At 59.6% G+C, this 84,833-nt stretch carries 85 protein-coding genes and 2 pseudogenes (1 of these 87 running past the window's edge); 36 read left to right on the plus strand and 51 right to left on the minus strand.

Annotation, left to right across the window (positions count from 1 at the left end; translation table 11 throughout):
• The 10 genes from FHT28_RS25515 to FHT28_RS25560 all read right to left on the minus strand — a co-directional run.
• On the minus strand, window positions 1-777 hold the 5' portion of the coding sequence (locus FHT28_RS25515; RefSeq protein WP_168597678.1) for a cytochrome c. The gene continues 606 nt to the left of window position 1, outside the view; 777 of the gene's 1,383 nt are visible here — the first part of the coding sequence; the start codon lies at window positions 775-777; its stop codon lies beyond the left edge, outside the window.
• Window positions 774-3,059: a molybdopterin cofactor-binding domain-containing protein gene (locus tag FHT28_RS25520; protein ID WP_168597679.1), complete on the minus strand. Its 2,286-nt coding sequence runs from the start codon at window positions 3,057-3,059 to the stop codon at window positions 774-776. The genes FHT28_RS25515 and FHT28_RS25520 overlap by 4 nt, the downstream gene beginning before the upstream one ends.
• Window positions 3,056-3,508, minus strand: a complete 453-nt coding sequence (locus FHT28_RS25525) for a (2Fe-2S)-binding protein (RefSeq protein WP_168597680.1) — start codon at window positions 3,506-3,508, stop codon at window positions 3,056-3,058. Before FHT28_RS25525 ends, FHT28_RS25520 begins: the two co-directional genes overlap by 4 nt.
• A gap of 163 nt (window positions 3,509-3,671) precedes the next feature.
• Complete coding sequence (locus FHT28_RS25530) at window positions 3,672-4,421, minus strand: alpha/beta hydrolase (RefSeq protein ID WP_246704942.1); 750 nt, start codon at window positions 4,419-4,421, stop codon at window positions 3,672-3,674.
• Window positions 4,422-4,477: 56 nt separating this feature from the next.
• Entirely contained in the window at window positions 4,478-5,302 is an 825-nt protein-coding gene (locus tag FHT28_RS25535; RefSeq protein ID WP_168597681.1) for an enoyl-CoA hydratase/isomerase family protein, read from the minus strand.
• A 32-nt stretch (window positions 5,303-5,334) separates the two neighbouring features.
• Window positions 5,335-5,763, minus strand: a complete 429-nt coding sequence (locus FHT28_RS25540) for an OsmC family peroxiredoxin (protein WP_210255864.1) — start codon at window positions 5,761-5,763, stop codon at window positions 5,335-5,337.
• Window positions 5,764-5,920: 157 nt separating this feature from the next.
• Entirely contained in the window at window positions 5,921-6,715 is a 795-nt protein-coding gene (locus FHT28_RS25545; RefSeq protein ID WP_168597682.1) for an SDR family oxidoreductase, read from the minus strand.
• A gap of 88 nt (window positions 6,716-6,803) precedes the next feature.
• The gene (locus tag FHT28_RS25550; protein ID WP_168597683.1) at window positions 6,804-7,430 is read right to left on the minus strand and encodes an isochorismatase family cysteine hydrolase; all 627 of its coding nucleotides are present in this window, start codon (window positions 7,428-7,430) and stop codon (window positions 6,804-6,806) included.
• Window positions 7,431-7,526: 96 nt separating this feature from the next.
• On the minus strand, window positions 7,527-8,396 hold the full coding sequence (locus tag FHT28_RS25555) for an NAD(P)H-dependent oxidoreductase (protein ID WP_168597684.1): 870 nt from the start codon (window positions 8,394-8,396) through the stop codon (window positions 7,527-7,529).
• A gap of 90 nt (window positions 8,397-8,486) precedes the next feature.
• A complete protein-coding gene (locus FHT28_RS25560; protein WP_168597685.1) occupies window positions 8,487-9,014 on the minus strand; it encodes an SRPBCC family protein in 528 nt (175 codons plus the stop codon).
• 170 nt (window positions 9,015-9,184) lie between these two features.
• Between FHT28_RS25560 and FHT28_RS25565 the strand changes: the two genes are divergently transcribed.
• Window positions 9,185-9,871 (plus strand): type 1 glutamine amidotransferase domain-containing protein, encoded by a 687-nt coding sequence (locus tag FHT28_RS25565; protein ID WP_168597686.1) that lies wholly within the window; start codon window positions 9,185-9,187, stop codon window positions 9,869-9,871.
• A 604-nt stretch (window positions 9,872-10,475) separates the two neighbouring features.
• A complete protein-coding gene (locus FHT28_RS25570) occupies window positions 10,476-11,162 on the plus strand; it encodes a type 1 glutamine amidotransferase domain-containing protein (protein WP_168597687.1) in 687 nt (228 codons plus the stop codon).
• Window positions 11,163-11,245: 83 nt separating this feature from the next.
• On the opposite strand, the gene FHT28_RS25575 is transcribed toward FHT28_RS25570, so the two are convergent.
• Window positions 11,246-11,626, minus strand: a complete 381-nt coding sequence (locus FHT28_RS25575) for a tautomerase family protein (protein WP_168597688.1) — start codon at window positions 11,624-11,626, stop codon at window positions 11,246-11,248.
• A gap of 159 nt (window positions 11,627-11,785) precedes the next feature.
• On the opposite strand from FHT28_RS25575, the gene FHT28_RS25580 reads away from it, so the two are divergent.
• Complete coding sequence (locus tag FHT28_RS25580; protein WP_168597689.1) at window positions 11,786-12,820, plus strand: aldo/keto reductase; 1,035 nt, start codon at window positions 11,786-11,788, stop codon at window positions 12,818-12,820.
• 13 nt (window positions 12,821-12,833) lie between these two features.
• On the opposite strand, the gene FHT28_RS25585 is transcribed toward FHT28_RS25580, so the two are convergent.
• Window positions 12,834-13,469 (minus strand): TetR/AcrR family transcriptional regulator, encoded by a 636-nt coding sequence (locus FHT28_RS25585; RefSeq protein ID WP_348645017.1) that lies wholly within the window; start codon window positions 13,467-13,469, stop codon window positions 12,834-12,836.
• A 103-nt stretch (window positions 13,470-13,572) separates the two neighbouring features.
• Here FHT28_RS25585 and FHT28_RS25590 point away from each other — a divergent pair, with 103 nt between their 5' ends.
• Both FHT28_RS25590 and FHT28_RS25595 read left to right on the plus strand, forming a co-directional pair.
• Complete coding sequence (locus FHT28_RS25590; RefSeq protein WP_168597690.1) at window positions 13,573-14,874, plus strand: MFS transporter; 1,302 nt, start codon at window positions 13,573-13,575, stop codon at window positions 14,872-14,874.
• 63 nt (window positions 14,875-14,937) lie between these two features.
• Window positions 14,938-16,101, plus strand: a complete 1,164-nt coding sequence (locus FHT28_RS25595; RefSeq protein WP_168597691.1) for an MFS transporter — start codon at window positions 14,938-14,940, stop codon at window positions 16,099-16,101.
• Here the strand turns inward: FHT28_RS25595 and FHT28_RS25600 are convergent.
• Window positions 16,060-16,814 (minus strand): IS5 family transposase gene (locus tag FHT28_RS25600; protein WP_168597741.1). Its coding sequence is split into 2 segments (ribosomal slippage): window positions 16,060-16,481 and window positions 16,481-16,814, totalling 756 coding nucleotides; the frame shifts between segments, so codons are not numbered across the junction. The genes FHT28_RS25595 and FHT28_RS25600 overlap by 42 nt on opposite strands.
• Window positions 16,815-17,043: 229 nt before the next feature.
• Here FHT28_RS25600 and FHT28_RS25605 point away from each other — a divergent pair.
• Entirely contained in the window at window positions 17,044-17,568 is a 525-nt protein-coding gene (locus FHT28_RS25605) for a hypothetical protein (RefSeq protein ID WP_168597692.1), read from the plus strand.
• Window positions 17,565-17,780 carry a hypothetical protein gene (locus tag FHT28_RS25610; RefSeq protein ID WP_168597693.1) on the plus strand — a complete coding sequence of 72 codons (216 nt, stop codon included), beginning with the start codon at window positions 17,565-17,567 and terminating at the stop codon, window positions 17,778-17,780. Before FHT28_RS25605 ends, FHT28_RS25610 begins: the two co-directional genes overlap by 4 nt.
• 26 nt (window positions 17,781-17,806) lie before the next feature.
• On the opposite strand, the gene FHT28_RS25615 is transcribed toward FHT28_RS25610, so the two are convergent.
• The 4 genes from FHT28_RS25615 to FHT28_RS25630 form a co-directional block, all read right to left on the minus strand.
• On the minus strand, window positions 17,807-18,313 hold the full coding sequence (locus tag FHT28_RS25615) for a GNAT family N-acetyltransferase (protein ID WP_168597694.1): 507 nt from the start codon (window positions 18,311-18,313) through the stop codon (window positions 17,807-17,809).
• 17 nt (window positions 18,314-18,330) lie between these two features.
• Window positions 18,331-18,675 carry a carboxymuconolactone decarboxylase family protein gene (locus FHT28_RS25620; RefSeq protein WP_168597695.1) on the minus strand — a complete coding sequence of 115 codons (345 nt, stop codon included), beginning with the start codon at window positions 18,673-18,675 and terminating at the stop codon, window positions 18,331-18,333.
• 103 nt (window positions 18,676-18,778) lie between these two features.
• Window positions 18,779-18,976 carry a hypothetical protein gene (locus FHT28_RS25625; RefSeq protein WP_168597696.1) on the minus strand — a complete coding sequence of 66 codons (198 nt, stop codon included), beginning with the start codon at window positions 18,974-18,976 and terminating at the stop codon, window positions 18,779-18,781.
• Between the two features lie 579 nt (window positions 18,977-19,555).
• Window positions 19,556-20,284 carry a molecular chaperone Hsp31 gene (locus FHT28_RS25630; RefSeq protein WP_168597697.1) on the minus strand — a complete coding sequence of 243 codons (729 nt, stop codon included), beginning with the start codon at window positions 20,282-20,284 and terminating at the stop codon, window positions 19,556-19,558.
• A gap of 340 nt (window positions 20,285-20,624) precedes the next feature.
• Here FHT28_RS25630 and FHT28_RS25635 point away from each other — a divergent pair, with 340 nt between their 5' ends.
• The 3 genes from FHT28_RS25635 to FHT28_RS25645 all read left to right on the plus strand — a co-directional run bounded on the left by FHT28_RS25635 (window position 20,625) and on the right by FHT28_RS25645 (window position 23,456).
• Window positions 20,625-21,218, plus strand: coding sequence for a hypothetical protein (locus tag FHT28_RS25635; protein WP_246704943.1), 594 nt, complete (start codon window positions 20,625-20,627; stop codon window positions 21,216-21,218).
• Between the two features lie 54 nt (window positions 21,219-21,272).
• Window positions 21,273-22,871: an ATP-binding protein gene (locus FHT28_RS25640; protein WP_246704944.1), complete on the plus strand. Its 1,599-nt coding sequence runs from the start codon at window positions 21,273-21,275 to the stop codon at window positions 22,869-22,871.
• Window positions 22,872-23,309: 438 nt separating this feature from the next.
• Complete coding sequence (locus FHT28_RS25645) at window positions 23,310-23,456, plus strand: DUF1127 domain-containing protein (RefSeq protein WP_081938855.1); 147 nt, start codon at window positions 23,310-23,312, stop codon at window positions 23,454-23,456.
• 125 nt (window positions 23,457-23,581) lie between these two features.
• On the opposite strand, the gene FHT28_RS25650 is transcribed toward FHT28_RS25645, so the two are convergent.
• Together FHT28_RS25650 and FHT28_RS25655 are read right to left on the minus strand one after the other, a co-directional pair.
• Window positions 23,582-24,460, minus strand: a complete 879-nt coding sequence (locus FHT28_RS25650; protein ID WP_246704945.1) for a GGDEF domain-containing protein — start codon at window positions 24,458-24,460, stop codon at window positions 23,582-23,584.
• Window positions 24,461-25,104: 644 nt separating this feature from the next.
• On the minus strand, window positions 25,105-25,938 hold the full coding sequence (locus tag FHT28_RS25655) for a TIM barrel protein (RefSeq protein ID WP_168597700.1): 834 nt from the start codon (window positions 25,936-25,938) through the stop codon (window positions 25,105-25,107).
• A gap of 290 nt (window positions 25,939-26,228) precedes the next feature.
• On the opposite strand from FHT28_RS25655, the gene FHT28_RS25660 reads away from it, so the two are divergent.
• The 3 genes from FHT28_RS25660 to FHT28_RS25670 all read left to right on the plus strand — a co-directional run bounded on the left by FHT28_RS25660 (window position 26,229) and on the right by FHT28_RS25670 (window position 29,323).
• Window positions 26,229-27,263 carry a sterol desaturase family protein gene (locus tag FHT28_RS25660; protein ID WP_168597701.1) on the plus strand — a complete coding sequence of 345 codons (1,035 nt, stop codon included), beginning with the start codon at window positions 26,229-26,231 and terminating at the stop codon, window positions 27,261-27,263.
• A gap of 504 nt (window positions 27,264-27,767) precedes the next feature.
• On the plus strand, window positions 27,768-28,085 hold the full coding sequence (locus FHT28_RS25665; RefSeq protein WP_037200259.1) for a MocE family 2Fe-2S type ferredoxin: 318 nt from the start codon (window positions 27,768-27,770) through the stop codon (window positions 28,083-28,085).
• Window positions 28,082-29,323 carry an FAD-dependent oxidoreductase gene (locus FHT28_RS25670; protein ID WP_168597702.1) on the plus strand — a complete coding sequence of 414 codons (1,242 nt, stop codon included), beginning with the start codon at window positions 28,082-28,084 and terminating at the stop codon, window positions 29,321-29,323. The genes FHT28_RS25665 and FHT28_RS25670 overlap by 4 nt, the downstream gene beginning before the upstream one ends.
• 23 nt (window positions 29,324-29,346) lie before the next feature.
• On the opposite strand, the gene FHT28_RS25675 is transcribed toward FHT28_RS25670, so the two are convergent.
• The 21 genes from FHT28_RS25675 to FHT28_RS25775 form a co-directional block, all read right to left on the minus strand.
• Window positions 29,347-30,426, minus strand: coding sequence for an ABC transporter ATP-binding protein (locus tag FHT28_RS25675; protein WP_037200256.1), 1,080 nt, complete (start codon window positions 30,424-30,426; stop codon window positions 29,347-29,349).
• Window positions 30,423-31,223, minus strand: coding sequence for an ABC transporter permease (locus tag FHT28_RS25680; RefSeq protein WP_168597703.1), 801 nt, complete (start codon window positions 31,221-31,223; stop codon window positions 30,423-30,425). Before FHT28_RS25680 ends, FHT28_RS25675 begins: the two co-directional genes overlap by 4 nt.
• Window position 31,224: 1 nt before the next feature.
• Window positions 31,225-32,097: an ABC transporter permease gene (locus FHT28_RS25685; protein ID WP_168597704.1), complete on the minus strand. Its 873-nt coding sequence runs from the start codon at window positions 32,095-32,097 to the stop codon at window positions 31,225-31,227.
• Between the two features lie 117 nt (window positions 32,098-32,214).
• On the minus strand, window positions 32,215-33,225 hold the full coding sequence (locus FHT28_RS25690) for an ABC transporter substrate-binding protein (RefSeq protein ID WP_037200253.1): 1,011 nt from the start codon (window positions 33,223-33,225) through the stop codon (window positions 32,215-32,217).
• A 56-nt stretch (window positions 33,226-33,281) separates the two neighbouring features.
• A complete protein-coding gene (locus tag FHT28_RS25695) occupies window positions 33,282-33,596 on the minus strand; it encodes an NIPSNAP family protein (protein WP_168597705.1) in 315 nt (104 codons plus the stop codon).
• Window positions 33,597-33,601: 5 nt separating this feature from the next.
• A complete protein-coding gene (locus FHT28_RS25700) occupies window positions 33,602-35,065 on the minus strand; it encodes an aldehyde dehydrogenase (RefSeq protein ID WP_168597706.1) in 1,464 nt (487 codons plus the stop codon).
• Between the two features lie 5 nt (window positions 35,066-35,070).
• Complete coding sequence (locus FHT28_RS25705) at window positions 35,071-36,111, minus strand: LLM class flavin-dependent oxidoreductase (protein WP_168597707.1); 1,041 nt, start codon at window positions 36,109-36,111, stop codon at window positions 35,071-35,073.
• Entirely contained in the window at window positions 36,108-37,043 is a 936-nt protein-coding gene (locus tag FHT28_RS25710) for a flavin reductase family protein (RefSeq protein ID WP_168597708.1), read from the minus strand. Before FHT28_RS25710 ends, FHT28_RS25705 begins: the two co-directional genes overlap by 4 nt.
• Window positions 37,040-37,885, minus strand: coding sequence for an alpha/beta hydrolase (locus FHT28_RS25715; protein WP_037200247.1), 846 nt, complete (start codon window positions 37,883-37,885; stop codon window positions 37,040-37,042). Before FHT28_RS25715 ends, FHT28_RS25710 begins: the two co-directional genes overlap by 4 nt.
• A 16-nt stretch (window positions 37,886-37,901) precedes the next feature.
• A complete protein-coding gene (locus FHT28_RS25720) occupies window positions 37,902-38,504 on the minus strand; it encodes an amino acid synthesis family protein (RefSeq protein ID WP_047561610.1) in 603 nt (200 codons plus the stop codon).
• A 384-nt stretch (window positions 38,505-38,888) separates the two neighbouring features.
• Window positions 38,889-39,584, minus strand: a complete 696-nt coding sequence (locus FHT28_RS25725; protein ID WP_168597709.1) for a GntR family transcriptional regulator — start codon at window positions 39,582-39,584, stop codon at window positions 38,889-38,891.
• A 331-nt stretch (window positions 39,585-39,915) separates the two neighbouring features.
• Window positions 39,916-40,995, minus strand: a complete 1,080-nt coding sequence (gene ugpC / locus FHT28_RS25730; protein ID WP_168597710.1) for a sn-glycerol-3-phosphate ABC transporter ATP-binding protein UgpC — start codon at window positions 40,993-40,995, stop codon at window positions 39,916-39,918.
• Entirely contained in the window at window positions 40,988-41,986 is a 999-nt protein-coding gene (locus FHT28_RS25735; RefSeq protein WP_168597711.1) for an ROK family protein, read from the minus strand. Before FHT28_RS25735 ends, ugpC begins: the two co-directional genes overlap by 8 nt.
• Window positions 41,983-42,708, minus strand: a complete 726-nt coding sequence (locus tag FHT28_RS25740; protein ID WP_168597712.1) for a ribulose-phosphate 3-epimerase — start codon at window positions 42,706-42,708, stop codon at window positions 41,983-41,985. The genes FHT28_RS25735 and FHT28_RS25740 overlap by 4 nt, the downstream gene beginning before the upstream one ends.
• A complete protein-coding gene (locus FHT28_RS25745; protein WP_210255865.1) occupies window positions 42,705-43,532 on the minus strand; it encodes an alpha/beta hydrolase in 828 nt (275 codons plus the stop codon). Before FHT28_RS25745 ends, FHT28_RS25740 begins: the two co-directional genes overlap by 4 nt.
• Window positions 43,532-44,350 (minus strand): sugar phosphate isomerase/epimerase, encoded by an 819-nt coding sequence (locus FHT28_RS25750; protein WP_168597713.1) that lies wholly within the window; start codon window positions 44,348-44,350, stop codon window positions 43,532-43,534. The genes FHT28_RS25745 and FHT28_RS25750 overlap by 1 nt, the downstream gene beginning before the upstream one ends.
• A complete protein-coding gene (locus tag FHT28_RS25755; RefSeq protein WP_168597714.1) occupies window positions 44,350-45,426 on the minus strand; it encodes a Gfo/Idh/MocA family oxidoreductase in 1,077 nt (358 codons plus the stop codon). Before FHT28_RS25755 ends, FHT28_RS25750 begins: the two co-directional genes overlap by 1 nt.
• Window positions 45,427-45,437: 11 nt before the next feature.
• Complete coding sequence (locus FHT28_RS25760) at window positions 45,438-46,256, minus strand: sugar phosphate isomerase/epimerase (RefSeq protein ID WP_047640501.1); 819 nt, start codon at window positions 46,254-46,256, stop codon at window positions 45,438-45,440.
• 5 nt (window positions 46,257-46,261) lie between these two features.
• Window positions 46,262-47,098 carry a carbohydrate ABC transporter permease gene (locus FHT28_RS25765; RefSeq protein WP_047640502.1) on the minus strand — a complete coding sequence of 279 codons (837 nt, stop codon included), beginning with the start codon at window positions 47,096-47,098 and terminating at the stop codon, window positions 46,262-46,264.
• Complete coding sequence (locus FHT28_RS25770) at window positions 47,095-48,015, minus strand: sugar ABC transporter permease (protein ID WP_234903949.1); 921 nt, start codon at window positions 48,013-48,015, stop codon at window positions 47,095-47,097. The genes FHT28_RS25765 and FHT28_RS25770 overlap by 4 nt, the downstream gene beginning before the upstream one ends.
• A gap of 13 nt (window positions 48,016-48,028) precedes the next feature.
• Window positions 48,029-49,363 (minus strand): ABC transporter substrate-binding protein, encoded by a 1,335-nt coding sequence (locus FHT28_RS25775; RefSeq protein WP_168597715.1) that lies wholly within the window; start codon window positions 49,361-49,363, stop codon window positions 48,029-48,031.
• Between the two features lie 175 nt (window positions 49,364-49,538).
• Here FHT28_RS25775 and FHT28_RS25780 point away from each other — a divergent pair, with 175 nt between their 5' ends.
• On the plus strand, window positions 49,539-50,687 hold the full coding sequence (locus tag FHT28_RS25780) for a Gfo/Idh/MocA family oxidoreductase (RefSeq protein WP_047640504.1): 1,149 nt from the start codon (window positions 49,539-49,541) through the stop codon (window positions 50,685-50,687).
• A gap of 21 nt (window positions 50,688-50,708) precedes the next feature.
• Window positions 50,709-51,674 (plus strand): alpha/beta hydrolase, encoded by a 966-nt coding sequence (locus FHT28_RS25785; protein ID WP_168597716.1) that lies wholly within the window; start codon window positions 50,709-50,711, stop codon window positions 51,672-51,674.
• 7 nt (window positions 51,675-51,681) lie between these two features.
• Here the strand turns inward: FHT28_RS25785 and FHT28_RS25790 are convergent, their stop codons facing one another.
• Window positions 51,682-52,716: a LacI family DNA-binding transcriptional regulator gene (locus FHT28_RS25790; protein ID WP_168597717.1), complete on the minus strand. Its 1,035-nt coding sequence runs from the start codon at window positions 52,714-52,716 to the stop codon at window positions 51,682-51,684.
• Window positions 52,717-52,956: 240 nt separating this feature from the next.
• Between FHT28_RS25790 and FHT28_RS25795 the strand changes: the two genes are divergently transcribed.
• Together FHT28_RS25795 and FHT28_RS25800 are read left to right on the plus strand one after the other, a co-directional pair.
• Window positions 52,957-53,910, plus strand: a complete 954-nt coding sequence (locus FHT28_RS25795) for a sugar kinase (protein ID WP_168597718.1) — start codon at window positions 52,957-52,959, stop codon at window positions 53,908-53,910.
• Window positions 53,907-55,202: a D-tagatose-bisphosphate aldolase, class II, non-catalytic subunit gene (locus FHT28_RS25800; RefSeq protein WP_168597719.1), complete on the plus strand. Its 1,296-nt coding sequence runs from the start codon at window positions 53,907-53,909 to the stop codon at window positions 55,200-55,202. The genes FHT28_RS25795 and FHT28_RS25800 overlap by 4 nt, the downstream gene beginning before the upstream one ends.
• Before the next feature lie 16 nt (window positions 55,203-55,218).
• Here the strand turns inward: FHT28_RS25800 and FHT28_RS25805 are convergent, their stop codons facing one another.
• Both FHT28_RS25805 and FHT28_RS25810 read right to left on the minus strand, forming a co-directional pair.
• Window positions 55,219-55,884 carry an HAD-IA family hydrolase gene (locus FHT28_RS25805; RefSeq protein WP_318284027.1) on the minus strand — a complete coding sequence of 222 codons (666 nt, stop codon included), beginning with the start codon at window positions 55,882-55,884 and terminating at the stop codon, window positions 55,219-55,221.
• Window positions 55,881-56,807, minus strand: a complete 927-nt coding sequence (locus FHT28_RS25810; protein ID WP_037200222.1) for a sugar-binding domain-containing protein — start codon at window positions 56,805-56,807, stop codon at window positions 55,881-55,883. The genes FHT28_RS25805 and FHT28_RS25810 overlap by 4 nt, the downstream gene beginning before the upstream one ends.
• Before the next feature lie 229 nt (window positions 56,808-57,036).
• Here FHT28_RS25810 and FHT28_RS25815 point away from each other — a divergent pair, with 229 nt between their 5' ends.
• The 18 genes and pseudogenes from FHT28_RS25815 to FHT28_RS35900 form a co-directional block, all read left to right on the plus strand.
• On the plus strand, window positions 57,037-57,978 hold the full coding sequence (locus FHT28_RS25815; RefSeq protein ID WP_037200221.1) for a tagatose-bisphosphate aldolase: 942 nt from the start codon (window positions 57,037-57,039) through the stop codon (window positions 57,976-57,978).
• Window positions 57,971-59,383, plus strand: coding sequence for an ROK family protein (locus tag FHT28_RS25820; RefSeq protein WP_168597720.1), 1,413 nt, complete (start codon window positions 57,971-57,973; stop codon window positions 59,381-59,383). Before FHT28_RS25815 ends, FHT28_RS25820 begins: the two co-directional genes overlap by 8 nt.
• 225 nt (window positions 59,384-59,608) lie before the next feature.
• A complete protein-coding gene (locus FHT28_RS25825; protein ID WP_037200218.1) occupies window positions 59,609-60,598 on the plus strand; it encodes a substrate-binding domain-containing protein in 990 nt (329 codons plus the stop codon).
• 107 nt (window positions 60,599-60,705) lie between these two features.
• Window positions 60,706-61,770 carry a ribose ABC transporter gene (locus FHT28_RS25830; protein WP_037200216.1) on the plus strand — a complete coding sequence of 355 codons (1,065 nt, stop codon included), beginning with the start codon at window positions 60,706-60,708 and terminating at the stop codon, window positions 61,768-61,770.
• Complete coding sequence (locus tag FHT28_RS25835; protein ID WP_037200215.1) at window positions 61,763-62,509, plus strand: ATP-binding cassette domain-containing protein; 747 nt, start codon at window positions 61,763-61,765, stop codon at window positions 62,507-62,509. Before FHT28_RS25830 ends, FHT28_RS25835 begins: the two co-directional genes overlap by 8 nt.
• Window positions 62,510-62,801: 292 nt before the next feature.
• Entirely contained in the window at window positions 62,802-64,358 is a 1,557-nt protein-coding gene (locus FHT28_RS25840) for a CoA-transferase (RefSeq protein ID WP_168597721.1), read from the plus strand.
• Window positions 64,348-65,148: an SDR family oxidoreductase gene (locus FHT28_RS25845; protein WP_037200209.1), complete on the plus strand. Its 801-nt coding sequence runs from the start codon at window positions 64,348-64,350 to the stop codon at window positions 65,146-65,148. Before FHT28_RS25840 ends, FHT28_RS25845 begins: the two co-directional genes overlap by 11 nt.
• A 2-nt stretch (window positions 65,149-65,150) precedes the next feature.
• Window positions 65,151-66,002, plus strand: a complete 852-nt coding sequence (locus FHT28_RS25850; protein WP_168597722.1) for a MaoC family dehydratase — start codon at window positions 65,151-65,153, stop codon at window positions 66,000-66,002.
• Entirely contained in the window at window positions 65,999-66,769 is a 771-nt protein-coding gene (hutC, locus tag FHT28_RS25855) for a histidine utilization repressor (protein WP_168597723.1), read from the plus strand. The genes FHT28_RS25850 and hutC overlap by 4 nt, the downstream gene beginning before the upstream one ends.
• On the plus strand, window positions 66,766-68,292 hold the full coding sequence (hutH, locus tag FHT28_RS25860) for a histidine ammonia-lyase (protein WP_037200203.1): 1,527 nt from the start codon (window positions 66,766-66,768) through the stop codon (window positions 68,290-68,292). Before hutC ends, hutH begins: the two co-directional genes overlap by 4 nt.
• A gap of 58 nt (window positions 68,293-68,350) precedes the next feature.
• Window positions 68,351-69,235 carry a glycine betaine ABC transporter substrate-binding protein gene (locus FHT28_RS25865; protein WP_047561570.1) on the plus strand — a complete coding sequence of 295 codons (885 nt, stop codon included), beginning with the start codon at window positions 68,351-68,353 and terminating at the stop codon, window positions 69,233-69,235.
• A 113-nt stretch (window positions 69,236-69,348) separates the two neighbouring features.
• Window positions 69,349-70,353 carry an ornithine cyclodeaminase family protein gene (locus FHT28_RS25870; RefSeq protein WP_168597724.1) on the plus strand — a complete coding sequence of 335 codons (1,005 nt, stop codon included), beginning with the start codon at window positions 69,349-69,351 and terminating at the stop codon, window positions 70,351-70,353.
• 41 nt (window positions 70,354-70,394) lie between these two features.
• Window positions 70,395-71,174: a PhnD/SsuA/transferrin family substrate-binding protein gene (locus tag FHT28_RS25875; protein ID WP_168597744.1), complete on the plus strand. Its 780-nt coding sequence runs from the start codon at window positions 70,395-70,397 to the stop codon at window positions 71,172-71,174.
• Between the two features lie 40 nt (window positions 71,175-71,214).
• Complete coding sequence (locus tag FHT28_RS25880) at window positions 71,215-71,847, plus strand: ABC transporter permease (RefSeq protein WP_168597725.1); 633 nt, start codon at window positions 71,215-71,217, stop codon at window positions 71,845-71,847.
• Window positions 71,844-72,479: an ABC transporter permease gene (locus FHT28_RS25885; protein ID WP_168597726.1), complete on the plus strand. Its 636-nt coding sequence runs from the start codon at window positions 71,844-71,846 to the stop codon at window positions 72,477-72,479. Before FHT28_RS25880 ends, FHT28_RS25885 begins: the two co-directional genes overlap by 4 nt.
• Before the next feature lie 18 nt (window positions 72,480-72,497).
• On the plus strand, window positions 72,498-73,436 hold the full coding sequence (locus tag FHT28_RS25890) for an ABC transporter ATP-binding protein (RefSeq protein ID WP_168597727.1): 939 nt from the start codon (window positions 72,498-72,500) through the stop codon (window positions 73,434-73,436).
• A 104-nt stretch (window positions 73,437-73,540) separates the two neighbouring features.
• Window positions 73,541-73,831 (plus strand): type II toxin-antitoxin system VapB family antitoxin, encoded by a 291-nt coding sequence (locus FHT28_RS25895; RefSeq protein WP_348645018.1) that lies wholly within the window; start codon window positions 73,541-73,543, stop codon window positions 73,829-73,831.
• A 50-nt stretch (window positions 73,832-73,881) separates the two neighbouring features.
• Window positions 73,882-73,989 (plus strand): annotated as a pseudogene (locus FHT28_RS35900) (type II toxin-antitoxin system VapC family toxin); the annotation flags it as partial.
• Window positions 73,990-74,113: 124 nt separating this feature from the next.
• Here FHT28_RS35900 and FHT28_RS25900 read toward each other — a convergent pair.
• The gene (locus FHT28_RS25900; protein WP_037200191.1) at window positions 74,114-75,898 is read right to left on the minus strand and encodes an APC family permease; all 1,785 of its coding nucleotides are present in this window, start codon (window positions 75,896-75,898) and stop codon (window positions 74,114-74,116) included.
• 244 nt (window positions 75,899-76,142) lie between these two features.
• On the opposite strand from FHT28_RS25900, the gene FHT28_RS25905 reads away from it, so the two are divergent.
• Window positions 76,143-78,512 carry a DUF1989 domain-containing protein gene (locus tag FHT28_RS25905; RefSeq protein WP_168597728.1) on the plus strand — a complete coding sequence of 790 codons (2,370 nt, stop codon included), beginning with the start codon at window positions 76,143-76,145 and terminating at the stop codon, window positions 78,510-78,512.
• 7 nt (window positions 78,513-78,519) lie between these two features.
• On the opposite strand, the gene FHT28_RS36725 is transcribed toward FHT28_RS25905, so the two are convergent.
• The 7 genes and pseudogenes from FHT28_RS36725 to FHT28_RS25940 form a co-directional block, all read right to left on the minus strand.
• Window positions 78,520-79,119, minus strand: a complete 600-nt coding sequence (locus FHT28_RS36725; RefSeq protein WP_037200188.1) for a PAS domain-containing protein — start codon at window positions 79,117-79,119, stop codon at window positions 78,520-78,522.
• Window positions 79,120-79,235: 116 nt separating this feature from the next.
• Window positions 79,236-80,573 (minus strand): NAD(P)/FAD-dependent oxidoreductase, encoded by a 1,338-nt coding sequence (locus FHT28_RS25915; RefSeq protein WP_037200186.1) that lies wholly within the window; start codon window positions 80,571-80,573, stop codon window positions 79,236-79,238.
• A 67-nt stretch (window positions 80,574-80,640) separates the two neighbouring features.
• The gene (locus tag FHT28_RS25920) at window positions 80,641-81,681 is read right to left on the minus strand and encodes a DUF3445 domain-containing protein (RefSeq protein WP_037200185.1); all 1,041 of its coding nucleotides are present in this window, start codon (window positions 81,679-81,681) and stop codon (window positions 80,641-80,643) included.
• A 29-nt stretch (window positions 81,682-81,710) separates the two neighbouring features.
• On the minus strand, window positions 81,711-82,676 hold the full coding sequence (locus tag FHT28_RS25925; protein WP_168597729.1) for a PDR/VanB family oxidoreductase: 966 nt from the start codon (window positions 82,674-82,676) through the stop codon (window positions 81,711-81,713).
• Window positions 82,673-83,278: a dimethylamine monooxygenase subunit DmmA family protein gene (locus tag FHT28_RS25930; RefSeq protein ID WP_037200183.1), complete on the minus strand. Its 606-nt coding sequence runs from the start codon at window positions 83,276-83,278 to the stop codon at window positions 82,673-82,675. Before FHT28_RS25930 ends, FHT28_RS25925 begins: the two co-directional genes overlap by 4 nt.
• A 9-nt stretch (window positions 83,279-83,287) precedes the next feature.
• On the minus strand, window positions 83,288-84,421 hold the full coding sequence (locus FHT28_RS25935; protein WP_168597730.1) for an aminomethyltransferase family protein: 1,134 nt from the start codon (window positions 84,419-84,421) through the stop codon (window positions 83,288-83,290).
• Window positions 84,422-84,533: 112 nt separating this feature from the next.
• Window positions 84,534-84,833 (minus strand): annotated as a pseudogene (locus FHT28_RS25940) (bifunctional methylenetetrahydrofolate dehydrogenase/methenyltetrahydrofolate cyclohydrolase); the annotation flags it as partial.

Here is an 84,833-nt window from a genome sequence, read left to right on the forward strand (position 1 = left end):
TTCCTCCATCGGCCCAGCGGCTGCCCCACGTCCATCGGCATGGCCCGTCGACAGATAAGATTCGAGCTGTGCATCACTCCAGCTGCCCAACCCACGGTCCTTATCGGAGGTTAGGTTGTAGGCTCGCCAACCCTCGATCTCGGCACCCGCGAAGGAACGACTGCTATTTAAGCCGAATGAGAGGGTGCGCGGCGTATGGCATTCGCCGCAATGACCCAGCGCATTTGCCAGATAGTTGCCCCGGTTCCAATCGTCGCTTTGCTTGGGATCTGGCGAAAACCTCTTGTCGGCCAGGTTTACAAGATTCCAGAATGCCATTCCCCAGCGTTGGTTGAACGGGAAGGCCAGGGTGTTTTCCTTGGTTTCCTGTTCAATAGGTGGAAGGCTGAAAAGATACGCTTTGATCGCCAGCGCATCGTCCCGGCTCAAGCCGGTATATGAGGCGTACGGAAACGCCGGATAGAGATGTTCGCCGTCCTTGCCGATTCCCTGGTGAAGGGCCCTTACGAATTCGTCGTCAGACCATCCGCCAATGCCGGTTTTGACATCGGGTGTGATGTTCGGGGAAAATATGACGCCAAAGGGAAGGGTGAACGGACGGCCGCCAATGTACGGCTTGCCCCCCTCGACGGTGTGGCAGGCTTCACAATCGGCGGCGTGAGTTAGGTATTCCCCGCGCTTGATGATATCTGCGTTTGTAGTCGTCTGGGCGACGGCAGGGCCGCTGAGACAGAGACCCGCGACCATGGCAAAGGCCGCCAAAGTGAGGTTGCTCATTCCGTGCCTCCCGAGCTGGCGATGCCCGTCATCTTCGCGAAGGCTCCCAAGGCAAGCGAGATGCCTGCTGTCGGGGCAAGGCTGCCAAGAACTGGCTTGTCCGATGATTGAGACACAAGCTTCGTATGGTCGAACGGTGTCGACCTTAGACGGACACCCGTTGCCGCAAACAAGGCATTTCCAAGGGCTGGGAAAGCTGACGCCGTGCCTACCTCGCCGATGCCGCCTGGGTTTTCGGCACTTTGGATGTGATGAACCGCCATCCGCGGCGCTTCGTCTATTCGCAATATGCGATAGTCATGGAAATTGCTTTGGACGGTTTTGCCGCCTTCGAACTCGATCCCGCTGAATAACGCTGCAGATAGGCCGAACAACGTGCCACCTTCAATCTGCGCTACCATCGTGTCTGGGTTCACCGTGAAGCCGCAGTCGATGGCGGCCGTTGCCTTAATCAACTTGATCGTACCTTCAGGCCAGACCGCCACTTCAACGACAAGAGCACAGAAGCTGCCAAACGCTTGGTGAAGGCTGACGCCCCGTCCATGTCTAGCGGGGAGGGGTGTTGCCCAATCCGACTCCGTGGCAGCGAGGTTAAGGACAGCAAGGGCACGAGGGTTGTGGGTGAGCATCTTCGCCCGATACTCGATGGGATCTTGGCCCGCCTTGTGGGCAAGCTCGTCGATAAACGTCTCGATAACAAACACATTGTGGGCAGGCCCTACACCGCGCCACCATGAGAACGGCAGACCCTTCGGGGGATCATGACGTACCCAGTCCACCCGCCGCTTCGGAATGTCGTATGGGATCTCAACCGAACCCTCGACGACATCGCTGTCCAATCCGTCGGGCCCCATCGCCGCAGGCGCAAACCGCGCCAGGACGGAGCCGCCCGTCGTTCTGTGCCACATAGCGATTGGCAGGCCGCCAGCCCCAAGTGCCGCCGATACTTGGTCGTGATATGCGGGCCTGAAATAGTCTTGTCGGATGTCTTCTTCACGGGTCCAGACGACCTGCAGCGGATAGTCGACCTGCTTGGCAAATGCTGTAGCTTGCGCGATGGAATCCGCTTCCAGGCGACGGCCAAAACCGCCGCCAATCAGCTGATTGTGCATCCGAACGTTTTCCTGAGGCAAGCCGGTGATCTGCGCAGCAAGCATCACTGCCGTCGCCGGGACCTGTGTCCCGCACCAGATGTCGCAACCGTCCGGTTGGACGTGGACAATCGTGTTGATAGGTTCCATCGTGGCGTGCGCCAGAAACGGAAGTTCATACGTGGCATCGACGCGCTTCGTGCCCTTCGACAAGCCTTCGATCGCGCCTTCCTGATTCAATGCCACAATGGGCGTTCCATCCTTGGACGCAGTGACCAGTTCTTCTCGTATCGATGCTGTTGAGACGTTGATGTTGTCCCCGTCGTCCCATTGGATCTTGAGCGCCGCAGCAGAACGGTGGGCTGCCCATGTGTTGTCTGCGACTGCCGCAATCGCGTTATCGATTTTAATGACTTTGATGAATCCCGGGATCTTCAATGCATCAGAGTCATCGACCGACTTGAGGCGACCACCGAACACCGGCGAAGCAATCACGCTGGCAACCTTCATCCCGGGTACGCGAACATCCAATCCAAATATGGCCGAACCATCGACTTTGCCCGGCATGTCGACGCGCTTCGATGACTTTCCTACCAGTTTGAAGTCAGCCGGATCTTTCAGGATAACCCCAGTCGGGGGTGGCAAAGCCGCCGCTTCAGCAGCGATCTCAATATATGCGAGGGAGCGGCCAGTTGCGCGATGCGAAACTCGTCCACCGGCCGCGACACAGCTACCCGCATCGACCTGCCAGCGATTGGCTGCAGCCGTGACCAACATCATTCGGGCGGTGGCACCAGCTGAGCGCAGAGGTTCCCACCAGCTTCTGATTGAGGTGGAGCCGCCTGTACCTTGAAAGTGAAGGAGGGGCGTAGTGTAGAGTTCGGGATTGGGAGGCGCCGGGACAACCTTGATCTGGTCGAGCCCGATGTCGAGTTCCTCGGCAATGAGCATGGCTTCAGCGGTGTAAATACCTTGACCCATTTCTACGTTCGGGATGATGAAGACAACCCCTTCAGGGCCAATGCTGATGAAGCCGCTCGGCATCAGGACTTTGCCGGTGGGGGAGAGTGGCGCCGCGCCTGGTGCGAGGTTGGCCGCCTTGAGTTTCGAAGCGACCGGGAGAGCAAATCCCAAGACCAGTGCGCCTTTCAACAGGGAACGGCGTGAGATGTCGGATGCGGCCTTGCTCATAGGGTCACGGCCTCTTTTATTGCGCGTCTAATTCGCTCGTAGGTCGCGCATCGACAGATGTTGCCAGACATCGCGGCATCGATTTCAGAATCGGTGGGATTGGGCACATGTGCGAGGAGAGCTGCTGCGGACATTATCTGCCCCGATTGACAGTAGCCGCATTGCGCGACCTCTTCCTGAAGCCACGCGGACTGTATGCGGCGTCCAGCATCGGTCTTTCCGACAGCCTCAATGGTCGTGATATTGCGGTCGCCCACGGCTGATACCGGCATCACGCAGGAGCGAACAGCGCGTCCGTCGATATGGACAGTGCAAGCTCCGCACTGCGCGATGCCACAACCATATTTCGTGCCCGTCATTCCCAAAAGGTCTCGGATGACCCAGAGAAGCGGCATGTCGTCCGGGGCATCAACGTCCACCGCCTGGCCATTGACCTTGATCGATGTCATGAGAATCGCCTTCTATTTTGGAAGGAAGCAGCACGCGCTTTACCGATCCGCACCATAAGTCAGAGCTTCAATAAATGAAGTAATACTGACGTATTATTGCGGGTGTGATCATTCAGGGGCCCGACGCCGTGTGACATCAAGAACGAGGCTGGTAAAATGTCCGCTAAGGCTGAATGCCTTCAATGTGGATGAGGGTGTCGGCGGATTGAGCCGCTTCGTCGATCAGGTTCGCCACAGCAGCAGGATTGGATGCCATGACAACGTGGGACGCGCCAGGAATGACAACAGTTTTCTTGGAGTCAGCTCTTTCTGCCATCCAGCCAAGGCCTTGGGGCGGCAAGCAGGCGTCGGCGTCGCCGTAGATGAAATAGGACGGGATCGCCTTCCAGAGCGGCTCGCCAGAGGGGCCGTTCAACGCGCTGCCAGCAGCATGCCTCTGGGTCGCGGCCATGAGAGCAGCCTCGGCCTCGCTCATATCGGCTGCGAATTGGGCATGAAATTTGTCGTGTCGGATCCAGAGGTCAACATCGCCACCTTCAAGCGGTATTGGCTGAGCCAGGGCCTGCTCCAGCGTGCTGCCAGGATACTTCCCAGCCAACGCAGCGCCGCTTTCGCCTTCGTCTGGAGCAAATGCGGCGACGTAAACAAGCGCATTGATGTTTCCGCTGTCCTGGACATTGCTTATGACTTGGCCCCCATACGAGTGCCCAACTAGAACAACTGGCCCATCTACCGCCGCGACAACTCTCGAAACGGTTGCCGCGTCACCGTCTACGGAACGGAGAGGGTTTGGGGTCGCTATTGTCGTATAGCCCCGCTTCTGAAGCTCAGCTATGACGCCACTCCAGCTGGCGGACTCAGCGAAGGCACCATGGACGAGCACGACGGTTGGCTTACGGGTTGGGTTTTCCAAGAGGCTATCCTTTGATCTGGTTGATGCGGCTCGCAAAAGTCGTTCCAGTGCGTCGGCTATTCGGAAACTTCGCCGAGCAGTCGACCGAAGTTGAGTTCCGTGTCGCCACGAGTCTGCATTCCGCTCTTGGCGATTGCGCCGATCCGCTTTTTGTTCTCGGGATCTTGTGCGCCAATGCCGAACAAGTCGGAGTCTCTTCGGAAATCATCTTCAGACGCGAGATTGATAGCGCTCATGCGCTCCTTGATGGCCTGAACGCCTCCAGTAGGAAAGTGCGCGATGCGCTTGGCAAGCGAAGCGACGAAGGGGGCCAACTCTGCGTCGGGCAGGGATCGGTTGATCCATCCATACCGCTCTGCGGTGTCTGCATCAAAGTCGTTTGAGCTGAGAAGTGCTTCAAGCGCTCTGCCGCGTCCCATCAGTCGGGCAAGATGCTGAATTCCACCAGCGCCAGGAGATAGCCCGAAACCAGCTTCAATCTGCCCGAATATGGCGCGTTCTCTTGAGGCGAAACGCATATCGCACGCCAGGGCGAATTCGCTACCAGCACCGCGTGCGCGTCCCGAAATCTGGGCGATCGTAACCGCCTTCGAAAGGCTAAGGCGGCGAAATAGAAGTCCGATAGACGGCTCGCCAACTAACTGAGCGGCAATCTGGCGATATTCGGCGATCTTCGTCATGTCTACGTGCGGAATGAAGAAGTCAGGATCAGCGCTGGAAAACACAACCACGCGTGGTCCGTCGTCCTGATCCAGTTTAGGTATCAGTGTGACCAGATCCTGTACCAGGGCAGGGCCTAACAGGTTCATCGGAGGGCTATCGATTTCCGCGAAGAGAACGCCGTTTTCGAAACGAGTTCTGAGGGTTTGGTAATCAGTCATGTCGGCCTTGGCCTCCGTCGATGACAGGACGCTCAATCGATGAGCTGGGCTTCGAGGGTGATCTCTGACTTGAGAGCTTTGGAGATCGAGCAGTTGGCTCGAGCACGCTCCGCGCAGCCGTCAAACTGCTCTCTTGTTATTCCGGGAGCGCTCGCTCGCGTCGTTATGTGAACGCCCGCGATAGTCGGGCGACCTTCTACGAACTGCAGATCCACGTTGATTGATGTTTCGATCGACTTCGCTTCAAGGCCGATCATGCCGAAGTTGTTTGCCAAGGCTTGATTGAAGCATCCCGCATGCGCGGCAGCCAGTAGCTCTTCGGGGCTGGCACCTGCGGCATCCTCGAAGCGGCTTGCGTAGCTATAGGGGATAGCAGGCAGAGTGCCACTCTCGGTCGAGATGGTACCCTTGCCCTGCTTCCAAGTACCTTTCCAAGTGGACGATCCTACAGGCATTTCCATCTCCAATATCGCTTCAGTTATTGAAGCTAATATCGTGACGGAGATCGATTGGCAACCGCCCGTCGCGATCAACACATTTTGATGGGAGGGTCGGACTGCCGCGACAATAGCCCCAAACGGCAGCCTACAACTACCGCTTTGCTGGCGATGTTTTCTTTCAGTTCGAGTGGTACCGAGCTGCAATGTGATCCCGCGATGTATTCGCTGCGACTACTCCTTCGGCTTTCACGTAGGCTTCCCAGTCAATGATCTGAGGCAAAGACGGAATGCACACAGGCTCCTCTTTCTCGAGTGCCCGAAGTGACGCAATCACCAGATCGTCTGGCTTCATCACACGCTCCGGCGGGAAATTAGCGAGGTCACCGTCCGCAACCGTGTGGAAATCCGTGGAGACTAATCCGGGCACCAACAACTGTACCCGAACACCCGTGCCTTCGGCCTCCAAGTGCATATGCCTGGTGAAGGCCATCACGAAGTTTTTGGAGGCGCCATAACCAGCGTTGCCAGCGAACTGCATGAACGCGGTGCCAGAGCCGACATTGATAATGCTGCCACGACCCTCGGCAACCATTCTGCCCATCGCGTATCGTGACAAGCGGGTGAGCGCCATTATGTTTACGCGAAGCATATGATCGAGTGCATCTGCATCGAGTTCTGCGACCTTCCCGCGAGAGGCGTATCCGGCATTGTTGATCAGCAGGTCGATTGGCGGCCCGTTGATGATGCGCGTCACGACTTTATTGACACCCTCATCTGTCGAAAGGTCTGTAGACAGAACCTCGACGTCCACACCACTCTCGCTTCGAAGCTTTCCCGCCAAAGCCTCAAGGAGGTCGGTTCTACGCGCTACCAACACTAGGTCGTGTCCCGTATGTGCGAGGTGCTCGGCGAAACTCTTTCCGATTCCTGCCGAAGCACCGGTGATTAAAGCGCTGCGTGTCTGTCTGGTCATAAGGTGCCTTGTAAAATGAGTGCTGATCGTGGTGGGCTAAGCTACCATGATTAAAGGGTCGGGGCCGTAATTCACGGCCCCATAGTCGTTAAGCCGGAACTCGTTCGACGGCCGCTAGAAACTCATCGATTGTCGTGACGTTGTGACCGAAAGTAGGATAGCTCAGGTTGATCGCCGCGTGGTGGGCCTCTTCGGTGAACTCCGCTACGGCATCCTTCAGGAAGGTGACGTGGAATCCTTCTTCAAGGGCATGGCGTCCAGCGCTTTCAACGCATGTATGCGACGTCAAGCCAGCAAGAACCACTTTCTGAATGCTGTGTTCCTTGAGTTTTGCCAACATATCGGTGTTCACGAAGCTGTCGAATGTCCTGTGGCGGCTGATGATCACATCGCCGTCCACTGGCGCGAGCGGTGGGAAAAAGTCGGCGCCCCATTCTCCCTTCCAGAACAACCTGTTCTCCATCGCCCATTGCCATCTGGGATGGACATGCTTCACGTCATCGAAGCTGTGCTCATGCAAACCGTGAGGCACGTAGAAGATCTTCACGCCAGCAGCTCGTGCACCGGCCACCAAGCGGCCGAGATGCGCAATCAGGTCCGTTTTCCCAAGCATTGGGCCAATGCGACCCGCGAGCTTGCCCTTTTCGTCAAGAAAATCATTCAGCACATCAACAAGCAGAAGTGCGGTTTCGTTCAGCGCATATGTTTCACTCATTCTGAAGTCCTTTAGTGGAGAACCGGAGAGGGGTTGGCCTCCGGTTACGTTTATCGTGATGTCTGTTTCGTTGCCCAGCGAGCGTCTACTCGAACGCTATGTGCGGTCGGTGTCTCGTGACGTCGGCGCGATGTGTTTTGGCGCGTAGTCACCGGTTTGGCCCAGCCAAGTGTTCGAGACGTACGCCGGAGCATACTGGTGCCTCTGATGCCCGGCCTCCTCGGCGCCGACGTCTGGCTTCAATACCTGGACGTCATCGTAGTCACCCCCATTTTGCGGAACGAAGGGAATGGGCTGGGTGGTGTCGGCAGAAAGAAGGCGCTCGATGAAAAATTGCGCCATGGCTTCGACAGCTTCCGGCGCAGCGCGATTCACCTCATAGAAAACGGTGGGCGGGAGAACATCGAACCCGGGGTAGTAAAGGACGCCATGCTGAATCGGCCAAAGGAGATCGTCAATTGCGCCATTGACGCCGCGGGGGCCGTAGTGCGCCATGCGTCCACCGACAGTCATAGCGATCATCGCTCTTTTGCCCTTGAAAACGCCTTCACCGAAACGCTTACCCCAATTGGCACCGCCCTGGGGCCCAACGCCATAGGTGAAGCCGTTCGCGTACACGCGATCTACCCATCCTTTAAGAATGGCGGGCATCCCATACCACCACAAAGGAAACTGCAGAACGACGACGTCCGCCCACAGAAGCTTGCGTTGCTCCTCAGCAACGTCGGGGGACTGCTCACCTGCCGCGAATGCTTGCTTTGACGCTCTTGCGTAGTTCAAAGGACCTTCCTCGTCGGATCGTTCCGGAAAATCACCAGCATCGGCGACTGCTTTCCATTTCATTTCGTAAAGGTCGGAGACTTGAACCGCATGACCAGCTGCGGTGAGATCCTTGACGGCTCGGTCCTTGAGGTAGCCGGACAGCGACGAAGGTTCTGGGTGCGCGTGGATAATAAGATATTTCATGATTTAACCCATCCAGGAGTTGCCCGCCTGGCCGTTTATCGGAACGCGGACGGAGTTGTGCTGGCATTTTGAGAGGACCGGGAGTGACGGTCAGGAGGCAGACGCCTCGGCATCCGCTTTCATGGCTTCAACCATGCCCTGGAAACGGGGACGGATCTTTTCCGCTGCCGCAGCGCGTGCGGGTTGATCCATTTTTGTCTGATCGTAATTGATCGTATAGGTGAGTTTCGAGGTGTTTTCGCCGGTCGCGTCCAGAGCAACGTTGCCGTGATACTGAAAGTCCGCCATCGGTCCAGTGGTCTGGGTATAGGTGTATGATAGTGGTCCCTTGCCGACCATCACCTCGACAATCGATCCAGAGATCGTTCGAATGCTTCCAATGCCGCCCTCACCAGCGATCTGTTGGCTCTCGACATTCAGGTATTTGCCTGCGTCGCCATATATCCCGATCTTCTCCCAGGCCTTGTTGGCAGCGAGCGATATTTCGATCCTGCATTCGATGACCGCGAAATCCGGGACGATTGGTTTAGTCTCTGGGACTTTATGTTCTGACATTGGCTCGACCTCACGGGTATCGAAATGAAATTTAGCTTCACTATTTGAAGCTAAATCCGTCAATGTCAACTCACATGATTCAATATGGTAGGGCGGAAAATCGCCGGGGCTTAAATCGGCTTCAGCCTTGACCTTTCGTATTAAGCTTCATAATTTGAAGTTAATGCGAAGGGCGCCAGACGTTTTGCGTCAACCCGGCGCTGGCGAGCATCGCCAAAAATCGGAGAACCACAATGAAAATTCTGTTTATCGTCACGAGCGCCGACCTGGGATATTGGTTGGCAGAACTTACGCGGCCTTACTGGCACCTGACGGAGCGGGGACATGAAGTTACCTTAGCAAGCCCTAAGGGCGGTAAGGTCAAGCACGACCGGCTGAGCAACCCATTGACCGAAGGGTCGTGGGAAGCCAACGACATCGTCAGCAAGGGTTTCCTGTCAGATAACTCGCTCTCGGAGCTTCTCGAAACGACGAAGACCCTCGACGAGGTCAGGCCGGAAGAATTCGACGCAGTCCATGTCGTGGGAGGCACTGGCGCAGCGGTAGATCTGTATCCCAACGAGCGAGTTGCAGCCATCCTGGAACACTTCTGGTCGTCCGGGAAAATCGTGGGCGCGATCTGCCACGGTACAATCGCCCTTGGCAATAATCCGGACCGCGTTGCTGGAAAGCACGCAACCGGCTTCTCGCTCGACGAGGACCTCGCAGCAGAGAAACTCTACGGAAAGAACTTCATCCCGAACTATCCCCAGCCGATCCTCGAAAAAGCTGGCGTGGATTTCTCGCATGTCGAGCTGTGGGGCGTGCGCGTCGTTGTCGATGGCAAGCTGGTCACGGGCCAGAACCAGCAGTCCGCGTCGGAGTATTCGCTGGCATTTAATCACCTTCTTGCCAAGCAGAACCCAGTCGTCTCGTTCTGATCACGGCCCGGAAGTGGCGGCAAACCCATCTAAATTTTTCCGCCACTTTGCAATCCGACCGTACAGCGGGTCGACATTCCAGATCCTGGCGTTGATGCGAGCTTACCGCGTTCACCATTGGGATCTGTAACGGGCTACCCTCAAGCCCTTTGCGCATTCAATGCCCAGCGCCCCCGATAAGCGGGCGGATGTGAGGCGTGGTGTTATGTCGTGTTCTAGCTTGCGCGATCAACTCGAAAATTCAACACTTTTACCATCTCGATTGACTCCAAGCATTATACTCATCATGCTTGAATCGCATGATGGCCGTCATGTGAAGCCGCGCCGACGATCCGCTAAAGTCTGCTCTAGACTTGAATGGGATGTTGGTTTGACAGGGCTGGCGCGGATCGCCTGGGGTTGGGCGGTCCGCGTTTCCAGGTACGGGCTTTGCGGCGCAGGCAGCGCGTTATTAGCATTCGCTGGATCCGATCAGAAACGTCAATGAGGACGTTCGGCGTCCCATCGGCAGTTGACCAACATGAAGTAACTTCATAATTTGAAGCTAATCAGGCAACGTGACCAAGACGCGATGCTTTTCCCTCCCATCAAATGGAGAAACCTCTTGAAGATCCTTTTCGTTACCAGCAGTTCCGACATGGGCTATTGGCTTGCAGAACTGACTCACCCCTACTGGCTCTTCTCGGAACGTGGATGCGAGATTGATTTCGCTAGCCCGGCGGGCGGTAAAGTCAAATACGATCCGATGAGCGACCCTTTTTCGGAAAACTCCTGGGAAGCGGATGACCTTGTCTCAAAAGGTTTTCTGACGGACAAATCCCTCGTTGGGCGCTTGTTCTCCACCATCGCCCTCAAGGACGTAGATCCCACGCAGTACGACGCGATTCATGTCGTCGGCGGGGGCGGGGCCGCTGTGGACCTGTTTCCCAATGAAGACATGGCAAAACTGCTCGAACACTTTTGGTCTGAAGGGAAAATTGTAGGGGCTATCTGCCACGGTTCGATCGCATTGGCGAACAATCCTGCTCGCGTCGCGGGACGCCGAGCGACCGGCTTTAGTCGCGCTGAGGACGCCCAGGTAGAAGCGCTCTACGGCAACGATTTTATCCCATATTGGCCGCAGGTCGAAATGGAGAAGGCCGGAATTGTATATTCGGCTTCAACAGAATTGGGAATTCAAGTCGTCGTAGACGGCAAATTGATTACCGGTCAAAACCAAAAGGCTGCATCCGAGTATTCGATCGCCTTCATTCACCTGCTGTTTGGCAACGACGTAGTCGTTGCGGTGTGATCCTAGTTCGCCAAGTGGAACCTGGTGAGCCACTTTGTCGGCGCATCAGGCTCAAGTCTGGAAGCTGCCCACCCCGCATTTAACTAGGCGTATTGAGCAATCCCGTTTCCAAAGGACCAGTTTTCGCGTTTGACTTCGATTAAGTTGATGAACACATCTTCCTTGCGCACGTCCGCGAGACGGTGAAGGTCGTCGGCCACCCTTTGATAGAATGCCTTCTTAAGGTTGGTGGTCCTGCCTTCGTTGAGTGTGATCTGGATGATCATAGCGTCGGCTGAGCGCTCTATTCCGAGATATGTCGGATCCATGATGAGTGCATCACGACCGTGCTCCGTGATGATTTGGAACCGATCATCTTTCGGGGCGCCAAGCACGTCCACCAAGGCATCGTAGACGATGTCGCCAACTGTCTGCTTGAACTGCGGGGATTTCCCCAACGGGATTTCGATTCTTGCCAGCGGCATCCTATGCGCTCCTATGATCACCGTGTCTGATATGGCCGCGCGGATGGAGGAGCTATAAGACCATGATGTTATTTACTTCAAAAACTGAAGTTGATTTTAAGGTGCATTGTTGCACGTACCGCGTAACCTATTCTAACTCATCAATGCTGGAGATCAAAAATGGAATATCGATATCTTGGCGGATCGGGCTTTAAGGTCCCCGCACTGAGCTTTGGTACGGCAACTTTCGGCGGTAAGGGCGATTTCTTCGGAGCCTGGGGCAAGACCGACGTCACTGAAGCCAAGCGGCTGGTCGATGTTTGCCTTGATGCCGGTTTGAATCTTTTCGACACCGCGGATGTTTATTCGGCGGGTTCCTCGGAAGAGATCTTGGGGCAGGCGATCAACGGCCGACGGGCTGATGTTCTCATTTCCACAAAGGCGACTTTTCGGTCAGGTGAGGGCCCAAATGACGTTGGCTCTTCCCGTCATCATTTGACACGGACCGTCGAGGCGTCGCTCAAGAGGCTGAAGACCGACTACATCGACCTCTTCCAGCTTCACGGCTTTGATGCCGCGACGCCCATTGAGGAAACGCTCTCGACTCTTGACGACCTCGTCCGGGCGGGCAAGATCCGCTACGTGGGTTGCTCTAACTTCTCCGGTTGGCATCTTATGAAGTCGCTGGCGGTCGCTGAAAAATACAATCTTCCTCGGTACGTGGCTAACCAGGCGTATTATTCGCTGGCCAATAGGGAATACGAGTGGGAACTCATGCCGCTGGGCCTAGATCAAAAGGTTGGTGCAATGATCTGGAGCCCGCTCGCCTCCGGAAGATTGACCGGCAAGATCCGGCGTGAAAATCCCCAGCCCGAAGGCACGCGGTTTGCAGCTCGTCCGGGAGATGGCCCGTTCATCGATTCCGAGCACCTCTATAAGATTGTCGACGCTCTCGATAAAGTGGCCGCAGATACCGGTAAAACCGTTTCGCAGGTAGCTTTGAACTGGCTTCTGCGGCGACCGACTGTCTCGAGCATCATCATCGGCGCTCGCAACGAAGAGCAGCTGAAACAGAACCTTGTTGTGGTCGACTGGAAGCTGAGCGACGAACAGGTCGCTTTTCTGGACGAAGCAAGTGCGCAAACCCCTGCGTATCCGTATTGGCATCAAGCTGGGTTTGGCGAGCGGAACCCGTCGCCAATCTCCGCCGCATAGTCGATCTGGGTGCCTAACCCAACCGGGAATGCCCTCTTTGCAGAAGATCCTGGCGGGCAGCCGCCAGGAGCGCTTCGGCAAGAACAGGATCGCCGGTGGCTCGCGCCAGGGAGACCGCGCCCATCATGGCTGTTAGCGTAAACAGGGCACGATGCTTTCGGTCCGCTTCATCAGATCCTGGGACGATCGCGACCAGTATCGCGGCCAGTGCGTTCAAAGCGTCGGCGAATGCCGCTCGCATTTCCTCACTCTGACGACCGAGTTCTTGTGAAAGGGTTGCGAATACACACGAGCGGCCAGGACCAAATAGATTGGCACTTGCCAGATAGTGCTTCAGCAAGGCGTCAAGTGGTGCGTCAGGATTGGATGAGACGATCCATTTCCAGCTTTCCTCAGTTTTTCTGAAAAGCTCTCTGCTGGCCTCATAAGCAAGCTGCTCCTTGGACTCAAAGTGACCGTAGAAGCCTCCATGCGTGAAACCAGCAGCTTTCATGACCTCGGCAACACCGATCGCCGTGAAGCCCTTGTCGAGGAAAAGCTTCCCGGCTGCGGTGAGTATCTTCTCTCGGTTCTGGGCGAACTGTTCTCGGCTCACTCGCATCGCTATCTCCAGAACATTGTGCTTGACAACATATATGATGGGCATCATGAATGACGGCAAGCCTGATAATCATCATGTTTGAATTTAATCTCCGACGATATCGCGCCTCGCAAATATCCGTCGCCCACCACGTAAAACCAGGATCGACCAGATGGTTTCGACCGCTCTCGCCACGACACTCGCTCGGCGCAACATCCACTATGGGTGGGTGGTCGTCGGAGCAACCTTCCTAACAATGCTTGTTACGGCCGGTGCGATGGGCGCACCTGGGGTACTAATAAAGCCACTGCAGGAGGAATTCGGTTGGACGACCTCATCAATTTCGTCCGCATTGGCGGTCCGCCTTGTCCTGTTCGGCATGATGGGCCCATTTGCGGCGGCATTCATGAACAACTTTGGTGTGAGGAAGGTCGTCGTTTTCGCACTTGCCTTGGTGGCGATTGGCTTCATCGGCTCCTTGTTCATGACCAAGCTCTGGCATCTGTTGGTCCTATGGGGGCTTATCATCGGTTTCGGTACAGGTCTTACCGCAGTCGTGCTGGGGGCGACCATTTCCAACCGGTGGTTCACCAAACACCGCGGGCTGGTCATCGGAATGCTGTCCGCCAGTTCAGCGACCGGCCAGTTGGTGTTCCTGCCCATCATGGCTGCGCTGACACAGACGTACGGGTGGCGGTCGGCCGTCTATCTTGTATGCGGTATGATCGTCGTGGCGGCTATCGCAGTTTTGGCTCTGATGCGCGACCATCCCGCCGACCTTTACCTTCCGCTTGTCGGCGAAGTCCATATCACGCCGGTGAGCGGCAAGCCCAATGACAGCCTGGGCAAGATGCTCCTGTCGCCGATCACGATCCTGCGGGAGGTGTCAACATCCTCCACCTTTTGGATTCTCTTTTCGACATTCTTCATTTGCGGTCTGAGCACAAATGGCTTGATCCAGACGCATTTTGTCACGCTTTGCGGTGACTTCGGCATAATGCCCATCGAGGCGTCAGGCTTCCTGGCAATCATCGGTATCTGCGATTTTATCGGAACAATCTGTTCCGGTTGGCTTTCGGACCGCTTCGACAATCGTTGGCTTTTGTTCTGGTACTACGGCCTGCGCGGGCTCTCGCTGCTATTCCTTCCGTTCACCGACTTCGGTTTCTACGGGCTGACGATGTTTTCTATCTTCTATGGCCTTGATTGGGTCGCCACGATTCCGCCCACGGTTCGGTTGGCGGCAGATCGCTTCGGCCGAGAGAAAGCAGGTCTGGTCTTTGGTTGGATATTCGCTGCCCACCAGCTTGGAGCGGCTACAGCAGCTTATGGCGCTGGATTGTCTCGAACAGAACTCCAGAGCTACCTGCCTGCTTTCTTCATCGCCGGTGGCTTTTGCATTCTGGCCGCCATCCTGTGCATCACGCTCAGCAAAGTGGCGCGAACTGGTCCTGCAGCCGCCGTCGCTCACTGAACCCCTAATTTTTAGGGGTAACTCCAATGCCCATCAAAATCCAACACCTCAATGGATGCCCCCATGGCTGAAGCAACAACCACAAGCGCGGTATCGCAAGCACCGACGTCATCACTGTACTGGCTTGCGTTGGGGACATTCGCGGTTGGAACCGAAGGTCACATGATCGCGGCGATTTTGCCACGGATAGCGTCAGACCTCTCTGTCTCCGTTGAAGCTGCAGGACAACTTGTCACAATTTTTGCGCTGACCTACGCGTTCTCGTCACCCCTTCTCACAACACTTTTCGGCCACGTCGATCGGCGGCGCATTCTGCTTGCAGGTATGGGGCTCTTTGTAATCTCCAATGTGCTCGCCGCTCTCACTCCAAGCTATGGGATGCTCGCGGTCGCACGCGTGCTGCTGGCCATGTCGGCCGGTCTCTACGTGCCGAACGCGAATGCTCTCGGCAGTGCGCTGGTGCCGCCCGAAAGACGGGGCAGGGCGCTCGCCATCGTTAGTGGTGGCCTTGGCGTTGCCGTGGCCATCGGTGTCCCGCTGGGATCGTTTGTTGGAATCACGTTCGGCTGGCGCATGCCGTTCATTGGTGTCGCCGTACTTTCAGCGGTTGCCTTTATCGGATTGATCGCCGGTCTACCCAAGGATATCGGCAAGGGGCTCTCCGCCCCCAGCTTTGGCGATCGTATCAGGGTGATCAAGAGGCCAGGCGTCGGCCCCGCTCTACTTCAAACAGTGTTCCTTGGGATGGGCGCCTACTGCGCCTACACCTACGTGGCACCGTTCCTGGCTGCGGTCGGCGGGATCACCGGATCGGCATTGACCCAGGCACTGTTTGTGTTCGGCGTATGTGCTTTCATTGGTATCGTCGTGAGCGGCCATATTAGCGATAGAATAGGCAGCCGTCGCGTGGTCGCTTACTCGTTCACGGCGATCATCATCGACTATCTAGCGATGTTCCTTCTCCCTCACGTCATGCCACCGGAAAGCACGAAGTTACTGGCGTTTGTCCTCGTCGGCATTTGGGGTTTTTCATCGTGGGCGTTTTTCCCGGCCCAGCAATCGCGATTGATCGGGGTGGCGGGCCATTCGGTCGGCTCCATCGTTCTCTCGCTCAACGCGTCGGGAATGTACTTGGGTTTCTCGATCGGCGCGGGGATCGGATCCTTAGGCTCAGGACTCGTTAAATCACAGCCAGAAGATGACGGCTGCGGCGATGCATATGCTTGAGAAGAAGGTATGGGCGCATCGGTCGTATCGGGTTGCGATGCGCCGCCAGTCCTTGAGCTTGGCGAAGAGGTTCTCGACCCTGTGGCGCTTCTTGTAAAGTTGCTTGTCGTATGAGTATGGCACCTTTCTGCTTCGGCTCGAAGGGATGCAGGGTTCGATGCCTTTTGCCAGCAAGGCTTCCCGGAACGCCGTGCTGTCGTAGCCCCGGTCTCCAATCAGCGTTCTGGCTGGTGGCAGGACATCCAGAACAAGGCGTGCCCCCTTATGGTCGCTCATCTGGCCTTCGCTGAGCAGCATGATAATCGGGCGTCCCTCGCCATCGCAGACAGTGTGCAGTTTGGAATTCAATCCACCTTTGGTTCGCCCGATACGACGGGGAACATCCCCTTTTTGAGCAAGCTCGCCGCCGTCCGGTGTGCTTTCAGGTGCGTGGCGTCGATCATAATGCGCTCGGGCCTGGGACCTGCACCGGCCAGCGCTGCGAAGATGCGGTCGAACACGCCAAGCCGGCTCCAGCGGATGAAACGGTTATAGAGCGTCTTGTGCGGCCCATAGTCCTTTGGTGCGTCCTTCCATTGCAGGCCATGCTTGATGACGTAGACAATCCCGCTGACAACACGGCGATCATCGACGCGCGGTACACCGTGCGCAAGCGGAAAATGCGGCCCAATACGAGCCATCTGGCCCTCGCTCAGCAAAAACAAATCACTCATCATAATCTCCTTCCGGAAACCCTGAATCACATCTCAATCCAAATTAATAGGTCCTGAGCCTAGTTCTGAAGAAGGTGGACGTTGTCAATCTTGGATGGGTTTCAGCGCTTTTCGTGACTGTGTCCCTGATCCTGCTTGTCTTTACCGGAAGGCACGAAAAGCACGCCACGCTCCACTAACAATCGGCCGAAGTTGCTCACTTTCTAAACCGACAAAACGGAATGAATATATGTCGAATGCTTGGGAAAGGTATTATGCGATCCGGAAACTAGCCTATGAGGCGGCCGAGATCACGCTGTCGGAAGTCTACGGGCTTCCTGTGCAGCTGACTGAGATCGGCGACGACGCATTGGAGGCGTTTGAGGAGCACTGGTTGCACCATCCATATCGGCGCTACGACTGGGAATGGCGAGATGTCGTCGAGTCATGGGAAAACAGGCCATCCCATTTTGAGGTGGCCATCTGGTGCAATTCCTACTTGTCTGGTTTGGCTGTTGGAAAGGTTTCGGACGGCAAGCTTGTGCTGTCCATCTACCTTCTGGAGGGGTCGCCAGTGGAAACGCATCCCCTGAAGGGGCTGGTCCGTTTCTGCGTCGTGGAAGCCGCGGAGGCTTATGCAACAATTCTTGGATGCGATGAACTTCATCTGCGACAGCCGGTTGACGGTGCGCTACCCCTGTATTTCGACATGGGCTTCTTCCTTGCGACCAATCAGGCCAACGTGGTAGTCTGTTCAAAGGAGCTAAACCGATGACATCCGAAGACCTATCGCACCTCCCATCCCTTGAAGAAGCCCGCGAGCGAGCCCGTCGCTTTGTGGCTCGTCGTAAGGCCGAAGGCGACGCGCGGCTGCAGAAGTACAAAGAGACTGCAAAATCTCTTAACGTTCGCGCAGCGGACGAGGCTGACGGTGATTATCCCGTGGGCAATCGCAAAAAAGATACTGGATCCAAATTCGAGATCTGAGCACGCCCGCTTCGTATCCGGTGATGCTAGAGCCGCAAACTAAAGCCGTCTAAAAGAATTTCAGGGCGGAGATCGAGGTCGCTGTCTTCATCTCGTTCCCAACCATGCCGGAGGTACAGCTTTTGAACGCCAATGGCACCATGTCGAACCCTGAGGCAGATTGCTGAAGCTCGCCACGCAAAGGCGAGCTTTTTCGCCTCGTCGATAAAGAGAGACGACAGGCCCTTTCCTGCAAACTTCGGGTCGACCGCGAGATAGCGCAGGCCTGAACCACCATGGATCCAGGCCTCGTTTCCGGGAGTGCCCCAGCGATACATAGTAATTGCACCAACCAGTCGGCCATCTATCTCACCAACTAGAACCGTGGCATCCGCCCGCTTCTGTGCCTGATTTCGCAAATCGGCATAGCGTTCAGCTGACGACACCACTCCGGGCATCTTCGCCGAATTCTGTGTATCAAACGCTTTTACCAGTAGCTCCCCAACGGCGAAATCGTCCGATGGAGTGGCTTCCCGCAGTTTTATTTCGTTCATCTCCCCCCGCTTTCCTGTTAGACGCTCTTGCCCTGGCCCTCAGCGAACACGTCTGCCGCGACACGAGCCGCACTCATCGCGGACGGCCATCCGGCGTAGAATGCCAGATGTACAAGGATTTCACGAAGTTCATCCTCGCTTATCCCGTTCAGCTTTGCCAACCTGAGATGGTCGACCAGGGGTTCGAGCCTCCCTGTCGCCACGAGGGTAGTGACGGTAATCAAGCTGCGATCACGTTTTGAGAGACCAGGCCGTTCCCAGACGTCTTTGAACACCAGATCCTTGGTAAGTTCCGCCAGTTCCGGCGCAAATTGCGCAACATGTTGAATGAAAGCCGATCCGTCCTTGGCGAGGGTAGCCATATGCAATCTCCGGAGTTAGCCTGACGATTATCAGGTTTGAAGCTTGAAAAATGGCCGGAAGTCGTCCCTCCGGCCGGTCACGCTGTTGCTCCGATGTGCGAGCTTAGTGAATGCGCGGCACATCAGGCAGAGAGGAGAGTTCGCAGGCCGTCAGCGCACTGATGGCGACAAGAACCTCTTTACGGGAGAAGCCGCTGTCCTCCCCCCTAGCTATGAGGTCGGTGAAGTCCGCTACTATCTCGCTGCCACAGTCAGTGATGCGCTCTTGCGAGACGGCGAGTGCTTCTTCAATACTGATCATTCAATTCTCCATTCAGTAGTCGGCGATCCGTGAGGTACACGGATGTTCGGTCGACCGTCGTCGTGCTTCGTCGGCGTGCCGATTGCCACCTTTGTCCACGTAGCGTTGTTATCTAGGTGGGAGAGCCCAATGTTGTCTTCAAGAGACATTAGCTTTAAAATCGGAAGCTAATTGCAAAAGTAGATCGGTGGCAGTGTCTCGGCCCATCGCATGGAACCAAGCTCCTCCACGCAGGCCAGTTGAGAACGAAGCTTTGAGCACAGACCAAGACATATAAAAGAAGTGATCGGTTGTGTCCCCTGAGAGGTTTGATATTTCGCGATATGTAGGCCAATGAAGGCCCGAAAGACAGTCAACCGACAGCGCAACGATGGCAGGATTGGCCTGCATCAAGCGTTCCGGCGAACAGTTCCTGTACGAGGAGCAAGGGAAGCTTCGACTGGCATCGGGACAACAATTCGCATTCTCGAGGAGCTACTATCTTGCGCCTGAAGGTCGCTATCATTTGGCTAAAAACGTACGAGAACCGAAGAAAGCTACGCCATTGGATATAAAGCCAACGGCGTAGCGGATGGGCAATCAGAGCGCTTCAAACGCGACAATCGCGGCAGCAGCGGCGGAGCGGGCGCTGAACGGATTTGCTCCGGTAACCAAGCGGCCGCTCGTGACTGAAAAATCATCAAACGGAGCGGGCGGGGCCACGTAGCGACCACCAGCCTTGACGGCGCTTTCTTCGGTGGTCAGGACACCATCATCATGGATCTTGTCGAGCACGCCAGCTAGTTTGTCTGCTTCCGTCGAGAAGCCGGTGAGTTCCAGGCCATCGACAATGGATTTGCCAGTCTTGCCGTCCTTCACGCCCGGAAAAATGGCGCCGCCGTGACAGACTGCAGCAACCACGCCGCCGCGAGCCCAGATGTCAGATGCGACGCTCTGTAACACGGACGCTGTTGGATAGTCGTATACGCTCGCGAACCCGGCTGACGCGAAGAACATTCCGTAATCGTCCGCGATCAAGCTTGATGCCTTTTTAACCCCGCCGTTAAGCAGTTTGTTAATCGGGTGTTCGCCGTCGCCAACGATCGCAACATCGTCGCCCGAAATGAATTGGGAAGTCAGAGAATACGGATCGATTGTGTGCGTACCTGTTTCGCTGGCCAGATCGACAGTGAAACCGGCGCTCGTTAAAGCTAGATAAGGGTGCAGTATTTCGGTGTAAAAGGCGCCGTTAATCCCGCCGTCAGGATAAAACTTTGCGCTGTGGCTTGTAATGGCAATCAATGCCTTCTTGGGCAAATTCGTTGACATCGTCGGTCCTTTCCGCTGCAAGGCGCAGTTTCCAACACCGGAAACCCGCTCAATGTTGCTAGGCGATTATCGGAACAACCGTAATCATACAGAGGTCGTATCCGAGACAGTGTACCCAGCAACGCCTAGTCCTCACATCGACCGCCTCTCAAAGCGGTCGTCCGCAGCTGATGACTAAGGATCGCTCCTTTAGAAAGGAAATCGCTTTCGACCCTATTGACCGGAGAAAGCTTGTTCTGTATCTGTTCTCGCATGACCCAGATTGCTCGAACCATACGAATAGCACCCAGAAACTAACCCGGTTACGGGGCTGTTAACGTGTGTCATTCGAGGGTTCATGATGAGCATCTCTTCCTCGCGCCTTGTGGCGCAGTCAAACTCCGTCGAAATCTTTTATCCTCTCAGCACGGTTCGTTGCGTTGGACCCGTGCTGTTCAGAGATCAGTTGGCCCGAGATATTGCTTGCCTGCTGGACGTCGATGATGACGTCCTATCATGGTCGTGCCGGTCGCTTACGTTGTCTCACGACGGACAGATCTACAAACCTGATTTCGTGGTCGAAAGGGCACACCAGCGTTTTGTGATCGATGGCGTTCGCGACGACGGAACGCCGGATTGGACGCAGTCGAAAGCCATCGATGCTGGTTTCCCTTATGAGGCTATCGCGGCTTCCGCGCTTCCACGTATCCGGCTGAAGAACGCCAAGGACCTGTTGCGCTACGCCCGATATGAGGCTCCTTTATCAGATCGCATCCGACTGCTCGCAGCTCTAGACGAATGCTCTAGGTTGACGTTAGCGGAAGCGCTCATCGTCTTTCGAGAGATCAAGCCAGTAGCTGGCCTGGCCTCGATGGTGCTGCACAGGTTCATCGAAATGGACCTGGACGAACGTTTGATCGGGCCAGAGACCATAGTCCGCCGCAGGCGCGACTAATTCCCCAAAACCTTCCGGAACCATCACGCTGCCTCGTGCAGTGGAGGACGAGCTATGCCTATTGGCACCACAAATGCGAAGATCAATTCGTCTGTCAAACACTACGCGCTCTATCGAACATTCGAACGAGCACTTGAGGAATGCAAATATTTCAGATTGGGCGGCCCGGGTATTATCGCCCTTGTAACGCCCGAAGGCAAAGCCGCCGATGACTATAAGGCTTGCGCGGTTGCCTTCTTATATGAGGGCCTAGAGCGCGACGATTGGGACCATGTCGGATTTGCTTGCATCGCAGCGACCGATAAGCCGCAGCGTGTGAAAGACGAATTCTACGAAAAATGCGGAAAGCGGCAGCGAGCTATCCTGTTCACGGAGACGCGGAGCCTGCCGCCGATCGTCACCGTCGCCATCGATACCTTTATCGACCTGGAGCCCATCAATGAAAACGACCTGCGAGAAGCGTGTGCTCAGGTTCTAAAGCTGAGGATGTCGGACAAACAGGCTCGGCAACTTTTGTCCTTCCCGCCTGATCTGATGTTTGCGGCCTTGCGGCGGAATAGTACCGCCGCAAATGCGATCTTTCGGCTGAGGTCCGTCCCTCCGAGCAATCCAGAAGCGGCGCCGATTGAAGAGCAGGCTCCGCGTCTGGAAGATCTACATGGCTACGGTGCGGCCAAAGAGTGGGGACTGCAGCTTGCCAAGGATTTAAAAGCTTGGCGATCCGGACGGCTGAAATGGTCGGAAGTTGATCGCGGTCTTCTTTTGGCCGGGCCCCCAGGCGTTGGAAAGACGATTTTCGCACGGGCCCTAGCAGAAACATGTGGGGTCAATTTCGTGGCGACCTCCGTCGGGCAATGGCAAGCAAAGGGGCATTTGGGTGACCTTCTTAAAGCGATGCGGGCCGAGTTTGCATCTGCCGTCGATAAAGCGCCCAGCATTATCCTGATCGACGAACTCGACTCGATTGGCGACCGGAGCAGGTTCAGCGGTGAGTATGCGTCATATTCCATCCAGGTTGTGAATGCGTTGCTGGAGGCTTTGGATGGGTCCGCGAAGCGCGACGGCTTAGTGGTCATCGGCGCCACCAACTTCCCAGAGAAGATCGATCCAGCAATCCTGCGCCCGGGCAGGCTCGACAGGCATATTTTTATCGGACTGCCCAGCCTGATCGATCGTGTGGCCATTATCGAACAGATGCTTGGTGAACATGTCGTGGAAGGTATCGACAAACTTGGTCCGCCAACGGAAGCGATGTCTGGCGCTGACCTCGATCGAATGGTTCGGGACGCCAAGAAGCGGGCGAGGCGTGGGAACCGGCAGGTGATGCTCGCTGATATGATGTCTCAGTTGCCCGGCCTCCTCAAAATCAGCGGGGCGTATCGACATGCCATTTCGATCCACGAAGCTGGCCATGCCGTGGTCGGCCGGGCGCTGGGGCTCGGCGTTTTCCTTGGCGTCAGGGTCGCCAGCCAGATCAATCCTCGACTTGAAGTGCAGTCCGCGGGCGGAGCGAGTTTTGAGTTTCCGGTTCTGGAAATCCGCAATGAGCAACGATATCGAGATGAAATCTGCCTCCGGCTTGCAGGTATTGCTGCCGAGAGACTGATCGCGGTCCAGATAGTCTGGATGGCGATCGGTTCATCGCTGCATTGAAAAACAAGCTTCTCGATTTCCAAGACGTGCGTGAGTGCGTCAAGTTTGAGGGAAAGCAGTAGCGTGCTCTGTTCGAGGGTCAACATGTCTGGAGCTTCCTGATAGTGCGGCACGGTCTGACCGTGTCAGGCAATTTCAATGGTGAAGCAACTTTTCGGTCGGCGCAAACTTGGCTACAGTCAAAGATCAGATAATCTATCTTATGGAACTAAATCCGATACCGGCTTTGTGCCGCTTTTGCGGCTCTTCGTCATCAGTACGTTCATAGAGGCGCGGATGGCCAACACAACTCCATTCTGCCGCCCCAGCGTTTCTTCATAGCGAAAGCGGCTACAACGATGCGAGTCTTGCAAAGACGGCATGCCTCATGTGCAGGCGTATGCATTTTATTTGGGCTAAGAACTGACTATCTGGCAGGCATAGTCAAAGGAGATGACGATGAGAGTGTTTGATAGAATTAAGCGGTTCGCTGAAAATCGCCGAGCCATCCGCGAGCTCGGAACGTTGGACGATCATGTTCTCAATGATCTCGGCTTATCGCGTTCGCATATCCGTTCGGCCGTCTTGGGCAACTCCCGTTCCTAAGTTTGCACGGCGCTGTTACGTTGTTTCGAAATGATGTGTTGGGAAAGCTGATGGTTCCCTCAAAACCAAAACTGCTGCATCAGCAGAAGCAGAGAGTCTAGCTGCCCATAAAGCAGCAGGAAGCATCAACTTCCGCCCGCCGTCACCTCAGAACAGACCTTACTGTCCAAGGTTGCTTCAGCGCTCTCCAACGCCGGTCGCGAAGGTGACACGATCCGGAAACCATTCCTGCCTGCCGATTTTACCTCGTATAAGACACGGTCCGCTTTCGCAAATATGTCTTTGGGCGATTGACCAGGTAGGATTATGGCAGCTCCAACGGACGCAGCGATCCGAATGTTCTGCGTTGGAGTTGAGATCGTCCAATTCATGCCTTTTACAACCCGGGCCGCGATCTTTGCGAGATCTTCGACCGATGAACATGGATGGATGACAGCAAATTCATCCCCGCCTATGCGAGCGATCATGTCAGCCTGAGGTGCCGCCCGCGAGAGCCTGCTGCTTGCAACTTTGAGGCACTCGTCCCCGGCCTGATGCCCGAAAGTATCATTTACAGACTTAAAACCGTCGAGATCCGCCAAGAGCAAGGCTCGCGCCCCTTGGCCCTCGGCTCCGCATATCTCACTAAGGAAGGTTTCAAACCTAGTCCGGGAACTCAATCCGGTGAGCGCATCGCGTTCCGCCAAGTGACGAAGCTGCTCGACCACAGCCTTCTCGGCAGTGATGTCCTGTTTCACCCCGAATATTCTTGCGGCAGTGCCGTTCGCAAACTCGACACAAGCGGTTATTCTTATCCATCGGTTGTTACCTTTTGCGGTAACTATCTGAGCGTCCAGGGTAAAGCCTTCACCTGTGCGAATTGCCCTATCGCGGGCCTCGTTAAGCAGCTTGCGGGTTTCTGGCGTGTAGAGTTTGACGATTTCGTCCCGCGCCAATGGCGCTTGCGGAACAAGATCAAAGAATTCATAGACCGTATCCGTCCAACTTAGCGTTTGATCCGGCAAGCTGCATTCCCATACACCTATCCGAGCCGCCTTGAACGAGCGATCAAACAGCTCCCGCAAACGTATGAACTCCTCGGAGCCGATCGCGTGAGGCTGCGGTATTTCATATACATTGCAAGACATTTGGCTCCCTCGCCAGCTGAACGAAGATTGTTGCCAGTTTCATCAATATGCCCCAGACCACCATCCCAAACAGAGGATTACACATATTGCTTGCGTTCGGGTTTCTAAAATACGGACCGCACGAATTTCGTTCAATCAAGAATCGCATTCAAGCCCCCGTTCCGAAACTAATCTACAACCCGGCAGATCGCGACGCCCGCGCTCAAAGCGCGGCCAGGCTTTCGCCTGACACAATCAACCAAGACATTCGTTTGGAAATTTCGGAGCACTAGACATCGGTATTCGAACCGAAGAACAAACTCCCGCGCGGATTCATGACAATCCAGTTTCGCTTGACACACAGACGAAGCAACTGGGCCGGTACTCAATGTGTGAAAATCGAACGCCTTGAGAGGACTCTAACCGGCGATACTTCCTCTCCAGTGCATGCTTGCGACGAAAACCGGTGTCGTTTGCAGCAGAATTCTAGCGGGTGATCTGATCTGGAATGCAGAATATCGCAGGTATTCCGCCCGAAATTATCAGCCGGCAGTTCTGGTCCAGAGGTCGCGTGCCTCCTGCATGAGCATCAGGGATTCCGCCCACCGATCGGTCGTGTCCTCCCCGTCCCTCCCCGTGATCGCATAGGGTTTTGGCCCCAGCTCGCAAGTAAAGGCGAGAGTGTCGTTGCTGCCGGCGCGCTTTCGCCAGCTTCTGAAGCCGTATTCCCACCAGCCGAGGAAGAGATCGACCCAGGGCCGATGATGCGCAAAGGAGATTTCGATCTGGACCTGCTCGCGCGAGGCGACCCGGCCGTGAAAGGCCCATGAATTGTCGAGTATCTGATGGATGAGCGCATGATTTTCATCCGATACCGGCCAGGCGAATTCTCGGCCGACGAGGAAATGCGAGATATCACCCAGCAGCCGCAAATCCGGCAGGCGATCGAGCAGATCGAGCGTGAAGAACAGATCGGTGGTCATCCGGTCGCGATGCGTCTCGATGAGGACGTCGATGCCGGCCTCCTCCCCAAGACGTTGCCAGCCCTCGAGCAGGGGGACGCAATCCTCCAGGCGGCGCAATCGCACATCGGGTTGCAGACAGATGTGATGCACATTGTATTCGGCGGCGATCTCGAGCGCTGGCTTTAGATCGTCGATGGTCTTGGGAAAGCATTGTCCTTCCGCCTGCAAACCGTTCTGCTTGAGCAGCCCTGCGACCCGGCGAACATAACTGCGGTGGTACCAATGGGTGCTGATGCCGTCGAAGCCAGCGACGGCGATCCTCTCCAGGTTCTCTTCGAGAGTCTGCTCCGGATAAACAGCGCTGCGTCGCTCCATGGCCCAGAGCGACTGAAAGATGAGCATGTTCTGCATGATGCCTCCCGTACCAGTGGACTGCACAGATCATGAATTCGCTGTCTTTGCGAGACCGTTCGGTGATGGGTTTTGATCATCGCTGCGTTTCATTGCAAAGCGGATGCATTTACGCGCCGGCAGTCACCGGCATGATGGTTTTTCATCAAAATACTCTCGGAAGCCAACCGGCTCCATTAGCCCGCCCCGAGCTGCCGGCCATGATCAATTCTCATCAAATCTCTGCTGTCGTTCCGCACCTGTGTCGGAGACATTGAATGCATGATTTCCGGCAATTGGGAGGCAACGCCATGGACGACACACTTTACGGCACGCGCGACAAGCGAGGAGACTGGAAACCCAACAAGCTCCTCAAATATCCGCCGGTTTTTGTTTGGCCGGCTCAGCCCATGGCCTTCCTGAAATGGTTCTTCGGCTATCCTGGCTATCTGATGCCCTGGAATACCGTCTATGCGATCGTCGGCACGCTGCTATGGCTCTATGCCACGCCCTCGATGGAAACGATGAAGACCTTCGCGCCGGGTTGGATTGCCTATCTTCTCCTTCGCAACGCCGCCCTCGTCTTCCTGTTCTTCGGCGCCTTTCATCTGCGCCTGTACATGCAAAAGAAGCAGGGAACGACCTTCAAATATAACGCCAAGTGGCCGTCGACGGGCAATTCCGCATTTCTCTTCGGCAATCAGACAGTCGACAACGTGATCTGGACATTCGCAAGTGCCGTGCCGATCTGGACAGCCTTCGAAGTCCTGACCCTATGGGCTTTCGCCAACGGCATCATTCCCTATGTCGATTTTGCCGAACATCCGGTCTATTGCGCGGCGATCATGCTGCTGATCCCGGCATTCCGCGATCTGCATTTCTACCTCGTTCACCGCCTGATCCACTGGCCGCCACTCTATCATGCCGTTCACAAGCTGCATCATAACAACGTCAATCCCGGGCCATGGTCGGGTCTGGCGATGCACCCCATCGAGCATCTCCTCTATTTCTCCGGCGTGCTCATCCATTGGATCGTGCCCTCCAGTCCGATCCATGTCCTCTTCCATCTGACGCATACAGCTCTTGCGCCAGCGCCGGGCCATGCAGGGTTCGACAAGATCGTGATCGCGGACGACACCGCCATCGACACGCATGCTTACGACCACTACCTGCATCACAAGTTCTTCGAGTGCAATTACGCCGACGGCGTCATCCCGCTCGACAAATGGTTCGGCACCTTCCACGACGGCTCGAAGGAGGCAGAGGACCGCATGAACAAGCGTTTCATGGAACGGGCGAAGAAATATGCCGACAAGCAGGTGCGTCGTTCAGGGTCGGCGAACTAGGCCGAGCCCGGCCGGAATAGTCAGGCCGGGCAACGACCTCAAGGACTTGCCAAGAGCGTGCTGTGCTCCATATGCGACATTAGGTTCTCCCCCCGCCGCCGATCCTCAGGTCGTCGATGGCGGGAAATGCCGGAGCCTGCTGGCCCTCCTTTCGCAGGCTCCGGCATGACCAATCATGTCAGCCAAGATAAGGCTCTGGATCAGCCGCTTGGCCGCCGGCACTACGTTCTCGGCCGCCTGCGGTTTGACGCTTCCCCTTTCGTTGAAAACGCGCGACGGCCACAAGGCCGACCAAGCGAGGTTTCTTCATTCTGCTTCTCCTTGATGAAAAATGATCATGATCGGCGTGGAATGTGAAGGGTCATATCGCGCATGATCGAAATTGCTCGGGGGAGGAGAAAGCTGAGCGCGATCAAGGTTCAAGGCCGGAATGTTCCTCCAGCGAGACGATATCTTTTGTGCATGGCGGCAAGCCGCCGACGGACAGTAACGAGGAGGCAGAAAATGACGACATGGATCGATGCGTGTGCAGCCGAGGAGATCGATCAGGAGGACGTCGTCCGCTTCGATCACGCCGGGCGAACCTTTGCGATCTATCGAAGCCCGGATGACGAATATTTCGCGACCGATGGGCTTTGCACCCATGAAAAGATCCACCTGGCCGAGGGGCTTGTCATGGACGACACCATCGAATGTCCAAAGCACAATGGCCGTTTCAGCTATAAGACCGGCGAGGCTCGCGGCGCGCCGGTCTGCGTCGGCCTGAAAACCTATCCAGTGAAGCTGGAGGGCGATCGCGTCATGATCGGGATCGGAGCATGAGCAACGATGCGGGCATCATCATCGTCGGCGCGGGCGAATGCGGCGCGCGCGCCGCTCTGAGCTTGCGAGAAAACGGCTACCCGCATGCCATTACCCTCATTGGCGACGAGGCTCACCTCCCCTATGAGCGGCCGCCGCTTTCCAAGCAGATGCTGCTCGCCGAGGCAACGCCGCAGGCGCCGACCGTTCTCAACGATATCATGTTGGGCGAACGGGCGATCCGGCATATCGGCAGCGTGTCGGCAAGCGCTATCGACGCCACCGGCAAGCAGGTGATCCTGTCGGACGGCCGTGCGTTGGCCTATGACAGATTGCTTTTGACGACGGGCGCCGCGCCCAGGCGATTGCCGAATGTGCGAGCCAACGCGCGCATACTCTATCTCAGGACGATCAACGACGCGCTTGCTCTTCGCCCCTGGATCAGCGCCGACATGCATGTGGCAGTGCTCGGAGGAGGCTTCATTGGTCTGGAGGTCGCCGCATCGGCGCGCAACCGTGGCGCAAGGGTCACGGTGATCGAATCCCAGGAGCGCATTCTCAAGCGCGGCGTACCCGAACAGATCGCGGAGACGATCAGTTCGCTGCATCGTCGCAACGGGGTCGAGGTGAAATGCGGCCTAACGGTCAGCGAGATCGACGCAGACGACCGGCGCGTGAGCATCCGTCTGGCCGATGGGACCGAGGTGACCGCGGATGTGCTCGTGGTCGGCATCGGCGCGCAGCCGCGCACCGAGCTCGCCGCACAGGCGGGCATAGCCGTCGACAACGGGATCTCGGCCAACGAGCGCCTCGAGACTTCGGTGGCGGATATCTATGCTGCGGGCGACTGCTGCTCGTTTCCGCACCCGCTGTATGGGGGACGCCGGCTTCGGCTGGAGGCATGGCGTAATGCGCAGGATCAGGGCATTCTTGCCGCGGCGAACTTGGCGGGCGCTGCGCGTGGCTATGATGCCGTTCCCTATTTCTGGTCCGATCAGTTCGATCATACCCTTCAGATCGCTGGACTTGTCGATGAAGGACGCACCGTAGTCCGAAGAGACCTGGGCGACGGCGCCTTCATCCTGTTCCATCTCGATGACGGACAGAGACTGGTCGCCGCAAGCGGCGTGGGTTACGGCAATAGGGTCGCCAGGGACATGAAGTTGAGCGAGATGCTGATCGCAAGGCAGGTCGTGCCGCCACTCGATGCGCTGGCGGCCGACGCTAACCTGAAATCTTTGTTGCCAAGAGCGGCGTAAAAGGCCGCTGCTGTTTGCCAACTCTAGCAAAAGACGTGAGCAGCGCCCGGGTCGAATTCCAGATTGACATGATCACCGCGGCTGAGGCCCGAGATGGCCTCATGCCCGAAAGGCAAGCGAACGGACAAGGTCTCGTTGGCTGAAATCTGTGTCGTCACGTGCACGTTGTTGCCAAGAAAGGTTATGTCGTTGACGGTGGCGCTGAGGCCCTTGCCCGCCCCGTTGCTGCGCCCGAGCCGGATGCGCTCGGGCCTCAGCATCAGCGCGGCCTTGCGGCCGGTGGCCGCCTGGCCATGGACCGGGATGCGCTCGAAGATCGCCTTGTCGCCGAGTGAAATGGTCGCCTGTCCATTGTCCGATGACAACAGATGACAGGAGATGAAATCGCTGTCACCGATGAATTCGGCGACGAAGCGGGTGCGCGGATTGGCGTAGAGTTCCGGCCCGGTGCCGATCTGGTCGATCACGCCCTTGGAGAAGACGGCAATGCGATCGGAGAGCCGCAGCGCCTCTTCCTGATCGTGGGTCACGTAGAGGATCGTCACCTCGGTCTGCTGGTGGATCCGTCTTATCTCGTGCTGGATTTCCTCGCGAAGCTTCTTGTCGAGCGCCGACAGCGGTTCGTCCATCAGAAGCACCGGCGGATCATAGGCGAGCGCCCTGGCAAGCGCGACACGCTGCTGCTGACCGCCGGACATCTGTGCCGGCTTGCGATCCTCGAAGCCCTCGAGCCTGACGAGACGCAGCATTTCCCTCACCCGGCTATCGACTTCGGCCTTCGACTTGCGGCGAACCTTCAGCGGAAAAGCGATATTTTCGCCCACGGTCAGATGCGGAAACAGTGTATAGCGCTGAAACACCATGCCGATATTGCGCTTGTGCGAAGGCGTCGACAGCAGCGTCCGTCCGTTCAGCAGGATGTCGCCCTTGGTGGGGTTCTCGAAGCCGGCCAATATGTAGAGCGTCGTGCTCTTGCCCGAGCCGGAAGGTCCGAGAAAGGTCAGGAATTCGCCGCGCCGGACGTCGAGATTGACATCGTGCACGGCGACGACCGGGCCGTACTCCTTGCGGATGCCTTTGATTTTCAGGAAGGATTCGCTCATGATTTCAAAACCTTGCGTACGATCGCGGCCAGCGCCATCAAAGTGACCGTCAACAGAATGAGAAGTGTGGAGGCGGCAGCCACGACCGGGGTGAGGTCCTGCCGCAGCGTCGTCCAGACCTTGACCGGCAATGTCTGCAACGTCGGGCTCGCCATGAAGATTGCCACGACCACCTCATCCCAGGATGTCAGGAACGAGAAGACTGCCGCGGAGAAGAGCCCGTGGCTTATGGCAGGCAGCGTTACCCTGATCTTTGCGTCGAGCGGCGAAGCACCGCAGAGCACCGCCGCATCCTCGATGGACTTGTCGAAGCCTTCGAGCGCGCTTGAGATGGACAGGATGGAAAAAGGCAAGGCCAGGACGAGGTGGGAAAGGACGAAGCCGACCAGGGTTCCCCCGAGCCCGATCCGTAGGAAGAAGGCATAGAGCGCAACGGCGAAGACGACGACCGGAAGGATCATCGGCGTCAGGAACAGCGCCTTCAGCGCATCGCGAAACAGGAACTTGCCGCGCACGAGGCCGAACGACGTCACGAGCCCGAGCACGACCGAAAGCACCGTGACGATCGCCGCGATCCTGAAGCTCGTCCAGGCGGACTCCAGCCATTGCGGATCGGAAAACAGTTCGCCGTACCAGCGCAGGGTCCAGCCCGGCGGCGGAAAGATCAACCATTGCGACGAGCCGAATGACAGTGCCGCGATGAACAGGATCGGCAGCAGCAGGAAGGCAGCTGTCAGAACAGTGATGGTGAGAAGCACATACTTCCACCAGCCGAGCTGGCCGAAATTCAGGAGCATCTCAGCGCCCTCCCGTATTCTGTACGCCGAACAGCCGCAGTTGGACGGCGTAGAGCGACAGCGTGACGACAAGCAGGACAAAGGCCGCCGCTCCGCCCATGCCCCAATTGACGAGGGATTGCACGAACTGGGCGATGAGTTCCGCCAGCATCATGTTCGCCGTGCCGCCGAGCAGTGACGGGGTGACGTAGTAGCCGAGCGACATGACGAAAACCATCAGCGCACCCGCCATCATGCCGGGAGCGGCTAAGGGGAGCAGAACACGGATGAGGCATTGCCAGCGGCTCGCACCGCAGAGAGCAGCTGCCTGCAGCACCGCCGGGTCGATCTTCTTAATGACGCCGTAGAGCGGCAGGACGATGAAGGGCAGCATGATATAGGTCATGCCAATCGTGACGCCGGTCAGGTTGTTGACGAGCGCCAGGGGCTTGTCGATAAGCCCCATACCAACAAGCATCTTGTTGATCAGCCCCGTCCGCTGCAGCAGCACCATCCAGGCATAGGTACGGGCAAGCAGATTGGTCCACATCGACAGCAGCAGGATCGCAAATACCAGCGAGGCCAGTCTCGCAGGCATGATCGCCAGCGTCCAGGCGACGGGAAAGCCGATCAGCAACGATATGATGGTGACCAGACCGGAGACGATGAAAGTATTGGCGAAGATCTTCAGATAGGTCGCGGATCCGAGCAACTCGGCATAATTGCCGAGCCCGAGCGTCGGCTCCATCACGCTGCGCAGAAGAAGCGCTACGACCGGAAAGGCGAAAAAGATCGCGATGAAGATCAGTGCCGGCGCCACCTGTCCAAAGCCGGTAGGCCTCGCCGCCTTGCGCGTCGGTGCGGTCTCGTCCGCAACGTCCATATATGTCGACATGGCAATCCTTTCCCACCGTGGGCACCGCCAGGCAGCCATAGCCGCCATGCAGGCCCGCACCTCGTATTGCCGCACCGCGGACATCGGTCCGCGGTGCTGTTGACAGCTCCCTGGAGCTTACTGTGCCTGCCAGGCGTACCACTTCTTGCCGATGGCATCCCGGTTTTCGGCCCAGTAATTCATATCGGCATTGACCTGGCTGGCGGTCTGCTGGTCCGGCAAGGTCTTGGCCGTTTCCGGATCCATCAGCTTCGCCGAACCGACATTGATCGGGGCATATCCCGTCGCCTTCGCCATATCGGCCTGCGCTTGTGCGGACGTCGCAAGCGCGATGAACTTCATCGCCGCTTCCAGGTTCGGAGCGCCCTTGGGAATGACGAGGGAATCGGCTGCCGTGATGTTCTGGCTCCACGACGTCTCGGTCTTGACACCGCTATTGGCGAGCGCGGTCATGCGGCCGTTCCACAGGCTGCCGAACGGCGCTTCCGCCGATGCGACCAGCTGCTGCGACTGCGCGCCGCTCGACCACCAGACAATATCAGACTTGATCGTATCGAGCTTCTTGAAGGCGCGATCGAGATCGAGCGGATAGAGCTTGTCGGCGGGAACGCCATCGGCCAGCAAGGCGGCTTCGATCACGCCGGGCGCCGACCACTTGTAGAAAGTGCGCTTGCCCGGAAACTTCTTCGTGTCGAAGAGATCGGCCCAGGTCTTCGGGCAGGCACTGACGGCATCCGCATTGCAGCCGATCACGAAGGAATAGTAAAAGCTGCCGACCGAATAGTCGCTGACGAAGCGCGGATCGAGCTTGGATTTGTCGATGACGGAGAAGTCCAGTTTTTCCAGCAGACCATTCTTGCCGGCCTGTGCGGCGTAATCGCCCTCGACGTCGACCACGTCCCAGGTCACGCGAGCCGCCTCGACCATGGCTTTCAGCTTGCCGTAATCTGTCGGGCCGTCCTGCATGACGCCGGTGCCGGTCTTTTCGGTGAATTGGTTCGCCCAGGCGACCTTCTGCGCATCCTGCGTCGTCCCTCCCCAGCTCGTGAAGACCATGGTATCGGCCTTGGCGGGCAGGCATGCGGCCATCATTGCGGCAAAGGCCGCGAGTGCAATTTTTGCTTTCATGTTCCCTTGTCCTTGTTTTTGCAGTCTTTCAGGTCATGCCTTATGCGGCCGCCCGCTCATCCCGCGGGAGAAAAGCTGGCCGGCTTCATAATCTTGTTTTCCGCCACCTCGATCAGATCGCGAATCCTGGGCAGGAAGGCTTGCCACTCAGGGTCGGCAGCCAGTCGCTGGCGTCGCGCCTCGCGGTCGTTGAGGCTCGCATAGGCCCAGATGTGGACGATCTCGTTGATCGTGCCGATCTCCGAATAGAAATAGCCGACCAGATTGCCGAGATGGGCTTTCTGGATGGCAATCCCCTCCTCCCCGACGACCTTGAGATATTGCGGGATCGTGCCGTTCTTCAGCCTGTAGGTGCGGATCTCGTAGAACATCGGCGTCACCTCATGACGAAAGGATCGGGGATCGGATCATCTGACGTGCGCAGCCAGATCGTCTTGGTGCGCGTGTAGTCGAGCGCCGCCGCCAGCCCGCCTTCCCTGCCCTGCCCGGAAAGACCGAAGCCGCCGAAAGGCGCGATCGGCGATACCGCGCGATAGGTGTTGACCCAGACAACGCCGGCGCGAATGCCTTTCATCAGGCGATGGGCGCGGGTGAGATTCTGGGTGAAGACGCCGGAGGCCAGTCCATAGCGGGTGTCGTTGGCAAGCTTCAGCGCCTCGGCCTCGGTGTCGAAGGAGACGACGGAGAGAACCGGGCCGAAGAATTCCTCGGCGAGCGACGGCGAAGCGACGGCGTCGCAATCGAGGATCGTCGGCGGGAAATAATAGCCCTCGCCGTCTGGCCTCTGCCCGCCGGTGACGAGACGCGCGCCGCTCTGGACGGATTTTTCGACAAGGGCTGCCACATGATCCCGCTGCCGCTTCGTGGCGAGCGGGCCGACTTCGGTCGCCATTTCGAGCGGCGAGCCGATGCGGATCGCCTCCGCCTTGCGCTTGAGAATGGACAGGAAAGCATCCTTGACGCTGCGCTCGACGATCAGGCGGGAACCGGCAACGCAGCTTTGTCCCGTTGCCGCGAAAATACCGGCAACCTGGGCATTGGCGGCGCTTTCAAGATCGGCATCGGCAAAGACGATGAAGGGCGATTTTCCGCCGAGCTCCAGAGATGTCGAAGCAAGGTTCTCGGCAGAGTTGCGCACGACATGGCGCGCCGTCTCCGGGCCGCCGGTAAAGGCAACGTGCGCGACTTTCGGATGCCTCCCGAGAGCCGCGCCGCAGGACGGGCCGAAACCGGTGATGATGTTGACGACGCCGGCCGGAAAGCCTGCTTCATGAACGAGACGGGCAAATTCCAGAAGCGGCGCCGGCCCATCCTCCGATGCCTTGACGACCATGGTGCAGCCGGCCGCCAATGCCGGGCCGATCTTGACGGCGGAAAGAAAGAGCTGGCTGTTCCACGGCACCATCATGGCGACGACGCCGATCGGCTCGCGGCGGAGCCAGACATCCATGTCGGGCTTGTCGATCGGCAGGTAGGATCCCTCGATCTTGTCGGCGAGCCCGGCATAGTAGCGATAGTAATCGGCGACATAGGCGATCTGCGCTGAGGTCTCGCGAATGATCTTGCCGGTATCGCGGGTTTCCAGTTCGGCGAGCTTTTGGGCATTGGCCGCGACGAGATCGGCGAGCTTATAGAGCAGCTTGCCGCGCTGTGTCGCCGTGGTCTTGGCCCAGGGTCCGTCATAAAGCGCCGTTTCGGCGGCATTGACGGCGCGATCGACATCGCTTTCGCGCGCCTCCGGCATCTCGGCCCAGATCAGGCCGGTGGCCGGATCGACGCTTGGATAGCGGGCCTCCCCGTCCAGAAATTCGCCATCGATATAATACTGGAAGCGCTGCATGGGGTTCACTCCGCAAATGCCGGCATGACCTCGGCGATGAAACGTTCGAGCGAGGCTTTCTTGCGCTCGAACGGCATGCCGGTGTCGATCCAGAAGGAATATTCGTCATAGCCCATCGCCTGGTAGGCCTTCAGCCGCGCAATCACCGTCGCGGCGTCGCCGACGACATTGTTGCTGCGCATGACCGCATCCGACAGCATGGCATTCGCGCGAATGTCCTCATCAGGAATGCGCTCGATCAGGCCCTGATGGACCGGCTTCTCGTTCTTGAACCAGGCGAAGAAGTAATTGTAGTAAACGCTGAGCTCGTGGGCGGCCTCAGCGATATCGGCTTCCGACGAGCCGACATAGGTGTGGCGTAGCAGCATGATCTTCGGCCTGTCGATATCAGGGTTCCTAGCGCAGGCGTCGTTGAAACGGCCCATCAGCGCCTCGACTTCGTCATCTCCTTGCCAGAGCGGCGTCACCTGAACATTGCAGCCGTTGGCGACGGCAAATTCATGCGAGTTCGGATCGCGTGCGGCGACCCAGATCGGAGGATTGGGCTCCTGTAGCGGCTTCGGCGCCGAGGTGGTCGCGGGGAATTTGAAGAATTCTCCGTCATGGGCATAGTCGCCCTTCCAGATGCCTTTGATCGCGGGGATCAGCTCGCGCATGCGCTGGCCGGCGCCCCAGGCGTCGAGCCCCGGCAAAAGACGCTCATATTCGAAGGAATAGGCACCGCGGGCGATGCCGATATCGAGCCTGCCGTCGCAGATGATGTCGGCCATGGCCGCTTCGCCGGCAAGCTTGATCGGATGCCAGAAAGGCGCGATCACCGTTCCCGTGCCTAGTCTCGCCCGCGACGTGCGGCGGGCCAGATCGGCGATCGTCACGAAAGGATTGGGAGCGATGGTGAAATCCATCCCGTGATGCTCGCCCGTCCAGATGGCGTGCATGCCGCCCTTGTCGGCAATTTCGCAGAGCGCGACGAACTCGTCGTAGAGGCTCTTATGGCTCTGGCTCGCATCGAGGCGTTCCATGTGAACGAAGAGAGAGAATTTCATGCTCGTGCCACCTTCGTCGAGACCGGGCGGACCGTACCGGAGGTCTCGTCTCCAAAATAAACGCCGAAATTACCGATCTGGCTTTCCAGTGCGAAACGAGCGACGATATCGGCTGTCGCACTCGTCTTGAAGCGGGTTTTGGTCAAGGCGTCCGGCTTGAAGAACCTGCCCTCGCGCGGCTCGCCTTGCGACGTGAAGGCGCGGTAGACGATATGATGCTTGCCATCGCTCTTGCCTTCATAGACCGAATAGAGAAAGCCGATCGTCACCGAAAGCCCGGTCAGCTCTTGCAGGTAGTCGCATAGAATTTCGGTCGGGCTCCCTTCCCTTCCTTCGCAGCTCGGCAGTGCGAAGATGTCTTCTCCGAGTAGCAGGATCTCGCCATCGCGCTCCAGAACGGCACCGAGCTCGATATTGCCCTCGGTTGCGGCCGAAACTGCCTTGCTCGCGAGGATCGGCGTGAAATAACCGCCGCGGGCATAGCCCAAACCGTTGCGGCCGCTGTTGTGGAAGGAGGCGATGCGTCCCATGAGGATGACATGGTCGCCGGCATCGATGACCTGCTCCATACCGCATTCGAACCAGGCGGCAACATCGGCAAGGATCGGACAGCCGTCGGCGCCGGCATCCCATTCGACAGTTGCGAACCTGTCTTCAACCGGACGCGCGAAGGTGTTGGAGATATCTTTCTGCGCTTCCGACAAAACATTGATAGCGAAATGCTTCGCGCTCGTCATGGTCGCGAAGTTGCGTGAGGTCTTCGCCAGGCAGACCAGAAGCAACGGCGGATCGAGCGAGACCGAGGTGAAGGAGTTGGCCGTGAAGCCGATCGGCAGACCGGCGTGATCTTGCGCGGTCACGACCGTGACGCCGGTCGGAAATGCGCCAAAGGCGTCGCGCAGCGCCCTTGCATCGATATTTTGCGCCGTCATCTTGCGTCCTCCCCGCATGAAAGCCACTCAGCAAGCAATTCGTTGACGATCTCAGGTGCCGTCAGGTTCACCATATGACGATGCCCTTCGACGATCCGGACCCAGCCTCTCGGGGTTGCAGCCGCCATCTGCTCGGCCATCTGCGGCGTCGAGTTGGGATCGTCCGAACCAGTCAGGAATAGTGCCGGCACCCGCACCTGCGGCCACCGATCGGCGTAGGTTTCGTCGCCGCCGGCAAATGCCGCATAGGCTGTCGCATATCCCTGCGGATCGACGAGGCCCAACCAGTTGCGGGTCAACTCCCGGGCGGTCGCACTTTGCGCATCGTCGCCGAACCAGCGCAGAAGCGGCCCTTCCTTGTCGACGCCGGTCACCGGGATTGCCGCTGCGCGTGCCAGGACCGCCGCCTTTGCTTCCGCATCACGGCGATAGACGCCGTTGAGATAGGCGACGCGCCTGATCCTCTCACCGAAGGTTGCCGCGGCACCACCGGCGACAAGCGCACCCATCGAATGCCCGGCAACATTGGCAGCGTCGAGCGCCATCTCATCAAGGAAGCCGCCGAACCAGTCGACGAAGGCTTCCAGGCGGCTGCCGGCAGGCAGCGATCTGCTTTCGCCATGGCCAGGCATGTCGACGGCGATGACGCGATGGCTCCCGGAAAAGGCAGCGATCTGCGGCAGCCAGGCTTCGAGGCGCATGCCGACGCCGTGAATGAGAACAAGGGGCTCGCCTATGCCCACCTCGTGGTAGGCCGTCCCGCCTGCCGTGATCTTACGCGGCAATCCTTCTGCCTCGGGGACATTGGCTTTGCTCTGCGCTATGGTGTCCATCGTCGACATCTCCGCGCCCAATCCGTCAGACGCCGGCAGGATTTGAGACGTCCTGCCCCAGGTCCTTGAGGTCCTGATAGCGGTCGCCGATACGATGATGCGGCCGGCCGCCGACGGAAGCGCCGAGTGCGACGACAATCTCGTCGGCAGCCGGAGCATCGGCGATCGACGTCTGGATCGTCAGATAATGCGAGCGGCGCCCTTCGTCGTTCTTGTCCATCAGCGGGATCATGATCGGCGCGTTGGCCGGGCCACGCGTATTGCAGAAGGCGAGATAGGACTTGGCGCCGACGGCATGGCGATAATGATTGCCGAAACGCAGCGTATGGATCAGTGCAGACGCATGTTCGATCTCGCCGTCTAGGCCGACCACTGCCGATTTTCCATAGGCTTCGACGGCCTCGCCCGATCCGACCGCCTCGATGATCATGCTGGTGAGCAATTCACCGAGAACCGGCGCTGCGGCATGGATCTCGGGCTTCAGATCCTCGACAAAGCCGCGACCGGCCCAGGGGTTCTTCACGATCGCACAGGCCGAAAAGAGCTTCAGAGGCGTGGGCGCTGCTTTGCCCCCTTCAACCAAGGTGGTTTCGATCTGCAGGACGGTTTTACGGATTTGAAAGGTCATGGCTCCGCTCGTTTTTCTAGGTTATGTATGATGGTATGCCATAATACAAAACTGTCAAGCGGCTTCGCGCAAACGAGCGGAAAACTTAAGTGAACAGAGAGAAAATATAATTATAACAGATGCTTATTCATCAAAGCGAAAGTGATTGATCATGGCATGCTAGCCATCATCTTCATGCCAATATTCTGGGTGAGCCTGCAGGCTGCGACTGCATTCCCAGTTTTTTTGATGTTCCAATTTTGTATTATTGATTATGGCATACCGTCACATCGAACGCCGCGGAGAGTCAAGCCCGCATCGTGAGGGTGCCTTTAATTTGGTGAGGTCGCCGAGATGGCATTAGGTGCGATGCCGCCGTACATCGGCAAGGAGCGGCGTACCGGATCAATCGATCGGTTGGCGTCCTGAGAGAACCGCCTGTGCGATTGCGCTGGCGCTGGCGACATGCTCCATGGCTGCCTGGTAGGCGCCCTCGCCGTCTCCGCGCCGGATGGCATCGACGATCCGCGCCATCTGCACTGGCCCCTGAACATCGCGATTTTGCGTCTTGATCGTCATCGAGCGCAGATGATTGATGCGCACGGTCAGAAGATTGACGACGCCCCACGCGATGTGGCGGTCGACCATGCTGAACAGCGTCTGATAGAAGGATGAGGTATGGGCGAGTACACCAGCCATATCCTTGTCCCGATAGCTGTTTCTGATGTCCTCAAGGGATTTGTCCAGAGCATCGGCAATGGCGGGATTGCGCTGCTCGGCGCAAAGACGCGCGGCCATGCCTTCCAATGCGCCGCGGATCTCATAGATCTGCTTCGCCTCGTCATGGTTGAGCTGGGCGACGATCGGCCCCTTGTTCGGCAGATTGGCGACGAGGCCTTCGGATTCGAGGTGGCGCAGAACCTCGCGTACGATCGTGCGGCTTACACCAAGCTGGGCGCAGAGATCCCGCTCCACCAGACGATCCCCCGGGCGGAAATAGCCATTGAGGATCGCCTCCCGCACTTTGTCGAGTGCCAGTTCGCGCAACGTCTTGGCCGGACGCTCCACGCGAATTGCCGTGCCGTGCGCATCATCATTCATTCCAACACCTCGGTTTCAGACGTCAACTTCCGTCCCTTACCGCAGGGACGGGCAAGTTTCGGATACCATATTATGGCCTACCAAGATTATGCAATGGCGAGATGGAGTCAATGCAACTGGATAGACCGTTGCGAACAACCCCTACTCCAATGTCACCGACAAGGATATCAGGAACTTTTTTGCGACGGACGGGGCGCGGAAGTCTGATTGAGAATATGGGTGGGGAGCTGATCCAGGCACCACAAATTCCACTCCGCAGTCTTCCGACCACGGAGTTCTGCCCTTTTCTGCCAGGCATCAGTACGCAGCAACGGCGCCTCGGAACTGCAGGTCAGGTCAATCTGGCGAGCGGCCTGCCATCGGTATCGAAGAGGTGGCAAGCGGCAGGTTCCATGTCGAGAGACAGAGCTGTGTGCAGCGGAGTCGTATCCGTACCTTCCGTCTGCACGACAAGCGACTGGTTCGATCCGATATCCACATGCAGGATCGTGAGGCCGCCCAGCCGCTCCGCCAGCATTGCTTGGCCGGGGAAGCGTCCATTCGGGTCGATGCGGATATGTTCAGGGCGGATGCCAAGTGTCAGGTTGGCTCCTACCGTTCCGCCGAAGGCCGGCACAGTGATCCTGTGTCCGCCCGGCAGCGCGACGGATATGCCTTGAGGTCCGGTCGATTCGACCACAGCCGGAAGAAGGTTCATCTTCGGCGAGCCGATGAAGCCGGCCACGAAGATATTTGCCGGTCGGTTGTAAAGCTCAAGCGGCGAACCGACCTGCTCGATGCGACCGGAGTTCAGGACCACGATCTTGTCGGCCATGGTCATCGCCTCGATCTGATCGTGGGTAACGTAGATCATCGTTGCCGCCAGCCGCTCATGCAGCCGCATCAGCTCCAGCCGCATGTTGACGCGCAAAGCGGCATCGAGATTGGACAAGGGTTCGTCGAAGAGGAAGATCTTCGGATTGCGTACGATCGCCCGGCCGATGGCCACACGTTGCCGCTGACCGCCCGACAGGTCCTTCGGCCGACGGTCGAGCAGATGCGCGAGCTCAAGAACCTCGGCAGCTTCCCTGACCTTGCGATCACGGTCGGCCGGGGAAACGCCTGCGATCTTCAGCGCAAAACCCATGTTCTCGGCGACCGTCATGTGCGGATAGAGCGCATAGGACTGGAAGACCATCGCCAGGCCGCGTTGCGACGGGTCCACGTCGTTGGCGCGGGCGCCATCGATCATCAGATCACCGCCGGTGATCTTCTCCAGGCCGGCGATCATGCGCAACAACGTAGACTTGCCGCAGCCGGACGGGCCGACAAAGACCACGAATTCACGGTCGTCCACATCCAGATCGATGCCCTTGATGACTTCGAGCGCGCCATAGGTCTTGCGGGCGTCGCGCAGCTTGAGATTAGCCATTGCTGGCCTCCTTTCTTTCGATGGATGAACTGGCGCCAATGTCTGCCTCTTGCCCGAGGATGAGGCTGGCCGCGCCGATCAGGCCGGCATGACGCCCGAGCTGGGCGGCAACAATGGGGACCCCGCGATAAGCCGGCATGGCGCGTTCGCGAACGGTCGCCACCACAACTTCCTGCAGAAGATCGAAGCCATGCGAGATACCGCCACCCATTACCAATATGTCTGGCGAATAGAGATGCAGCAGATTGGTAAAGCCGATGCCGAGCCAGCGCGCTTCCGCATCCAGCAATTCCATCGCCAGCACATCGCCCTTTCGTGCAGCCTCAACGACATGCCGCCCGCTGACGTCGCCATCGCTGGCAATCGCACGCATCAGCGAGCCGTCGAATTTCCGGGTCCGTGCCGTTGCATGACGCCCCAAAGCCGTTCCCGAGGCAACGGCCTCGAAACAACCGATCGCGCCACAAAAGCACCGCTCCCCTTCGTTCGTGATGGTCATATGCCCGATCTCGGCCGCTAGGCCGCGCCGGCCGTGCAAAGTCCGGCCGTTGGCGATCACGCCGCCGCCGATACCCGTGGAGACCGTCACGAAAACCATCGAATCCGCGCCGCGACCCGCTCCGTAGTGCCATTCGCCGAGGGCTGCCGCATTCGCGTCGTTCCCCAGCCGGACCGGCAGTTCGAAGCGATCGGAGAGAATGGTCGCCAGCGGCACCTCATGCCAGCCGATAAGCGTCGGCGGCCCGATGACGATACCGGCCTCGGGGTCGAGCGGTCCCGGTGCGCCGACACCTATGCCGATGGGAGAAAGGTCGGGCGTTTGCGCCAGCACCTCGGCTGCGAGCTGTTCCATTTGCCGCGTCACTGCGGCAGGTCCATCGGCGGCCGCCGTCGGCACGGCCGAGAAGGCCAGAAGGCTTCCTGCCTCGTCGACGAGTGCGGCGCGAAGCTCCGTTCCGCCGAGATCAAAGGCAAGGGCAACCTTGTTCACGCAACCCCGCTTTCCAAGCCATGGAGCCAGGCGATGCGGCTGGCTAGATCCTTGTCGCCGAAGGCGAGCGAGCCGAGAACAACCGTCTGCGCGCCGGCCTTGCGCAGGAGCGGCACGGTCTGCTCGCGGATGCCGCCATCGGCCGCAAGGATGATCTGGTCCTCACGACCGGATTGCTTGAGCAAGTCACGCGCTTCCAAGAGCCGGTCGCATGCCCTATCGGAAAGGCTCTGCCCCTTGACGCCGATGGACGTGCCAAGCAGCGTCACGAAGGCAACATGATCGATGAACGGCTTGATCGCCGAAACCGGCGTTTCCAGCCGCAGCACCACCCCTGCTTCGGCGCCAAGCTTTCTTGCGAGCCCTGCAGCACGCAACCCCGCCTCGCCATTCTCGGCGTGGACGCTGATCAGATCGGCTCCCGCCTCGATGAATTGGCGCGTCTGTTCCTCGACGATTTCACCTTCGACCATCAGATGCACATGGATGGGCTTGGCGGTCGCTTTGGCGATGCGGGCGACGAAATCCGGAAAGAACAGGAATCCCGGGGTAAAGCGGGCGTCGGCGACATCGATATGGTGCAGGTCGACAAAGGGCTCGATCCGCTTCAGATCGGTTTCCATATTGGCAAGATCCGCCGACCAGAGCGAGAACTCGCCGAGCAATCGGTTACGGGGCAGTGCGGCGATGGCAGCCGGGCCGGAAAGAGGTTTGGATGTCATGATCGAAAGGGGCTCCGGATTGAACTGGATGCAAGGAAATCGGTGATGGCGCCTTGGATTTCGGCGAAATGCCGCGCCTTGTCGGCGGTCTTGGCAGTGACTTCGATGTAGCGCGCGCCGGGAACGGTTTCGGCGAGCGTGAGGGCGCAGGAGAGCGGATGGATCGCATCCTGTTCGTTTCCGATGACCAGCGTCGGAACTTTGATGGCTGCCGTGTCGGCCTTCGATACGCCAGGCCCATCGGCGGCGATGTCGCCAAGGACGGATGCGAAATCGAAGGCGTCCGGCCGCTCGAAATAGCCGAGCAGCGAAGAGAAATTGTCGGGCGCCTCGGACGCGATCCGACGCCCGATTTCCGAGGCGATAAAGCGTTCCCTGGCTTCCGCAACCGGATGTGAACGGATCAGGGCCGCAACGGCGCGACCAGGCTCGAGATTGTCCGGTGATGCCTCGAATATCCAGGCAGGACGCACGAGAACGAGTCCCGCGACACGGCCGGGGTGATGATGGGCAAGATGCAGCGCAATGGCCGCTCCCATCGAAATGCCGCCGACAACGAAACGGTCAAAGCCGTATTCGGTGGCCGCTGCCAACACGTCCTCGGCGAACATATGGATCGAAAAAGGTCGCGCGCTGCCAAGCGACGAGGCGCCATGCCCGCGGCACTCCAGCGTCAGTCGATGGATATCCGCGGAGGTTGGAACATTCTGTGCTACCTGTGCCTCGTCAGCGCCAAGACCGTGCTGAAAGACGACCGGAAGCCCCTGCCCTTCGCGATAGACGGCAAGGCTTGCATCGGCACGCATGAATGACGTCTTTCCCATCAGATCAGCCCCTTAAGGAACGCTGCAACGCCGAGGGCCTCGGGCGCCGAGAGGCCATGCGTGACGAGTGGGCCGTCGAAGCCCACGGCCCGCAACCGTGCAATGAAATCAGGAAAATCGACGACGCCCTGCCCCGCGGTTGCGAAGCGACCATCGGCATGACGATCCTTGGCATGCGCGAGAGCTATATGGCCCGCCGCGGTTTCGACCGCCTTCTCGACGATCACCCGCGCCTGCTCCGGCGTCGCCTGCTCGAACAGATTGGCGGGATCGAGCACGATGCGCAGCCGTCGCGATCCCATTTCCTCGATCAGCCGCCTGGCGTCCTTAGCCGACGTGACAATATTGGCTTGCTCCGGCTCGATGCCGAGATCCACACCATGCCGTTCCGCCAGTTCCAGAGCTTTCGACATTTCAGCCGCCATGTCGGCCCAGGCGGCGGGATCGCCGTTGTCGGGATGATGGGCCCATTGGTCGTTCGGGTCGCGCGTACCGGTGCAAAGCGTCACGAGCGGAATGGAGAGTGCCGCCGCCGTCTCGATGACGACGGCGAGTTGGGCCATGCCCGTTCGACGCACGGATATGTCCGGATGGGCCATGTTGTAGGTGCCGGAGAGAGCTGCAAGCGAGATCCCGGTGGCGCGCACTGCCGTCCGGATTTCCGCAAGCGTCGTCTCAGCGACGGCACCGGGCATCGAGGGCAGTCCGCAGCAAGCGAGATTGAACTGCACACATGCGTAGCCGCTGCCGCGCACGGCCGAGAGAACACCGAGCGGCTCGGTCCCCGGAAAGGTCTTGGCGAATATCCCGATCTGCATCAGACCGCTCCCGTGACCGATGCAAGTTCGACCCGCTCGCCCCGTTCCACCGATCGGGCGATCGCCACCATCGCGCGGATCGAAGCCAGACCGTCCTCGACGTCGGCCCCGCGCATCGGCGCACCATTCAACGCCGTATCAGCGAGGCCTTCGAGCTGCCGGCGGAAGAAATGGCCGTCGGCACCGAGCGGCTTCCTAGTGGTCGCATCCTTCTCATGGAAAATCTCGACCTCGCTCGAGCGGAAGTACCAAGGATTGAAGGTCTTGGCGAGGATCGAGCCGTTTTCACCATAGAGCTGGAAGCCCTCATGCCAATCCATGCGCACGGCAACGGTCAGATCCAGATGGCCGAGCGCGCCACTGGCGAATTCGGTTTCCACGAACCAGCAGTAAGCACCGGCTCGTTCTAGAAGCCGAGCGCGCACTGCAACGATATCGCCGCAGAAGAAACGCGCGGTGTCGACCAGATGCGAGCCATGCGCCAGCATGAAATATTGCCGCAGGTCGGCCTTCGGATTACCGACCGGCTTGCGCGCAAGCTTGCTGGTGACAGGCAAGGGCTGCACCGCATCCGTATTGGTATAGCGATGGGTGGAATCGCAATACCAAGCCTTCATCGCAAAGATCTGGCCGATATCGTCGCGGACGAAATCACGCGCCGCCTCCAGCGCAGGATCGAAGCGCTTCATGTGCCCGACCTGCAGAATCCTGCCGGAGCAGCGCACGGCCTCGGCAAGTTGCAGGCCCTCCTCGATCGACACGCCAATGGGTTTCTCGCAGAGCACATGCTTTCCGGCTTCCAGCGCCTTGATGGACATCGGCACGTGATAGGCGTCGGATGTCGCGACGATCACGGCCTCGAGATCGGGATCGGCGAGCATTTCATCATAGTTGTCGTATATCTTCTGCGGCTCGTAGGTCGCGCCCATGCGTGCCAGGAGATCGGGCGCCGCATCGCAGATCGCATAGAGATCGGCATTCCTGGCCTTCACGCAGGATTCCAGGTGCGCGAACTGGGCGATCGGCCCGCAGCCGAGCACTCCGACGCGAAGACGGCGATTTTCCTTTTCGATCATGGTTCTCTTCCTTATGCGCCGTAGCCGCGCATGGTTTCGCGGTTGGCTCTGACCGCGGCGGCAGGGTCGGCGGCTGCGGTTTCGGATTCTTCCTCCAACACCAGCCAGCCATTGAAACGCGGCGCTGTGGAGACGAGATCGATCACGGCAGGCGTGTCGAGAATACCCTTGCCGAGCATCGCCCATCGGTCATTGGCGTCGACGTCCTTGAGGTGCAGGTAGCGGATGCGATCCTGGTAGGCGCGCATCGTATCGAGCATGTCAGCATGTCCGCGCAGGATATGGCCGGTATCCGGCACCCAGCCGACCAGGCTCGGGTCGAGCAAGGCGAAGATGCGGTCATAATCGGCGCGGTCGAACAGCAGAGTATTGTGATGCGAACTCGGATGTACGGCGACATCGACGCCGCTGGCTTTGCCGAGTTCTCCGGCGCGATTGTAGAAGTCGCCGGCGATGGCGAACTTGTCATCGCGCGGGCCGTCTGAGACGACGGTGGCCGAGCCGATGGAGACGAGTGCGCCCGGAAAATGGGCGGCGTAGTCGATCCAGCGCCGCGCCGTCGCAAGATCGTCCTTAGTCGCATCGGCGACCGTGAAGCCGCTCTTCGAGCCGAAGGCGAAGGAAACGAGCGTCAAGCCGTGGCTTTTCAACGCGCTCGCGAAAGCATGGGGGTCTGCCGCGTAGCGGCCGATCATCGTATCGGTGATTTCGATGCCGAGATAACCGCCGGCGGATATGGCCGACAACAGATCGTCGGCCGTTCCTCGCCAGGCATCGCCGAGCATTTCCCACGTAAATGTCTGGCAGCCGACTTTTATGTCCTTGCTCATTCCCGCTATTCCTTGATTCCGCCTTGGGTCAGGCCTTCGATGATGTGTCGTTGGAAGAAGAGCACCAAGACAATGAGCGGCACGGTGACGACAGCCGATGCGGCGGCGATGTCTCCCCAGGGCACGTAATATTGATTGGTGAAATTGGCGATGCCGACCGGGATCGTCTGGCTGTCGCTATCCGAGGTGAAGGCCAGCGCGAAAAGGAACTCGTTCCAGGCGGTGATGAAAGCAAGCAGGCCTGTCGTGACCAGGCTCGGCAGCGACATCGGCAGGATGATATGCCAGAGCAGGCCGACCGGACCGACGCCGTCCATGCGGGCCGCCTCGTCGATCTCGCGCGGCAATGTCTCGAAGTAGCCGAACAGGACCCAGGTCACCAACGGCAGTCCGAGTGCGAGATAGGTGATGATCAACGCCGTATAGGTATCGAGCAACCCGAGATCCGACGCAATGAGATAGAGCGGGCCGACCAGCGCGATCTGCGGAAACATCGACACCGAAAGAATGACCGTGAGGATGCCGAAGCGCCCCCTCACATCGAGGCGCGACAGCGAAAAGGCGGCGAGCGAGCCGACGATCAGGCAGAGAGCCGTGGTCGACAACGCGACGATGAGCGAGTTCATCACATAGTGATGCAGGCCTTTTTCGATGAAGGCGTTATAGTAATGCTCCAGCGTGAACGGGTTCGGAATGAGCGAGGGCGTTCCCTCGGTCAGTGCCTTGTCGAGCTGGAACGAGGTTGAGAACTGCCAAAGGAACGGGCCGGCGGACCAGATGAGGATAAGCAGTGCGCCGAAGTAGATGACGAGGCTTTGAAAGACGGAGCGGCTTTCGTTCATGTCGTCTTCCTTATCTGCCGCACGAGGAAGATGCAGAAGACAACGGCGATCAGCCCCTCCGTGATGAACATGGCGGTCGAGACGGCCGAGCCATAGCCGAACTGAAGCGTCGAAAAGAGCACCTTGTAGGACAGCGTCGAAAGCGTCTCGGTGGAATCGGCCGGGCCTCCGCCCGTCAGCACATAGACCAGATCGAAGACACGGAACGCATCGAGCGCGCGAAAGAGGCCGGCAATCAGCAGCGTCGGCATCAAGAGCGGCAGCCGGATATGCCAGAAGATCGTCCAGGCTCGCGCGCCGTCCATGCGGGCGGCCTCGACCAGGGATTTCGGAACGGTTTGCAGCCCTGTCAGCAGCAGAAGCGCCATGAACGGCGTGGTTTTCCAGACGTCGGCAAGGATGATCGTCGTCAGGGCCGTATCGGGCGAGCCGTACCAGTTGACGTTCTGGTCGATCAGCCCCGCATGCAGCAGGATGAAATTGATGATGCCGTGCTGACCATCGAAGAGCCAGCCGAACATCTTCGATGTCACGACGGTCGGCATGGCCCAGGGCACGAGCATGGCGGCGCGGATCATGCCGCGGCCGGCGAAGGTCTCGCAAAGGATCAGCGCCATCGCAAGGCCGATGAACGTCTCAAGCCCGGTCGAGATCACGGTGAACCAGATGGTGTGCCACCAGGCATTCCAGAAAGGCGGATCGGCCAGCAATTGCACATAGTTGGCGATGCCGATGAAATCATTGTCCTGAGTGATCAGCGAGCGATTGGTGAAGGACAGATAGAGGCCGTTGAAGATCGGATAGAAGGATACCGATGCGAGCGAGATGAAAGCCGGTAACAGCAGCAGCCAGGGCCAGAGGGCGCTTGGCAGCGCCCTCGATTTGCCTGGGGTTCGCTCGGACGCGGGAACCGTCATCGTTACGGCCATTTCAGCCAACGATCTTGTTGATCTGGGTAGCCGCCGCCTGCAGTTCCGCCTTGACGTTGCCGCTGACCAGCGCCTTCGAGATGCTGGACTGCAATGCCAGCGTCACCTTGGCATATTGCGGCGTGATCGGCCGCGGTGTGGCGCCGGTGAAGACGCTCTGGAGGCTCGCCATGAACGGCTGCTCGGCCTTCAGCTTTGCATCCTGGAATATCGCCGGACGCGAGGGTGCAAGACCGAAATTAAGGGCCAGCCGGGTTTGGGTTTCCGGCGACGACATCCAGGTCAAGAATTCGATCGCCGCTTCCCGCTTCTTGGAATTGGCATTGATGCCCAGCTGGTAGCCGCCGAGGCACGCGGCACTCTTGCCGCCGGCAAAATGCGGCAGCGGAGCGACGGCAACCTTGTCGACGACATGCGAGGCCTTTGGATCCTGCGCGATCGGATAGACATAGGACCAGTTGCGCATGAACATCGCCTCGCCCGACGTAAACGGCTGGCGAGAAGGCTCCTCATCCCAGGACAGGACGTTCTGAGGGCTGACCTTCGTCTTGTTGATGGTGTCATAGAGGAACTGGATCGCTTCGACGGCAGCATCATCGCCGATGACCGAGGATTTACCGTCGGCGGAAAGGATGGAACCTCCGTTGGACGCGATGATTTCGACGGCGTCGCAGATCAGGACTTCCGCCTGTTTGCCCTGCCAGAGATAGCCGAACTTGGCGTCGCCGGCCTTCTGTGCCTCAGCCGCGATCGTTGCCATGTCGGCCCAGGTTTCCGGCACCTTGCCGCCATGCTTCTCCACCAGATCCTTGCGATAGTAGAACATGCCGGAATCGACGAACCACGGCAGCGCGGTGAGTTTGCCGCCATAGGTGCAGGCGGCGACCGTACCGGGGAAGTATTCGGCGCGCTTGTCCTTCGGGAAATATTCGTCGAGCGGCAAGGCCCAGCCCGCGGCCGCAAAGCCTGCGATCCAGATGACATCCTGGCTGAAGACATCAGGCGTCCCATTGCGGCGTGCCAGCTGCTGGACGAGCCCCTGATAGACTTCTGTCGACGAGCTTGGCGGCGGCAGCTCGATGAACTTGACGGTCACCCGGCTTTGCGACTCGTTGAAAGCCTTGACGAGATCGCCAAGCCCTTCCTTGCCGAAGAAGCTGGCACTGGCAAAGCTGATTTCCGTCCGGTCGGCGGCGCGCGCCGGGCGGATGCCAAAGCCGGACGCAACGCTAAGTGTCGCCGCGCCCGCCGCACCGAGCAGCAGCTGGCGGCGGTCGAGCATCATCGATTGGCTGATCATCTTGGAGTCAGCCGGCGTCTTCTTGAAACCTCTCATGTTTCCCTCCCAGGAAGACTGGCGACCTCCGTATCTCCGCGCCAGTATTCGCACATGTTTCATAAAAAATTGTCGCGCGTCAAGAAATAAGATGCTTTAAATCACATCTGGAATCGTCGTTCGGGTGCGTCGACGCGCCGCGAACGAATGAAGTGCATCAGGGAGGATTGAAAATATGACAGGAAATTCAAAGGAAAAGCTCGGCGTCGGAGTCATTGGCTGCGGCAATATCTCCATGACTTATCTGCGCAATGCGGCGCTGTTTGCCGGCGTCGAATTGCGCGCCTGCGCCGATATATCGGCCGATGCGGCCGCACTGCGCGCTCGTGAATATGGCATTCGCGCCTTGAGCGTCGACCAGCTGCTCGCCGATCCAGAGGTCGATCTGGTCCTGAACCTCACGGTTCCCGCCGTGCATTTCGACGTGACCATGTCGGCCCTGTCTGCCGGCAAGCATGTCTTCACCGAGAAGCCGCTCGCGACATCGGCGGCCGACGGCCGCCTCCTTGTGAAGGAAGCCAGGCGCCGCGGCTTGCGGCTGGGCTCGGCCCCCGACACATTCCTCGGCGCGGCGGGCCGTCGGGCACGGCGCTTGATGGAGGAAGGCGCGATCGGTCGTCCGGTCAGCGGTACGGCCTTCATGATGGGGCGCGGCATGGAGCACTGGCACCCCAATCCGCACTTCTACTACCAGCCGGGCGGCGGTCCTGTCTTCGACATGGGCCCCTACTATCTGACTATGATGGTGAACCTGCTCGGGCCGGTCGTGCGCGTCATGGCGATGGCGACGAAGGGCCAGGAAGAACGCCTCATCACCGCCGATGGCCCTTTCAAGAACACGAGCTTTAAGGTCGGCACACCGACCAATGTTCTCTCGCTGCTGGAATTCGCATCCGGCGCCACGGTCAATTTCGGCGCCTCGTGGGACGTCTTCCGCCACTCCAATCATCCGATCGAACTGCATGGCACCGAGGGGTCGCTGCGCCTGCCCGACCCCGACACGTTCGGCGGAACGGTATCCCTGTCCGAGCGTGGCGCCGATTGGCGTGATTTCGATAGTGACGGCGAGCTCTATGGCAAGAGGAATTGGCCATATGCGGCGCCGGATCGGGCAAATTACCGCATGCTTGGCGTTGCCGACCTCGCGCGCTCGCTTGAGGAGAACCGGCCGCCACGGGCATCCGGCGAGCTTGCGCTGCATGTACTCGAAATCATGGAGGCCATTCTGGCTTCAGGAGAAAGTGGACAATCCGTCAGGATTGCGGGCGATCTTACGCAGCCGCCATTGCTCGGCGAGGACGAAGCGCGCAGTCTTCTCGCCTGACGCCAGCCAGGGGACGCTGATATGACCAAACAGCCCGATGAAAACGCCCGACAGCTTCTCGATCTTGGCAAGAGATCGAAGCCTCGCGTATTCGAAGATGGTACGCCCGAACAAGCCCGCCTCGATTACAATGCCGGCTTCCTCTCGGTTCAAGGCGCCAAGGAGACCGTAACCTCGTTAGAGGACAGGCAGATCGACGGTCCGAACGGCCGGATCAATCTGCGCCTCTATCGTGGCATCGATACGCCATCGCGGGATGCCGCCGCCCTGCTCTATCTCCACGGCGGCGGCTGGATGCTTGGCAATCTCGATTCGCATGATGAGATTTGCCGATGGTTCGCCAATATCGCGCGGTGCGTCGTCATCTGCCCGGACTACCGTCTGGCGCCCGAACACAGGTTTCCAGTCGGCTTGGCGGACTGCGCGGCGACATTGACCTACATGGCTCGGAATGCGGCCGAACTCGGCATCGATCCCCTGCGCATAGCGGTCGCCGGAGATAGCGCCGGCGGCAATCTTGCGGCGGTTCTGGCGCTGATGGCGCGCTCTGGCGAAGTGCCGACGCTTGTGGCGCAGCTACTGATCTATCCCAATACCGATGCCGCACAGACGGCGGACAGCTATCGTCGCCATGGCGAAGGTTTTGGCCTGACGTTGTCAACGATGCGATGGTTTCGCGATCACTATGTCCGCAGCAGTGCGGATATCCTCGATTGGCGAGTTTCGCCGCTGCGCGCGGAAAGTCTGGCGGATGTCGCCCCCGCCTTCGTCCTCCTTGCGGAGTACGACATCCTTGCCGACGAGGGCCTCGCCTATGCCGAGCGTCTGCGAGAAGACGGTGTCCCCGTGGTACTTCGCCAATGGCCCGGGCAGATCCACGGCTTCGTCTCGATGGGCAAGTACATTCCCGTCGCACGCCAGGCGGTCGAGGAAGCGGTTGCGGCATGGCGCGGCTTCGAAGAGGTTTCCGATCAAACGAAGCCTTGAGGCAGCGTCAGGCCGATTGCCTCATGACCAGCGTGCCGTTCAGGCGGACCATGGGCGCGACCGCCTGAGCCGGCTCATCCGTATCGCCAAGAAGCGCCAGCAGCGAATCGACGCTGTTTGCCGTCATGGCGGCGAAATCCTGTGCCATCGTCGTCAGCGGCGGGCAGGTATAGCGGCTCAGCGGATGATCGTCATGCGCGGCTATCCGCAGATCATCGCCCTTCTTACGTCCGACTTTCAGCCCATGCGCGAAAGCGGCGGCCATGACGCCGAAGGCGAGACGATCGTTGGCGCACAGAATGGTCCGGCGCGGCAGGGTGTTCGCATTCAGGATGTCGTCCATCTGATGGTAACCGACATGCTCGAACTCCCAGGTGTAGGAGGCCGTCGTCTTGATCACCAACGGCTCATGGCCGGAGGCCTCCATCGTGGCGATGTAGCTCGCCAGTCTCTCCGGCGAGTTGTGATTGACATGAGGAATATCAAGATAGGCCGGCGCTTCGCCGGACCGGCAGAGATATTCGACGATCGTCGCGACGCTCTGCCTGTTGTCATTGCCGATGAAAGGCGTATTCCCCTCGATGTAGGTGTCGAAATAGACGATCGGCACATTTTGCGCCAACCTCTCGAACGCCCGCGGATGGGACGTCTGTCCGAGCGGCGCGGCCACGGCACCTGCGACCTTCAAGGAGAGCATCGTGTTGACGGCTTCCCTCTCCAGTTCCGGCAGACCATGCGAGGAAAACACGATCGGCCAATAGCCTTCGTCGCGCAGCCTCAACTCGAGACGATTGACCATCTCCGCATAGAATGGATCGGTCAACGCCGGAACGAGAATGCCGATATTGCGGGTTCTCTTCCGGTTGAGATTTCGTGCATAGATGTTCGGCTGATAGTTGGACGAACGGAGAGCAGCTTCGATCAGAGCACGCGTTACCGGCTTCACACTGGTCGGATCGTCGAAATATTTGGAAAGCGTGGGACGGGAGACGCCGCAGGACTTTGCGAAATCCTCCATTGTCTTATGCGTCATTTTTTCCATCGAATGCCGACCATCCTGCCTGAGCCGAACCGCTCGCTTTTCCCGTTATGCGTCCACCCGAAAGCAAGCGCAATCGACGACACAAATTCCGGTAAAGTTTTCCGGAACTTACGTCATGCAAAAATATTACGTGCGCAAATTTATTAATTGACGCACAAAAGTTCAAGTCTTAGAAACTTGGCCGGTTCAAAGGCTTCGCGCCGCCAAAATTGAAACCACCACGAAGTGAGTTCAGCCTGCATGAAAAAGCTCGTCAGTGCCGGAGAGATCGTCGTCGAAATCATGGCGGATCGGGTCGATCAAAGCCTTGCCGAGCCCGGACTGCTGCACGGTCCCTTTCCTTCCGGTGCGCCGGCGATCTTTATCGCCCAGGCTGCACGCCTTGGCCAGCCGGCTGGCCTGATCAGCGCGGTGGGCGATGACGATTTCGGCCATCTCAATATCGATCGATTGCGGGACTGGGGCGCGGATGTCTCCGCCATTGCCGTCCACAAGGGACAGGCGACGGGCACGGCCTTCGTTTCCTATCGGGCCGACGGTAGCCGCCACTTCGTCTTCAACATCAAGAACAGCGCGGCCGGATCGATCGAGATCGACGAAGCGGCCGTGGCACTTCTGGCCGGTGCCGATCATTTCCACGTCATGGGCTCCTCGCTATTTTCCGAGAGGGCGACGTCAGTCATTCTCTCGGGTATCGAAATGGTCAAGCGCAAGGGCGGCACGGTCTCCTTCGATCCAAACATCCGCAAGGAGATGATCGAGCTGCCCGGCATGCGCGAGGCGCTGACCAAGGTTCTGATGTTGACCGATATTTTCCTGCCGAGCGGCGAGGAACTGTTCATCTTCACCGATGCCGCCGACGAGGCTTCGGCGGTAACCGAAATGCTGGCGTGCGGCATTTCGGCGGTGATCGTCAAAAAAGGCTCTGCGGGTGCCGTCTATTACGACCGGCATCGTCAGGTCACGGCCCAGGGCTTTCCTGTCACAGAGGTTGATCCAACTGGTGCAGGTGATTGTTTTGGCGCGGGATTCGTCTCGCTCTGGCTCCGTGGCGCTCATCCCGAAGACGCTTTGCGCATAGCCTGCGCGTGTGGGGCGCTGGCCGTCACGCGCAAGGGGCCGATGGAAGGAATCGCAACGCTCGCCGAGGTGCAGGCATTCCTTGATGACGCAATCGGGAGGCCTTCGCCATGAATGCGACGCGACGGCTGGCAAGAATGCCGCAACGCCGCGCCGAGGGATTGACAACCGGTATCACCTCCGTCTGCTCTGCACACCCGCTTGTCATCGAGGCAGCGTTGACGCATGGCAAAGCCAGAAATGCCGATGTGCTCATCGAGGCGACCTGCAATCAGGTCAATCAGGATGGCGGCTACACCGGCATGACGCCTGCCGATTTCCGGACCTTCGTCGAGGCGATTGCCGCAAAGGTCGGGTTCGCTCCGGACAGGCTCATTCTGGGCGGCGATCATCTCGGTCCCAATCCATGGAAGCATTTGCGCGCCGATGAGGCGATGTCGAAGGCGAAGACAATGATCGACGCCTTTGCCGCTGCCGGCTTTACCAAGCTCCATCTCGATACCAGCATGGCCTGCGCCGACGATCCGCAGGCACTGCCCGATGCGACGATCGCGGCCAGGGCCGCGCAATTGGCCGAGGTATCGGAAGCCCGGGTCCGTCAATCCGGAACGCAGGCTCCAAGCTACATCGTCGGCACCGAAGTCCCTGTTCCCGGCGGCGCGGTCGAGGCGCTGGACCATATGCACATAACCACGCCGGACGATGCGCTCGCGACGGTGGAACTGCATCGCCAAGCCTTTGCTCAATTGGGTCTCGACGAGGCCTTTGCGCGGGCGATCGGCGTTGTCGTCCAGCCCGGTGTTGAATTCGGCAATGCCGAGGTGATTGGCTATCAGCGCCGGCCAGCCGCCAGCCTGGCCGCCACCTTGAACGACATGCCGCAATTCGTGTTCGAGGCGCATTCGACCGACTACCAGAGCGCCGAGGCGCTTCGAGATCTTGTCAGCGACGGCTTTGCGATCCTCAAAGTCGGCCCCTGGCTGACCTTCGCCCTTCGCGAAGCCCTGTATGGCTTGAACTCGATCGCCGAAGTGCTTGCTCCGCGCGCGATTGGCCAAACGCTGCCGGCAGCGATGGAACAGATCATGTTATCCTCACCCGAACACTGGCAAAAATACTATCCGGGCGATGCGCGCGAGCAGTTTATCCAGCGGCACTACTCTTTCAGCGACCGCATTCGTTATTACTGGGCTATGCCTGCTGCACAGGGGGCGGTGGATGAGCTGATGTCGGCCCTCGAAAGGCGCATCATCCCGCGCCCCTTGATAAGCCAATATCTCGGCCATCTGGAGCCCATGATTGCCGATGGATCGGTCATGCCGGAGGCGCGGGCTCTCGTGCTCGCCAACGTCGTCCGTGTGCTCGACATCTATGCCGGTGCGATCGACGGCGCGACCCGGCAATAGCGTAGCGTTGAACGGCTCATGCAAGCTTTCTCGAGATGAGAAGAGGCCCAGACGAGGCAATCTCCAGCGCCAGATGGTCATAGTTTTCGATGCTTGGATGCCGAGTGATGAGCGGTGCGCGGTGGGTCGCGCTGATCACGAGTACGGAAGCGCCGGCGGTTTCGGCGGCTTCGACGCCGGCGGGAGCGTCCTCGAAAACGAGACATTCCTCAATGGGTTGCGCCAATGTCTTCGCAGCCAGCAGAAAGCAATCAGGCGCCGGTTTGCCGTTCTGTACGTCCTCGCCGGCGATCAGCACCGGCGGCCAGGGAAGGCCGGCTGCTTCGAGGCGGACCCTGGCCAGTTCCCGTGGAGCGGAGGTGACGATCGCCCAGCGATCCCGAGGCAGGCTCTCCAGGAAATCTAGTGCACCCATGATCGGCTCAACGCCGACCACATCGTCGATCTCAGCCTGGGTCAGAAACCTGACCTCCTCCGCCGGATCAATCCCCGACAGGCCGAGCCGGGTGATCGTTTCAATCGCCTTTCTGCCATGAACGGTGGCCAACAGGCTTTCTGCATCGACACCTCGCCGCTCCGCCCACGCTGTCCAGACCCGCTCGGCAACCGCAATGGAGTTCAGGATGGTTCCATCCATATCGAACAGGAAGGCGCCGAAGGAGCGGCCGGAAAAAAGCGTCACGGCTGATCCTCGGTTTTCTGATTGGACGACAGTCGGTCAAGGATCGCCTGCGCGGTATTGGCATCGGTGACCAGCGCGTTGATCATCCCGGATCGCGCCGCTCCGATAATGCCGGGTGCCTTGCCCGGAGTGGCGGCAACGGCAATGCACAGGGGCACCTTTCGCAACTGTTCCGGCGAGGCCGCGATCATCCGTTCCTCGCCGTCCCAATGCAGGATCTCGCCGGCTTCGGTGACATAGTGGCGCAATACGTCGCCTGCGGCATGGCTCAGCGCCCTTTCTCCCGGCAGCGCTGCCGTCGCCTCGGATGGGTTCGACGCGTGCGTCAAACCGACGCCGACGATCGCCGCATCCAGCCTGTCCCAGAGCGACGTCACCTGCTGCACCGTGGGATCGGCGAGGAAAGCGTCCCTGAGTTCGGTGGAGGAGACATAGGGGGCATGCAGGAAATGCGGCATGCCGCCCATCTGGGCGGCCGCCTGACGCACGAATTCATTGATCTGGAAGTGTGCCGCTGCCTGCTGCATGCCGCCATTGAGGGCGACGGTAATAATTCCGGGCAATTGCGGCAAGCCGGCAAGCGTCACCTCCCGCACCGCCCTTCCCCAGCCGATGCCGAGCGTCGAGCCCGAGCGCAGCCCCGCCTGCTGCATGAGCGAGCCGACCGGAGCAGCAAGCGCGCTCAAGACGTTGGACGACGGCGTGTCGATCACCGCGGCCGTGCGCAATTTCAGACCATCGATCAGTGCGGCGCTCAGATCTTCCGACGGCGAATGATCGATTACCTCGATCCTGACGATCCCGACCGAGCGAGCCCGCTGCAGCAGCCGCGAGACCGTGGCCGTCGATAGGCCAAGCTTCTTGGCGATATCCACCTGCGACATGTCGGACTGGTAATGCAGCTTGGCGACGGTATGCAGCAAAGCACGATTTGCTGCAGCCTCCTGCGACTGAGATGAATTCAGGTTGAAATTCCTTTCTGCAATGTGTTACACATTTCCTGCTTGAGGAGTTATCGCTCAAAACAGCCGATTTCGCAACGCTTATGCGGCGGCACATGCGCACCCTCAATATCAGAGGTTTGGCCTCTCCTGGGAGTGGAGAAGTCAAACCGGCATCATTGCCGTTTCGCACGGCGGGAGGAAGGATCAGATGACGAGATTGACCACAGCGGAAATGCGCGGCTATCAACAGATTTGCGGTAGCGATGGCGCCATGATGGTGATTGCCTGCGATCAACGCGGCGGCATGCGCAGCCTGTTGGCCAAGGACCCGGCGGAACAGGCCGCCATCTCCGACAAGGTATTGGGCGACACCAAGGCCGATATCGCCCGTTTCCTGGCAAGCAAGGCGTCCTGCGTTCTGGTCGACCCGATCTGCGCGGTGCCTGCACTGGTCGATGATCGGATCATCCAGCGCGATACCGCGCTCCTGATCGGCCTCGATGCTTCTGGTTGGGATACTTCGCCCGAAGGCTATCGTTTGTCGAAGCTGGTTCCCGGCATTTCCGCCCGCCGCGTGCGCCAGCTGGGTGCCACTGGCGGCAAGATCATGGTCTATCTCCGCTCGGATCGCGATGAGGCGAATGTCCGCAACATCGAAATTCTGCGCCAATGCATCGAGGATTTCGCGCGCGAGGATCTGCTGCTCGTCGTCGAGTTCCTCACTTACAAGTTCGAAGATGAGGACGAAGCAGACTACAAGGCCAAGCTGCCCTCACTGATCGTCGGCGGCAGCCGGATCTGCCTGGATTGCGGCGCGAAGGTCTTGAAGATCCCCTATCCGGGCTCGACGGAAGCCTGCGCCGAGGTGACGCGCCTCGCGGGCGATGTCCCTTGGGCTGTCCTGTCCGCGGGCGTCGATCACGCAACTTTCCTCTCGCAGGTCGAGGATGCCATGCGCAACGGCGCCTCCGGCGTCATCGCCGGCCGCTCGCTCTGGAAGGACTGCATTTCCCTGGACCGCACGGTGACTAAGGATCGGCTTGAAACGGTTGCCGTACCGCGGCTTCGCGAAATTCAGGCTCTTATCGCCACACACTTCAAAGGCGCTGGCTCGAAGAGCGCCAATCAGGGGCAGCGCGCCAATGCCTGATATCGCCATCGGCGTGGACATTGGCGGCACGAATATTCGCGCCGCTCTCGTCTCCGATCGCGGCGAGATCCACACGAAACTGTCGGAGCGGACACCGACCGATCCCCTTCAAGTCCTCGAACGCGTGATCGCCATGGCACGCCAGCTCGACCGACCGGACGTTGCTGGCATCGGTCTCGGCATCCCCGGCCGCGTCGATGTCGCCAACCGCGAGATCCTGTCGGGCGGCATCCTCAATCTTGCCGGTCTCAACTTTGCGGAGCGGATCGAGGCGGCTATCGGGAAGAGAGTGGTCGTTGAGAATGATTGCAGCATGGCGCTGATCGCCGAGATGCGCATTGGCGGCGCGAAAGGTTACAGAAACGTCGCCATGCTGACGATCGGAACGGGCATCGGCGGCGCTGTCGCCCATGCCGGCAGCATCTATCACGGCCACAGGGCGGCCGGACAGCTTGGCCATATCTGCGTCTCGCAGGATGGCCCGCCTTGCCCGTGCGGCAGACGCGGTTGTGTGGAGACGTTTAGTTCGGGAACCGCACTGCGCCGTCACATAGCCGAAGCCGGCCTGTCGGCCGCCACCGTCGGCGAGGTTTTCGATTTGGCCGCCGCAGGAAACGACGATGCCAGGCGTGTCTTGCACCAGTGGGCTGCACCGTTGCGCGCGGCCCTCGACAACATCGCAGCGACGATGGATCCGGAAGTCATCCTGCTCGGTGGTGGTCTCGGCTGCGACGCCGCGCGTGCGCTTGCCGACCTCCCGGCGGTCGCTCCATGGTTTTGCCCGGCAATATTGCCGGCCAAGCTCGCCGATGATGCAGGCGTCATCGGCGCCGGCCTGTCGATCTTCAGCAACGCCGGCGGGACGACCGAAAAGCATGTCGTGCTGGTCAACGGCGTGCCGGCCTCGGGAAAGAGCCGGCTTGCCAAGGCGCTGTCCGAGCGCACCGGCTGGCCGATTCTCTCCCTCGACGGCATCAAGAATCCGTTCCTGCAGCATATCGGCCCCGTCGACCGCGACTTCAATCGCACCTTGGGAAAAGCGAGCTACCAGGCGATCTGGTCCTTCATTGCCGATGCGCCGGCCAGTTCGACATTTATCGTCGATGCCTGGTTCGGCTTTCAGCCGAAAGCACAGCTCGAGGCCTATATAGCGGATGCAAAGATCGCGCGGGTAGCCGAACTCTGGTGCAAGGTTCCCGGGACTGTTGCCGGCGAGCGCTATGCCAGCCGCCTGAAAGATCGATTGCCGGGCCATCCGGGCGCCGAATATGTACAGGAACTGATTGCGCTTGCCGATCGTGCCGAGCCCATGGGTTGCGGGGCCGTGATGACGATCGATCAGACGAAGGAGCTGGATATGGACGCTGTCGTGGCGTGGGTTTCGCAGGTGTTCGGCGGCAGCTAATGCGGCCGCCGTCCAGGCGGCCGGTACAGGGTTAGAACAATGTTTGACTGCCGCTCGACGCGATGTCTGCGGCAGATCGTAACGTTGCGGATAGCTTTAAATTGCCTAAACATATCAACCAGATGAACGAAATTCCTTGCAGAAAAAAATTACTTGACGAGCCGCAGTAAGCCACTGATTATCGCTTTGCCGGACGGGGAGGTTCGGCTTCAAGAGGAGGAAGTTATGGAGCGCCGCTCATTTCTAAAGGCTTCGGCCGTGGCATCGCTTGCCACCGGTGTTGCCGCAATCGCCGGCAGTGCCAAAGCCCAGGATAAGAAGTTTACGATTGCCCTCATTCCGGGCCTGACGACCGATGCCTTCTACATCACCATGCGCAAGGGCGCCGAAGCCGCCGCCAAGGCAGTTGGCGCAACGCTCGTGTTCCAGGGCGCGCCCGACTTCAACCCGGTGACCCAGGTGCCGGTTCTTGACGCCGTAATCGCCAAGAAGCCCGACGCGATCCTGATCGCGCCGACCGACAAGGACCAGCTGATCCAGCCGCTGAAAAAGGCTGCTGACGCCGGCATTCCGGTCATCACCGTCGATACCTTCATCGGCACCGGCGTCTATCAGACCGGAAAGGGAGACGCGGATTTTCCGCTGGCCTATATCGCTTCCGACAACCTGCTCGGCGGCGCGATCGCCGCGCGTGCGCTGGCAAAGGCAGTGGGCGAGAAGGGCAAGGTCTACGTTTCCAACGTCAAACCCGGCATCTCGACCACGGACCAGCGCGAGCAGGGCTTCAAGGACGAGATGAAGAAATATCCGAACATCACCGTTCTGGATACGCAGTATAATGACGACGACGCCAACAAGGCGGCCTCGCAACTCCAGGCCGTCTATGCCCGCAACTCCGATCTCGACGGAGTCTTCGGCGCCAATCTGTTCTCGGCCCTTGGCGCAGCCAACGGCGTGCAGCAGGCAGGCCAGACGGGCAAGATCCGCGTGGTCGCCTTCGATGCGCCGACGACGATCGTCGACAACATCAACTCCGGCCTCGTCGATCTGGCGATTGCACAACATCCGGCTGAAATCGGCTATTTCGGCGTCATGGCGGCCTATGCGCATCTGACCGGCAACTCGATCCCGACAGCGATCGGCACCGGCTTCACGGTCATCGACAAATCGAACGTCGCCGACAAGAACGTCGCGAAGTTCATCTACTCCGACTAATCGGTTGAACTCTGTGCCTCGTCCATGGGGCGGGGCACGTCTCTGATCATAATGGAGGGAATGGCGTGACGACTTCTGTACGTCCTCGCTCGAGTTTGGATTCATCCATGAGTATCGAAGATACCGAGGCCCGCAAGGCGGACCAGCATGTGGCGCCGCAGGCGGACCACGGCGACCAGGCAAAAACCGTCATCAATTATATCGCGCAGTTGCGCGCGTGGCTCTTTCTCGCCGCGCTGATCGTGACTTTCGAGATCTGGGCCCGTATCGATTTCGGCGGCACCTTCATCGGCTCGAGTTTCAACTGGCAGTCGGTGGCGGTCTTCGCCGTGGCGCCGCTGCTTCTGGCGATCGGGCAGACCTTCGTCATCATATCAGGCGGCATCGATCTTTCGACCGGCTTCATCATGGGGCTCGCGGCCGTCGTTGCGGCCCATATCACCAATGTCGCCGGCCTTTACATGCCCCTGCCCGTGGCAATGGTATTTGGCGTTCTCGTCGCCATGCTGGCCGCGACCGTGCCCGGCTACATCAACGGACTGCTGATCTCGCGTCTTAAGGTCCCGCCCTTCATCGGTACGCTCGGCATGTTCGGCGTTGCCCGCGGCACGGCCTTCCTGCTTGCGGGCGGCACCACCGTGCCGGTCAAGAACTCCTATTTCGCCGAGCTCGGCAACGGCCGCTTCTACGGCGTGCCCTATCTTGTCATCGTCACGCTCGTCTTCGTCCTCATCATGCATTACCTGCTGAGCCAGACGCGCTTCGGCCAACACAATTATGCCATCGGCGCCAATGCGCAGGCCGCGCGCCGCGCGGGCATCGATATCAAATCGCACCTGCTGCGGCTCTATGTGCTCTCCGCTGCTTGCGCCGGCCTCGGCGGCGCGCTCTACGCGGCCCGCTTTACCGCAGGTGCCGCGCAGGCGGGCGAACCGCTGCTGCTCGATAGCGTCGCTGCCGTCGTCATCGGCGGAGCCAGCCTCTTCGGCGGCTCGGGCACCATCATCGGAACCGTCGCCGGAGCGCTCGTCATCGCCGTCATCCAGTATGGCCTCGTCTTCATGAACGTCGAGCCGTTCTGGCAGTTCATCGCCGTCGGCGTCGTCATCATCATTTCGGTGCTCATCGATCAGGCGCAGCGCCGGTTCAGCGGAGCAAAACAGGATGAATAGCGCAACACCCCTTCTCGAAGTCCGCAACCTCTCGCGCTATTTCGGCGCCGTCCATGCGCTCGACAATTGCTCCATGGTCGTCCGTCCCGGCGAAGTCGTCGCCCTCGCCGGCGACAACGGTGCCGGGAAGACGACGATGATCAAGGCGATCTCGGGCGTCTATCCGCCGACGTCGGGCGAGATCCTGATCGAGGGTAAGCCTGTCACCTTCTCTTCGCCGCAGGACGCGCGCGAGAAAGGCATAGAGACGATCTATCAGGACCTGGCGCTTGCCGACAATCTGACGATCGGAGCCAACATCTTTCTCGGCCGCGAACCGATGAAGAAGCTCTTCGGCTTTCTGCCTGTCCTCGACCGGAAGGCCATGGCGGAGGCGGCGCGCACCACTATGGCGCAGCTCGATTTCCATGTGAAAAGGCTCGACGCGCCGGTCAGCAACTTTTCCGGCGGCCAGCGTCAGGCTGTCGCGATCGGCCGTGCGGTCTACTGGAACGCCCGCATCCTGATCATGGACGAGCCGACCGCAGCGCTCGGGGTGCCGGAACAGCGCAAGGTCGTCGCCCTGATCAAATCATTGAAGGCGCAAGGGCGCGGCGTCATCTTCATCTCGCATAATCTGCAGGATATTTTCGCGGTCTCCGACCGGATCGTCGTCCTGCGGCGCGGCATCGTCGCCGGCGAGCGCAATATTGCCGACACCAATCATGAGGAAGTCGTCAAGCTTATGATCGGCGGTTAGTGTAGCAGCGGCACAATCTCGGATCGCGAATGGGAGCGGCGACGGTGGCATGCTGTCGCCGCTCTGACTATTTGGGCACTTTCGGTGCTTGGTCGCCGTCCCATGAAATTGCATTCATAGGCTGGCCAGAGGGCCGGAAAGTCGATGATCGGCGGATAAACGATGCGGCCGGGAACCGTCGAATTGCCGCCCGACACCACGAACTGCATCCGTTTTAAGCAGCACTGATTATTGCCTTGCAAACACGCATTGGCTGTGCCTGTATATACAGCCAACGGCGGCTGGGTTGACTATGCAGATTATCACTTCCAATGATGCGGCAGCGCTTTTGAAGGATGGCATGACCGTCGCCGCCTCGGCTTTTGGCGGGTGCTGCCATCCCGAAGCCATCTCGGCCGCGGTGGAGGAACGCTTTCTGGCGGAAGGCGGTCCCCGCGGTCTCACGCTGCTGTTTGCGGCGAGCGCCGGTGATCGCAAGACGCGCGGCATGGGCCACTTCGGGCATGAGGGCCTCGCGAAGCGCGTCATTGCCGGTGGATGGCGCGGCACGCCACGGCTCGGGGAACTGGCGCTTGCGGAAAAGATCGATGCTTATTGCTGGCCGCAGGGCGTGATCGCACAGCTCTATCGCGCCATTGCTGCCGGCCAGCCCGGCGTCGTGACCCATATCGGCCTTGGCTCCTTCATGGACCCGCGCAATGGCGGCGGTCGCATGAATGAGAGCACCACCGAAGAGCTGGTGGAGCGCATCAGCCTGCGCGGCCGCGACTGGCTGCTCTATCCTTCCATGCCCCTCGATTGCGTACTTTTGCGCGGCACGACGGCCGATGAAGACGGCAATATCACGCTGGAGGACGAGGCCTTTCCGGTCGATGTCCTCGCCATGGCCCAGGCCGGCCGCAACTCCGGCGGCATCGTCATCGTCCAGGTCAAGCGCATAGCCGAGCGCGGCTCGCTGCCGGCCGCCGATGTCCGCATTCCGGGCATGCTTGTCGACTATGTCGTCGTTTGCGACGATCCAACCCAGCACGGCATAAGTTTCGGTGAAGCCGATAACATAGCCTATACCGGCCGGCTACGCTCCGCCGTCAGCCAGTTGCCGCCCCTGCCCTTGACTGTCGACAAAGTCATCCAGCGCCGCGCCTTTCAGGAGCTGCTCGGCCGGAAGGGCGCCACAATCAATCTCGGTATCGGCATTGCCGCCGGCATCGGCCGCATCGCCAGCGAAGAGGCCTTCGACGACTATACGGTCACGATCGAATCCGGTGTTATCGGTGGCATCCCGGCCGAGGAGCTTTCGTTCGGGGCGGCCGTCAATCCGAGCGCCATTATCGCGCAAGCGTCTCAGTTCGATTTCTATGATGGCGGCGGCCTCGATCTCGCCTTTCTCGGCATGGCCGAGGTCGATATCCGGGGCGCGGTCAATGTCAGCCGCTTCGGCAAGACGATCGTTGGCGTCGGCGGCTTTACGAATATCGCGCAGACCGCCGGCTCGGTCGTCTATATGGGCTCCTTCTCCCATGGCGGCGCCGATATTCGTGTTGCCGACGGAAAGCTTTCTATCGTTGCGGACGGGCGCAGCTGCAAGATCGTCGATAAGGTGGCGCAAGTGAGCTCCGATCCTCATGCGGCACCTGTTGGGCAGCGACAGATTGTCGTGACCGAGCGCGCCGTCTTCCATGTCATCGACGGCAGGCTGACGCTGACGGAAGTCGCGCCGGGCATCGATGCGAGAACGGATGTCATCGAGCGTCTGCCCGCGGGCGTCGCCATCGCCGACAGGCTGGTGCTGATGGATACACATCTTTTCCATCCGTCCCCGATGAAGGATTTCGCCCATGAAGATTGAAGGTGCCGTCGTCATCGTCACGGGGTCGGCGACCGGCGTCGGCGCATCCTGCGCCCGGATATTTGCCGAGAAGGGTGCAAGGGTCGTCGTCAACTACAGCCGCAGCCGCGACGAGGCGGAGGAAACAGCGTCTGTCTGCAGGGCAGCCGGGGCGGAGGTCGAACTTGTCCAGGCCGACGTGTCGGATGATGCCGCCTGCCGAATGATGGTCGCAAAGGCCGTTGACCGCTGGGGGCGGCTCGATGCGCTCGTCAACAATGCCGCCGTGACAGTCAAATCCGATCCCTTCGATCTCGAGACCCTTTCGGCCGACGATTTCCAAACGGTCTTCGGCGTCAACGTGGTCGGCGCCTACCATATGTGCCGAGCCGCCCTCCCCGCCATGCGGGCAAACGGAGCCGGCGCGATCGTCAACGTGTCTTCGAACGTTGCGTTTACCGGTGGCGGCTCCTCGCTTGCCTATACCGCCTCCAAAGGCGCGCTCAACGCGCTTACGCTGGCGCTTGCCCGCACCTGCGGACCGGAGATTCGCGTCAATGCCGTCTGCCCCGGTGTTATCGATACGCGGTGGATGCGCCAGACGCTCGGCCCGGATGCCTATGAAGCGCTGGCGGCGCGGTTTTCCAGCACGGCGCCGCTCGGGCGGGTTGCGACACCGGAAGATGTCGCCGGAGCGGTGGTCTGGTTGGTAGAGGGTGCCGACTTCATCACAGGCGAATTGCTGCCGGTCGATGGCGGCATCCGGCTCGCCGGCGGCACCCGCAAGCCGGCCACCAAGGCTGAGGATTGATCATGGCGATATCCGCTCGATCGTTGATGGAGTTTCCGATCCCCGAGGCGCGGCAGACGGTGAGCGCGCGCGATGCCATCCTCTATGCACTCTCAGTCGGATACGGAACAGAACCGCTCGACGCGGCGCATTTGCGCCGGGTGCTGGAACGGGATCTCTTGGTAGTGCCGACCTTGGCGAATGTGGTCGCCCATGCCGGTCCGTGGATGCAGGATGCGGGTGTCAACTGGCAGCGGCTGGTCCATGCCGAGCAGCGGCTGACGATCCATCGACCCCTGCCCCTCGATAGGCCCCTGCTCTCGCGGTCGCGCATGCTCTCGATCGTTGATCGCGGTGCTGATAAGGGCATGTTCGCGACCTTCGAGCGGTCGATCGTGACATTGCCCGAGGAGACACCCATTGCAAGCATCGTTCAGACGAATGCTTGCCGGGGCGATGGCGGATGCGGATCGGCAGGAGTGCCGCTTGACCCGCTAACGCCTGTTCCGGAACGCGTCGCCGATGCGATGTTTTCGATCAGGGTCCCTCGGGACGCGGCCCTTCTCTATCGTCTGAACGGCGATCTCAACGCTCTCCACGTCGATCCAGCCTATGCCGCGCAAGCCGGGTTCCCGCGTCCAATCCTTCACGGCCTCTGCACCTTCGGTTATGCGGGCTACGCCATTGGCCGCGCGCTGGGGGCCGAGGGTATCGCGGATGTCGGCTTCATCGCCGCTCGCTTTACATCAGTGGTATTTCCCGGCGACAGGCTGGAGGTCGATATCTGGCGCGAAGATCGCGAGGTTTATTTCCGGGCACGTGTGCCGGAGCGCGGGGTGACGGCGCTCGACTATGGAAATGCGAGGCTGTCATGACGGGACCCAAGCCAAAACCGCCTGGCGACGCGCCGCATTATCTGCGGATCAAGGAACGGATCATGGGTTTGATTGCCGAAGGCAAGTTCAAGCCCGGCGACCGCGTCTATTCCGAAAGCGAATTGGTTTCCTCTTTCGGCGTCAGCCGCATGACCGCCAATCGAGCTTTGCGCGAGCTGATGTTCGAAGGCGTGCTGACACGCTCCGCCGGTCTTGGAACCTTTGTGTCCTCGCAGCGTCACGATATCGACCTGCTGCAGATCAAGAACATCGCTGACGAAATCTCCGGCCGGGGCCACTGCCACGCCACCAATGTACTGATCGCCGACCGCATCAAGGCGGATGCGAATGTGGCGCAGTCGCTCGATCTTAAGCCCGGCATCGAAGTCATGCACACCCTCATCGTGCATCTGGAAGACAACCAGCCGATTCAGGTCGAGGAACGCTATGTCAATCCGATCGTCGCGCCGGATTATCTCGCCAATGATTTCCGCACGATCACCCCGAACGAATATCTGACGCGCGTCGCACCGATCACCGAATTCGAGCATTTCGTCGAAGCTATCAAGCCCGACGCCGCGGTCAGAAAGCTGCTGGGCGTCAAACCTGATCAGCCCTGCCTGCGCGTCTTCCGCCGCACCTGGTCCGGCGACGCCGTCGTGACCTGTGCGTTGCTGACCTATCCCGGCGACAAGTATCGGCTGGAGGCCCGCTCCGGCAAAGATCGCAGGAAACCCATCGCACTTCTTGGAGGCAAGCAGGAATGAGCAAGACCGGCAGCATCGTATCCTTCGCCGGCACTCCCCCGGCGGTGAGCGACATTGTCGCCATCGCGCGCCGTAATGCCAGGATCGCGATCTCACCTGATGTCGAAGAGAAGATTCGCGCCGCGCGCACTGTCGTCGACCGCTATGTGGCGGCCGATCTGCCGGTCTACGGCCTGACGACCGGGCTCGGCGCCGGTGTCGATACCAAACTTGCCACGGATGATCTCATCGCCTTCCAGATGCGCGTACCGCTGGCGCGTGCGGTCGGTGTTGGGGCGGCACTGCCACGCGAGGCCGTGCGGGCAATGATGGCGGTGCGGGTCGCCGGCATGGCAGCCGGCGGCTCGGGTGTCTCGCTGCCGGTGTTCTGCGGTCTTGTCGCTGCGCTGAATGCAGGCTTCCATCCGGTCGTCCCCTCTCTCGGCTCGATCGGCGCCGCCGATCTTGCACCGTTGGCGCATATGGGCCGGGCGCTGTTGGGGGACGGCGAAGCTGAAGTCGGTGGCGTCGTGATGGCGGCCGGAGAAGCGCTTAAAAAGGCCGGGCTGGAACCGCTGCTCATTGCGCCGAAGGACGGCCACGCCCTCGTCGTCGCCAACAGCCTGTCGGTCGGCAAAGCCTGCCTCTGCCTGGAGGATGTCGAGCGGCTGTTCGACTGGTCGCTTGCGGCCGTGGCGCTGAATTTCGAGGCATTCCGCGCCAATGTCACTGCCTTCGACGACCGGGCAATGGCGGCAAGGCCGGCTTTCGGCCAGCGCGCGGCCGCAGCCAGGCTGCGCGACCTGCTTTCCGGAAGCTCGCTGCTTGTCGAAGGCGCGGCGCGACGCCTGCAGGATCCCTTAAGCTATCGTTGCGCCCCTCAGGTCTGGGGCGCGCTTCTTCATGCAATCGGCGAAGCCCGTGAGGTGACCGAGATCGAAATTGCCAGTTCGGGTGACAATCCGGTCGTGCTCACCGACGAAGGTCTCATCCTGTCGCACGGCAATTTCGACATGACCGCCTTCGTGTTGGCCTGGGAGCGCCTCGGCCAGGCGCTGGCGCATTGCGCGGCCGCGACGGCCTACCGAACCATGAAGATCATGTCGGCTGCCATGTCCGAGCTGCCACGGTTCCTCACGCCGTTCGGCCAGAGCCGCACCGGTTTCGCCACCGTGCAGAAAACCGTCTCGGCGCTCGAAGCCGAGATACGCCATCTCGCCGCGCCGATCTCGCTCACGCCGATCCCGGTGGCCGATGGCGTCGAGGATCAGGCATCGATGGCACCGAGCGTTCTGACGAAGACGGAAGCCATCATCGAGCGGCTGCGCTATCTCGTCGCCATCGAGCTCATCGCGTCGGCGCAGGCCATCGAGCTGCGTGGCGTGCAGGGGGAACTGGGCGCGGGCACGCAGCAGGCCTATCGGCAGGTCCGCGAGCTTGTGCCGCCGCTCGACGAGGACCGCGCCCAGGGGCCGGATTTCCTGAGACTATCGGAATTCATAGGAAGCACCCCTCAGAAGGAGGGCATCGCCCTTCATCAATGACAAAGAGCCAAAAGGCCGCAACCGATTTGAATATAGACCAACGAATCCAGAGGGAAAAATGAGACTATCGATCCTGTCCACCATAGCCGCCGCCGTGATGGTTGCCTCCGCAGTCAGACCCGCCGCAGCCGAGCCGATCAAGGTCGGCAGCAAGAACTTCACCGAGCAATATATTCTTGCCGAAATGTATGCGGCGCTGCTTGAGAAAGCGGGCTTCCAGGTCGAGCGAAAGATCAATCTCGGCGGCACGCTGATCGCCCATCAGGCCCTGACCACGGGCCAGATCGATCTTTATCCGGAGTATACGGGCACAGCGCTCTCCTCCGTCGTCAAGGGAACCATGTCCACCGATCCGGACAAGGTCTATAACGAGGTCAAGGACTTCTACGCCAAGAACTATAATCTCACCTGGCTGAAGCCCACCGGCATCAACAACGGCTATGTGATCGTCGTCCGCAACGAAACTGCGGATGCCAACAATCTCAAGAGCTTGTCCGATCTTGCTAAAGTGGCAAATACGCTCGTCTTCGGCGGCGGCGCTGAATTTCCCGATCGTGCCGACGGCCTGCCCGGCCTGAAGCGCGTCTACAATGCGGAGTTCAAGGAGTTCAAGCAATTCGCCAAGCTTGGCCTGCGCTATGACGCGCTTTCGCAAAAGGATATCGACGTCGCCAATGGTGCCGCCACCGACTGGCAGATCGGCGCCCAGGGCCTCACGGCACTTGACGACGACAAGGGCCTCTTTCCGCCCTACTATGTCGCCCCGGTCGTTCGCCAACAAGTTCTGGACGCAAATCCCAAGCTGAAGGACGTGCTGGAATCGCTCGGATCCCATCTCGACAACGCAACCATGCGCGTCCTCAACGCCAAGGTCGAGACCGATCACGAAGAGCCCAAGGATGTCGCGGAGGCATTCCTGAAGGAAAAGGGCTTGCTGCCCTGATCATCATCGAAGCGGCGGGCTGGTTCTTACCTGCCGCTTCGCTTTCCGCAGACCCGCGCGGCCTGCACCCCTCGATAACCCGGCGCAGCCGGCGACTGGCCTGGAGAACGGCAATGCAGGAAATCTGGATCGACTATCTGAACGCCATCGATACGAAAGCCCTGGCGCTTTCCAACGATGAAATTCTTGACGCCGTGACCAAGGCGCTCGATGCGCAGGGACGCGGTGAGACGGTGATCGAGCCTCGTGTCCACCTCGTTCCCGAGAGCTCCGACAAGGGCCACTTCAATGTGTTGCGCGGCTATGTGAAGCCGCTCGATTACGCGGGCGTCAAAGTCGTCGGCGATTTCGTCGACAATTACAAGCAGGGCCTGCCCTCGGAACTGGCCGTGCTCAGCCTGTTCGATCCGCGCACCGGGGTGCCGAAGGCGATTATCGACGCGACTGCAATCACCGATATGCGCACGGGTGCCGTCACGGCCATCGGCGCTCGCCATCTCGCCCGCAAGGACAGCAAGATACTCGGTCATATCGGCGCGCGCGGCACATCCTATTGGAATGTGCGCCTGCTCGATCATCTCTTCGATTTCGACGAGATCCGCGTGCATTCGCGCCGTCCGGAAAGCCGTAATGCCTTCGCCGCACGACTGGAGAAAGACCTCGGCAAGAAGATCATCGTCACGGACAATTGGGAAGACTGCCTCAAGGGTGCCGACATCATGATCGAGGCAAGTCGCCTGCCCGAGCCGACGCCGCTCTTCAAGACCGCCTGGGTGAAGAAGGGCGCCTTCGTCGTTCCCTACGGCACGATGAGCGCGCTCGAATTCGATCTGACCGATATCATGGACAAGGTCGTGGTCGACGATTGGGGGCAGTGCGGCCCCGGCCGTCCGTTCGGCGCGCTGCGCCGCCATGTCGATGAAGGCAAGGTGACGGCCGAGACGCTGCATGCCGAGATTGGCCAGATCGTCTGCGGCGCCAAGCCCGGCCGTGAAAGCGACGACGAGACCATTCTCTTCTGGCATCGTGGCCTCAGCACCACCGATGTCGCGCTGGGTGCCGCGATGGTCGACAAGGCCAGGCGGATGAACATCGGCCAGCGCCTTCGTTTTGCGTGACGGCCATGACACGCCCTTCTTCAGCCATTGCCTGCTCGCGAATGTACAATCTCAGTCCGAAAATATCCGGGCTGTGGGATGGCCTGTTCGGCTGGCTTTCCAGCCACTCCGGCGTCGATCTCGAGGTCATCGCCCATGCCGCGCCTGCGCCGTTGTCGGAGCTATGGGCACGGCCGGACATGGGCGCCGTCTTCATGTGCGGCTTTCCGTTTTCAAGGCTCGCAGCCGCTGAGCGTCCCATGCCGCTGGCAGCACCTGTTTCCCTGGCGGATTGGGGAGAAGAGCGGCCGGTCTATGCAAGCCATATCGTCGCCGCTCACGACAAACCGCTCACGGAATCTGACCTTTCGGCCGTGCGCTGGGGCTGGACCGTGCGGGACTCGCAGTCCGGCTATAACGCACCACGAGAGTTCGTCGCCGCGCTTGGGAACGGACGTTCGGTGCGCGAGACCGTCGGCCCGCTCCTCAATCCGCGCGGCGTGGTCGAGGCGATCGGCGCGGGTACGATCGATGTCGGAGCGATCGACGCCTATGCCTATCAGCTGCTTGAGATGCACGAACCGGACATGATCGCGCCGCTGCGGGTCGTTGCAACGACAAGGCCTGCGCCCTTCCCGCTTCTCGTCGCCGCCAGGCAACAGTCTCCCGAGACTATCGCCGCGCTTCAAGGCGCACTTCTTGGTGCGCATCGAAACCCGGAAGGGCGCGATATTCTGCGCTCGCTCGGCCTTGCCGCCTTCGCCGAGCCGGATATCGCGGCCTATGAGCAGCTTCCGGCAAGAGCCCGCGCTATCGACGTAGCTCTCGGAGGGGCATGGTGAAGCTCCGATACACTTGTTGCCGCCGCGAGGGAGCTCGCCCATGAAGTGGGTTCCGAAGAATTTCGGCCGTTTGGCCGAGGCCCTGCTGGAACATCTCTACCTCGTCTTCTCCTCAGTCGGGATTGCTCTGGTGATCTCCCTGATCGTCGGCATATGGGCCGCGCGCAGGCCGCGAACCTTCGGCGCCATCGTCATCGTGACCGGCGTTCTGTTCGCCGTCCCGAGCCTCGCGCTTTTTGCTCTCCTCATCCCCGTGCTCGGCATCGGCGCCGCGCCCGCCATCACCGGCCTTGCCGCCTATTCGTTGATGATCCTCATCCGCAATATCGGGCTCGGCTTTCAGGCCATTCCCCGCGACGTGCTCGATGCGGCCAACGGCATGGGATATGACGCGCCAAGGCGCATCTGGGAGATAGAGCTGCCGCTCGCCATGCCCTTCATCGTTGGCGGCATTCGCATCGCGATCGTGACAGTCATCGGTATCGCCACTGTGGCCGCCTACATCAATGCCGGCGGTCTCGGCGTCATCATCTTCGAGGGTATCGACCAGCGCTTTCCGGAAAAGATTCTTGCCGGCGGCCTGCTCACTTCGGCATTGGCGCTTTTTGCCGATTACCTTTTCGCGTCGCTCGAAAAATACCTGCGCCGCCGCAACGGAAGGCAGGCGGCATGATGCTGATCGATGCCATCAACTGGATTTCCCAGAACCAGAACACCTTCTTCAGCGCCTTTAACCGCCATGTGCTGATGTGCGCCGTATCGCTCGGCATTGCCCTCGTCATTGCGATACCGCTCGGCTTTCTCGTCGCGCGGGCGCCGCGCGCCGCCTTCGTTGCCGTCAATATCGCCGGCTCGCTGCGTTCCATTCCGAGTCTTGCCATACTGTCGGCGGCGATGCCCTTTCTCGGCATCGGGCTTTTGCCCTCGGTCATCGCGCTGATCGTGCTGGCGATACCGCCGCTACTGCTCAACACCATCATCGGCATAAGGGAAATCGATCCGGCGCTTCTCGATGCCGCCAACGGCATGGGCATGGGGCGACGCGATATTCTCTGGCAGATCGAGTTTCCGCTGTCGGTGCCTTCGATCCTTGCCGGCGTGCGCACCAGCGCCATTCAGGTGATCGGCGGTGCGGCACTCGCCTCCTTCATCGGCGGTGGCGGGCTCGGTGATTTCATCAATGCCGGCATCGCCATCATGAACATGCCGCGCCTTCTGGTCGGCGCCCTTCCGATCGCGCTTCTCGCCATCGCGGCCGAACTCGTCTTTGGACGGCTCGAGCGATTTTTCACTCAAAGACGATGACCGCAAAGGGCGCTTGATATGATCAGACTGGACAAGGTCTCGAAGAACTACGAGGGAAGCGGGCGCCACGCCGTCGACAGTCTAGATCTCATCATTGAAACGGGCACGACCGTCGCGTTGATCGGCCCTTCCGGCTGCGGCAAGACCACTACCATGCGCATGATCAACAGGCTGGAAACACCGACCGCCGGCCGTGTGCTGGTCAATGATCGCGACGTGGCTGCGACCGATCCAAAGGAGCTTCGCCGCAGCATCGGCTATGTCATCCAGCAGGTCGGCCTGTTCCCGCATATGACGATCGAGCGCAACGTCGCGACCGTGCCGCGCCTGCTCGGCTGGGACAAGGCAAGGACGGACCGCCGCATCGACGAACTTCTCGAACTGGTCGGCCTCGATCCCTCGATCATGCGCAGGCGCCTGCCGCATGAGCTTTCCGGCGGCCAGCGCCAGCGCGTCGGCTTTGCCCGGGCACTGGCTGCCGATCCCGCCATCATGCTGATGGACGAGCCCTTCGGCGCGATCGATCCGATTACCCGCGTGCGTCTGCAGGACGAGTTCCGGCAGATCCTGAAAAAGGTCAGCAAGACGGTCGTCATCGTCACCCACGATATCGACGAGGCGATCAAGATGGGCGACCGCATCGCCATCATGCGCGATGGACGCCTGCTGCAATATGATACGCCGGAAGCGATCCTGGCGCGGCCGGCCAACGAGTTCGTCGAGAGTTTCCTCGGTCCGGACAGGGCGATCAAGCGCCTGCGCCTGATTGCGGTCGCGAGCGTCATGGCGCCGCCCGCGCCTCAGGCTTCCGCCGTATCCATCAAGCCCGACGCCAGTCTTCATGATGCGCTGGCGCTGATCCTGGCAGGGGATCTGCCCGGTCTTGATGTCAGAGCGGAGAGTGGCGAAACGGTGGGGTATCTCTCCCGCGAGACGGTGCTTTCCGCGCATAGGTAGGGCAGTCAAGTCCGCTTTGAGGGCCGCGATTGGCATGGACTCTTGGAAACGAGTGCGCGCATAATCTACGTTGAAATCAAAGTCCATCTACATGGATGGTGGCCGTGGCCATTAACGTCAATGATCCGGAGGCGGATGCGCTAACGCGCAAGTTTGCGCACATGGCTGGCGTCGCCATTTCCGAAGCGATCGTTATCGCTACGAAGGAGGCGATCGCATCGGCTAAAAACCCTATGACCTCGCCGATCGCCGTGCTGGAAGCAGCGCGTGGCCTTGCCCGTCCGGATAAATTCGATCTCTCGGTGGAGGCAGTAGAGTCCCTGCTTCTGGAATTCATGGACGAGCGCGGTATTGAAATCTGTGATCTGCCGCCGGCGCGGGAACAACCCGTCTAGCGCTTGCGGCGGCGCACCGCTATCGCTCTGAACGTCATGGGCTCAATCTCGGCGATTGCTTGCATTACGCCTGCGCCAAATATTATGGCGTACCGATCCTCGCGACGGCAGAGGAATTCCGGCGAACCGACGTTGAAACCGTCCTCTATCGGGAATGATGCTAGCCACGATTGGAATCTTGCTCCCCGTGGGCGGCGCGCAATAACGCCAACGGGAAATAGTAAAAGCAAATCCCCGCCGTGGCTCACACAGCGGGGACCGTCGATATCACCAGGCTCTTTATTATGCCGGCAGCTGGAATACCCAGTTGGCTATCAGTACGATAGCGAGACCGCCGATCAACGCTAGGTAAGGCAGAATACCCGCTTTTTTCACGCCGAGATCCTGACCGACAAGACCCAGATCATCCATGGCGCCGGCCGGGAACTTGCCGCCATCGCGCACATAGTGCCTGTAGGCGAAAACCGGCAGGATCAACGCGGCGAACGCAAAGCCGATCCAGAGTGCGTTCGCATAGCCCCAGACCTTGGCGCCGGCACCGAGGAAGAGCGCATTGACGAAGGCAAGAACGGTGTTGAGGCCGATGAGCCAGGCCGGTGCCTTCCAGGGACGCTCGATATGGCCGGAATCCATGCGATGGATCCAACCGGAGTTGAGATTGAGGAAGTTGAAGATGATGTATCCGACGTTGGAGACGGCGAGCACGAAGAAATAGCCGCTGGTATCCGACGCTATGGCGAGAAGGGCGAGGTTGAAGGCGAAGTCCGTCCACATCGCTCTGGTCGGCGCGCCATTCTCGTTCACGTGGTCGAGATATTTCGGTAGCCAGCCATCCTTCGAACCCTGATAGAGCGTGCGCGACGAACCGGCCATGGCGGTCATGATGGCAAGGAAGAGCGCCATGATCATCAGGATGACGAGCAGCTGTGTGACGATGCGGCCGGCGCCGATCAGGCCACCGAGCGCTTCGCCGACACCCGTGCCATCGACGATGCCGGGCGCCAGCATGCCGGAATGGCCGAGCACACCCTGAAAGGCGAAGGGCACGAGGAAGAAGAAGACGCAGCAGGCGAGACCGGAATAGAAGATCGCCTTGAACGTGTCCGTCTTCGGGTTCTTGAGCTCACGCGTATAGCAGACGGCCGTTTCGAAGCCGTAGGTCGACCAGGCCGCGATATAGAGGCCGCCGAGGAAGAGCGTCCAGCCACCATTGCTCCAGGTGCCATCGGTCGCGGCATAGGCCGCCGTCGGCGGCACGAGGCCGGTGACGTTGGTGGAGAGAATCTGGCCGCTGACGATCGGATAGACGCCGATGATCAGCAACGGCACGAGAACGATGATCGCCAGCCACTTCTGCACGCTTGCCGTCTCGGAGATGCCGCGATGCTGGATCGCGAAAATGATCAGCATCAGGATACCGCCGATGAAGAAAGTGGCGTTGATGTTGGCCGTTGCGAGGAAGGGAATGTTGAAGCTGACGAGAGACCAGTTGCGAACGGCAGGCGTCAGCGCGGCAACGCCATCGGCGCTGAGCAGCGCTGTTACGGCATCCTGCGGCGACGTGCCGGCGTGAGCCGCAATATATTCGGCAATCCGCGGGCTATCGGCCGTAATGGACGTTGCATGGGCGCTGATCCAGCTGAGCACGGCCTGCGAATCTGCCGCCGGGATCGGGTAGAAGGCATTGAGAATATAGCCCGCGGCGATGGCGCAGCCGAGCGATAGCACCGGCGACCAGGCGAACCAGTTGCACCAGACGGAAAGCGGCGCGATGAACTTCGAATAACGCAGCCAGGCGGTTGCGCCGTAGACCGAAGCACCACCGGACTTGTTGCCGAACATGCCGGCGATTTCCGCATAGGTGAAGGATTGCAGGAACCCCATGATCATCGAGATGATCCAGACGACGAAGGCAAGCTTGCCCGTCGTGCCGGCGATACCGCCGATGGAGAAGAGAACGAGCGGCGGCACGCCCGCAGCCACCCAGAACGCGCCCTTCCAATCGAGCGCGCGTATAAGCTTACCTTCGGTGCCGACAGAAGCGCCGGCGTCCACAATATCCGTCATTGGTGATGTTCCCCATCTTTGTTCCGGACGTATCTCTCCTACGTCTCCCCGAACGTGCCTCCCATGGCATTTTTGGCTTGCTGGAGGTTTTCGCGAGCCGCGTCTGTGCGCGGATTTCCAATCACCAAGCCTTTATACATAGTGAAGATATTTTCTTTCTAGTCAATATCCCTTTACTTTCCGATGGCATTTTGTCAGCATGATTCCGGTGCCGTAACGCACCTCGTTTTCCCGAGAGGGCCACATGCGAGAACTCCATCCGCCGATCGCCGGGATACGGCCCGTTTCGGCGAGCATTGTCCGTTATCCGGGCATTCCGGCGCTGCCGTCTGACACCGAACGCTATCGCTGTAAGGGCGGTGGCGCACTCGTCGTGCGTGTCGAGGCGGGCGATCGAATCACGCTGACCGACTGCGAAGGCGGCCAGACCTGCGAGCTGTCATTCCTCGACGAGAAGGGCCGCTTCCAGTCCGCCGGATTGGGTACCGCCTTCACCGGTGCCGCCGAAGGATTGAAGTCTATTCTGTCCTCCAAAGACGAAAGCGCTTCGCGCGTGCGCGCGGCATTGCAGCGACGCGGTGCCGATCTCGGCGCGGCCGGCGCTCTCAGCATCTTTGGCGAGGCCTCACCGCCCGGCAGCACGGTTGAATTCACCATCGCTCTGAAAGGTCTGCTCATCGCCTGCGCCCCGGGCGCGGCCATGTCGCCGGAGGCACAGGATACGGCAACGCCGGTAGAGATCAGGATCCGGCGCGCGACGATCCTCCGCGACTATGCCTCCGCCCTGCCCGAACCCCTGGCCGATCCGATCGAGGATATCCGCATCAAGGCGGCCACAGCGTCGGCCTATTTCGTTCGCGCCGGCGAATTCATCCAGATCATCGACGTCTATGGACGGCAGTGTACTGATTTCCAGGCCTTTGCCGCCCGCAAGGTGGACAAGGGGCTGGATCTCGCGCTCGATTCCACCGTCACGCGCACCCTGCTCGGCCGCAGCTATCCGACACCCGGCCTGCCCTCCAAGGCCTTCGACCGGGATTTCGAGCCGCTTATAGAAATCGTCCAGGATACGGTCGGCCGCCATGATGCCTTCGCCACCGCCTGCAATTCACGTTACTATGACGATATGGGCTATCCCGGCCACGTGAACTGCACCGACAATTTCAACGCAGTGCTCGCACCTTACGGCATCGCCGGCCGCAAGGGCTGGGAAGCGCTGAACTACTTCTACAACACCAATATCGACCACAACAATCAGCTCTATCTCGACGAACCGTGGTCGCGGCCGGGCGACTATGTACTGATGCGGGCGCTGACCGATCTCGTCTGCGTCTCATCCTCCTGCCCTGATGATATCGACGCGGCCAATGGCTGGGACCCGACCGATATCCATGTCCGCACCTTTTCCGACAAAGAAAAATTCACACGAGCGGTAGCCTATCGCATGACCCCTGACGCTGACGCCGAACTCACGCGGGAAACCGCGTTTCACCCCCGCCTCTCCGCACTGACGCGGGATTACACCGAGTATCGCGGCTTCTGGCTGCCGAACCGCTTCTCTTCGGAAGGACCTGTCGAGGAATATTGGGCCTGCCGCGAGAGAGCCGTGGTCATTGACCTCTCGCCGCTGCGCAAATTCGAGGTGACGGGACCGGATGCGGAAGAGTTGCTGCAATATTGCCTGACCCGCGACGTCCGCAAGCTATCGACCGGCCAGGTCGTCTACTCCGCCATGTGTTACGAAAATGGCGGCATGATCGACGACGGCACGCTTTTCCGTCTCGGCGACAAGAATTTCCGCTGGATCGGCGGCGATGACTATAGCGGCATCTGGTTGCGCGAGCAGGCGGAGAAAAAAGGGTTCAAGGCCTGGGTCCGCTCGTCGACCGACCAGATGCACAATATCGCGCTGCAAGGCCCGAAGAGCCGCGATATCCTGAAGGAGATCATCTGGACGGCGCCACGCCAACCCGCGATCGGCGAACTTGAATGGTTCCGTTTCACTGTGGGCCGCATCGGTCACTTCGAAGGCGCGCCGATCGTCGTCTCGCGCACCGGCTATACCGGTGAACTTGGCTATGAGATTTTCTGCCATCCGAAGGATGCGGCCACCGTTTTCGACGCCGTCTGGAAGGCCGGCGAGCCATACGGCTTGAAGCCCATGGGGCTGGAGGCGCTGGATATGGTCCGCATCGAGGCCGGCCTGATCTTCGCCCATCATGAATTCACCGACCAGACCGATCCTTTCGAGGCCGGCATCGGCTTCACCGTGCCGCTGAAGTCCAAGCAGGATGATTTCATTGGCCGTGAGGCGCTGATACGGCGAAAGGAAAATCCGCGTCATCTGATGGTCGGTCTCGACATCGAGGCCAACGAAGCGGTCGGACATGGAGACTGCATCCATATCGGCCGTGCCCAGGTCGGCGTGATCACCAGCGCGACCCGCTCGCCGATCCTCGGCAAGACGATCGCGCTTGCTCGCGTCGATGTCCTGCACGCAGGCATCGGCACCAAGGTCGAGATCGGCAAGCTCGACGGCCACCAGAAGCGCCTTCCGGCTGTGATCGTGCCGCTGTCGCATTACGATCCGCAGAAGACGCGACCGCGTTCATAAAGCGTTTTTACTCCGCTTTCCTCTGCGCATTCGAGATCGCCCGCGCTGCCTCCTCGGAGGAATTGGCGAGCGTGCGCATCTCCGCCGCCAGCACCGCAAACCCCGACCCCGCCGTTCCGGCTCTCGCTGCCTCGATGCCGGCATTGACCGCAAGCAGCTTCAGGTAGCGCAACGACTGCAGGATTTCGTTGGTCTTGGAGGCCGTAACCCGCATGCCCGATGTCTGTTCGTCGATACGCTGATAGAGCGACTCGATGTTGATGATGCTGCCCTCCAAGTAGAGCAATTCCCCGGCCTCGTCCCATACGCCGCCGCCGGTCTCCGTCACCCAGATGAGATGACCGTCGCGATGGCGTATCCGGTACTCCATCGTCCAGTCGGCGCGGCTTTCCAGCGCCTTGCCGACAACCTCGTCCATGAGTGGAACATCCTCCTCGTACATGATGGAGGTGAAGGTTCGCGTGCGGTTGCCGATAATCTCGTCGACGGGATAACCGAAGATGCGTTCGACGCCGTCGGTCATTTCCAACATCGTATAGTTCTCGTCAGCGCGGCAGCGATAAAGGAAGCCGCTCATGCGGCCAAGAACGCTAGTTTGGAAATCCATGGAGGCCGTACCCGAAGAAAAAGTTGCTGATCAAATCGCTTCGTCTCAACTCAAATACGCCAGCAAGGGCGGCGCTGAGCCTCCCTTGCCGGTCACGCGGGAATATGGCGGGCGCGTCAGTTGCGCAGATATTCTTCCATCGAGTCATCAAGCGCTTCGACCCAGGGTGTATGATGCTTGGGCGACATATTGCCGGTCATCAGCGAACGATAAGCATGGTCGCGGAAGCCCATGATGTTCTCAGCCTTGTGATGCTCCCATTCCATGAAGGTCTTGTTCGTACCTTCGATATCGAAACTCGGATAATCGGTCTCGGCGAGCAACTCCTTCACATAGTCGCCCTGGTACCAGATCATCTGTTCGGCATCCTCGAGCGTTTCCTCGCGGGCGCGCCACATGTCGAAATTCGCCTGCAGCTCTTCTTCCGGCGGCAGCTTGATGCGGCCCATCATGACGTCGCGCGCCCACCAGGCCTGTACGTCGAACATGTTGAAGGTGTAGAACTGGTCCTGCATGCCGATGTAGAATAGCTGCGGATTCTTGTCGAAGATCACGCCCTTGTAGAGATGATCGGCCCAGAGACGGTTGGCCGTCTTCAGGCGCAGATCGTCCGGCAGGAAGGGGAAGTGGTGCTGGTATCCAGTGCAAAGGATCAGCGCATCGACCTCCTTGGAGGAGCCGTCGAGGAAATGGGCCGTCTTGTTCTCGAGCCGCGTCAGCAGCGGCCGCTCCTCGAAATTATCAGGCCATTTGAAGCCCATCGGCTTAGAGCGGTAGCTCGTCGTCACCGATTTCGCGCCGTATTTCCAGCATTGCGAGCCGATATCCTCGGCCGAATAGCTGCGGCCGACGATCAACACGTCCTTGCCCTTGAATTCCAGCGCATCGCGGAAGTCGTGGGCATGCAGCACGCGGCCGTTGAAGGTCTTCACCCCTTCGAAATAGGGGACGTTCGGCGTCGAGAAGTGGCCGCTCGCGACCACGACGTAATCGAATTCCTCGTCATACATGCGATCCTGGGCACGGTCATGCGCAGTCACCGTGAACTTCTTCGTCTCCTCATCGAAACGCACCATGCGCACGGGCGTGCTGAAACGCACCCATTTGCGCACATCGGCCTTCTCGACGCGACCCTTGATATAGTCCCAGAGCACGGCGCGCGGCGGATAGGAGGCGATCGGCTTGCCGAAATGCTCCTCGAACGAATAGTCGGCGAATTCCAGGCATTCCTTGGGGCCGTTCGACCATAGGTATCGATACATGCTGCCGTGGACGGGTTCACCATATTCGTCCAGGCCGGTGCGCCATGTGTAATTCCAAAGCCCGCCCCAGTCGGACTGTTTTTCGTAGCAGACGACTTCCGGGATCTCAGCGCCTTTCTGCGCTGCCGATTGGAAGGCCCGCAACTGGGCCAGTCCCGAAGGACCGGCGCCGATAACGGCAACTCTTGTCATGAAGCATTCCCCTTCTCGATTGTATCGAAATTCTTATCGTATGCAGTCGTTTGGCACTGGGACGGGATCAATCCGGGAAGATGCCGGGGCTGGTCGGCGCCCCGTCGTCATAGGTCGAAAGCCAGTCGATGGTGGTCTCGCGGAAGCGTGTCAGGCCCTTGTAGTCGATGAGTTCCGGCGGCAAGGTTCGCAGCACGCGCGGGAAGCGGCGTGCCCATTTTGGCACCGTCACGAGTTCGTCCATGTTCATCAGATAGCAGCGGATCACGAAGAGGATGGCATTCGAACGCGGCAGGCGCCAGAGGCTCTGCAATTCCACGCGCAGATGCACTTTCTCGCCGACATTCTCCGGTGTCACCGTTGTACGGTCCGGTCCCCATTTCGGATAGTTCTCGGGACTGGTGTCGAGGCGGGGATTGATCGTCATCGTCCAGTTGAACCGACGCGTCGGCTTGCCCTGCTGCAGGTTCAGGAGGAACTTCAAAGCGCGGTCGAAGACGCCGATCTGGTGGGCGAGCGGCACCGGTCCGTGCCATTCCATGAAATTCATGCCGATGTCGAAGTCGAGCGACCAGTCGGCCTGGGTCGTGACCATGCCGGCATCCATCCAGAGATTGCCGTCCCGCTGGTCGACGATGCAGAAATCGCCCTGTGCCTGTCGGGTGATGTATTCGAAGGGCTCGTAGGGCAGCGTGGATGTATCGCCGAAGGTGAAGGTGTCGTCGATGCCGAGCGGCCGGTTGATCCAGCGCCACTGGTCGCCGTTCTTGGTGAGTGTAAAGTGCTCGGGATAGCCGGCAGCCTGCTCTTCCATCAGCAGTTCCAGCGTATCCCACTGCGCCGACATCATGTGCGGCAGCGCCTGATAGCGCAGCGGATCTTCCTTCAGAACCAGCGCCCGGTCGCGCATTTCGGCGACGTAGTGCTCGTCGACGTCGATCAGGCTTTCGTAGATCGTGTTCTTCTGACCCTTCACATGCGGTTCCATGTTGACGGAATACATGTACTCGTCACGGTCGAAAGGAAACGGAAAGCGCCGGATGTTTTCCGGACTGTTGCGATAGCTGAAATCGTCCCGGAAGGTTTCCTGCTTGAAGGCGATTGCCATGTCCGTTCTCCTGAGTATCGGTCCGGTGCCTAAAGGTCGAGATGCAGCGCGCTTCCCTCGAAACGGGAAACGCAGATCATCACCTTCCGGCCGGACGCCTTTTCTTCGTCGGTCAGATAGACGTCGTGGTGCAGAAGCTTGCCATCGCAGACGGCAACACCAGTCTCGCATTGTCCGCAGGCACCACCGCGACAGAGGAAAGGCGCGTCGACGCCGGCAGCCTCTATCGCCTCCAGCATGCTCTCGTGATGGCCGACATGAACCGTCTTGCCGGAGCGTGTCAGCTCGATCGAGAAGGGCTTGCCGGGTTGCGAGGACAGGAAGCGTTCGGAATGCAGGTTCTGCTCGGGCCAGCCGGCCTCCAGACCCGTTTTCAGCACGCCGTCGATCATGCCCGAGGGACCACAGACATAGAGATGCGTGCCGAGCGGCTGGCTTTCGAGGAGACGGGCGACGGGGATGAAATTGCCGTCGGCGTCACAATAGATCTTCACCCGCTGCGAGCCATATTGTTCGACAAGTTCTCGGCAATAGGCACCGCGATCCACCGAGCGCACGGCATAGTGCAGTTCGAAATTGGCGCCCTCGCGCGAAAACTGCTGCATCATCGCAATGAAGGGCGTGATGCCGATACCACCGGCAATCAGCAGATGCTTGCGGCCACGCCAATCCGGCTGGAAGAGATTGACCGGATAGCTGACCTTGAGCTCGTCGCCTTCGCTCACCTTCTCATGCATAAAGGCGGAACCACCGCGCGAATCCTCGACGCGCAGCACGCTGATCTCATAGGCCGAACAATCATGCGGCGGCGACATCAGCGAATAGGCGTTGCGCCGCATATGTCCTTCGTCGTTCATCGAAACGATCACATGGGCGCCGCCGGAAAAGTAAGGCATCGGCTTGCCGTCGATACGCTCGAAGCGGAAACGCTTGATGCGATCGGCGACCGGTATGACCTTCGCAACGCGGACCGGAATTTCTGTACCACCGCTCACAGGAACAACTCCTCCGGATCGGGCGCACTGCCGGGCTCTTCCGCATCGATATTGACGCCCTGGAAGGCGCCGAGACGGCGCGAATAATGATCACGCACCAGAAGCGGAAGCCCGCAATGGCTGCAGGTGAAGGGACTATGCGTGACATCCTCGGTGATGCCCTTGCAATGGACGCATTGCACGCGACGCGCCAGCGAGCCGCGATGTTCCGTGATGATCGAGGCATGGTCCATGCCGTAGTCGAGCGCTACCATCATCGCCTGGCCGATGAAGCCCTCGGTGCCGGCAATATAAAGCCGCGTGCCCATATGGGCGGTCGAAAGCGACCCTTTCAGGCGAAAGAGCAGCGTTGCGATCGTCGGCGCCGTGAAGAACATGTCGGCGCCTAGCTTGCGCAAGGCTTCGTCATGGCCCTTGCCCTGCGAGCCGCGCGCGACATAGAGGATTTCGCTGCGCGACAGGATCGTGTCGTCAAGCGCGGCCATCTGGTCGAGGAGAGCATTTGCCCCCTCGCCTTCCAGCGCGAAGATGTGCCGCCGGGCGTGCGGCTGGATGGTGAGGCCTTTATAGACCGGTCGGCTCTTGATGCCTTCGACAAGCATGAGCGCCTCCTAACCGATGGCCGTCCTCTTCTTCTTTTCCGGATCGTCGAAGGGCAGCGTGTGAGCGATGGCACTTGCCTTCAGGCTCTTGCCGCGCACCTCGAGCTTCGTGCCCTGAACCGCCTTGTCGACGTCGAGACGGGCGATCGCCATGGATTTCTTCGTCAGCGCGGAATAGCACGGGCAGGTAATGACGCCGACCTTCTTGCCATCGGCAAAGACCTCGTCGCCGAGATCGGCCGGGCCATCGGCATCGATGAGCATGCCGAAGATCTTGAAGCGCTCCCTGCCCTTGAGGCGGGCATGTTCCTCCGCGCCTCTGAAGCCGGTCTTGCCGGGGCTGACGGTAAAGTCGAGGCCGAGTTCCCAGAGACTGTCGCCGGGCGGCTGATCGGCGAAGGGATACATCTGCGAGTTATCATAGGGATAGAAAAGCAGATAGCTTTCGACGCGCAGCATGTCGAGAACGCTGAAGCAGCAGGGAATGATCCCCATCTCCTCGCCTTCCGCGACGATGCGGTCCCAGACCATGGGAGCGTCCTGTCCGCGCACGAAGATTTCATAGCCGCGCTCGCCGGTATAGCCGGTGCGCGAGATCATCACAGGGGCGCCGAACAACGTCGTCTGCATGTGATGGAAATATTTGAGGTCGCGGATGCCAGGCACGTATTTGGCGAGATAATCGACAGCGACCGGACCCTGCAGCGACAGATCATGCAGATCGTCGTCGAAGAGGACGGCGCAGTTGCGCCCTGCTGCCTGCTTGACGAGTTCCTCATGGCCGGAGCCTGAACCATGCACCAGCATCCAGGAATTCGGCCCGGTGCGATAGACGATGCAGTCGTCGGTGAAATAGCCGCGATCGTTCAGCATGGCGGCATAGACCGAGCGGCCGGGATAGATCTTCGACATGTCGCGGGTGGTGATATAGTCGAGCACGGCGATGGCGTGCGGGCCGACCAGGTGCACCTTCTTGAGGCCGGAAACATCCATAATGCCGGCCTTGGTGCGGATCGCGACATGCTCATCCGACATGTCCTTCTCATAGGTCCAGGCGGTTCCCATGCCGCTCCAGTCTTCGAGTTTCGATCCGAGAGCACGGTGCCGGTCCGCCAAGGCGGAGAAACGCCATGATAATGCCATTTCGTTCCCTCATTTTCTTCTATGGAATATTTATTTCCTGACTATAATCGTCTTTCGTGTCTTGGCAAGCCGATCCGAGTGGTTTTTTGTCGCCACCCGGAAGGCATTTTCCTCAAAACTTCGGCGGCTGCTTTCCGGCGGCCCGATGGGCGGCAATGACGGTATTGGCCATCAGCATGGCGATCGTCATCGGCCCGACACCACCCGGAACCGGCGTGATGGCGCCGGCGACATTCGAGGCTTCCGCATAGGCGACATCGCCGACCAGCCGGCTCTTGCCCTCGCCTCGCTCCGGTGCGGCAATGCGGTTGATGCCGACATCGATGACCGTTGCGCCCGGCTTGATCCAATCGGCCTTGACCATCTCCGGGCGTCCCACAGCCGCCACCAGGATATCGGCGGTGCGAGCCAC

The organism is Rhizobium sp. SG570, assembly GCF_012275345.1.
Lineage (GTDB): Bacteria > Pseudomonadota > Alphaproteobacteria > Rhizobiales > Rhizobiaceae > Rhizobium > Rhizobium lusitanum.

What these genes read in the sequence shown, in the direction of transcription:
- FHT28_RS25520 (WP_168597679.1), bottom strand. Translation starts at nt 3,059, where the DNA reads ATGAGCAAGGCCGCATCCGACATCTCACGCCGTTCCCTGTTGAAAGGC.
- FHT28_RS25525 (WP_168597680.1), bottom strand. Translation starts at nt 3,508, where the DNA reads ATGACATCGATCAAGGTCAATGGCCAGGCGGTGGACGTTGATGCCCCG.
- FHT28_RS25535 (WP_168597681.1), bottom strand. Translation starts at nt 5,302, where the DNA reads ATGACTGATTACCAAACCCTCAGAACTCGTTTCGAAAACGGCGTTCTC.
- FHT28_RS25540 (WP_210255864.1), bottom strand. Translation starts at nt 5,763, where the DNA reads ATGGAAATGCCTGTAGGATCGTCCACTTGGAAAGGTACTTGGAAGCAG.
- FHT28_RS25545 (WP_168597682.1), bottom strand. Translation starts at nt 6,715, where the DNA reads ATGACCAGACAGACACGCAGCGCTTTAATCACCGGTGCTTCGGCAGGA.
- FHT28_RS25550 (WP_168597683.1), bottom strand. Translation starts at nt 7,430, where the DNA reads ATGAGTGAAACATATGCGCTGAACGAAACCGCACTTCTGCTTGTTGAT.
- FHT28_RS25555 (WP_168597684.1), bottom strand. Translation starts at nt 8,396, where the DNA reads ATGAAATATCTTATTATCCACGCGCACCCAGAACCTTCGTCGCTGTCC.
- FHT28_RS25565 (WP_168597686.1), top strand. Translation starts at nt 9,185, where the DNA reads ATGAAAATTCTGTTTATCGTCACGAGCGCCGACCTGGGATATTGGTTG.
- FHT28_RS25575 (WP_168597688.1), bottom strand. Translation starts at nt 11,626, where the DNA reads ATGCCGCTGGCAAGAATCGAAATCCCGTTGGGGAAATCCCCGCAGTTC.
- FHT28_RS25580 (WP_168597689.1), top strand. Translation starts at nt 11,786, where the DNA reads ATGGAATATCGATATCTTGGCGGATCGGGCTTTAAGGTCCCCGCACTG.
- FHT28_RS25585 (WP_348645017.1), bottom strand. Translation starts at nt 13,469, where the DNA reads ATGATGCCCATCATATATGTTGTCAAGCACAATGTTCTGGAGATAGCG.
- FHT28_RS25590 (WP_168597690.1), top strand. Translation starts at nt 13,573, where the DNA reads ATGGTTTCGACCGCTCTCGCCACGACACTCGCTCGGCGCAACATCCAC.
- FHT28_RS25595 (WP_168597691.1), top strand. Translation starts at nt 14,938, where the DNA reads ATGGCTGAAGCAACAACCACAAGCGCGGTATCGCAAGCACCGACGTCA.
- FHT28_RS25605 (WP_168597692.1), top strand. Translation starts at nt 17,044, where the DNA reads ATGTCGAATGCTTGGGAAAGGTATTATGCGATCCGGAAACTAGCCTAT.
- FHT28_RS25610 (WP_168597693.1), top strand. Translation starts at nt 17,565, where the DNA reads ATGACATCCGAAGACCTATCGCACCTCCCATCCCTTGAAGAAGCCCGC.
- FHT28_RS25615 (WP_168597694.1), bottom strand. Translation starts at nt 18,313, where the DNA reads ATGAACGAAATAAAACTGCGGGAAGCCACTCCATCGGACGATTTCGCC.
- FHT28_RS25620 (WP_168597695.1), bottom strand. Translation starts at nt 18,675, where the DNA reads ATGGCTACCCTCGCCAAGGACGGATCGGCTTTCATTCAACATGTTGCG.
- FHT28_RS25625 (WP_168597696.1), bottom strand. Translation starts at nt 18,976, where the DNA reads ATGATCAGTATTGAAGAAGCACTCGCCGTCTCGCAAGAGCGCATCACT.
- FHT28_RS25630 (WP_168597697.1), bottom strand. Translation starts at nt 20,284, where the DNA reads ATGTCAACGAATTTGCCCAAGAAGGCATTGATTGCCATTACAAGCCAC.
- FHT28_RS25635 (WP_246704943.1), top strand. Translation starts at nt 20,625, where the DNA reads ATGAGCATCTCTTCCTCGCGCCTTGTGGCGCAGTCAAACTCCGTCGAA.
- FHT28_RS25640 (WP_246704944.1), top strand. Translation starts at nt 21,273, where the DNA reads ATGCCTATTGGCACCACAAATGCGAAGATCAATTCGTCTGTCAAACAC.
- FHT28_RS25645 (WP_081938855.1), top strand. Translation starts at nt 23,310, where the DNA reads ATGAGAGTGTTTGATAGAATTAAGCGGTTCGCTGAAAATCGCCGAGCC.
- FHT28_RS25655 (WP_168597700.1), bottom strand. Translation starts at nt 25,938, where the DNA reads ATGCAGAACATGCTCATCTTTCAGTCGCTCTGGGCCATGGAGCGACGC.
- FHT28_RS25660 (WP_168597701.1), top strand. Translation starts at nt 26,229, where the DNA reads ATGGACGACACACTTTACGGCACGCGCGACAAGCGAGGAGACTGGAAA.
- FHT28_RS25665 (WP_037200259.1), top strand. Translation starts at nt 27,768, where the DNA reads ATGACGACATGGATCGATGCGTGTGCAGCCGAGGAGATCGATCAGGAG.
- FHT28_RS25670 (WP_168597702.1), top strand. Translation starts at nt 28,082, where the DNA reads ATGAGCAACGATGCGGGCATCATCATCGTCGGCGCGGGCGAATGCGGC.
- FHT28_RS25675 (WP_037200256.1), bottom strand. Translation starts at nt 30,426, where the DNA reads ATGAGCGAATCCTTCCTGAAAATCAAAGGCATCCGCAAGGAGTACGGC.
- FHT28_RS25680 (WP_168597703.1), bottom strand. Translation starts at nt 31,223, where the DNA reads ATGCTCCTGAATTTCGGCCAGCTCGGCTGGTGGAAGTATGTGCTTCTC.
- FHT28_RS25685 (WP_168597704.1), bottom strand. Translation starts at nt 32,097, where the DNA reads ATGTCGACATATATGGACGTTGCGGACGAGACCGCACCGACGCGCAAG.
- FHT28_RS25690 (WP_037200253.1), bottom strand. Translation starts at nt 33,225, where the DNA reads ATGAAAGCAAAAATTGCACTCGCGGCCTTTGCCGCAATGATGGCCGCA.
- FHT28_RS25695 (WP_168597705.1), bottom strand. Translation starts at nt 33,596, where the DNA reads ATGTTCTACGAGATCCGCACCTACAGGCTGAAGAACGGCACGATCCCG.
- FHT28_RS25700 (WP_168597706.1), bottom strand. Translation starts at nt 35,065, where the DNA reads ATGCAGCGCTTCCAGTATTATATCGATGGCGAATTTCTGGACGGGGAG.
- FHT28_RS25705 (WP_168597707.1), bottom strand. Translation starts at nt 36,111, where the DNA reads ATGAAATTCTCTCTCTTCGTTCACATGGAACGCCTCGATGCGAGCCAG.
- FHT28_RS25710 (WP_168597708.1), bottom strand. Translation starts at nt 37,043, where the DNA reads ATGACGGCGCAAAATATCGATGCAAGGGCGCTGCGCGACGCCTTTGGC.
- FHT28_RS25715 (WP_037200247.1), bottom strand. Translation starts at nt 37,885, where the DNA reads ATGTCGACGATGGACACCATAGCGCAGAGCAAAGCCAATGTCCCCGAG.
- FHT28_RS25720 (WP_047561610.1), bottom strand. Translation starts at nt 38,504, where the DNA reads ATGACCTTTCAAATCCGTAAAACCGTCCTGCAGATCGAAACCACCTTG.
- FHT28_RS25725 (WP_168597709.1), bottom strand. Translation starts at nt 39,584, where the DNA reads ATGAATGATGATGCGCACGGCACGGCAATTCGCGTGGAGCGTCCGGCC.
- ugpC (WP_168597710.1), bottom strand. Translation starts at nt 40,995, where the DNA reads ATGGCTAATCTCAAGCTGCGCGACGCCCGCAAGACCTATGGCGCGCTC.
- FHT28_RS25740 (WP_168597712.1), bottom strand. Translation starts at nt 42,708, where the DNA reads ATGACATCCAAACCTCTTTCCGGCCCGGCTGCCATCGCCGCACTGCCC.
- FHT28_RS25745 (WP_210255865.1), bottom strand. Translation starts at nt 43,532, where the DNA reads ATGGGAAAGACGTCATTCATGCGTGCCGATGCAAGCCTTGCCGTCTAT.
- FHT28_RS25750 (WP_168597713.1), bottom strand. Translation starts at nt 44,350, where the DNA reads ATGCAGATCGGGATATTCGCCAAGACCTTTCCGGGGACCGAGCCGCTC.
- FHT28_RS25755 (WP_168597714.1), bottom strand. Translation starts at nt 45,426, where the DNA reads ATGATCGAAAAGGAAAATCGCCGTCTTCGCGTCGGAGTGCTCGGCTGC.
- FHT28_RS25760 (WP_047640501.1), bottom strand. Translation starts at nt 46,256, where the DNA reads ATGAGCAAGGACATAAAAGTCGGCTGCCAGACATTTACGTGGGAAATG.
- FHT28_RS25765 (WP_047640502.1), bottom strand. Translation starts at nt 47,098, where the DNA reads ATGAACGAAAGCCGCTCCGTCTTTCAAAGCCTCGTCATCTACTTCGGC.
- FHT28_RS25770 (WP_234903949.1), bottom strand. Translation starts at nt 48,015, where the DNA reads ATGACGGTTCCCGCGTCCGAGCGAACCCCAGGCAAATCGAGGGCGCTG.
- FHT28_RS25775 (WP_168597715.1), bottom strand. Translation starts at nt 49,363, where the DNA reads ATGAGAGGTTTCAAGAAGACGCCGGCTGACTCCAAGATGATCAGCCAA.
- FHT28_RS25780 (WP_047640504.1), top strand. Translation starts at nt 49,539, where the DNA reads ATGACAGGAAATTCAAAGGAAAAGCTCGGCGTCGGAGTCATTGGCTGC.
- FHT28_RS25785 (WP_168597716.1), top strand. Translation starts at nt 50,709, where the DNA reads ATGACCAAACAGCCCGATGAAAACGCCCGACAGCTTCTCGATCTTGGC.
- FHT28_RS25790 (WP_168597717.1), bottom strand. Translation starts at nt 52,716, where the DNA reads ATGGAAAAAATGACGCATAAGACAATGGAGGATTTCGCAAAGTCCTGC.
- FHT28_RS25795 (WP_168597718.1), top strand. Translation starts at nt 52,957, where the DNA reads ATGAAAAAGCTCGTCAGTGCCGGAGAGATCGTCGTCGAAATCATGGCG.
- FHT28_RS25800 (WP_168597719.1), top strand. Translation starts at nt 53,907, where the DNA reads ATGAATGCGACGCGACGGCTGGCAAGAATGCCGCAACGCCGCGCCGAG.
- FHT28_RS25815 (WP_037200221.1), top strand. Translation starts at nt 57,037, where the DNA reads ATGACGAGATTGACCACAGCGGAAATGCGCGGCTATCAACAGATTTGC.
- FHT28_RS25820 (WP_168597720.1), top strand. Translation starts at nt 57,971, where the DNA reads ATGCCTGATATCGCCATCGGCGTGGACATTGGCGGCACGAATATTCGC.
- FHT28_RS25825 (WP_037200218.1), top strand. Translation starts at nt 59,609, where the DNA reads ATGGAGCGCCGCTCATTTCTAAAGGCTTCGGCCGTGGCATCGCTTGCC.
- FHT28_RS25830 (WP_037200216.1), top strand. Translation starts at nt 60,706, where the DNA reads ATGAGTATCGAAGATACCGAGGCCCGCAAGGCGGACCAGCATGTGGCG.
- FHT28_RS25835 (WP_037200215.1), top strand. Translation starts at nt 61,763, where the DNA reads ATGAATAGCGCAACACCCCTTCTCGAAGTCCGCAACCTCTCGCGCTAT.
- FHT28_RS25840 (WP_168597721.1), top strand. Translation starts at nt 62,802, where the DNA reads ATGCAGATTATCACTTCCAATGATGCGGCAGCGCTTTTGAAGGATGGC.
- FHT28_RS25845 (WP_037200209.1), top strand. Translation starts at nt 64,348, where the DNA reads ATGAAGATTGAAGGTGCCGTCGTCATCGTCACGGGGTCGGCGACCGGC.
- FHT28_RS25850 (WP_168597722.1), top strand. Translation starts at nt 65,151, where the DNA reads ATGGCGATATCCGCTCGATCGTTGATGGAGTTTCCGATCCCCGAGGCG.
- hutC (WP_168597723.1), top strand. Translation starts at nt 65,999, where the DNA reads ATGACGGGACCCAAGCCAAAACCGCCTGGCGACGCGCCGCATTATCTG.
- hutH (WP_037200203.1), top strand. Translation starts at nt 66,766, where the DNA reads ATGAGCAAGACCGGCAGCATCGTATCCTTCGCCGGCACTCCCCCGGCG.
- FHT28_RS25865 (WP_047561570.1), top strand. Translation starts at nt 68,351, where the DNA reads ATGAGACTATCGATCCTGTCCACCATAGCCGCCGCCGTGATGGTTGCC.
- FHT28_RS25870 (WP_168597724.1), top strand. Translation starts at nt 69,349, where the DNA reads ATGCAGGAAATCTGGATCGACTATCTGAACGCCATCGATACGAAAGCC.
- FHT28_RS25875 (WP_168597744.1), top strand. Translation starts at nt 70,395, where the DNA reads ATGTACAATCTCAGTCCGAAAATATCCGGGCTGTGGGATGGCCTGTTC.
- FHT28_RS25880 (WP_168597725.1), top strand. Translation starts at nt 71,215, where the DNA reads ATGAAGTGGGTTCCGAAGAATTTCGGCCGTTTGGCCGAGGCCCTGCTG.
- FHT28_RS25885 (WP_168597726.1), top strand. Translation starts at nt 71,844, where the DNA reads ATGATGCTGATCGATGCCATCAACTGGATTTCCCAGAACCAGAACACC.
- FHT28_RS25890 (WP_168597727.1), top strand. Translation starts at nt 72,498, where the DNA reads ATGATCAGACTGGACAAGGTCTCGAAGAACTACGAGGGAAGCGGGCGC.
- FHT28_RS25900 (WP_037200191.1), bottom strand. Translation starts at nt 75,898, where the DNA reads ATGACGGATATTGTGGACGCCGGCGCTTCTGTCGGCACCGAAGGTAAG.
- FHT28_RS25905 (WP_168597728.1), top strand. Translation starts at nt 76,143, where the DNA reads ATGCGAGAACTCCATCCGCCGATCGCCGGGATACGGCCCGTTTCGGCG.
- FHT28_RS36725 (WP_037200188.1), bottom strand. Translation starts at nt 79,119, where the DNA reads ATGGATTTCCAAACTAGCGTTCTTGGCCGCATGAGCGGCTTCCTTTAT.
- FHT28_RS25915 (WP_037200186.1), bottom strand. Translation starts at nt 80,573, where the DNA reads ATGACAAGAGTTGCCGTTATCGGCGCCGGTCCTTCGGGACTGGCCCAG.
- FHT28_RS25920 (WP_037200185.1), bottom strand. Translation starts at nt 81,681, where the DNA reads ATGGCAATCGCCTTCAAGCAGGAAACCTTCCGGGACGATTTCAGCTAT.
- FHT28_RS25930 (WP_037200183.1), bottom strand. Translation starts at nt 83,278, where the DNA reads ATGCTTGTCGAAGGCATCAAGAGCCGACCGGTCTATAAAGGCCTCACC.
- FHT28_RS25935 (WP_168597730.1), bottom strand. Translation starts at nt 84,421, where the DNA reads ATGGCATTATCATGGCGTTTCTCCGCCTTGGCGGACCGGCACCGTGCT.